The sequence below is a fragment of the Xenorhabdus budapestensis genome (assembly GCF_002632465.1).
Lineage (GTDB): Bacteria > Pseudomonadota > Gammaproteobacteria > Enterobacterales > Enterobacteriaceae > Xenorhabdus > Xenorhabdus budapestensis.
The window spans coordinates 45,488-127,144 of record NZ_NIBS01000011.1 but is presented as its reverse complement, the minus strand read 5'-3'; the positions used below and the strand labels follow the sequence as shown (position 1 = coordinate 127,144).

The 81,657-nt window shown below is 44.0% G+C and carries 74 protein-coding genes, 1 tRNA gene, 1 other RNA gene and 3 pseudogenes; 28 read left to right on the top strand and 51 right to left on the bottom strand.

What is annotated here, in order from left to right; translation table 11 throughout:
- Nucleotides 1-84: 84 nt before the first annotated feature.
- From Xbud_RS11710 to Xbud_RS20525, 3 genes are all read left to right on the top strand, one after another.
- Nucleotides 85-378, top strand: a complete 294-nt coding sequence (locus tag Xbud_RS11710) for a polymorphic toxin type 37 domain-containing protein (RefSeq protein WP_145956627.1) — start codon at nucleotides 85-87, stop codon at nucleotides 376-378.
- 6 nt (nucleotides 379-384) lie between these two features.
- The gene (locus Xbud_RS11705) at nucleotides 385-810 is read left to right on the top strand and encodes a hypothetical protein (protein WP_099136228.1); all 426 of its coding nucleotides are present in this window, start codon (nucleotides 385-387) and stop codon (nucleotides 808-810) included.
- A gap of 193 nt (nucleotides 811-1,003) precedes the next feature.
- Entirely contained in the window at nucleotides 1,004-1,396 is a 393-nt protein-coding gene (locus tag Xbud_RS20525; protein WP_099136227.1) for an RHS repeat-associated core domain-containing protein, read from the top strand.
- 3 nt (nucleotides 1,397-1,399) lie between these two features.
- Here Xbud_RS20525 and Xbud_RS11695 read toward each other — a convergent pair whose 3' ends face one another.
- Nucleotides 1,400-2,665 (bottom strand): hypothetical protein, encoded by a 1,266-nt coding sequence (locus Xbud_RS11695; RefSeq protein WP_145956626.1) that lies wholly within the window; start codon nucleotides 2,663-2,665, stop codon nucleotides 1,400-1,402.
- Between the two features lie 251 nt (nucleotides 2,666-2,916).
- Here Xbud_RS11695 and Xbud_RS11690 point away from each other — a divergent pair, with 251 nt between their 5' ends.
- Nucleotides 2,917-3,705: an Ail/Lom family outer membrane beta-barrel protein gene (locus tag Xbud_RS11690; protein WP_099136225.1), complete on the top strand. Its 789-nt coding sequence runs from the start codon at nucleotides 2,917-2,919 to the stop codon at nucleotides 3,703-3,705.
- 105 nt (nucleotides 3,706-3,810) lie between these two features.
- Nucleotides 3,811-4,527: an Ail/Lom family outer membrane beta-barrel protein gene (locus tag Xbud_RS11685; protein ID WP_099136224.1), complete on the top strand. Its 717-nt coding sequence runs from the start codon at nucleotides 3,811-3,813 to the stop codon at nucleotides 4,525-4,527.
- 144 nt (nucleotides 4,528-4,671) lie between these two features.
- Here the strand turns inward: Xbud_RS11685 and tsaD are convergent, their stop codons facing one another.
- The gene (tsaD, locus tag Xbud_RS11680; protein ID WP_099136223.1) at nucleotides 4,672-5,703 is read right to left on the bottom strand and encodes a tRNA (adenosine(37)-N6)-threonylcarbamoyltransferase complex transferase subunit TsaD; all 1,032 of its coding nucleotides are present in this window, start codon (nucleotides 5,701-5,703) and stop codon (nucleotides 4,672-4,674) included.
- Nucleotides 5,704-6,066: 363 nt separating this feature from the next.
- On the opposite strand from tsaD, the gene rpsU reads away from it, so the two are divergent.
- The 3 genes from rpsU to rpoD all read left to right on the top strand — a co-directional run bounded on the left by rpsU (nucleotide 6,067) and on the right by rpoD (nucleotide 10,304).
- Nucleotides 6,067-6,282: a 30S ribosomal protein S21 gene (gene rpsU, locus Xbud_RS11675; RefSeq protein WP_001144069.1), complete on the top strand. Its 216-nt coding sequence runs from the start codon at nucleotides 6,067-6,069 to the stop codon at nucleotides 6,280-6,282.
- Nucleotides 6,283-6,398: 116 nt separating this feature from the next.
- A complete protein-coding gene (gene dnaG / locus Xbud_RS11670) occupies nucleotides 6,399-8,147 on the top strand; it encodes a DNA primase (RefSeq protein ID WP_099136222.1) in 1,749 nt (582 codons plus the stop codon).
- A 312-nt stretch (nucleotides 8,148-8,459) separates the two neighbouring features.
- Nucleotides 8,460-10,304: an RNA polymerase sigma factor RpoD gene (gene rpoD / locus Xbud_RS11665; protein WP_099136221.1), complete on the top strand. Its 1,845-nt coding sequence runs from the start codon at nucleotides 8,460-8,462 to the stop codon at nucleotides 10,302-10,304.
- Between the two features lie 58 nt (nucleotides 10,305-10,362).
- On the opposite strand, the gene Xbud_RS11660 is transcribed toward rpoD, so the two are convergent.
- Complete coding sequence (locus tag Xbud_RS11660; protein WP_244589926.1) at nucleotides 10,363-11,130, bottom strand: GNAT family N-acetyltransferase; 768 nt, start codon at nucleotides 11,128-11,130, stop codon at nucleotides 10,363-10,365.
- Nucleotides 11,131-11,448: 318 nt separating this feature from the next.
- On the opposite strand from Xbud_RS11660, the gene Xbud_RS11655 reads away from it, so the two are divergent.
- Nucleotides 11,449-11,524, top strand: a tRNA-Ile gene (locus Xbud_RS11655).
- A 261-nt stretch (nucleotides 11,525-11,785) separates the two neighbouring features.
- Here the strand turns inward: Xbud_RS11655 and Xbud_RS11650 are convergent.
- The 15 genes and pseudogenes from Xbud_RS11650 to Xbud_RS11580 form a co-directional block, all read right to left on the bottom strand.
- Complete coding sequence (locus Xbud_RS11650) at nucleotides 11,786-12,049, bottom strand: helix-turn-helix domain-containing protein (protein ID WP_099136219.1); 264 nt, start codon at nucleotides 12,047-12,049, stop codon at nucleotides 11,786-11,788.
- A 560-nt stretch (nucleotides 12,050-12,609) separates the two neighbouring features.
- Complete coding sequence (locus tag Xbud_RS11645; protein WP_211283521.1) at nucleotides 12,610-13,290, bottom strand: gp53-like domain-containing protein; 681 nt, start codon at nucleotides 13,288-13,290, stop codon at nucleotides 12,610-12,612.
- 258 nt (nucleotides 13,291-13,548) lie between these two features.
- Entirely contained in the window at nucleotides 13,549-15,210 is a 1,662-nt protein-coding gene (locus Xbud_RS11640) for a terminase large subunit (protein ID WP_099136217.1), read from the bottom strand.
- Complete coding sequence (locus Xbud_RS11635; RefSeq protein WP_099136216.1) at nucleotides 15,207-15,560, bottom strand: phage terminase small subunit P27 family; 354 nt, start codon at nucleotides 15,558-15,560, stop codon at nucleotides 15,207-15,209. The genes Xbud_RS11640 and Xbud_RS11635 overlap by 4 nt, the downstream gene beginning before the upstream one ends.
- A 119-nt stretch (nucleotides 15,561-15,679) precedes the next feature.
- On the bottom strand, nucleotides 15,680-16,105 hold the full coding sequence (locus tag Xbud_RS11630) for an HNH endonuclease (RefSeq protein WP_099136215.1): 426 nt from the start codon (nucleotides 16,103-16,105) through the stop codon (nucleotides 15,680-15,682).
- On the bottom strand, nucleotides 16,105-16,407 hold the full coding sequence (locus Xbud_RS11625) for a head-tail connector protein (RefSeq protein ID WP_099136214.1): 303 nt from the start codon (nucleotides 16,405-16,407) through the stop codon (nucleotides 16,105-16,107). The genes Xbud_RS11630 and Xbud_RS11625 overlap by 1 nt, the downstream gene beginning before the upstream one ends.
- Nucleotides 16,404-16,739 (bottom strand): phage head closure protein, encoded by a 336-nt coding sequence (locus tag Xbud_RS11620; RefSeq protein ID WP_099136213.1) that lies wholly within the window; start codon nucleotides 16,737-16,739, stop codon nucleotides 16,404-16,406. Before Xbud_RS11620 ends, Xbud_RS11625 begins: the two co-directional genes overlap by 4 nt.
- Nucleotides 16,736-17,935: pseudogene (locus Xbud_RS11615) on the bottom strand (phage portal protein). Before Xbud_RS11615 ends, Xbud_RS11620 begins: the two are co-directional and overlap by 4 nt.
- Nucleotides 17,936-17,937: 2 nt before the next feature.
- A pseudogene (locus Xbud_RS11610) lies at nucleotides 17,938-18,472 on the bottom strand (HK97 family phage prohead protease).
- A 43-nt stretch (nucleotides 18,473-18,515) separates the two neighbouring features.
- On the bottom strand, nucleotides 18,516-19,670 hold the full coding sequence (locus Xbud_RS11605; RefSeq protein WP_099136212.1) for a phage major capsid protein: 1,155 nt from the start codon (nucleotides 19,668-19,670) through the stop codon (nucleotides 18,516-18,518).
- 126 nt (nucleotides 19,671-19,796) lie between these two features.
- Nucleotides 19,797-20,192: a DUF6201 family protein gene (locus Xbud_RS20520; RefSeq protein ID WP_244589925.1), complete on the bottom strand. Its 396-nt coding sequence runs from the start codon at nucleotides 20,190-20,192 to the stop codon at nucleotides 19,797-19,799.
- Complete coding sequence (locus tag Xbud_RS11595) at nucleotides 20,189-21,031, bottom strand: DUF6402 family protein (protein ID WP_099136211.1); 843 nt, start codon at nucleotides 21,029-21,031, stop codon at nucleotides 20,189-20,191. Before Xbud_RS11595 ends, Xbud_RS20520 begins: the two co-directional genes overlap by 4 nt.
- A 2-nt stretch (nucleotides 21,032-21,033) precedes the next feature.
- Nucleotides 21,034-21,768 carry an Hcp family type VI secretion system effector gene (locus Xbud_RS21115; RefSeq protein WP_099136210.1) on the bottom strand — a complete coding sequence of 245 codons (735 nt, stop codon included), beginning with the start codon at nucleotides 21,766-21,768 and terminating at the stop codon, nucleotides 21,034-21,036.
- 485 nt (nucleotides 21,769-22,253) lie between these two features.
- A pseudogene (locus tag Xbud_RS11585) lies at nucleotides 22,254-24,676 on the bottom strand (primase-like DNA-binding domain-containing protein).
- Between the two features lie 4 nt (nucleotides 24,677-24,680).
- Nucleotides 24,681-25,040: a hypothetical protein gene (locus tag Xbud_RS11580; RefSeq protein ID WP_099136209.1), complete on the bottom strand. Its 360-nt coding sequence runs from the start codon at nucleotides 25,038-25,040 to the stop codon at nucleotides 24,681-24,683.
- A 233-nt stretch (nucleotides 25,041-25,273) separates the two neighbouring features.
- Between Xbud_RS11580 and Xbud_RS21345 the strand changes: the two genes are divergently transcribed.
- Complete coding sequence (locus tag Xbud_RS21345) at nucleotides 25,274-25,465, top strand: toxin-antitoxin system HicB family antitoxin (protein ID WP_422645745.1); 192 nt, start codon at nucleotides 25,274-25,276, stop codon at nucleotides 25,463-25,465.
- Between the two features lie 101 nt (nucleotides 25,466-25,566).
- Here Xbud_RS21345 and Xbud_RS11570 read toward each other — a convergent pair whose 3' ends face one another.
- From Xbud_RS11570 to Xbud_RS11560, 3 genes are all read right to left on the bottom strand, one after another.
- Nucleotides 25,567-25,776: a helix-turn-helix domain-containing protein gene (locus Xbud_RS11570; protein ID WP_244589924.1), complete on the bottom strand. Its 210-nt coding sequence runs from the start codon at nucleotides 25,774-25,776 to the stop codon at nucleotides 25,567-25,569.
- A 169-nt stretch (nucleotides 25,777-25,945) separates the two neighbouring features.
- On the bottom strand, nucleotides 25,946-26,635 hold the full coding sequence (locus tag Xbud_RS11565; RefSeq protein ID WP_099136207.1) for a hypothetical protein: 690 nt from the start codon (nucleotides 26,633-26,635) through the stop codon (nucleotides 25,946-25,948).
- Nucleotides 26,636-26,686: 51 nt separating this feature from the next.
- Nucleotides 26,687-28,087, bottom strand: a complete 1,401-nt coding sequence (locus Xbud_RS11560) for an integrase family protein (RefSeq protein ID WP_099136206.1) — start codon at nucleotides 28,085-28,087, stop codon at nucleotides 26,687-26,689.
- 396 nt (nucleotides 28,088-28,483) lie between these two features.
- Here Xbud_RS11560 and Xbud_RS11555 point away from each other — a divergent pair, with 396 nt between their 5' ends.
- Nucleotides 28,484-28,705, top strand: a complete 222-nt coding sequence (locus Xbud_RS11555) for a hypothetical protein (RefSeq protein ID WP_169923061.1) — start codon at nucleotides 28,484-28,486, stop codon at nucleotides 28,703-28,705.
- Between the two features lie 354 nt (nucleotides 28,706-29,059).
- On the opposite strand, the gene Xbud_RS11550 is transcribed toward Xbud_RS11555, so the two are convergent.
- The 17 genes from Xbud_RS11550 to atzF all read right to left on the bottom strand — a co-directional run bounded on the left by Xbud_RS11550 (nucleotide 29,060) and on the right by atzF (nucleotide 47,994).
- Nucleotides 29,060-30,697 carry a hypothetical protein gene (locus tag Xbud_RS11550; RefSeq protein WP_099136204.1) on the bottom strand — a complete coding sequence of 546 codons (1,638 nt, stop codon included), beginning with the start codon at nucleotides 30,695-30,697 and terminating at the stop codon, nucleotides 29,060-29,062.
- Nucleotides 30,697-31,233: a baseplate complex protein gene (locus Xbud_RS11545; protein WP_099136203.1), complete on the bottom strand. Its 537-nt coding sequence runs from the start codon at nucleotides 31,231-31,233 to the stop codon at nucleotides 30,697-30,699. Before Xbud_RS11545 ends, Xbud_RS11550 begins: the two co-directional genes overlap by 1 nt.
- Complete coding sequence (locus Xbud_RS11540) at nucleotides 31,205-31,930, bottom strand: hypothetical protein (protein ID WP_099136202.1); 726 nt, start codon at nucleotides 31,928-31,930, stop codon at nucleotides 31,205-31,207. The genes Xbud_RS11545 and Xbud_RS11540 overlap by 29 nt, the downstream gene beginning before the upstream one ends.
- A complete protein-coding gene (locus Xbud_RS11535; RefSeq protein ID WP_099136201.1) occupies nucleotides 31,930-32,547 on the bottom strand; it encodes a tail fiber assembly protein in 618 nt (205 codons plus the stop codon). The genes Xbud_RS11540 and Xbud_RS11535 overlap by 1 nt, the downstream gene beginning before the upstream one ends.
- On the bottom strand, nucleotides 32,547-34,574 hold the full coding sequence (locus Xbud_RS11530) for a phage tail-collar fiber domain-containing protein (RefSeq protein ID WP_099136200.1): 2,028 nt from the start codon (nucleotides 34,572-34,574) through the stop codon (nucleotides 32,547-32,549). The genes Xbud_RS11535 and Xbud_RS11530 overlap by 1 nt, the downstream gene beginning before the upstream one ends.
- A 9-nt stretch (nucleotides 34,575-34,583) precedes the next feature.
- Nucleotides 34,584-35,240, bottom strand: a complete 657-nt coding sequence (locus tag Xbud_RS11525) for a phage tail protein (protein ID WP_099136199.1) — start codon at nucleotides 35,238-35,240, stop codon at nucleotides 34,584-34,586.
- Nucleotides 35,233-36,417: a baseplate J/gp47 family protein gene (locus Xbud_RS11520; protein ID WP_099136198.1), complete on the bottom strand. Its 1,185-nt coding sequence runs from the start codon at nucleotides 36,415-36,417 to the stop codon at nucleotides 35,233-35,235. The genes Xbud_RS11525 and Xbud_RS11520 overlap by 8 nt, the downstream gene beginning before the upstream one ends.
- Nucleotides 36,407-36,742, bottom strand: coding sequence for a DUF2590 family protein (locus Xbud_RS11515; protein WP_099136197.1), 336 nt, complete (start codon nucleotides 36,740-36,742; stop codon nucleotides 36,407-36,409). The genes Xbud_RS11520 and Xbud_RS11515 overlap by 11 nt, the downstream gene beginning before the upstream one ends.
- The gene (locus Xbud_RS11510) at nucleotides 36,735-38,981 is read right to left on the bottom strand and encodes a phage tail tape measure protein (RefSeq protein ID WP_099136196.1); all 2,247 of its coding nucleotides are present in this window, start codon (nucleotides 38,979-38,981) and stop codon (nucleotides 36,735-36,737) included. Before Xbud_RS11510 ends, Xbud_RS11515 begins: the two co-directional genes overlap by 8 nt.
- Nucleotides 38,978-39,118, bottom strand: a complete 141-nt coding sequence (locus Xbud_RS19820; RefSeq protein ID WP_169923060.1) for a DUF6890 family protein — start codon at nucleotides 39,116-39,118, stop codon at nucleotides 38,978-38,980. Before Xbud_RS19820 ends, Xbud_RS11510 begins: the two co-directional genes overlap by 4 nt.
- 50 nt (nucleotides 39,119-39,168) lie before the next feature.
- Nucleotides 39,169-39,438: a putative phage tail assembly chaperone gene (locus Xbud_RS11505; protein ID WP_099136195.1), complete on the bottom strand. Its 270-nt coding sequence runs from the start codon at nucleotides 39,436-39,438 to the stop codon at nucleotides 39,169-39,171.
- A gap of 137 nt (nucleotides 39,439-39,575) precedes the next feature.
- Nucleotides 39,576-40,031 carry a DUF2597 family protein gene (locus Xbud_RS11500; RefSeq protein ID WP_038266791.1) on the bottom strand — a complete coding sequence of 152 codons (456 nt, stop codon included), beginning with the start codon at nucleotides 40,029-40,031 and terminating at the stop codon, nucleotides 39,576-39,578.
- Nucleotides 40,032-41,147, bottom strand: a complete 1,116-nt coding sequence (locus Xbud_RS11495) for a DUF2586 domain-containing protein (protein ID WP_209028677.1) — start codon at nucleotides 41,145-41,147, stop codon at nucleotides 40,032-40,034.
- A 79-nt stretch (nucleotides 41,148-41,226) separates the two neighbouring features.
- On the bottom strand, nucleotides 41,227-41,838 hold the full coding sequence (locus Xbud_RS11490) for a phage tail protein (protein WP_244589923.1): 612 nt from the start codon (nucleotides 41,836-41,838) through the stop codon (nucleotides 41,227-41,229).
- A gap of 312 nt (nucleotides 41,839-42,150) precedes the next feature.
- Nucleotides 42,151-42,420, bottom strand: coding sequence for an Ogr/Delta-like zinc finger protein (locus Xbud_RS11485; protein ID WP_099136193.1), 270 nt, complete (start codon nucleotides 42,418-42,420; stop codon nucleotides 42,151-42,153).
- A 107-nt stretch (nucleotides 42,421-42,527) separates the two neighbouring features.
- A complete protein-coding gene (uca, locus tag Xbud_RS11480; protein WP_099136192.1) occupies nucleotides 42,528-46,184 on the bottom strand; it encodes an urea carboxylase in 3,657 nt (1,218 codons plus the stop codon).
- A complete protein-coding gene (gene atzF / locus Xbud_RS11475) occupies nucleotides 46,177-47,994 on the bottom strand; it encodes an allophanate hydrolase (RefSeq protein ID WP_099136235.1) in 1,818 nt (605 codons plus the stop codon). Before atzF ends, uca begins: the two co-directional genes overlap by 8 nt.
- A 513-nt stretch (nucleotides 47,995-48,507) precedes the next feature.
- On the opposite strand from atzF, the gene Xbud_RS11470 reads away from it, so the two are divergent.
- The 3 genes from Xbud_RS11470 to Xbud_RS11460 all read left to right on the top strand — a co-directional run bounded on the left by Xbud_RS11470 (nucleotide 48,508) and on the right by Xbud_RS11460 (nucleotide 51,580).
- Nucleotides 48,508-49,692 carry an MFS transporter gene (locus Xbud_RS11470; protein ID WP_099136191.1) on the top strand — a complete coding sequence of 395 codons (1,185 nt, stop codon included), beginning with the start codon at nucleotides 48,508-48,510 and terminating at the stop codon, nucleotides 49,690-49,692.
- 19 nt (nucleotides 49,693-49,711) lie between these two features.
- A complete protein-coding gene (locus Xbud_RS11465; RefSeq protein WP_099136190.1) occupies nucleotides 49,712-50,146 on the top strand; it encodes an acetyltransferase in 435 nt (144 codons plus the stop codon).
- A gap of 489 nt (nucleotides 50,147-50,635) precedes the next feature.
- Complete coding sequence (locus Xbud_RS11460) at nucleotides 50,636-51,580, top strand: VirK/YbjX family protein (RefSeq protein ID WP_099136189.1); 945 nt, start codon at nucleotides 50,636-50,638, stop codon at nucleotides 51,578-51,580.
- Nucleotides 51,581-51,612: 32 nt separating this feature from the next.
- Here the strand turns inward: Xbud_RS11460 and Xbud_RS11455 are convergent, their stop codons facing one another.
- Nucleotides 51,613-52,209 (bottom strand): GNAT family N-acetyltransferase, encoded by a 597-nt coding sequence (locus Xbud_RS11455; protein ID WP_099136234.1) that lies wholly within the window; start codon nucleotides 52,207-52,209, stop codon nucleotides 51,613-51,615.
- Nucleotides 52,210-52,585: 376 nt separating this feature from the next.
- On the opposite strand from Xbud_RS11455, the gene Xbud_RS11450 reads away from it, so the two are divergent.
- Nucleotides 52,586-54,607: an oxidoreductase gene (locus Xbud_RS11450; RefSeq protein ID WP_099136188.1), complete on the top strand. Its 2,022-nt coding sequence runs from the start codon at nucleotides 52,586-52,588 to the stop codon at nucleotides 54,605-54,607.
- Between the two features lie 77 nt (nucleotides 54,608-54,684).
- Here Xbud_RS11450 and sstT read toward each other — a convergent pair whose 3' ends face one another.
- Nucleotides 54,685-55,929: a serine/threonine transporter SstT gene (sstT, locus tag Xbud_RS11445; RefSeq protein WP_099136187.1), complete on the bottom strand. Its 1,245-nt coding sequence runs from the start codon at nucleotides 55,927-55,929 to the stop codon at nucleotides 54,685-54,687.
- Between the two features lie 682 nt (nucleotides 55,930-56,611).
- On the opposite strand from sstT, the gene Xbud_RS11440 reads away from it, so the two are divergent.
- The 5 genes from Xbud_RS11440 (at nucleotide 56,612) to Xbud_RS11420 (ending at nucleotide 59,071) form a co-directional block, all read left to right on the top strand.
- Nucleotides 56,612-57,280 carry a DedA family protein gene (locus tag Xbud_RS11440; RefSeq protein WP_099136186.1) on the top strand — a complete coding sequence of 223 codons (669 nt, stop codon included), beginning with the start codon at nucleotides 56,612-56,614 and terminating at the stop codon, nucleotides 57,278-57,280.
- A gap of 220 nt (nucleotides 57,281-57,500) precedes the next feature.
- Nucleotides 57,501-57,806, top strand: coding sequence for an ElaB/YgaM/YqjD family protein (locus Xbud_RS11435; RefSeq protein WP_099136185.1), 306 nt, complete (start codon nucleotides 57,501-57,503; stop codon nucleotides 57,804-57,806).
- Between the two features lies 1 nt (nucleotide 57,807).
- Nucleotides 57,808-58,206: a phage holin family protein gene (locus tag Xbud_RS11430; RefSeq protein WP_099136184.1), complete on the top strand. Its 399-nt coding sequence runs from the start codon at nucleotides 57,808-57,810 to the stop codon at nucleotides 58,204-58,206.
- Nucleotides 58,199-58,492, top strand: coding sequence for a YqjK-like family protein (locus tag Xbud_RS11425; protein WP_099136183.1), 294 nt, complete (start codon nucleotides 58,199-58,201; stop codon nucleotides 58,490-58,492). The genes Xbud_RS11430 and Xbud_RS11425 overlap by 8 nt, the downstream gene beginning before the upstream one ends.
- A 183-nt stretch (nucleotides 58,493-58,675) precedes the next feature.
- Nucleotides 58,676-59,071 carry a DoxX family protein gene (locus Xbud_RS11420; protein WP_099136182.1) on the top strand — a complete coding sequence of 132 codons (396 nt, stop codon included), beginning with the start codon at nucleotides 58,676-58,678 and terminating at the stop codon, nucleotides 59,069-59,071.
- A gap of 50 nt (nucleotides 59,072-59,121) precedes the next feature.
- Here the strand turns inward: Xbud_RS11420 and Xbud_RS11415 are convergent, their stop codons facing one another.
- The gene (locus tag Xbud_RS11415; protein WP_099136181.1) at nucleotides 59,122-60,015 is read right to left on the bottom strand and encodes a LysR family transcriptional regulator; all 894 of its coding nucleotides are present in this window, start codon (nucleotides 60,013-60,015) and stop codon (nucleotides 59,122-59,124) included.
- Between the two features lie 151 nt (nucleotides 60,016-60,166).
- Here Xbud_RS11415 and Xbud_RS11410 point away from each other — a divergent pair, with 151 nt between their 5' ends.
- Nucleotides 60,167-60,880: a pirin family protein gene (locus tag Xbud_RS11410; protein WP_099136180.1), complete on the top strand. Its 714-nt coding sequence runs from the start codon at nucleotides 60,167-60,169 to the stop codon at nucleotides 60,878-60,880.
- 67 nt (nucleotides 60,881-60,947) lie between these two features.
- On the opposite strand, the gene rnpB is transcribed toward Xbud_RS11410, so the two are convergent.
- Nucleotides 60,948-61,344: RNase P RNA component class A (gene rnpB / locus Xbud_RS11405), an RNA gene on the bottom strand.
- A gap of 60 nt (nucleotides 61,345-61,404) precedes the next feature.
- Nucleotides 61,405-62,277: a 16S rRNA (cytidine(1402)-2'-O)-methyltransferase gene (gene rsmI, locus Xbud_RS11400; protein WP_099136179.1), complete on the bottom strand. Its 873-nt coding sequence runs from the start codon at nucleotides 62,275-62,277 to the stop codon at nucleotides 61,405-61,407.
- Nucleotides 62,278-62,340: 63 nt separating this feature from the next.
- Between rsmI and Xbud_RS11395 the strand changes: the two genes are divergently transcribed.
- From Xbud_RS11395 to dolP, 4 genes are read left to right on the top strand one after another with little or no spacing between them, the layout of a single operon-like run.
- On the top strand, nucleotides 62,341-64,239 hold the full coding sequence (locus Xbud_RS11395; protein ID WP_099136233.1) for a penicillin-binding protein activator: 1,899 nt from the start codon (nucleotides 62,341-62,343) through the stop codon (nucleotides 64,237-64,239).
- A gap of 32 nt (nucleotides 64,240-64,271) precedes the next feature.
- A complete protein-coding gene (locus Xbud_RS11390) occupies nucleotides 64,272-64,661 on the top strand; it encodes a YraN family protein (protein WP_099136178.1) in 390 nt (129 codons plus the stop codon).
- Nucleotides 64,662-64,691: 30 nt separating this feature from the next.
- Nucleotides 64,692-65,282, top strand: a complete 591-nt coding sequence (diaA, locus tag Xbud_RS11385) for a DnaA initiator-associating protein DiaA (RefSeq protein WP_099136177.1) — start codon at nucleotides 64,692-64,694, stop codon at nucleotides 65,280-65,282.
- Between the two features lie 11 nt (nucleotides 65,283-65,293).
- Entirely contained in the window at nucleotides 65,294-65,869 is a 576-nt protein-coding gene (gene dolP, locus Xbud_RS11380; protein ID WP_099136176.1) for a division/outer membrane stress-associated lipid-binding lipoprotein, read from the top strand.
- A gap of 160 nt (nucleotides 65,870-66,029) precedes the next feature.
- Here dolP and mtgA read toward each other — a convergent pair whose 3' ends face one another.
- The 3 genes from mtgA to arcB form a co-directional block, all read right to left on the bottom strand.
- Nucleotides 66,030-66,749, bottom strand: a complete 720-nt coding sequence (gene mtgA, locus Xbud_RS11375) for a monofunctional biosynthetic peptidoglycan transglycosylase (protein ID WP_099136175.1) — start codon at nucleotides 66,747-66,749, stop codon at nucleotides 66,030-66,032.
- Nucleotides 66,750-66,754: 5 nt separating this feature from the next.
- Nucleotides 66,755-67,408 carry an isoprenoid biosynthesis glyoxalase ElbB gene (elbB, locus tag Xbud_RS11370; protein ID WP_099136174.1) on the bottom strand — a complete coding sequence of 218 codons (654 nt, stop codon included), beginning with the start codon at nucleotides 67,406-67,408 and terminating at the stop codon, nucleotides 66,755-66,757.
- Nucleotides 67,409-67,644: 236 nt separating this feature from the next.
- Nucleotides 67,645-69,951, bottom strand: a complete 2,307-nt coding sequence (gene arcB / locus Xbud_RS11365) for an aerobic respiration two-component sensor histidine kinase ArcB (RefSeq protein WP_422645746.1) — start codon at nucleotides 69,949-69,951, stop codon at nucleotides 67,645-67,647.
- Between the two features lie 727 nt (nucleotides 69,952-70,678).
- On the opposite strand from arcB, the gene gltB reads away from it, so the two are divergent.
- From gltB to Xbud_RS11350, 3 genes are all read left to right on the top strand, one after another.
- On the top strand, nucleotides 70,679-75,136 hold the full coding sequence (gltB, locus tag Xbud_RS11360; RefSeq protein ID WP_099136172.1) for a glutamate synthase large subunit: 4,458 nt from the start codon (nucleotides 70,679-70,681) through the stop codon (nucleotides 75,134-75,136).
- A gap of 9 nt (nucleotides 75,137-75,145) precedes the next feature.
- A complete protein-coding gene (locus tag Xbud_RS11355) occupies nucleotides 75,146-76,564 on the top strand; it encodes an FAD-dependent oxidoreductase (RefSeq protein WP_099136171.1) in 1,419 nt (472 codons plus the stop codon).
- Between the two features lie 544 nt (nucleotides 76,565-77,108).
- Complete coding sequence (locus Xbud_RS11350) at nucleotides 77,109-77,618, top strand: hypothetical protein (protein ID WP_169923059.1); 510 nt, start codon at nucleotides 77,109-77,111, stop codon at nucleotides 77,616-77,618.
- A 91-nt stretch (nucleotides 77,619-77,709) separates the two neighbouring features.
- Here the strand turns inward: Xbud_RS11350 and sspB are convergent, their stop codons facing one another.
- The 5 genes from sspB to zapE form a co-directional block, all read right to left on the bottom strand.
- The gene (sspB, locus tag Xbud_RS11345) at nucleotides 77,710-78,192 is read right to left on the bottom strand and encodes a ClpXP protease specificity-enhancing factor (RefSeq protein ID WP_099136170.1); all 483 of its coding nucleotides are present in this window, start codon (nucleotides 78,190-78,192) and stop codon (nucleotides 77,710-77,712) included.
- Between the two features lie 3 nt (nucleotides 78,193-78,195).
- Nucleotides 78,196-78,837, bottom strand: a complete 642-nt coding sequence (sspA, locus tag Xbud_RS11340; protein ID WP_099136169.1) for a stringent starvation protein SspA — start codon at nucleotides 78,835-78,837, stop codon at nucleotides 78,196-78,198.
- A gap of 356 nt (nucleotides 78,838-79,193) precedes the next feature.
- On the bottom strand, nucleotides 79,194-79,586 hold the full coding sequence (rpsI, locus tag Xbud_RS11335) for a 30S ribosomal protein S9 (RefSeq protein ID WP_099136168.1): 393 nt from the start codon (nucleotides 79,584-79,586) through the stop codon (nucleotides 79,194-79,196).
- A 15-nt stretch (nucleotides 79,587-79,601) separates the two neighbouring features.
- The gene (gene rplM, locus Xbud_RS11330) at nucleotides 79,602-80,030 is read right to left on the bottom strand and encodes a 50S ribosomal protein L13 (RefSeq protein ID WP_099136167.1); all 429 of its coding nucleotides are present in this window, start codon (nucleotides 80,028-80,030) and stop codon (nucleotides 79,602-79,604) included.
- A gap of 271 nt (nucleotides 80,031-80,301) precedes the next feature.
- Nucleotides 80,302-81,444 carry a cell division protein ZapE gene (zapE, locus tag Xbud_RS11325; RefSeq protein ID WP_099136166.1) on the bottom strand — a complete coding sequence of 381 codons (1,143 nt, stop codon included), beginning with the start codon at nucleotides 81,442-81,444 and terminating at the stop codon, nucleotides 80,302-80,304.
- Nucleotides 81,445-81,657 lie beyond the last annotated feature (213 nt).

Genomic DNA, 81,657 nt, shown 5'->3' with positions numbered 1-81,657 from the left:
TCGTCCTCACTGGTATAACAATGGGTTAACGCCCAATGAGTCAGAACGATTATTTTGGAAAAACGCTAAGCCAGTGACCAATTTTTGTTGACCACAACACTTGGAAAAGGCGGGAAGGCGGCTGTAAAAGGGTTAGGGAACCCCTTCAAGGACAAGACTGCTAAAGAAATTGATGCTATGTTTAGAAAAAAAGGGTTTAAACCTCGTGGCGAAGATCCAGCGGGAGGTACAGGAGGGTATGTAAATCCCAAAACTAAACGTTCATATCATATCGATCCCAAAGAATGGGGAAACTATAGAGAACCCAATCATGTTGACGTAAATAGGCCTAAGGGTAGTACTCTCCCTAAAAAGAAATATCCATATAAGGAGGATTAATAGAATATGAATACTTACATATCTTCAGAAGATATTTTTATTACCCTGTCAAGATTTAGAATGTTTTTAAATCATTCCTGGCCTGCTATAGATGAAATACTCTATGACCATGATTGGGATGATGATCAGGAATTTATCGATGAATGGATGGATGCAAACTGGTCTTTATTGGTAGGACGTCGGCTCTTTGGCAAAGATAGTGAAATTCAACCCTATGCCTTAGGAACAATATACATGTTGAAAAATAGCTACAACAGAATCATTGTTACAATTGATAACAAAAAATATATTTTCTCTGAGTTCTCCTCGTCAGAGGATGGACTAACCACTGCACCACCTTTTGATATGATGAGAATTGTATCATTGGAAGGAAATATCAGTGCAGTCCCGTTTAAAAGAGAACATTTAACTTTAGAATATAGTAATCAATAGAGTTTATTATTTAATTAGTTTATATTTTTTGATAAGATTAATAAATCTTAAAAAATTATTGGCTCGCTTATCGGCGAGCCTTTTTTATATGGATTATACTTTTATACGATTAATTCCAATGGGAATATATTCTAAATGATTATGTTATCGCTTATGAAAAAGAACCGTATGGTATGTCGTAGTCCGGCCTAAACTGACACGCTATTATTCTCCCGCTCTGGGGCGCTTTTTGCAGACTGACTCCGCTGGAACAGAGGGGGGCCTGAACCTCTATGCCTATACCGGCAACGACCCCGTTAACCTTGTTGACCCGACAGGACAATGGGGGGAGACTGCAAGTACAGTTCTGGATTACATACCTATTGTTGGTGGAGCTAAAGGGATCTACGAGTTTACTGGTCAATCTGGTAAAAAATATGTCGGCCAGTCATCAAATATTCCAGGACGTCTTGAGCAGCATTCACGTTCCGGTAAGCTACCGACTGGCAATTCAGTCATAACAACGCCTGTTCCTGGTGGAAAACAGCAAAGGGAGATTGCGGAACAGAAAAGACTCAACAACCACCGACTAAAGTCGGTGGGTTAGTGATTAACGGACTGAAAGTCCGGATACGCATCGTTCAGCTGTTGTGCCCGCCCGGATTTGGCCGCTTTCGTTATTAATCGCCTGAGCGGTCAGTTGCAGGTTGTGCTGACCGGCAATTTTCCCTTCAGTATTAGTTAGCTGCCCGGTGGTCAGGGTGATATCCCCGTTCGACGCCGTTATCTGCCCCTGTCGGTTATCCATCTCGTCAGCCACCACGGTCATGCCGGCTGAGGCGACTAACTGGCCTTGCTGGTTATTCAGCCGGTTTTTTACCGTCACCTGAAGCTGGCCGTCTTCGGCCGCAATGATTTGGCCCGACTGATGATTCAGTTCGCCGTTATCCAGCCGCTGTTTTTGCGGGTTCTCTTGATGATTATTCTGCTGTTCTTCCGTCAGGGTGTGGTTATTCAGCGTCTCCGCATTGACCTTCACCGTACCATTGGCGGAAATTATTCCGCTGCCGTTATCCAGTTCATGCTGAACAGCCAGCGTCATTGCACCGGCACCCCGTTGGGTCATCTTCCCTAAACGGTGATCCAGTGACTGAATATGGGCCGTGATATGTTGTGCCGACGTCTCGCTTTTCACCAGATGGTAATCCCCCCCATCCAGTTTCAGTTCACCGTCAGAAATCAGGCGACCGGCTTTGCCCTGAAAGTGGGCCGTGTCAAGGGCCATCACGCCGGTTCCGGCATGGATCAGTCTGCCGTTATCATTCGTAATGCGCTGCGCCTTCAACGTCAAATCCTGCCCGCGGGATTCAATGATCCCGGCCGTATTGTCAATCCCGGCCGGGTGCTCCAGGATGAGAGACGGCGGCCCGGTCTGGGTAATTTTACCCTGATGGTTATTCAGTTTCTGGCTGCGGAGGGTCAGCGTTTCAGCCCGTAACCGGCCACGCGTGTTATCAATCCGTTCCGGCGCCGATAACGTAAGATGTTGACGGGCGCTGACGTGGGCATCCTGTAAATGTAACTGCGTGTCAGACGTCAGTGTCAGATCGCCGGCCTCCGTTTGACTGCCCGCCAGTGAAAGATCTTTTGCGTTCACCGATAACCGGTCATGGGCCAGATTCTGCCCGTGAAGCCGGGCTTCCTCTGTGGTTTTTAGGGTCAGGTTACCGTGTTGGGTCAGCCTGAGCGCGTTATCCATACCGGCTGCCAGAGTACTGCCCTGATGGCTATACAATGATGTGCTTTGGCTTTCAAGGTGGCGCCCGGCCAGTATGCGCCCCTGGTTGTCGAGGTGTCCGCGGGTCGTGATTGTCATGTCCTGCCCGGCGGTGATGTCTCCCTCATTTATCAGGTTGCCCTGATCATCCGTACAAATAAGAAAAACATCAAAAGAATGCACTACGAATTGTTATTCAACCTAATTTATTAAAAATAATAATCAATATTTAAAAAATAACAAAAAATACAAATACATTAATATTAGTAACTTAATTGGCAATTTTTACTTACATATTCTATAAATTATCTATACTTGGTTCAGCTAATAAACATTAAAGGTATATAATCATGGTAACAAGAAAAGCGCTTCTAATGACGTTGGCTACGTCCTGCCTTATATATGGTTCATTAGCCAATGCAAATTCACATACTATAGGAATAGGATATGCGAAAAGTAAGATAGCCAAAGTAACAAAACTTCAGGGAGCTAATGTTTACTATCGCTATGAATGGGATTCTCCAATCAGTATTGTTGGAACATTCACCTATATGAGAGGAGATGATTCATTACCAAGTTTCCTGGATTACAACTCACGAGCCATACAGTCGACTGACGGGGGGCCCCCTAAAAGATACTTATTTGCGAAATACTCTGGGCCAGTAACTGAAAAACCTGATGCAAAATATTTTTCTCTGATGCTGGGACCGGCCTATCGTATAAACGATTATGTGAGTATATATGGTTTACTGGGGATTTCACATACCTCATTCAATGCAAAGCGATGGACAGATAGTTATTTACTAAATCGCCCTTATATAGTCAGCGCTGAAAATAAACAACCAAGCTATCCAGGAATATCTGCCAACGATGTTGATCAGGTGGGGAAACATGTGTCTATTCGGGTTCCTCAAAAGACAAATAATATTGCCTATGGTGCCGGTATTGAAGTTAATCCCGTTAAAAATATCAGCCTTTATTTCAATTATGAAGGCTCCATAACAAAATACCAGAAAATGACAACTGACCCCTTTGCATATGAAATCCTTGCTAACGGCAGAAATGGGCCATATGACACAAAATCAGCCAAAACTAAGTTAATACACGGATTTAACATTGGTATAGGATATAAGTTCTAATTAGAAAAACATAAATCGCTATGTGAATAAAATAAACAACAGTTTTTTCATATTTTATAAATCACCTATAATTAGATCAGTTAACAATATGAAAGGTCTCTCATCATGGTAACGAAAAAAGCGCTTCTAACAACTTTAGCTTTATTCAGCTTTATCTATGGTTCATTAGCTAATGCTGATACACATACCATAGCTGCAGGGTATGCAAGAGGCAAGATAACCAAACCTGCTGACAAAATTAATCTTAATGGATTTAACATTCATTATCGCTATGAATGGGACTCCCCAGTCAGCATAATTGGTCAATTCACTTATATGCAGGGTCATGGTAACAGGAGTTTTCCGTTTTATAATTCGTTTGGGAATTCTATTCCTGGTAGATCTGCATATTTTGAGGCAAAAAATTCATATAGAGCAAAATATTTTTCCCTAATGGCAGGCCCAGCTTACCGCATAAATGATTATCTGAGCATTTATGGTCTACTTGGTATTTCTCATGTAACATATCATATAAGCGCTCCCTTCGGAGTGAGTGATAATATTAATAATATAAATCCTACTACTGGATTCGAGGGAACGTGGCTAGGTCTTGATCCGATAGGGATGAATGAATATATTGATAACACGCATAATACTAAATTTTCTCTGCGCACTAATAATATTGCCTATGGTGCTGGTATTGAAATTAATCCCGTTAAAAATATCACTCTTTACCTCGCTTATGAAGGTACACTGTCAAAATTTACTGACACAATTCCATATGGTGAGGGGACAAACAACTATATTAATGGATTTAATGTTGGTATAGGATATAGATTTTAAGTAAAAAAATAGCGATGTTTTAAATTTATTAATTTGAACAGAAGGAAGGTACTACTCAAATATTTAATACCATTGAATATTGAGTAGTACCTTCCTTCTTCCATTTGATGAACATTCTGCTTCACTTTTTCATGTAATTTACTTTTACAACGGAGGAAGCTCAGACAATGGCCAGCGAGCTTTAACAGTTACGCCTAAAGCGCCTTTGGTAACGCTTTTCAAGCGGATCACCCCTGTTAATGCAATCATTGCTCCATTATCAGTGCAAAATTCAGGGCGGGCATAAAACACTTCACCACACAATTTTTCCATCGTATTTTGCATACTAATGCGTAATACCCGGTTTGCACTAACCCCTCCCGCCATAACTAATCGTTTAAAACCAGTCTGCTCTAGTGCTCGTTTGCATTTTATTGTCAGCGTATCAACAACAGCATTTTCAAATGCATAAGCAATGTCTGCTTTAGTCTGTTCATCTTGTTCAGCATCACCACCACCAATGTGCTTATGAATAGTATTGGCTGCGAAAGTTTTCAAACCTGAGAAACTAAAATCCAGTCCCGGACGATCCGTCATTGGGCGGGGGAAAACAAAACGACCTGCCTTACCTTTCTGTGCCATGCGGGAAAGAGCCGGGCCTCCCGGATAATCCAGTCCCAATAATTTTGCCGTCTTATCGAAAGCTTCACCTGCGGCATCATCAATGGATTCACCCAATAATTTATATTCACCAATACCAGTCACACTGATGAGCTGAGTATGCCCGCCAGAAACCAGTAATGCGACAAAAGGAAATTCAGGTCTGTTTTCTTCCAACATAGGTGCCAATAAATGGCCTTCCATATGATGAACAGGAATGGCGGGTACATCCCACGCGAAAGCCAATGAACGGCCAATAGTTGCTCCAACCATCAATGCCCCTACTAATCCCGGGCCTGCGGTATAAGCAACAGCGTCAATATCTTTACTGGTTAAGCCCGCCTCCTTCAAGGCCGCCTGAATCAGCGGAACCGTTTTACGAATGTGATCACGGGATGCAAGCTCAGGCACAACCCCTCCATAATCAGCATGTAGTTTTACCTGACTGTACAATTGATTGGCTAGCAGACCGGATTTGTCATCATAAATTGCGATTCCGGTTTCATCGCAGGACGTTTCTATACCTAAAACTCGCATTGTACTTGTCACTCGCCACTATAATTAAAGCAAACGCCAGTGTATCACTATCTACTTACAACCACACTATTCACATCAACTCAATTACAATCGTCTCCATTTACAAGCTGACTCTTTCTTCTGTTTAGTCTATAATCAGCCCCCTACTTGAATATCCTGTGTGGTTAATGTTAATAACGCCAGCATTAGATTGTTCGTTTTACGTCCCAAAAAACAAACTATAATCTGCGGCGTTATGTGTTTCAATTTTCCTCGGCACTTTACAAGGCCGTGTTCATTGAAGTAAAATTCCGCACCATTTTTAAAGACGGCTGGCACTATCGCGCCAGCGAAAAACCCGATTTCTATTGAGGTGAGAGGCACATGCCAGTAATTAAAGTACGTGAAAACGAGCCATTTGACGTAGCTCTGCGTCGCTTCAAGCGTTCTTGCGAAAAAGCAGGCGTATTAGCAGAAGTTCGTCGTCGTGAATTCTATGAAAAACCAACGACTGAACGTAAACGTGCTAAAGCATCTGCAGTTAAGCGCCACGCTAAAAAGCTGGCTCGTGAAAACGCACGCCGCACTCGTTTGTACTAAATCTTTGCGGTCTATCCGCATAGTGGGTTATATTGACAAACTACTGCAGTTAAAGGCCGTGCTTTCCCAGAGAAAGCGCGGCTTATTCTCGTTCATCAACAGGCGTAAAAGGGCTTATGGCTGGACGAATTCCACGCACATTTATCAATGACTTATTAGCCAGAACCGATATCATTGATCTTATCGATGTCAGAGTGCCTCTTAAAAAGAAAGGTAAAAACCATCAGGCGTGTTGTCCTTTTCATAACGAAAAAACCCCTTCATTTACTGTTAATGGCGATAAACAGTTTTATCATTGCTTCGGTTGTGGGGCTCATGGTAATGCCATTGATTTTTTAATGAATTATGACAGGTTAGACTTTGTCGAATCCATTGAAGAGCTGGCTGCTATGCACGGGCTGGAAGTCCCTTATGAGGCAAGTTCTGGCGGCGGCCATATTGAGCGCCACCAACGACAAAATCTTTATCAGTTGATGGATAAACTAAACAGTTTCTATCAACATTCACTGACAATACCAAACGGACAGGCAGCCTGGCAATATCTGGCCAGGCGCGGGCTCAGTGAAGAAGTCATTCAGCGTTTTTCAATCGGCTTCGCTCCGGCGGGGTGGGATAATACCCTGAAACGGTTTGCCCATAACGCAGAAGAGCGCAAGCAATTAAACGACGCCGGAATGCTGGTCACGAATGACAACGGTCGCACTTATGACCGTTTCCGTGAACGTATTATGTTCCCTATCCGTGATCGCCGGGGCCGTGTCATTGCATTTGGTGGCAGAGTGCTGGGAGATGCACTTCCCAAATACCTCAATTCACCGGAAACAGAGATTTTCCATAAAGGCCGTCAATTATATGGCCTTTATGAAGCACAGCAAAACCACAATTCCCTTTCAAGGTTATTGGTGGTTGAAGGTTATATGGATGTTGTCGCGTTGGCTCAGTTTGGCATCGATTATGCTGTAGCTTCGCTGGGAACGTCCACAACAGCCGAGCACGTTCAGTTACTTTTTCGGACAACCGATAACGTCATCTGTTGTTACGATGGAGACCGTGCAGGTCGTGATGCTGCATGGAGGACACTGGAAACAGCACTACCCTATCTGAATGACGGCCGGCAATTACGTTTTATGTTCTTGCCAGATGGTGAAGATCCGGATTCACTGATCCGTAAAGAAAAGCGTGAATCTTTCGAACAGAGAATGGAAAAGGCACAAACTTTATCTGGGTTTCTGTTCGATTCACTGCTACCACAGGTTGATTTGAGTACTCCGGAAGGCGCAACCAAGCTTAATTCACTTGCTATGCCATTGATTAGTCAGGTTCCGGGAGAAGCATTGCGGCTCTATCTGCTTAAAGAACTTGGGAAACTACTGGGCATACCTGATACGACACAATTGGAACGATCTCTGGCAAAACTTGTCAAAAAAGATACCAATACATATCAGGCACTAAAACTGAAACCAACAACAATGCGCATACTTATCGCATTGCTGGTACAAAATCCGCATTTAGCGACATTAGTTCCTTCATTACAGGGAATGTTTTCTGCTCAAATAGCGGGATTACCGTTATTTATAGAGCTTGTCGACACATGCCTTGCCCAACCAGGCTTAACAACCGGGCAGCTTTTGGAGCAATACCGCGACAATAAGTACGCAAAACAGCTTGAAAAACTCGCCGCATGGAACGATATACAGATAGAAGAAATTGCTGAAAAAACGTTTAGTGATGCGTTGAATCATCTTTTCGCATCAGCTCTGGATGAACGTTTCAATTTTTTGATTGCTAAAGAGAGAACAGAAGGATTGACCCCGGAAGAGCGTGAAGAAGTCCGGTTAATCACAGAATCCGGAGCCAAAAAATAGATGTTGTTTCAATTAGGGCTGTGTTACCTGACAGATTTGATCCAATCTATATGTGTAACATGGTTTAATAAAACTGATTTTCTGAAACTGAGTTGCTGAAAACAGTCAGATAAAACAGACTCTGAATCAAAATTTCGGATCATAGATACAGAATTTACGGCTTAAATGCCGAATGAGGTAGGGAGATAACCCTACAGTTGCCGCTATTGAGGGCAGTGGCAATATAACGAAAATGCCCCTAAATGTTATTGTTGGCATAATTTGTTTCGCCGACCGACACCAACCAATACTCTGAAGTGTGGATACCGTCTTATGGAGCAAAACCCGCAGTCACAGCTAAAGCTACTTGTCACACGAGGTAAGGAGCAAGGCTATCTGACCTATGCTGAGGTCAATGACCATCTGCCGGAAGATATCGTCGATTCTGATCAGATAGAAGATATCATCCAAATGATCAATGACATGGGCATCCAGGTAATGGAAGAGGCACCTGATGCCGATGATCTCATGTTGGCAGAAAACACAAACGACACCGATGAAGATGCTGTAGAAGCAGCAGCGCAAGTGTTATCCAGTGTCGAGTCAGAAATCGGTCGTACTACCGATCCGGTTCGCATGTACATGCGTGAAATGGGTACAGTTGAGCTACTGACTCGCGAAGGTGAGATTGACATTGCAAAACGCATTGAAGATGGCATTAACCAAGTACAGTGCTCCGTTGCCGAATACCCTGAAGCTATTACCTACCTGCTGGAGCAGTATGACCTTGTTGAAGCAGGTGAAAGCCGCTTGTCTGATTTAATCACAGGATTTGTTGATCCTAATGCAGAAGAAGATCTTGCACCGACAGCTACTCACGTTGGTTCTGAACTGCCTCAGGAAGAGCTTGATGATTCTGACGATAATGACGATCAGGATGATGATACTGACAGTGAAGACGATAACAGCATTGATCCAGAATTGGCTCGCCAGAAATTTCTGGAGCTACGTGAACAACATGAAACTACCCGTCAGACAATCAAAAAATACGGTCGCAGCCATCCAAATACTGCAGCGGAAATTTTAAAACTGTCCGAAGTATTCAAACAATTCCGCCTTATACCAAAACAGTTTGATTACTTGGTTAACAACATGCGTTCCATGATGGATCGCGTACGTCTTCAAGAACGCCAAATCATGAAGATGTGTGTTGAACAGAGCAAAATGCCGAAGAAAAACTTCATCACTCTGTTTTCTGGCAATGAAACGAATGATACATGGTTTACTGCTGCAAAAGCGATGAACAAACCATGGTCTGATAAACTGCTGGAAGTTGAAGAAGAGGTAATGCGTAGCCTGCAAAAGCTTCGCCAGATTGAAGAAGAAACCGGCTTAACTATTGATCAAGTCAAAGATATCAACCGTCGCATGTCAATCGGTGAAGCAAAAGCCCGCCGTGCGAAGAAGGAAATGGTTGAAGCAAACTTACGTCTGGTTATTTCGATTGCCAAGAAATACACCAACCGCGGTCTGCAATTCCTTGACCTGATCCAGGAAGGTAATATCGGCCTGATGAAAGCGGTTGATAAATTTGAATACCGCCGTGGTTATAAGTTCTCAACTTATGCTACATGGTGGATCCGTCAGGCTATTACCCGCTCTATTGCGGATCAGGCGCGTACCATCCGTATTCCTGTACATATGATTGAGACGATCAACAAACTCAATCGTATTTCCCGTCAGATGCTACAGGAAATGGGACGTGAACCGTCACCGGAAGAGCTGGCAGAACGTATGCTGATGCCGGAAGATAAGATCCGCAAGGTACTGAAAATTGCCAAAGAACCAATTTCCATGGAAACACCAGTTGGAGATGATGAAGATTCACATCTCGGTGATTTCATTGAAGATATCACATTGGAGCTGCCGCTGGATTCTGCCACTTCAGAAAGCCTGCGTTCTGCTACCCATGATGTGCTGGCAGGCTTAACTGCACGTGAAGCGAAAGTCCTGCGTATGCGTTTTGGTATCGACATGAACACTGACCATACACTGGAAGAAGTTGGTAAACAATTTGACGTAACCCGTGAGCGTATTCGTCAGATCGAAGCTAAGGCTCTGCGCAAACTGCGTCATCCAAGCCGTTCAGAAGTACTGCGCAGCTTCCTTGATGACTAATCAAGGGATCTCTTGCTGAAAAACCTGAAAAGCGTCTGCTCCGGCAGACGCTTTTTTATTATTCATGCATAGCTTTCTCTTCACGAATAAATCCCTGACATTCAAATAATGGTTTAAAACCGATGCGACGATATAAGCCATTTCCATCACGCGAAGCCTCCAGATAACATGTAGTCGCACCATAAAGCTTAGCTTCTTTCAACACATAGTTAATCAAAGCAGAAGCACACCCTCTTCTCTTCTTTTCCCTCACTGTACTGATATCATCAAGACGAATATATTTGTCCAGCCTTGATAAAGTTAAGGCACAGATTGGCTGACCATCTATATACAGAACATAATGTTGCAGATACTTTCCAGCATTCAAGGCCACCTGATGACATTGTTGATACTGTCCGGAAATAAAATGACCTATTTCAAATGCACTTTCTACCGGAATAGCCCAATCAGTCAAACAGTGGTCAACACGCCGGATTTCATATCCTTCAACACCCTCATCCGCAATCTGCCAATTCATCAAATCGAGCTGCATGACGGTAGTTATGCTATCAGGATCAAACACAAACCCAGCCTGCTGGATAACCGCTAAAACCTGATTACCAGGCACCGCGGTAACAATCAAAAACGGTACATTCGCTTTCTCATCAAGTAACTGAATCCCTGTTTTTAGCTCTTCTGCGGTTTGTTCATATTCATCTACCACCAGCAAAAAATTTAATGCATCAGTTTCAACACCTGTGACATAAGCTCGAACTCCAGCACCGATATGTTGATACATTCGGCTGATAGATGAGAAAAAATAATCTTCCAGTTTACGATGGGCCAAAACGGCCTCTGATAAGTTGTATATGCTCATATTTGAATTACAAAAATATTTTTACAGGAAAATATAAGAACGGTTTCAAATCAAAAAAACACGAAACATAACCAACAATATCTTTGTGTTCAAATAATAATCAAAACACAATAAATAACCAGAGAAATTTATCAAAAAGGCAATCAGTATCTCTAAAAAATATTTTATAGTGGCTATAAATAGTTTAAATACGTTAAAAAGCACTGATTTTTGTCTATAAAACGCGCATATGAATTTTGAGGACTAGACCTGGTGCCACACTGTACCGTATAATTCCTCCACTTCAACGGCCCCTTAGCTCAGTGGTTAGAGCAGGCGACTCATAATCGCTTGGTCGCTGGTTCAAGTCCAGCAGGGGCCACCAGAATTATCAAGGGGTTGCATCAAAAGTGCGACCCCTTAGTTTTTTCTAGGATACCCATAGGATACCTTCTGGCAGTAGCGCGAGGTATAACCAATTAATACAGCTACGGTAATGAGCCGTTGTCGTATTCCTCTCTGTGACATTTATCACATCTCCTGAATATACGATGTTTGCCTTTCTGCTTCCCTAATCGCCACTTGAAATGCAAAACGCCATGATTTCTAAAATGGCTAAGATTGAATCTCAAGAACTGATGAGTAATTATTCCAGTGGTTTACTGCGAGCATGACGCTCAATTAATCGGCCATACGAATCAAAATAGCGACTCGGCCAGATTTCTGAGGGATGTATTTCGAGATAGTTAGCAATTATCCATTCGCCTTTCGGCCACGGACGGCTAAGAGTATTTGCTAGTGTAGATGAACTGAGTCCTGCTTCACGAGAAACAGCCGCTAGGGTTGTTCCACGCTTACGTAATGCAGCAATAATATCGGCTTGATGCCAGTCTTTTTTTATATCAATCATTCCTGCTACCCCTTCCATTAATTGAACATTGATGGTGGCAATTCAGACAGGGTTAGCACTACTGGGAGCTACCTTCCAGCGAGGCCGAAGCCTCCCCTGCCTGAATCGCCATTGAATGGGCGATAGCAGACACACTGGTAGAAACCTCCTACCAGTGGATAGCTCTTTGCAAGGGTGCTAATCCTTGACCATTGGATTTTGCCAATGGCTGGGCTACTTTAACTGATTGGTTTATCGGACTCAATAAGCGAATCAGTATAAACGCTTAACTTTTTGCGTTATATCTTATTAAGCGCGTTAAGGTGCTACTACTGTTCTTCACTCAAGATAAATATCTGCTCTGTATTCAGGCCCATTGGAAGCTTTTTAGGCCTGTTACTATTCGGTTGGAGATGAAGAGCCTATGATATTCCGAAGGATATTGGTTAGACATCCATGTCTAGATTGGTATGTGATCGGTAGTAGTGATATTTGAAGATATACACTGTTATAAAAAAACACCAATACGAATCAGTATGATATTTATTCAATTATGGTAAGAAAAATTCATCTCTATAAGACTAATATCCGATAGCTATATATTGCACTCGGGAACCTGACCAATTTCCCAGCGAGTCGTGAACAATAATTAAAAACTCTTCTTTAGATCTAATTTCAGCAGATATACCTTGCCCCCAATCACCACCTCTAACATAATTACCAGTTACAACAAAGCATTTGTTTTTAAATGGAATTGAGAATTTACGCACGTCTATTGTACTTGTTGAACCGATTACAACCCCCCACTGAATCATTAATCCACTAGGAAGCATTTGATACCCAGATTCATTAAGTTTCGCATCAAAACTGTTCATATCCGGTACTTGGTTTGGTCCATTCCCTACGGCTCTATAAACTAATTCAGATAAACCAAGATTCTTTACAAACTCCGCTTTATCCGGGATATCTGCCCTGTTCTGCTTCTTCTCTAAATAGAGATTTGAGTTATTATTGAGGGCGTTTTGGTTGGCTATATTAGCTAGATCATATGCTTTTTTAACAGCTTTAGATGTTGCGACGGTTATTTCACTGTCACTATCTGCTTCATTACTTAGTGTAACAAATCCCGGTTCTACCTGAGTTGCGTAAGGATGATTGCGGCTCTGGGCGTGTTCTATGATCGCGTCCTTCACATATTCGCGAGTTGGTACAACTACAACGTTATCTTCTAGGATTTTTGATTCAGGCTTTTTATCTTGCATATTTATTCCCTCATCTAATCAACAATACACATTGCTAAATAACATGAAGGCGGTGGGAGACTTCTCCGCCGGTGAACATCAATAAAATTGGTTCATCAATATTGGAGAGTACGGCTTGACTAACATTTGATAGTTAGAATGTTTTGTCGGCAGGATGACATAATATAATAGAGAATAAATTAATAAAATTTATTTAATGGCTAATAAGATTTAGTGAAATAAAGGTGAAATATCTCACCTTCTGATCATTTGATTTTATTAAACCCCATCAAAGATATCCAGTCTCTGCTGCTGTTCTTCACTTAAGTTAAACGCAAACTTTTCATGTTCTACTTGCCATGTGCCAAAACTCATCAAAAACGCAATCGCCGGATCTATCTTGTTCGCTGATTTCTTTTTATTCGGTTTGATATTAGCGTTCGCATCCGTTTCCATCACGACATTAGACATCGCCCACGCCAGCACCGGATCGCCGTTGTGACGAATGATTTTGCGGTTAACAAACACCTCAGCAGATTTCGCCACGGGGCTAAAGCGCACATAGGTTTGCGGGAATGGCTCAACATCCAGCCCTACACCCTGTAATTGTGTTCTAAGATGCGTGGCGTTCCATGTATCAAAACCCACCAGCTTGATATCAAAGTGCTGGCTATCATTGAGAATATCATCACGGATACGATCATAATCAATGCAATCGCCTGTCGTGGTGCGTATCCAGCCTGCCTGTACCCATTGGCGATAAACAGCCCGGTTCTTATTGGCAGGATTCTGTAGCTGGGCTTCGGGCAGGTAATGGCGAGTGAGTAATAACAGTTCGTTATCCACAGGGAAGGTGTAACAGACGCTGGTGATATCGCCTGTTGAGGATAAATCTAATCCGGCATAACATTCTAATCCTTTGAGATCGTTTTCATCATAATCTGTCTGGCAGGCTTTCCAAGCGCCTTCACCCATCCACGGCGTTTCGCCCTGACACCAGATATTAAAGCGCTTGGTTAACATTTCTGTCCATTGTGAGGGAATGCCCCGTGCTTTCTGAATTGTGTCATGTAATGAGGTGCTATCTACTGAGATATCCAGATTTGGGTTCGCTTTTATCCAGAGCGTCTCATCATCAATCTCGTTCTCGTCGTCCAGTTCGTAGATCAGGGCAAACAGCGATTCGTTTTGTTCTTCGCCATCCAATATCTGGCAACAATAATCATAGTGCTGTTTACAGGCTGAGATCACGTTACTGCCCGCTGTGGTAATGGCAAACAGAATACCTTCGGGACGTGCCCCCATCCCCAGTTCAAGGGCAGAATAAACGGCGTTATCCGGGTGCAAATGATATTCATCGATAATCGCCAGACTGGGGTTAGTGCCCTCAATCGTGGCGGCTTTGGCTGCCAGTGGTTTTAGCAGACTGTTGCTCTTCGGGTAGGTTATTTTGTGTTGCTGGATAACAACCCGTTTTTTCAGGGGCTTTGATAACAGGCACATCTGGCGGGCATCATCGAATACAATACGTGCCTGATCCCGACTCACGGCGGCGGTGTAAATATCCTGCTGGCCTGACTCCATCACCAGAAACCAGTTTGCCAGTATCGCGGCAACGGTAGACTTTGCATTTTTGCGCGGCACCTGAATATAAGCACTGCGGTATTTTCGGCGTTCGGTCGCTTTGACCTTGAAGCCGAGAAGGTTAGCAAAGGCGAACTGCTGCCACGGCTCCAGCATAATTGGTTTACCCCGCAAATGGCCTTTGACATGTGGACAGTAACGGGAAAAGGCAATGAAACGCTCTACAACTGCCGAATCAAACACATAAAGCGGGTTATTCAGGTCGTTAAAGTAACGTTTCACCGCCTGTTTTACCCGTTTACAGGCCGGAATTGTGCCGTTTTCGATATCAAAAGCGTACTGTTCCCATGCGTTCATAGTCGGTCTAGCTCGTCCTCTTCCTCTATTTCTACCGGATTTTTCCGCCGTGATACAGGGTCAAAACCCAGCAACGCCGACATTTTTATCATGATTTTTTCAGCGTCGGCTTTGGCGCTCAGTGACGGATTACGGCTTTCACTGCCCTGACTATTCACAATGCTAAAGCCCCGGATATCAAGATCTGCCACTGCCTTTCGGTAAATGGCATAGTTGACGCAATACAGCTCTAAGTTATTCCAGTCGGCGGCGTTCAAATCTTCCCGCTCGTTTAAGATTTTGCTTTTGGCCTTCCATTGACTGGCGGCAATCTCATTTAAATAAGTAGGCGGTTTGGGTGCTCTTGCCATAATGTTCGCTGTTCCTTGTGATTTTATTTTCAAAAAAATTGCCGGGCGTAAAAATTTGAGGAGGGGGCGGTTCCGCTATGAGGGGCGTTTGTCATTTTTGATACCCCCACTCCGTTATTTCATTTGGTTATTATTCTTGTGATAAATAATCGTGCTGCTTCTGCCTCCTGCTCCCGATAAGCACCTTGTTTGCGCCTCGCTTTGGTGAGTGGGTCTGTCTGTACCGTCTTACGGTTATGGCAGGCATGGCATAGTGCTTGATGATTGGATGCAGGCCAAAACAGCACATCCGCTTCACCCTGTATTGGGATGATGTGATCCACAATGATTGCAGGTGTGTAGCAGCCTTGCTGTAAGCAATAGACACATAACGGATTAGCTTTCAGGTATTGCAGCCGATAGCGTCCCCATCGGTTACTGTAGCCACGTTCGGTACGTGTACCGCGCTGCCTGTTTGGTTCCCGTCGATGTTCCTCACAGCGACCGGACTTTACCCGTTGCTTACAACCGGGATAGCCACAACGTCTTAACGGTTGCCACGGCATCAGTAGATCCCCACATCACGATAGACAGACCACAACGATTTGATAGTAAAAGGCACTTCTTTGAGTTCAACATCAGTCGCCATCTCCCGATTCTCATACAACAAACCGATATACAGCAGGCAACCAACTTTAATCGCCGGGGTAAAAGCCAGATCATCTCCAAATCGCTTACCGATATGTTGCTGGCAGACTTCAAGCGCGGCAGCGGCATAGCCCATGAGCAAGGCATCATTAAGGGTATCGCTTTCATACAATCGGCAATGTTGTTTGATTTCGCTCAAGGAAATTTTAATCTGGCTCATCGGAATATACCTCCCTTGCAAAGCAGCTCTAGGCGGGTGTGTTTCGCATCGGGGATGACCGCCATAATGTCGAATGCCGTCCCTCTGGTGTTTGCTCCGTGATAGGTAATGTTGTTCGCTGTGGTCACATCAGCACGATAACGCAGCCAGATACGCACGGTGGCTTCTGAGAACACTGCGCCGGATGCCACCAGCTCCCGCCCGCTAATGGCCTTGACTTCTGCCCAGACGGTGGCAACATCCACCCAGTTATTGATGATACCGCCAAACGAATCACGCGTACTTTCATTTTTACGAATAGTTATCCGATGCCGCAATCTGCCTGCCCTCATGCCTTGCCCTCCGGTTGTTGCTTGATTTCCACCGTTTGTTTCCATGCCTGACTGAATTCATCACCACCGGCACGGGGTGATAATCCCTCGCGTTCACGGGCTTCGTTCGGGCACATCACACCGGATTTAATCGCCGTCTCATAGCTCTGGAAACGTTCTTTCGGATTGGCTCGCAATAGATCGGCGGTATCGAACTCAACTTGGTAGCGAATGCCTTTTGTTGGTGAGTTCATCAGTAAGGAGGATTTGATTTGCTGTTCGAAATTAGCAAGCCACGGGCGCATGGTGATTGTCAGAAAGGCGCGTGATGCTTCGCTAAAATTGCTGTAGGTACTGTTCGAATATTCTTGCAGGAAGATCGGACTGATATTGAACATTCGGGCAATATCGTCAATGGTGAAACGGCGGGAGGCCAGCCACTCCGCATCCTGATTGCTCATCCCCAATTGCTGGTATTCCATGCCACCTTCAAGAATGGGCGTTTTGCCTGCATTGCGAGCGCCTTTATAACGTTCGAGGGCTTCCAGCGCCTTATTCCCTTTGATGCCATCCAGCCAGTCAGCGGCTTTAATCACGCCCGCCGCCATCATGCCCTCTTTCATAATACTTGCGCTGTGACGTTGTTGTGCCAGTCCCAAACCCAGTGTTTCACGGCAAATAGTGACAGGCGAACGCCCTAAAAAGCCGTCTTCCGTGGCATAGCGCAAATGCAAAATTTCTTCCTGTAGGTAAGTTCTGCCCTTGCCGCTATAAGGCTCGGTGGTGGTGTAAGCAAATCGATGATCCGATAACCGTTGAGGTACAACAGCTGACGACGGGTAAGGATGCAAAGATTGTGGCTGTCCATCTTTTCCCCAGACAATCACAGCATAGGCATTACCATTCAGTAAGCAATGACGCATCAGGGTTCGCTTAAACTGAAACGGGGTCTGGCAATCGCAAATAATCTACCGGATGCTCGCTCAACCATTCGCGGGATTCTTTGCCGTGCTGGTGCTGAACCCGATACAAATAACAGGGCATAGTGGCGACCGCTTCACTAATCACCGTAATGGCATTCATCACCGCAGGCAAACCCTCGGCGGTCGAGGGTGAAACATGCTCGCCGGATTTGGTATTAGATATGCCTGCCAGAGAAAAAATTCATCCATCGTCATGCTGCGCCGTTCTGGGGTACTTCGCTTAAAAGACCACATCATCACACCTCGGATAATTGCAGCCAGTAGTGACACAAATCAGCATCATAGGGCTTAACCGCATTGAGTGAACGTCTGGCAATTTCTACGCCACTGTCAGGATAAGCAGGTAAACTGGTGATCGTGATTTCCCGCAGTTCGGCTTCTAAGACGGTTCTGATATAAGGCGTTTGACCTGTATCCCACTGATCTTTGATTGCCCTGAATCCAAAGCTCATCCCAGCGATATCGCCACGTTCAACCAGTGTCAGTACATCGCGCCCTAGCTGCGTATCTGGCGGGGTTAATTCGAAACGTAATCCGGTGGCATCTTCGCTCAATTGCAACGTACCGGACGTAGTACGGCCTAGCAGGTTCATAAAGTGCCCTGATATCTGCGCCTGTGGTTAAGCTGGCGCTAAAGGCATTCGGAGCAAACTGCTCTACAAACTCATCCCATAACACTTGTGATCGGCTGTTCCACTTAATCACATAGCCTGTCAGTTTCTTATCACTAGCAGATAGCGAGGCAGTGCGGATTTCAAAATCATTCTTCATTCGATAGACTCCATGACGTTAAGAGGCATCGCGCCCCTTATCGTTAACCCGCTTTCGTACCTTTGATTTCCAGCACCTTAATAGCGTTGGAATCCACCAGCCCACCACCTAAATATTTATCGGTGTGAACCTTATAAAATCCCGGCTCGGTGATATTGTCGGGACGAGTACGAATACCCGTTTGATGGTCAAGGATGAAGTAACCGCGTTTGAAGTCGCCCAGACTAATGATGTTATCGGGCATAAATTCGAGATAATGGACAAGCAAACCCAGCAACATATCAGGATCACCCGCTTGCAGACGTTCGCGCCAGATATAATCGCCATTACCGTTTTTCAGTTTTTGCACATTGGAGGCAGTTGTCGAATTCATCACCCACACCGCGTTCTTACGGTATTTATTTTTGAGCAAGAATTTCAGGTCAATCAAGCTATCGGCTTCAAAGCTGGTAACTTCCAGCTTTTGCAGCGTACCGAACGCACGTATCTTGTCGGCTTGGGTGTCACGAGGGTAAGACAGAAATCCTTTCGCTTTCTTGCTGCCGTCACCACTCACCAGATCTGTTTCTTCGGTGTCTACAAAGGTGTCTGCAATTTCAGACGTCAGCCAGCCTAAGATATCTACATCGCTGAAATCGATAATTTCCTGTGTGGTTTTGGGGTAGGCATAGATAGGAAACAGTTTGATGCTGACTTCTTCCATCTTTGGTGTAGCCGTCTCACCGCGTGCCTTGCCTTCTTCCGTGTGGGCTACGGCTGCGCCACCGACCGAAACAAGCTGTTTATGCTCGTTGCTGCGTGTGGTCTTAATCGTACAGATTCGGCGCATGACGGACTCATCAGCCAGTTGCTGCATGATCTGTTTGTTCAGTTCAGGGATAACGGTATAACCGCCGTCTGTGGGGACTCCTGTAGACAGGGAACGGGCTTCACCAGTCAGAATATAGTGGCGCAGCTCGTCATTGCTGAGTGTTTTACTGGTTGGCTGATTCTTTGCCTGATTGCGTTCTTCATCAGATAAAACCTCATAACGGGCAATTTCGGTATTCAAAGAATCAGACTGATTGCGCAGCTCGTCGAACTGTTTGGCTTCATCGGCTGTCAGGGAACGTTTTTCGTCTTCGGCTTTGGTGAGCAGCGAGCGCATTTGGTTGGTTAAATCGGTTTTTTGCTGACGTAATTCGAGTAGTTTTTTCATTGTGTTTTTTTGGAGTAGTTATTTTCTTTAAAAGACTATTTAACACTGTGAAAAATAATAAAAAAGCCTCTAAAATTTAGAGGCTAAACAAGGGAAAACATGAATACAGAATATTTACAAAAATTTTCACTCTAACTTATTTATATGGATGCTCTCATATCCATAATCTGTTGGATATATAAAAGCATCGGTATTAGGGGTTGGAAAACCAAATGAAGCAAAAAATGCCTCATATGATATTGATGTAAATGGAGAACTCTTCCATATACTTTTATTTTTACTATCATATAAAACAATGAAATATTTATCCCCCATAACGAACTTAAACATTGCATATGGCGATATTGGTAATTTTCTATATACCACTGCGGTATATTGACCATTTTCATCCTTTACTTCAAATTCCTTATTCCAATTACCAGAAAAGAAAGTTGATGGAAATAACATCCATATTATAAAAATAGTAATTAGCAAAAAAACCAATAATGGTTTTTTAAAAAAAAATTTACATTGAGTTTTCATAGGTGAATGATTCTATTTTGTGGTAATGGATCCATCCATAAGATATCAGAAAAAACCATAAAATCGCCGCCTTCATTATGCTTTTTCTGCCATTTTCTAAAACTATCATTAATTACAGGAACATATCCATTGTATTTAATCCATAGGACCATCCAGCTTCCACTGGCATAAAGAGCCGCATAATCAACGGAGCTAACTTTATCTAATATACCGTTTTTACTCCAAATTCCCAAAGGTTCATTAGAGCCGACGAAATCATAGGTGTCTTTTAAATACATACCAATCTGTTCGGTGACAAAAACATCTTTATTATTTAATTTATCCACGTGGCCTTTAACAGCTACCTTCATATTAGAATTGCCCATAGCACCATACCAATCGTCAATCGTATCAAATTTAGAACCAAATCTTCTAGAATTAACCACTGAAAGAGTATCTATTTCTCGTATATCCTTTTCATATCCTAATGTTTTCTTTCCACCTTCTTTTTCTAATTGAATTTTTAATTGGTCTATACCTGCATTACTTGCCCAACCATTAATTAATACATCCATCACATCTTTAGGTTGTTTATATTTCAGTGCCCATTGCATTTTTATGATGGAATCATTAATCCTTTCATTTGGTATGTCTATTGCTTTACCTGTAACATATTTGGTTTTTACTTCTTCCGTAAATGTATAGGCAGGTTTTGTATTAAACCAATGGCGCATTAATTTTGGTGCCATCTCCCAGCCCATTTTTTCCATTGCATCCGGGATTTGGTTTAAATAAAAAACATCGGTTTCAATTTCTGTTGTTTTTCCGCCTTTAACGGTTTTGGTCTTAAAAATCGACATTATCAAATCCCTATTTTTGTCTGAAATAAATATTTAACTTCAATATTTTCTTCTTTTTTGGCATCAAACTGTTTTGTCATTCCAGATGTTTGACATATTCCCTCAATCAGTCCCTTGTCCGTTTCCACACCATACGCAATATCTTGGCAAGCATCCCCTTGATGTTTCAGTATGAACTTATGGCTAAATAGAGCCACAACAGCTTCTTCAATCAATGGCTTCACATTCGAGAACCCAGACAACAGCGGCCTGCCTTCTTCACGCCCGGCTAATTGTGTTATGCTGTAGCCCGAAGTCCCCGCTGCAATGTGGTTACACGAGATAGACTTGTAATCGAACATCACCACTTCATGGGGGATTACGTCGTTGTCATTGATGGAATGGGGATAATTGTAGGCCAGATTGACAATCGTAGCGCCTGTCAGTTTAATTTCGTAAAAGAGTTCCAGTTGTCCCATCGGGCTTGTCCGGTAGTGCATAAAGTGCGCTTCCAGTAATTCGTTTCCGTCGATTGCCATTGCTAAGAGAGGTGAGGATTTATCAATGGGCTTGGTAAAGCTGACTGGGTGATGATGCGCGTTCTGGTCGCGGCTTACTGAATGGCTGACACTCAGTACCTGTATTTCGTCTTCCCGGCCTGTCTGATAACGATTTCCGATGGATTCAGGCGTTGAACATCCCGCTGAAATTAATCCCTGCTTCTTGCCTTTTAGTGATAAGTAGATAACGTGTGACATCTTGTCTCCTGTGATCTGACTTTCGATAAAATCGAATGAATGAAACAGGATACAGCAGGAATATTTATCTATTCTAGCATGAAGAAAAATTCAGCAGTAAATTTGTGATTAATCTCTGTTCTTAAATAAAATCAGAATATTACATCGTTTAAATTTCTGGTAATACCAAATCAGGCTGATACCTTATTTTACTGTCTCCTATCATCCAGCTTTTATTTACCTGCCAGAGATACCCCTATAAATCTTTTTCACCCTCTCAGTTATGCACCCTCTGCACATCTTTCTCAAAGCCTTGCTACATCTGGGTTTGCAGTAATTAATATGATATTCATTCATTGAACCCTCTGTTCACCCTTTTTTTACCCTAATGAAGAGAATGTATATTTGATGTATAGCTAAGAAATAACTATACATCTATTATTTTCTTTTAAATACAGATAGATATTTAAAATTATGTATGGAATGCAGACTTAAATTCAAAAAGTTTATAGCGGGGATTTAAAGCTCCGGCATTCAGGCAATGACTGCAACCACTCTTCGGCTTCTTCCGATAACTCAACGTTATAAGAGTAACCTTTCTTGGTTCGCATTTTCTAATACTCCTTTTTGTATTCCAGCATAATTTTAGGCAGAGATTCGCCGAACTTGGTCAGTGTCAGCGGGCGTTCAAAGCCGTGCGCTTCCATAAAAGAGAGATAAGCATGATATAAATACACTCTCGGTGCGCGTGGGCTGATGTTCTTAGTGCCCATCTTCATCCCAGTGGACTCATTGACGGTTACCAGATAACCGCAGAAACGATACAATGGATCGGAATTGCTTTTCACCATTAACGCTTCGTTAGAATCGCGCTGTGCCTGTAGCAACTTTTTAGCTTTGTTCTGGTCGGCAAATTCGTTTAATAAATGGCGGATAATGACCGGCAGTTCCCGGCTGATTTTCTCCGGCAAGTGTGGATCTTTCTCTGACTCTTTAACCGGAATATTAAACGGGAATATTACCCGCCGCCGGGCAATACCTCCGTTGCGTTCTGTAAAACTCATCGATTCATTATTGGTGGCTAATACAACGGCCTTAATTACCGTAGAAAATTGCTTCTCATATTTCCCGTCAACTTCGATTAAATCACCGCCAGTAATCGCCTTAATGCCAGCCCCTTTACCGACATATTTAACCTGATCGGGCAGCGTAATCAGGCTTTTCCCGACAAACTGATAACGCCCTCTGGCTTCGTCCAGCGCCTTCATATTGCCACTGGCGGTATTGTGCTCACCTGCTAATAATGTCGCAATATAAGTAAACACACTTTTACCGCTGCCGCCTTCACCTGTGACTTCAATAAATAACTGCCAGTCATAACGGTTTGCCAGGATCATAAACAGGGCGGATTTAATGCGATTCATCTTGTTTTCATTGCTTCCCGCCGCATGGGATAACCAGCGATAAAAATCTGGGGCATGGTCTGGTAAATTTTCACCGACAGCAGGCGGGGTGAATGCAATACCGTTATGATTCATTAACCAGTGTTCCGGCTGGTGTGGGGTAAACTTTTGAGCCGATAAATCATAAACACCATTATGAAATCCGATTAAATCCTGCCGTTACTCTCCGATAACTGGCACTTGTAATTTCATGGCATAGATAGCGTTATTAATCCCGTTTGGGCTGTAAGGGGTTTCGTGCTTGTCAAAAATTGCCACCATTGCGCGGCGCAGCTCATTATCCGACACGGTTTCCCATGTTGTACCGTTATAGTGGTAAACCATTTCGCTATCAGGATTAACCGCCACTTTGCCGTACCGCTCAACCAATAGTGCCCCGCGCTGACTGGCTGCCATTTGTGCCAGATTGTTATTGGCCTTTTTGAGCTTCGTTTCGTGGATAATCACCGCTTCTGCTTCCATGAGTTTTTTCTCTCCAACCTGATATAACCCGTTGCTGAATGCCTGCGTTGCTGACTCAATGCCGTGATGCTGGCGATAATCGTCCCAGTCAGATTTCAATGCCGTAGGTAGTAGCGCGACCCAGCCGTTAATCGCTATAGCGGCCTTTTCTGCCGCTATCTTACCAACGTTCTTTTTTAACCTGCCGTTTTTGTCCCGTTCTTCTGGTTCGTGCCAATCGTTATCAGCAGCAAGGATGATTTTTGCGTCTGGCCATTGCGCCCTGACTTGCTCGGAAACAGTCAGTAAATTGCTTTCATCAATCGCCGCCAGCACGACGCCTTTATGTAACTGCCTAACCGTTAAAGCGGTGGCATAACCTTCGGTGATGATGAAAGTGTCTGGCGTTCCGGTAATCTCGGATACAGGGATAAAACTCCCTTTTTCTGCGTGCCTGTAACAAGGCGTTTTTCACCGTTTGGCTTGATGGTCTGTGCGCCCGTGGTTGTGCCGTCCAGCACCTGAGTCACCAACAATAAAGAACCATCTTTCAATAACCGCTGATTGGGGCATTGCAGCCCCTTTTTAGCCAGATACTGAGATTCACCTGTAATAAATGTTGCAACCAGTGCCGCTATACGTTCAGTAATCGGCTTCACTGTTCGGGGCTGCTCTTTAGCTGGCTTGGGTTCAGGCAAGGGAAGTGCTAACACATCAGCTACCAACTTAGCGGCGGAAAAGATGGCTATCCCCTTAGTTCTTGCCACTAAATCCAGCCCGTCACCGTGATTGGGATCATCACACTGGCGACAATGCCAATCGCCATGATGGTTATCATCGATAAAATGAAAGCGGTCAGTACCGCCGCATATCGGACAAGCACCATGCTTACCCTTTGCCGGAACATCAACACCACAGGCTGGCAACAGGCTTTGCCAGTGATTGATGGCTGATTTTTTTACGTTACAGATAAAGTCTATCGGGTGAATCTTGTCGTTATTTTTATATGAAAATGTTTTGCTCATGGGTTCACTCCCTGTAAACAACAGCAAATAGTGAGCGATAGACTTCCTGATTAATATCACAGGCCAATGCAATCAGATTATTTAAATCGACAGAGCATTCGGTGCTGGCTTTTTCAAGGATGACATAAAACAAAGAGGTTGCCAGACCTGCCCGAAACATGGCTTGTTCCAGTGACACAGGCTGCTTATGTTCCTGCTCTCTGATAATTTCAACAGTAACGGATTCACCATCTGGTATAGAAGCACGACGAATATTATTAGCGGCGTTTTCTGCACCACGTAACGTTTTATATCGGTATCGAACCGTTTCTTTTTTTGTTTCGCCAGTCTGTTGATTTGTGGTGGTAACAATGAGTTTAAACATGGCTTACCTCCTAAATGGAGGTAAAGCATATAGGAATGCTTTTAGGCAAACAGACTTTGCCCTTTCTGGTTAGAAAGGTATATTGATACATAGCTACCTCGATAGTGTTGATATCGTTGGTGGTTAGCCCTCGCTCAGTGTTGGTAGCACTGTTCGGGGGCGTTGATTTTATAGGTTTTACCATGTTAAGGTGACCACCTATTAAAGATAAAGCTAATTCAATAGGTGGTCACTTGTCAACAATAAAACGAGACAAAAGCCCTAAAGGTGATGGACAATCCCCACAATTTAGAATGCGTATAACTCCAGAACTGAAAGAACAGTTTGAAGATGCAGCCCTAAAATCAGGAATGAGCCTAGCTAACTGGCTTAAAACTTTGGGACGTAACGAACTAGAACGATTAGGAATTAAACCCAAAGGCTGATCTGAATAAATTTTATTAATTCGGTTCATAGATCTTTTGTCCTAAAAATTAATTATTTCGAAGGTGACTTTTGCAATGTCACCTTTTATTTTTTCTTTTTATTAGGCTGTCTGAACACGGCGAGTTGAAACCAAATAACCATCAAGATCTGATTTTAAATAAATAACTTTACGACCTATCTTATGGTATGGAATTTTTTCTTTTCCTGTATACGCCCAGTTAGCCAGCGTTTGTGCAGTGACACCAAGATAAACTGCGGCTTCTGCTCTGGTGAATTTTTCTAAGGTTGTTGCGGAAGGATGTATTCTCATTTTTAGCACCATATATTATTAATTATCAGTAGTGATAGATTATTTATAAGTAACAATTTAGGACAGAGATTCATCTTGTATAACACTGTATACAGGAGAAGAGCAGGTTCTTTTACAGGAAAACCATTAACTAAAAAAGTATAAAATGGTAAAAAAATAACCATTGATACTAATTATTTTTTTTTACATCTCTAATATACGATTTGAATCCATCAGCCAACCCATTATGTAACAATGAAAAATAACAGTGACATTCACCATTTTTTATGGTCTTTAACTTACATTCACACTTGTTAAAAGCTTTAAATTTTTTTCCATTTACCGTGATCAATGTTTCATAATCATATGGTAAAAATACTGCTATCCTAAACTCATCTTCATGTTCGTATTTAATTGATTTAGCGAAAACTGCATCCTGTGAAGATAATGTTCCTAGACCAGCATTGTCTGTGTAGTAATACACATTTTTTGCAATTACCTCCCCTTTAAACTGTGTTTCAAATATGTACTTTAAGAACTCTATAAGGCAATTAACATTAAATTCAATACATACGTCTGCTTCAAATTTTTCAAATAATTCAGAATCATTCTTTTTATTACTAAAACAAATACATAGACATGGTCTCACAAAAATATCAAATTTTATTTGACCAACAAAATCCTTTGAATCCAGATCTATATTATTAATAGAAAACTGGTATGATTCAGGAGGAAACTCAAAATGCTTTACCTCCTCATCATCTTGCATATTTTCATTTTCAAGTCGTACATAATGTCGAATATCACAAAGCCTAATTCCCCCATCACCTTCAATTAATCCTTTCAAGTATTTCCATTTTCCATATAAGTATTTGTACATCAAATCCTCCACTAATCCACCACATTTTTTCCATAATTAATTTTTAGCACTTTATTCTGATAATTGAAAAAGAATTCTTCGTTTATCCTCATCACTCATTCCAGACAGAATAGAAATAATTTTTTGATCTAATACCTTTTTATTCTCTACTATGCCAGCATGTTCCAGTATCGCCAGCTCTATTCTTTTAGCTGGCTCCTGCAATTCATCAGCACCAAAATGTAAATACCCTTGAGTAACATCAGCACTACGTAATGTTCTGTGATTCATTAAGCGCTTCAAAATATAGTTACCCACTCCCACTAATTCGGCTACTGTACCGAATGTACGGCGGGCATCGTGCCATTTGAATGGTATTGGTTGGAGCATATCTAAATTTGGTTCAGGGACAGTAGCTGCGCTGATACGATCAATGATATGACGACATTCTTTGATAACACCTCTCAGACCGGGAAAAACAAAATCCTGTTCTCCCTGTTTCATTATCAAACGCCGACGAAACAAGTTCCTTAAGGTATCAGTAATAGGAAGTTCAAGCGGATCGCCATTTTTGGTTGTTTCTATCCAGAAATAACGCCCTCCCATATTCACACGATCCCACGTAAGGTTGAATATCTCCGATTTACGTAATCCGGTAAACATAGCCATTTCCACCGCATCACATGCAGCGACTGCAACATCATCTCTTCCATTTTCGGCTTTATCCCGAACAGTGGTCACAGCACTTAACCAGAGTGCAAGTTCATGTGTTCGGATACGATCAGTTTTTCTTACCGTGCCATGCCATTTACGCTTTGTACTCAAAACGGCAGTAGGTGGATCAGGGAGTAAAACCCTTTCTTCTTCATCTCGATAATGGTCATGGGCAAAACGATAAACAGCCCTTAACGACCTAGCCCATAAATCGGCCTGTGCGTTACTACCACTCCCAACACCCGCACGTAACGTTGCTTTATCAGCACCAAACCAAACACTACCCTCAGTGATTGCTTTATGCCTGAGTTCGACACGTTCCCTGCTTATTGATGCTAGTGGTTGTTGCAGCCAATCACCGGAAAAGTTCTTTAATATGGAACGATATTGATTGGCAGTAGTGAGTTTTAATCTATGCCCTCTGTTAGAAATATAGGTGTCTAACGCTTCAGATAATGTCACTACTGCTTTTTCATTGATACGCTTAACAACATTGGGGTTCTGGCCTGTAGTGGCTACTTCACCAAGAACTTCAAGCGCCTTTGCCCTAGCATTATCAATAGATAAATCAGGAAATCGCCCTAATGTGGCACGGATAAACTTTCCTTTTCTCTTTCTGGAAATACAGAAACTTTTAACTCCAGTCGTACCGATACGAATACGTAACCCGTTTACCACTGTATCACTATACTCAACTTGCCCACGTTCTGCGGGTGGCAGGCTTTCTAGTTTAGCTTTCGTGAATTTGAAAGTTTCCACATCTGTCCCTCTATATTAAAAAAGTAAGAATCAACTTTTCTATTGTTACCAAACGATTAGGGTATCTTGTGAATCGCTTGCAGACGCTAGGATACTTATAGGATACCGTAGGCAAGTATTTTAGGTTATTTATGTGGATTTATACAGTAGTTATAAAATTTGTAATTAATTGAAAATTAATAACAAGTATAAATAAATAAAACCACTTACTCAGTCTCATAATCGCTTGGTCGCTGGTTCAAGTCCAGCAGGGGCTACCAAATTTTATCTGTTAAATCAGCACATTAAGCCACTTTTTAGCAAGTGGCTTTTTTGTTTTTATAGACCAGTGGTGACAAAATGGCGACAGGGATTTCTTAATATTTCATTATCTCTTACTCTGAAGGTAATATGAGTTTGCCAGTAGTCGAAACCAGATGGGAGATCGAAATAGAAAATAATGCTTTCAACATTACTACAGTAAAAGAAGTTGCTGAGTATACAGTCAGAGGCCCTGAGCAATATGAAATGAATAACCTATTAAATAGTGGAGAATGGGTTTTGCTATCTGTAGCACCTGGTGTTGATGAAGACGGTTATCCGATGCACAAATATTCTTTAGGAAGAATTTCCGAATAAAACTTTCTCTAAAATTAATCAACCAGTGCAATGAATTACTGTACTGGTTTTTTCACTCCCCTACAGTCCAATTACCTGATTTCACATAAGAAAATTAACTAATATTTAATAATTGCCCCTTACCCCGCGATCCACTTTTGATCCAAAACATGCAAGCGGGTGCGGTGTAGTGCGTTTTACGTCAGGTTTACTTTTATTTCATGGGGATTGTACAGCGTGAACACGCCACAGTAACGCAGATCCAAATGAACCATAGCGGCGAGTAGTGAATTGAGGAGTGAACGGTGCTGTGTGCGTCTGGTGACGTTTGATGAGGGGATAAAAATAAACCCCGCCGAAGCGAGGTCGATTTGTCTAACCAATCACAGGCGAATACTTCTGTTTCAGTCCATCGGATTTATGGGCTGTGTTTCTGATGGCGCTGGCGTTCTGTGGTGTCCCTGTGTTGTGATGGGTATGAGCGGCGGTCAGTTCCGCCAGTTCCTTGACCACATCCAGTGTCTCTAACATCAGAGTCATGACGTTAAGTTGCTGGCTGCCTACCCAGACCACAGGTGCGACGATTTCCTGTTTTACGCCTGCGATGCTTTGTTTAAGCAGGCCGATTTTCTCTATCAGCTTTTGCCCGACTTCGACATTAGCATCTTTCCCCACACAGGCAAGGTAATTCGAGGAGGCCGCCAGACTGTAATCCCCGTCAGCCACTTGCTGAACTGCGCCTGCCAGTAGGGTTGATGTACCTAACACCACCGTCTTATCCGTAGCCTGTATCGTGGTGTCACGGGCTACCACGGTGCGGGCTTCCGTGTCAGCCTTAATTTCGCGATGCATGGAGGATTCATTAATGGTCTGGTCAGTCTGGCGTATCCAACTGCCTTCCTGTGTCACCCGCTGTGAGACTTCCGCCCGCTGCTGCTGCAACTGTTCACCGGGCTTGATATCAGGCAATGTATTGCCCTGACTCAAGGTCTGGCGGATAAAAGGTTTGTCCGGGCGCCCGCCTTCAAACGCAATTTCAACCACCGTGCCAATGGGCGGGTATTGGAACATCCCCGATTCATTGCCCGCCATTGGCAAGGACAGAGGAACGGCACGATAAACCGGGGCGGCGGCATCTTTGCCATTATCATCCAACAATTGCACATCGACCGCATAGCGCGGGCGGAACGGGTCGGCCATATCGCCGCTGGTTGTGTTTTCGGTATGTGCCTCAATGCGGGCGAATTTGGGCAGATGCGTGCCCGCCGATAATTCCGGGTACGCTGCATCAATCTGACGCTGGGCGGGGGTTCTGTTTTCCTGCTGGCCGTTGGGCAACCATGTGATAGTCATGTTTTCATTGTTCAGATTGACCTTACTCAGCCGCTGCTGATTGACCACAAACCCCGGTCGCAATGATTGGATCATCGGAATGGTCATAGCATTACCCGACGACTGATTATGGCTGAATTCATTGGGGATCTCGACGGGCTTTCCGACAAACATTGAATGCTTCCAACTTCCCAGATAAACCGAACCATCTGGTAATTGGTGCCAGATATAATCTTCAATGGTAAAGACCAGTCCTAGATTCGCCAGCAATTGGTAACCCGTGCCATTGTGGGTGTAGTGTGGAATAGGTTTATCTGTATAAGTCGCATCCGGTAGGGTGAACGTTAGCCCGCTATGCTCCTGCAACCAGTCCGCAATCTGTCGCAAAGTCGGATGCTGAAAAGAGCATGACCACAGACGGTCAAACACGCCAATCAACTCACGCACAAACAGACGCTGGTAGCCATTCTGGGCAGGTTGTGCGCGCTCTACATAGCCCGTAAACCAGCGTAACACCAAATCCGGGTAACCCACATCCAGACGGACAAGTTTTCCAGTATAATCGGTGGTTGTTTCAGCCGTGATAAAGCCCCGGCCACAAGATGACAGCTCCAGCATGATATTGAAATCAACCAAATGAATTTCATCACCGGAGAGATAAAGTCGGCTAATCGGTGTCATTATTTGGCTGGTCCTATCCAATCATTAATCGGCTTTAATACATGGCGTTCAAACCAGCTTAATTCTTCCGACTCTTCTTTGACTACACTTCCTCCATGTCTTGTTTGTTTTTTCGCTTGAATATTGCTGGCTGCACGAGAATCACGTTTTTCCGCCACAGACAAGTGCTCCCTGAGTGTGAAAGAAACCTGCCATGCCTGCTTGCCGTCCACCTTGCTGGCATCAATCGTGCCCGTAAAGGTGCCAATACGAAAGTTAATAGCCTGTGCGGTCAGGTTGGCGACCCGGTAGCGTTTCAGGTTGCCACTGTCTTTGGCTTCCGCCAGCGCAAACAGGCGCGCCAGGGTTTTCTGTTCGGTAAAGGGAATAATGCCCGTGATACGTAGTTCTTTCGGCTTAATCCCCTGTTCAGCGACTGCGGTACTGGAAGACTGCCCGCTCTGGTCTTGATCCTGAAACATCACTGACGGCGTGACAGTCAGGCTTTTTAACGGAATGGCCTCACCATCAAGGGCGAGGATGATAATTTGGCTCATGTAGCATCCTTTCTAATGGGCGAATATCGTCCCCGGCAAACAGAACCGCCAGCGTGTAAACCGCGTCCGGTTCGGGGATATTCTTACGTAACTTTTCCGCCACATGTGCGCCGTTCCCTTTCCCGGAGAACGCCCAGACCGTGGCTGACTTTCCCGCCAATCCGCTCATGGCATCGGTGACGTGCTGCAACGCGGATTGTCGGGCGGCAGTAAAGGCGGTTAACTGAGATGTTAACCCGGCGATACTGCTACCCGCACTGGCCTGCGCGTTGGCGTTGGCGATCAATTGCGCATTGACCGCCAGACGGCTGGTTGCGGTGGATAAGGGCTGGGGCAGCGGTAAACCGCCACCCAGTTTGCCCGGCAATTGCATTTTGGTCGTGGCCAGACTTTCCGCCGTCTTTGCCATCCGTTTGACCTGAGCAAATGCAGGCAGCGGTAGCACTGATGAAAACTGCGTGAGATGCTGCATAAACTCATCATACGTTTTGGCACACACCATCAGTATCAGGCTGTTGATATCGCCTGCACCCGTGAGTTTAGTCGCCAGCGTCTCAATGGCATTGGTTGGGCTTAAGTAACTGCCGCTGTCAGTCTGCTGCCCGATACCGTAAATAAACGGATGAACGGGCACAATAGCAGCCGATAGCCCCGATAAATTCGGGGACAGTTGCAGAGTTTTACGCTGCCAGTGCATTACTGGGATTGCTCCGGCCAGTGAATATCAGGCGCCTTTGATGTGTTTACACGGTTTAATAAAACACGGTATTTTTTCCACGCTTGCAGGGCGGCAATTTCTTCGTCGGATGCCAGCTCAACATCAACCGCATCCTGTAAATAAGTGAGGGTATTATTTGCCTCTTTTAGTCTTTGTGCTTTTTCATACTCGGCGTGTGCAATCAGCGCGACTTTTTGTGCGTCAGTGTCCGTGACCCAGTTTTTGCCGTCCCATACATCAAAATCCGTTTTGGGTTCAGAAAGTGTCAGCGAGGGTGGCAAATCACCAAGGAAATCAATCTCTACGGGCTGGCGATTGTCGGTATTGTAGGCTTGTTTACCGCGATGGTCAGCAACATATACCCACGACTTTTCATCTTCACTGCGGATCACCGCAATCGCTGATTCTGTCGGTAAGTCAGGCTTATCCCGGTAAGCACCGCCAACAACTGAGCCGCCGAACGGCACATTATCCCATGATGCATGAATATATTCGCGTGTCATGGGGTCGCAGATATAGACCTCAGCCCAGCCCGCAATGATGGCCAGTCCCTTATCGTTGAATTGGGCTTTTTGAATCGTTGTTGTGTATTTCATTATTTTATCCTCGTAATTAAAATTTTAGCCACGTTCTTCATACGAAATTCGTGTGCCGTGGGGACTTGCCGGGCGGCATTGAAGTGGATGGTGCCGAGGACATCGGAGGGGCCGGATGACATCGTTTGACCCGCCCCTTCTTTACTGAAAACCCCGGTCGTGAGTGCCCCACTGTCAGCCCGCGCGGTAAACGCACCTGTTAAGTTTCTCATGGCATCATCCTGATAGGTTCCCACGGTTCTCCCCATATCAATCTTCCTCCCATTGTCAGCGATACGGATGGCGTATCCGCGGTCATCGGGTAATTTCAGGTCTGGAAATATCCTGGCTAATTCCGGGTAGTCACTGGCTGAAAATTCACGCCCTTCGTTAGGCCAGAAATCCGCAGGGATGGGCGCGGATGAGTTCCACAAAACAGTGCCGCCGACAGGAACACCCACTAATTCAGTAGAAGAGGAATCAATGCGTAAGTAACCACTTCTATCCACTTTCGTGTTGCCGGTGCCATACAGGTCATTCTTTTTTCTTTCGTTGTTATTCAGTAACACGGAGGTCACTTTGACATTAGCCGAATTAAAATCAACCGAGAGAATGGCGGAGGTGTCCCCCGTTCTCATCAACAGGCTCGGTGAATACCGATGAGCTAAGGTCGTGGTGGTATCATTTCTGAAAATTTGCGAGAGACTGGATTCTCTCAGTAACACGGATTCCAGTGCCTTCTGGTTGTGATTGTACAGCACCCCTTTCCCGGCGAATCCATTGTCCCCGAGTTGCATGAGTTGACCACTCCCACCCGGTAACAAATGGGTTGTGGATTCTTCGCCTTTTCTTCTGGCATTGATGCGTACAATGCCGTCATTGGTGACATCCAGTTGCAGGGATTGATTATTTTTATTATTGACGACCTGTATCACATCACCATAAGAAGTGATATTGCCTCTGATATCGATACTGCCTGAAATTTCACCACCCGTGTGATTAAACTTTCCCGCAAGCCCCGTTTTAAGGTCTTCTTTTGTGGCATAGTCACCCTTCGTCTGTTTGGCATTCAATCCGCTTTGCACTTCCTGCCATGTCGCATAATCGCCTTTGGGTTGCTTTGCATTCAGGCCGCGTAATAATGCCGCTTTCGTGGCATAGTCCTGTTGAACCTGATTTAAGACTTTTTGTAGATCAGCAATATCACGGGCATTTAATGTTCCCTGACGGCGTAAGTCAGTCACATTGCCGTTTCCGTCAATCAGGGCAATAGCAAACACATAATGCGGATATCCGGCTGCATCCACGTAGTTTTTCTGGTCATTTGCAGCCGTAATTTTAACAGTGGTTTTCCACTGGCTCACCAGATTGCCCTGATAACTAAAATCGGCATACACACGGATATTACGCAGACTGTTTAATGTCTGGTCAAATTCCAGTACTCCACGCAGCCCACCGACATAGGCCAGCCCTTTTTTCACCAGATACTGCTCGCCCTGACGCACCACCGCAAAGCCATCCCCAAAAAAGGCGGCTTCACCATAACTGTCGGTATTAATCAGGCGCTGCATTTCGTCAATGCCTGTTAAACGGGCGGTAAAATCAATCTGCCATGTTTCTGCTGTGGTGGTAATCGCTGTTTCTGTTGCTGCACCGTCAAACTCCAGCAGGAAAGAGCGGGTAAGGACATTGCCCTGCAAGCCGTTAGCGGTTTTGATTTTTTTCTGGGTGGGCGCATGGGTGATCATACCAATGACACCGGAGGTCTTACTGATAAGGCCAATCCAGTTAAAATCAAAATTACCCACTTCGGTGCCCAGTGTGACGCTGTAAGCCACCGCGTTCTCACTGGCGAGTCCGGTTTTATTGACCGCCTGACGGTGAACAATCTGGTTTTGAGCAGGCAATTTTTCACTGCGACTGAATTCTTTCGACGGATCAAGGTTCGGCACATTGGCAAAGACAAATTCATCCAGCACCACAGGCTGACCTGCGGCCACTTGCTGGGCTTTCCATTTTTCAAAGTCTGTCGTTATCACTGAAGACATACTATTTCCTTATAATGTCGCACCGTAGGTGACGTTCGGTGCAGTACTTTCCTTGAGGCTGGCACTGTCACAGACGGCAACGCCTGCGATATGCCCCACTTTTAATAATAATGGTTGGGTCGGTATGGCGGCGGCATACGCGCAATAATCTGCTCCCACGCTACCTACCCGCATCAATAACTGGTTTTTCGCGATCACTTCAAAACGGTAACGACGGCAGGTGCGCCCGTACTGGCGGATGATATTCATCAGCAAATCAGGGTTGGCCGCTATCTGGCTGTCACTGAGGCGCAGGATAATCACATCCCAGTCAATGTCCGGCTGGCGTTCCAGTAATTCCACATAGCCCACGCCGAGGCGTTCAAAGATGGCAATAAATCCCGCGATGCTGCCGGCATCTTTGGCGTTGATAAACGCGTACTTCACGCGCTTTCGGAACAAGGGTAGCGGGTCGCCGTTAAAACGCTGGATATCCCGCTGATAGGCCAGTACGGATAACAGCGATTCGGTACAGGTTTCCGCATCCAGTTGGGCCAACGGCCATGTCAGCCAGTCATAAACCTGTGACCAGAATGTCCGCGCTGCATTGAGCAGTTTGGCAGGCTCACCTTTATCCATCCATGAGGGCAAGGTCAGTCGTTGAAGACGTTCCCTGAACTCAGACATTTTTCACCTCCACAGAGAGTGTTTTCAGTCTCGGCACACTTAAGTCACTGAGAATATCCCCCAGTGAAAAAGTCAGAGATTCAATCTCGCTGAATTCACGGTGGATTTCCCGCCCTAAGTTGGAAAAGGAAAAGCGCGAGTACGGCCACGTTTTCTTCACGGCATACTGGCTGTTTTCCCGGAATGCGCAGCGGATCAGGTTTTCCACATCCCGTTTCAGGGTCACTATCTGCTCCTGACTGTAGTTCGCCAGACTGACCACAAACAATGTGACCGCTAAGTCATGCTGAGTTTCCGGCATCGGCAGGCATTGCATATCATCGCCATGCCCGTGATGGCCCTGATTGGTGATGTAATCGTTGACCGCCTCAATAAACGGCTGGCTAATCACCCCCGAATCCAGCAACAGATACGCATTGGCGGTTCCCGCGCCACGGGGCGCGTCATGCAGAAAGAAAATCCGGTCAATACTTAAACCTGCAACAGTGGCAATCATGCCGCGGTAAACCGCATCAGTATGATAGTTACCGACCAGGTTATATTGGTTGCGGCAACGATCACGCAAATCATCGTCCGACTCCGCATCCGCACCGGGCGCCAATAACCAGCCTTCTTCATTCTGTACCCGCACAATCCCGGACACCGCCACGGGCAGAATTCGAAAATATCCGGGTGCAAGGTTAAATGCGCCGCCTGCGGCCTCTGCGGTGACGGGCAACAAAGCACTGGGCACACCGTCAGCTATCACCGTACTTTCCGTGGTGCTGACCCGGTAGATTTCGCCATTAATGCGCTCAGTCTGGATAACCGTTCCGGCAGGCACCGTCACCGCCGAAGCGCCCGCCGCTTTATAAAAACGGATCACCCCCTGTGCAGCAGAAGCAGGTTTGCGTTTCAGGTTCACGCCCCAGGCAAACATATCCAGCCATGCACCCGATGCCGTCGCTAAATACATATTCTTCAGCGTGACGTTGATTAATGCGTCTTTCAGCCACAGTACCGGGCGCGTGACAATGGTGTTAATCAGCCGCCAGAACGGGGACATGCGCGAGGTGTTGGTGATTAATCCCGCCTCATCCACGACCTGAGCGAATGCCTTGCTAATATCGGCTTCCGTCGTCGGCATCCCGCTGTCACGCAGTACCTTTTCATAATCCATCGTTGGTTTAGTGTCCATTTCCCACACTCACATTAATACGACCAAAATCGTAAGTTTCTGCCGTGATCCATAACTTGGTCGGTGATTCTTCATTGATGCTGACAGTGCCCGGAATAATCCGCTCATCATTTTCGATTAGAATCACTATCTGAGTCTGAATATCCGCACGTAATGTCGGACTGCGTTCAGCAATTAAATTTGTTGCCAGACCACTTTCAATAATCGCGTGAACACAATCCTGTCCAATAGAAAACCGATTATTACAGAAATGCGGTTCATTCCCTGAATTGAGCGTAAAATCACGCTCACTAATTAACAAATCAATATATCTAGGCTCATCCATAGGCCACTTGTTCCCATTCCGTAAATTGATCTGGTGTCATGCCATTGGAAACATTGAATGTCACACTTTCAATACGGCGGCTGTTATCATTAATAGTCTGTGAATTATTCGCCACTTCACTCATCAGGCCATTTCTATTAATACCCAGTTTTTTTCCACCTGTTAATACTCCTTCACTTTCCAACGGATTAACTGATTGCACAGTCTGAGGCATAATTTGCTGAGATATAGTTTGGGATTGTCCCTGCAACATATTATTGGACTGAGTTATCAACTTTTGAGTATTTTTTCCCACTCCCATATTGGAAGCCGTTGTTTTTTCCATTGGATCATTAACCATTTCCCCAATTACTTTGGCTCCAATAGATCCAATTTCGAAACCCGGAATAAAGCTTAATATATCGCCAAGGCCAGAGAACATATTACCCAGAGAAAAATCTTCAAAAAAATTAGATATTTTTTCTCCTGCGAACTCAAATAGAGAAACCAGAACGATAATAAGCTGAATAATCAAATTTATTGGAGTCATAATAACTTCAATAGCTCCAGCCACAGAATGGCCAAAAGAACGTCCCGCATCAGTGGCACCTTGTAATTCTTCACTGGTGTATTGTATTGGAGCTAACAAATCAGCAAACCAGCCAAACAGAACCTTAACACACTGCCAAACAATACTGATGACAGAACCAATTGCACCAAATAAGGATGCAATCGGAAAAAGTGCACCACTAGCTTCACCAAAGCCCTGAATAAAACCTTGAATAAAAGCCTTAATGGGTTGCCAGAACTTAATAACTACAATAACCAATCCAGCAATAACAGCAATAATTGCCAATACAGGCCAAGTTACGGCAGTAAGGCCAGCCGCTGCCATCCAGGCTGCTACATTGGTGAAAATCAGGGTGGAGCGAAGCCAAGTTAATGCCGTACTCAATACTGTACTGACTGTTGCCAACACACGGAACTTTCCTGTTAGCAAAGATAATATAAATGCTCCCGTATTCCATACGGCAATCAATCCCATCCAAACAAACTTACTGATTCCCATCACTATATTGGCGACAGCACCCACGACGGCAAAGTTCATAATCGCCAACGTGATATATCCAACCCAACGAGCAATATTGGGAAACAATTTCATCCAGCGCACTAATACTTGGCTGGTATCCGCGAGCCAATTAACCAAAGGTTTTATAACCGGCAGCAATGCTGAACCAATTAGAATATGAAGATTCTCCCAGATTGCCTGTAACCGCTCCCACGGATCAGCCATCTGTGCCGCCATTTCACGGGTACGTTCCATTCCATCATTCGCACCCAGCGCAGCCATGTTCTTGTTTAACGCATCAACATCGTTGAAAAGCGCTTTGACCACCACAGCAGAGTCACCAAATGCTGCTTCAATCTCAGCCTGAGCTTTCAGATTACCTTCAATGCTTGTGCCATATTTGGCCTGTAGTTTTTGCAGCATTTCCGGCATGGAAAGCATCTGGCCGGAAGCATTAACAAAGCTCAGTCCTAGACTTTTCGCGCCACCCGTTGCAACCGATAAAAACGCCTCATAAGCGTGGCTGGCATCGCCTCCCAACGTGCTCTGTAACTGCCCCAATACAGCCAACTGTTCATCTATCCCCACACCAAAATCTGTTCCTGCTTTACGGGTATTTTCCAGTAGCAGTGTCATTTCAGGCATACTGGTGCCGAATGTCTGTGCCATAAAAACAGCCTTGCCTGACAGCTCTTCAGCAAATTGAAGATGTCCTACGGACTCGGCATGATCGGAGAACAGGTCAAACATTTTCCCCATATAATTCGCCGCATCTGTTGAGCTGGTTTTCAGAGCAACGGCGGTGGTATTGGCAATTTTGGTCATCTGGGGCAATTCCGTTTGCTCCAGCCCTTGTACTGCTTTGTTAATTTCCGTCGCTGATTTCACAAACTCAATGGCTGACTTGCCATATTGTGAGCTAAAGGTTACAGAATCTTTGGCAATTTTTGCCATAACACTGCTATCAATTCCCTGTAATGAGGCTGATTGCAGGGCATCATCCATTTGAATGGCTGGCTCAAGGAAGCTATGCGTTGACCAGAATGAGTCAGCTATTGTTTTCCCACCCGCCGAAATTTTGCCAAATGCCTTTTGTGATTCCTCAGCAACGCCAGAGACTGCATTTTTTATACGATCAAGTGGTTCTGTAACCCTATTGACTAGATTTAATATAAAATCGAGCTGACTCATGGCTCACCTTTTAATGCCAATGCAATTCCATTTGCAGTTGCAATGCGTGTATATTCCCAATATCGATTATCTAACCAAATTGCACGGGCTAAATTTTCCGTATCATCATTTTCATTTGGTAGATAATGACGACGCAAAGTTAAGGCCTGTTCGAATAAGCTATTGTCGATAGCCTTAACCCGTGCATTTAGTTTTTTATTTCAATTTCCAGTTTTGGTGCATATTCGGAATTGATTTTTTCAACCAACTGCATTGCCGCACCCGGAATTTGTAACAGTTCATCAAGAGCAGGTTTAGAAGCAGACTGAACAATACGACGCAAATAAGTAACAATCGGCACAATTTTATTGTCCATTGTCATATCATTAATCATGTTATTATAAGCGACAATATTTGGCTCAAATTTAATTTCATTTCCGCCAACTATTAAAGCAATAATTTTATTTTCTTTGGTCATGATTTAATTCCTTTCTTTTATTTCATCAATTAATAATTTATCGATTATTTTAGTAAACATCGTCCCTGATGCAATGAGCCCCCTAATTACACGAATGTAATAAAGGTTTTCTCATGTTCTTCCATGAATATCTGTGTTTACCCGATCAGATTACGGGTTAATTCTGCTTCGAGATAGGGAATACCATTAATACGCACAAAATCAGGTGAAGTGACAACAAATTTAATTTTATGTGTCATCACGCTGCCGCCTTTAGGGTCAACATCCAGAATATCACTCACGATCAGTTTGCAACCGTAAGCTTCAACTTTCATTTCCTCATTACCTGCTTTGGCGTACCACATCAGATCAACAGGCTGAATACCCCGCCACGAACCCGCAGCACGTGCTTTGGCTGTGACGATATCCAAATACTTAGTGCTGAGTTCAATTTCCCCTTCTGCTGTTACATCACCGGAGATATAACCATCCGGTACGCCCTGTGTTTGGGCGGCGGCTGTATTGTCAGTAACGGACAGACTGACCTTTTCCGCATGAACCAGATCTCCATCCATATTAAAATCGACCGACTGACCGGAAATACGCTGGCTCATTTAATTTCCTCCCAAATCCAGCAACAAACTCGCCGTGATCCCTTTCGGGCATTCGTAAGTGCGAATAGTGATATAAATTTCTACCGTGTTTTTATTGCGCCATGTGATAACAATGTCACCATCCTGAGGTGATTTCACTTCACCCGGAAATGTCACACCGTTAATTTCCGTACTACGGGACATTTCACGCAAAGTACGGGCGAAATACGCCTGATGCGTGGCGATGCTGCCCGGTGTACTATTCAGGCTGCGATTAGCAATTTTAGCGATAGCCTGCAAACGAATACGGCGTGCGACCTTATCCACAACACGCAAATTTTCGATACTCTGGTAATCTCCGCCTTCCACATCCAATGTGCGGCCATCTGACCAATACATGCCATCGTAATCGGGATACCACATTGGCACACTGAAACGTAATTTTTCCAATGCTTGTAATGTTGCTAAATCAATCGGCTTCCCTGCACCATCAAGCGGAAAATCTGTTGTTCCCAGATCCATCAATGGCCCTGTCTGGACTCGTGCCGGGCTGTCTGCCACCGTGACGGCACGATTACACAAACGGCCCGCTAATACCCCCGCTTCATTGCCCCACAGAGACGGCACTAATTGGATCGATGAAACTGCTTCTCCTTTTTGCAGATCAGCCAGACGAGCAACATAATCTGACCAGGTTTCTTTCGGCTGTGTTCCTTCAACAGCCAAAATAGCCCACTGCCAACGCCCAAATTTAGCAATGGTATTTGCCCGCAAAGTCTGCGCAGCCTTGATAATGGCTTTAGTCGCACCGACCGTCAGCACATATCCTTCTACACTGGCAACACGCTGTGCTGCTGTCACCACCTCAACAAAGGCCAGTTCATCTGCCGATTCCGGCAAAACATGGACATACCCAGACCAGTTTTGTCCTGCGTTTGCCATCGCAGCCAGTACATTACGTTTCAGAGCGGTATCTGTTGTTCCCAATACAGAATCAAAATCCGTCTGAGTATTTACAGAGATTGTTTTGCCTGTGTTGGTTTTTCCCGTTCCAACAAAGAGCAATACGCGCTCTATTTCCTTGGTTTCGCCTTGCAGTTGGTTAACTTGGTTAACCTGCACATGTGGCCACATAATTTATTCCTTTATTTATGTTTTATTTGTTCAAGGTTGCAGATGTGTTTTGCAATTCCTTAAATCTGCCCATTAATCATCGTCAGATTTGTCCAACAGGTGTTCCTGATTCGTCCACAATATGAATAACATCATTTTCAGCAAACCAGATTTCAGGGTTTGCCAGCAGCCAACGCTTACCATCAAAGGGGACAATACCGTTTTTATCCTCACGCATAATCACAGGCTCTGACAGTGATAACGACACCACGACAACAGCAGTTTCTTCATTCACTTTGACAGTCATAGTTGGGCATTCCTGTCCCTGATTGCGATCCCTCAATTCATCATTTTGCTCTGTCAGCCAGGCGTTGATTAACAGTGAGATATATCGGGGATCATATTCCCTGTGTGGAAAACTCGCCCACTTAATCACTGCTTTATACTTTTGGATAAACATCTGGTATTGTCCCAACCCTAAATCCCGTTGAGCCTGAATAAAGCGGATTTCTCCCGTTTCACTGGTAAATTCCGTTTTACACGTGAATTCTGGTAGGTTTTCCCGTAAAAATGTTGTTAATTGCTGTAATTTATTCATTTCATGCATACCGCTTTCAGTTTCAATCCTTTCATTCTTTACGGGTAAAAAACTACGGGTAAAAAGCCGCTTTAGCTCATAAGCGGGTAGCAATCCTTCGCCGATGCGTTCCCACACATAACCCCTTCCGTTTGAATCAAATGTATTATTGCGGATCTATTAAAATGCTGCGAAGGGTTTAGTTCTGATAAATTCGGATATGAATCAATAGCCGATTCAAATCGAAATTATCTGCAAATTAAGGTGCTTCTTTATTAATGACCTAATTCTCCATCGCGTAATTGTCCGACAAAGCAGCTACTGATGATTAAACAGCCAAATAAAATAGCAATGAGATGTAAGTATGAAGAAATTGAGGCTATTTGACTGAAGTGATAGGGGTGACTGAATTCACCCCATAGATATGGTTTGATAAAACATGACGTTATATCAAGCAGCAGAGCTGACTTTCAACAAATCTAATGCTGCTTGGCGTTGTTGTGGATTAAGGTTGTTGATCACGGTCTGCAACAACTTATCGCCAGTTTTAGCGCTGGGGCTTAAGGTATGCGAAAAAGTCAGATTCATGACGAATCGATAACCACATTCAATGTCAGAACACAGACAGTAAAGATCGGCAATTTCAGGGTGCTTTCGATTGGTTTTACTGATAGCAGCCTTGGCACCACATTCAGGGCAAATAATCTTTAATACGCGCATCTTATTTATTTCCAAACAATTTATTTTCAGAGATTTTAACTTGTTGCGTATTTTACCCCAAACGGGTGTGGTCTTATTTAATAGAAGTATGTGATATCACTGATACATTAGATGCTCTCCAATTCCAGCCACAACAACGCATCACCGGGACTGACTGAACGCCCCGGCTGGCAACTGATACGCTTTACCCGCCCAGATTGTGGTGCATAAATAACTAGCTCCATCTTCATAGCTTCTACAATGATCAGCGGCTGCCTTTCTGTCACTTCATCACCGGGTTTGACTAATATCTTCCAGATATTTCCATTCATATCCGCATTGACTTGTATTCCACCTTCATTGATATCAGCCCTTTGAGGTTGTTCCTCAATATTCAGAACAGAACTTTCCTCCTCCTGTTGCCAATGTTTTATCTCTGTTTCGAAAGCCACTGCCTGTCGTTGTTTGAAACAGGCAATATCTTCCGCATTTTCTTGCAAAAATCGCAGGTGTTCGGCAAAGTCAAACTGAGTTTCTTCAATACGGATAGCGGTACGTCCTTCTCGAAAATCTTCGCGCAACTGCTCTAGCTCTTGCTCACTGACAGGATAGAAACGTATTTGATCGAAAAAACGCAGCAACCACGGTTTATCTTTAGCAAACTGTTCGTTTTTCAAAAACTTGTTCCAAATAGGCAAAGTTCGTCCCACCAGCTGATAACCGCCTGGGGAATCCATGCCATATACACACATGTACATACCACCAATACCCACGGTTCCTTCTGCGGTAAAGGTTCGTGCCGGATTGTATTTCGAACTTAACAAGCGATGTCTGGGATCGATCGGAACCGCGCACGGTGCCCCTAGGTATACATCTCCCAGACCAAGGATCAGGTAACTGGCATCGAATATAATATGGCGTACGGTTTCTCTATCCGGCAGTCCATTAATACGCTGAATAAAATCAATGTTATTAGGTAACCAAGGCGCACGGGTACGCACAGTATCCTGATAACGACCTACAGCACCAAGCGTTGCGCTGTCTTCAAATGCCATCGGTAAGTGTATAATGCGTGATGGTACTTTCATCGTACTGACATCACCAAGTTGCTTCTCCAAAGACAGCAATAAAGCCACAAGTCTCTGCTGATCAATTTGCCGATTGTCATAACGAATTTGCAGGGAGCGTACACCCGGAGCAATCTCTTTGATCCCCGCCTCTGCTAAATCATGTAGTTTATCCATCAGTAGGTGGATTCGCAGACGTAATGCCAGATCCAGAACATTCTCGCCATATTCAATCAAAATATAGCTGTCACCCGCCTGACGATAAACAACGGCTGGCGTAGAATCAGTGGCAGAAATTGCCGCCAGTACAGCGCCAGACCTTTCCTCTTCAGATACTGATAGCGGTGTGTCTGATACTACTGTTTGATTGGATAACGGGACTGATTTCAGAGTAGTAATGGCACGATTTTGCTTTTCTTCCAGAGTGATAGCTTCCTCAATAGTAATGGAATAGAACCGAATGCGATCCCCCGGTTTTACCTGTCCGACTTTCCACAGTTCAGCTTTGGCTATAGTAACCGGACAAACAAAGCCGCCAAGGCTAGGCCCGTCACGGGTAAGGATCACAGGAAAGTCCCCGGTAAAATTGATAGAACCTATGGCGTACTCACAATCATGAATATTCGAAGGATGTAAACCCGCTTCACCTCCATCAGGACGAGCCCAGACAGGCTTCGGGCCAATCAAGCGCACACCTAAACGATTCGAGTTGTAATGTACCTGCCATTCACTGGATAAAAATTCATCCATGCAGTCCTGTGCAAAAAAATCAGGCGCACCATGCGGCCCATGAAGTACCCCGATATGCCATGTTTCGCCATAGACGGGGATCAACGCGGGGTCAAGTGCTTGTGGGGCGCTTACAGGTGCTGGTGTTGTACAGGCAGGTAATGACGGTTGTGAGATCGGAAGCATATCGGCAATTTTTAAGGTACGCCCAGCATGCCCGCCAAATTGCCCAAGCACAAAGGTGGAGCGGCTTCCAAGGTAGCAAGGCACATTAAAACCATTTCTGACAGCAAGGTAGGTCCGGCAGCCAGATTGTGTTCGACCAAGCGCCAGAACTTGCCCGGTTTTGACATACAGTGGCTGCCAATAAGGCACTGCTTTCCCGTCTAACAGAGCCGGACAGTCTGCTCCGGTCAGTGCAACTAACGCGTCGCAATGAAACCGTAACGTTGGCCCCTCTAACGTAAGCTCCAACCCGGCGGCAGATGCATGATTACCGACAATACGATTAGCCAGTCGGAAAGCAAAGTCATCCATCGGGCCGGATGGTGGTACACCTATATCCCAATACCCCAATCGACCGGGATAATCCTGAATACTGCTCCAGGTTCCTGGTTGCAAAACCTCAATAACATTTGCGTGTGGCACAAAATTATCGAGCATTCGAGTCCAGACCTGCCCTTTTTGGAATGGTTCACTGGCTGTAATCTGACGCAGGTATTCCAGATTGGTGGTAATACCGTGCAATTGGCAACAATCTAATGCCTCTCGCAGTTTGTTCAGTGTCTTATCACGGTTTTCTCCATGAACGATCATTTTGGCAATCATCGGATCATAAAATGCAGAAACTTCACTGCCCGTACTCACACCGCTATCAATGCGTATACCCTCAATATCTACATCATCAGGAAATTTAACTTCCGTCAGTACGCCTGGACTGGGCTGAAAATTCTTCAACGGATTTTCTGCATACAGGCGAACTTCAATCGCAGTACCGACTGGTGCGCGGTTTAGATACTGCCAATTGATTGGCAGATCAGCAGCAACCCGTAACATACATTCCACTAAATCGAGTCCGGTTACACACTCAGTCACAGGATGTTCAACTTGCAGGCGGGTATTGACTTCAAGGAAATAGAACTCATCCTGTTCAACATCGTAAATGTACTCTACCGTACCTGCACTGCGATAATTAACTAACTTGCCCAGTTGTACTGCGGAAGCCAGTAACTTAGTGCGGGTTTGTTCTGACAGGTTAGGAGCTGGTGCTTCCTCCACCACCTTTTGATTGCGACGCTGCAAAGAACAATCACGCTCGCCCAGTGCCACTACGTTGCCTTTGCCGTCACCAAATATCTGTACTTCAATATGACGAGCCTGCCTGATACATCGTTCCAGAAATACGCCAGCATCACTGAAAAACTGTTCCCCAAGATGACGTACACTCTCCCATGCCTGACGCAGTTCATTGGCATCGTCACAGTGGCTAAGGCCAATACCTCCACCACCGGCTGTACTTTTTAACATGACGGGATATCCGATAACCTCAGCCGCACTGAGTGCTTCATCCAGTGAGTTAAGCAGCCCCGTTCCCAGTGTCATCGGTACACCCGCTTCTGCGGCCAATTCACGAGCCCGATGTTTCAGACCAAATTCGGCAATTTGCTGCGATGTCGGGCCAACAAAGACGATACCTGCTTTTTCACACGCTTCTGCAAACAACACACTTTCAGACAGAAATCCATACCCCGGCCAGATGGCTTCTGCACTACTTTGTTGCGCAGCATCAATAATTTTATTGATGCACAAGTAACTCTCACAGGCTTTTTCCCCATTTAGCGGCAATGCAATATCTGCTGCTTTGACATGTTGCGAGTTTTTATCTGCATCTGAATACACCACCACACTAACAATACCAAGGCGTTTCAGAGTGCGGATCGCACGGCAGGCAATTTCACCACGGTTAGCAATCAATACGGTCTTAAACATCTGTCGCCTCCTGACTGATGATCCAATTACGCCAGCCGCCAAATTCAGTGATATCAGTTGCACCATTCAGTGCTGTCGGTTCACAGATAAAACCTTTTACCCATCTGCCATCTGCTAATTCCAGTGAACCGATACCAAGTGGAGGAGGAACTTCAGCAACAAATGCACCAAAATAGGCCAGTGGGATATCCCAAAGCTCAATACTTATCGCAGCACCTTCAGCACTACGCACTAATCCGGGTTTAGCAGGTTGGGTGTTGGCGAGCGCATAAAGCTGATAACAACTGGCTGTCTGAGTGGTTTCAACAAATACGGCCTTACGACTAATTAATTGGTAATTCAATGGCATGCTCCGAAGATGGGCACCAACCACCGCTACACGAATATGCTGCTCCGACTGCGATAATTCTGCTCCATCTCCAACAAATGTTTTTCCTGTTTTTTCAATAGGCAATGCCCCTAGAGGCAATGTAAGGTGCTGTTGCCAACGGAGCCCGAATGATGCAAGTGCACGATCATGCCACGCAGGCGCGAGTAAGGTAATACCTGCTGGCAGCCCATCAGCCCGGAAAGGTGCAGGTAAAGCAAGTGCGGAGAGATCTGCCAGATTGGTAAAATTGGTATAAGTGCCAAATTCTGAGTTATAGCGAATCGGTTCCTGTTTAATTTCTTCAATGGTTCTGATTGTAGGCGTGGTCGGAACGACAAGAGCATCAAACTTAGTCAGCGTCAGTTGGATCTCCCGTGCCAATTTTGCCCGCAGATACTCCGCCTTAAATGCTTCAATAGCACTATAATTCCCACCACTGGCTATAATTTGGTGTACCACAGGGTCCATTTTTTCCGGGAAATTTAGCATTTCACCAACTACAGCCGTGCGTTCAGCAATCCATGCTCCCTGATAGAGTTGTTCAGCCAGTTGTTTGAATGCTGAGAAGTCAATGGAGTGCAGTGTGACGCCGATGGCTTGCAGCTCGTTCAAGGCATCCAGCCATGCGGCTTCGGCAATGGAGTCATTACAAAATGTAGGATTTTCAGGGATGGCAAAGAGGGGATTATCCGGTAATGTTGCAGGGGCAGAAGCCGGGTTAATGCGGGAATAAGCATCATTTTTGTCAAATCCACCTGCAAGACTGGCAATATTGAAAGCATCTTCCACGGTCAAAGCAAAAACAGATAAGGTATCGTTGAGCCGACAAGCAGGTACAACGCCTTTTCCAGAAAGCCAGCCCTTGGTCGGTTTTAAGCCAACAATATTATTGAAACTCGCAGGCACCCGCCCAGAGCCTGCGGTATCTGTTCCAAGTGCAAATGGCACCAATCCTCTGGCGACTACAGATGCAGAGCCAGAGCTGGAACCTCCGCTGACATAACTTGCATTGAAACTGTTTTTTACTGCACCAAAAGGCGAACGGGTTCCGACTAATCCGGTAGCAAATTGATCCAGATTTGTTTTTCCCACGACGATTGCTCCTGCCGCTTTTAATCTGGCAACCGCAGTAGCGTCATCGTCAGCGATATATTTAAAGGCCGGACAAGCAGCAGTGGTCGGCCAATCAGCAACATCAATGTTGTCCTTAACAGCAAACGGAATGCCAAACAAGGGAAATGCGTCAGGATTGCGCTGATAAGCAGGTAGAAGTTGGTCAATCTGAATTTGTAATTGCGCTGGAGTCGCAAGATAGATCCAGGCATTATCATCAGGCAAAAAAGAATCCAGATGCTGTTGCAATAATGCAGAAATGAATGCTGCATTTTGTCGTATCCAGTCTTGCCAATCTCTTAAGGTATAACCTGTTATTGTTGCCATACTGTGAAACTCCAATTGGTATGATTGGAGTTTCACAGCAATACGCATGCCAAATAATATATGTGCTAACATTCAAACGATTAGCTTGAACAAGTGTGTTAGCAAGCAACAATTTGCACAATAATGGTTCATACGTTGAACGATAATGGTGCTTATTTTTAGTTCAGGCTATTAACGATAAAAAATTAGAACATGGCTACTTCAGTTTGCGTTTTTTTGAGCTTTTCTAAGTGTATTCTAAATTAATTCTGTCGATATCATCCAAGACATAGAACCATTTATCATCCCCTTTATTCATAAATCTTTTCATTCATCAGTATTAGTTTTTCTCATTGTATCTATCTGATAGAAAGGGCTATAGTCCGCACAACTCAAAACTCTTGAGCAAATTATCTACTGCTTAAATCACCAAGATATATTCCAGTCCTTGGCATATATCTTTACTGCCATTCGGCAAGATCTTGATGAGAAGCAGCGCATATCTGGCTGATTTTTTATGTGGAGACGACAGTAGTGAAACTGCTGCGCAAAAATAACAGTGCATTTGTACCTGTCGCGGGCTTGACTGTATTTGCGATTGCTTCTGGTTACTTGATGAGCTTAATCCCATTATCAATGGCAGGTTTCAGCATTGATACGGGCTATGCTAGCTGGTTAGCCAGTGCTTATTACGTAGGTTTATTAATAGGCTCAATAATGATTGAACCTGTTATTGCCAAAATAGGACACCGTTTTTCATTTGTAAGTTTTTTATTGCTTTTAGCTGCAACGGTTATGGTATTACCTTTTTTTCCCAATAAAGAGATCTGGCTGCTTGTTCGTTGTATAGCGGGAATTGCCGTTGCCGGTATTTTTGTGGTGGTTGAATCTTGGTTATTGATTGGCGATAGCCCCAAAGAGCGCGCCAGGCGTCTGGGTCTTTATATGACATCACTCTATGGTGGTACAACACTCGGTCAGCTGGGCATCGGTTTTATTGGTACGCAGGGAATAATACCTTTTGCAGCTATTCTGGCTCTGCTATTGATTGCCACTCTGCCCCCGTTATTTGTACGTCATGGACAGCCACCGATACTTAATCACCAACGCTTATCGCTGAAAAAAATCACCCGGTTCAGTAAGCCTGCAATTGTCGGCTGTATGACATCTGGGATTGTGATGGGAACTATCTACGGTCTGATGCCGCTATCATTAAGCCAAAGTAAATTTAATACTGAACAGGTTGGGATATTAATGGCAGCAATTATTCTGGGTGGAATGATAATTCAGCCGATCATCAGCAAACTGTCTATCATAATGAGTAAAACACTATTATTAGCAATGGCTTCACTACTCGGCGTATTCGCTATAGGTATGACTTATCTTTCTGAAAGTTACCTTATCATGATCGTGGCACTAGCACTTTTAGGGATGTCTTCTTTTGCCCTCTACCCACTTGCCATCACACTTGCTTGTGACAAACTTGATTCATCCTATATTGTCGCAGCAACCCAAGTTATGCTGTTAAGTTATAGCATCGGCTCTGCGATCGGCCCATTAGGAGCAGGAAGTTTTATGTTCCAACACAATGCAATTCAACACAGTGGAACTATGCAAAACAATGGATTAATGAACTTCTTCTTCCTTGTTTTACTGACCACTGCGGTTTATATGCTGCTGGCAGGTCTTTGCCGCAAAAACCGTGTATTAGCAAGTTAAATTAATGTAGAAGTATTTAATGCAGATACAAAAAGCCACCGAAGACGATTTCGCGACACTTATCCAGATTTGGGAAGCCTCTGTACGGGCGACTCATAATTTTCTGCCTCAGGGTATGATCGACGAATTACGTCCATCAATCCAAAACAATTACTTACCCAATCTGGTCGTATATAAGGCGGTGAATGAACAACACGTCACTGTAGGTTTTATCGGTGTTGATCAAAATCGAGTTGAAATGCTATTTGTGTCACCGCAAACACGCGGCAAAGGGATTGGCAAAATGTTGTTAACGTTTGCAATCAGCGAATTACAGATTGATGAACTGGATGTGAACGAACAAAATCAACAAGGTATCGGCTTCTACCAGCATATGGGGTTTAAAACTGTTTCCCGCTCAGAGATTGATGGGCAAGGAAATCCATTCCCGTTGCTACATATGAAACTTGCTTAACACCTGTACCCTGTTCTTTAAGTTGTGTCTTTTCTGACACTATTTCCCCCAATTACATAATTCCCCAATTACATAGTTTCTATGTTTCTGGGGATTTCTCCCCTTGTCATTGCTCTGCATCTTGAAATCCCAAGAGTATATATTCTCATAAAAAAGTTTCTTCCAAATAAACTATTACTTGAAATGATATTTAATAGGTATTTCACAGGTAATCGTTTATCAAAATAGATTTGATTATGAATATAACACTATATATCACCAGCAAATAAGGAAAAAATAAAAATATAATGTTGTAGCTAACGAATTAACTTATTCAATATTCATTAAACAAAAAACAAAACAAGGCAATACTGACAAAATAGAAAGATTAAAATTCACATAAAAACCAAAATAGTAAAGTTAAATTAATCTGTTTTTAATACATTTTGATATATCCAATAGAAAAATGGTAAAATAAGGCGCTGTCTATTATTTTGGATTTTACAATCAATGAAATGTCTACAACAATCTAAAACTACAACATATTCAGGCGTGAAGCTGTTTACTGATCTTATCGGAAAGCGTGTCTCTCCCGGAGTATATTGGGACTCATCCAGTTATCGCGCAAAGTTCGCTTTACGTAGCATTTTTACACCTATCTCCACACTTAAACTACTGGACAGAATTGCTAATACTCCAATTTATCTGGACATTTTAAAGAAACAGCCTAGCTTACCTTGTAAATTACATCGCCCATATCTGAGTATTAATTTCAAGCGTAATCAGATTGTCGGTGCACTCAGTGAGCATTATAGAATTTTATTTCAACAGTTAGCACCCACTGTTATTAATAAAATATTTAATACTAATGCTTATTTACTGGCAACTATCCAGGGGAAAAATGAATCATTTAATGTATATATAGATTCTTTAGACAACCTGAATAAAGAAGGTGAACTTGCTCTATATATGACTACAGAAAAAAATGTCACTTTGGCAAAATGTGCATTCACTTTATTAACTGTTAATGGTAAACAAACATTGTTTATCGGTGTCTTACAAGGCCCAGCCAAAAGGGATAATTCTCTGGATGTTATCCGTAATGCAACTAAAGAGTGTTACGGCCTGTTTCCTAAGCGTTTATTAATCGAATCTATTTGTCGTTTTGCTGAACATGCGAATTGCGAACAAATCTTAGCTGTCAGCAATGAAACACATATCTATCGTAGTATCCGCTACTGGCATAAGAAAAAGCACCTGATGGTAGCGGATTATAATGCTTTTTGGGAGTCTCTGAATGGCATCAGGAAAGAAAATAATGATTTCCATCTGCCATCTAATATCGAAAGAAAATCACTGGATGAAATCCCCAGTAAGAAACGCGCGGAATACCGTCGCCGTTATCAACTACTGGATGATTTAGATAGCCATATCAAAGCTTCTCTCACTAATTAGCCATCATTAGGAAGTCGTTCCTGATGTGATGCTTAGCGGGGCTTCGCCATTAGCCAGATAAGATGGTTTTTTATGGCAGGCCACTCGCTACGAAGAATGCTATATACGCAAGTGTCCCGCATTGAACCATCCCTTGTTCGTAAATGGCAACGCAGAATACCATCCAATTTTGCGCCCAAACGCTCAATTGCCCTGCGACTCTGATGATTCAGGAAGTGGGTTCTGAATTCCACAGCAACACAATCCATTGTTTCAAACGCATACTCCAGTAACAGGAATTTTGCTTCCGTATTAACAGGCGTACGCTGGACTGATTTTGCATACCATGTCGAGCCAATCTCCAGCCTGGGAAGATTGGCATCGATATTCATATAGGTCGTCATTCCAATTGCCACATTCCTTTGGTTATCAATAACGGTAAAAGGCAACATCTTTCCCTGCGCATGGAGAGCTAAACGACGCTCAATTTCTGCTTGTACTCCATCCGGAGCTGGTACATTGGTATACCACAATTGATGTAATTGCCCATCTTCAATGGCACGCGCGAATTCATCATATCGTTCCTGCGTTAAAGGTATTAAAGTGACATACTTTCCGGTCAGAGTGATCCATTCGGTTATGTTTTGCATCATGTTACTGTCCTTATTTATTTCTTATCTGCGACTACCTTTGTATTACTGATCTCTATAGAAAAACTACTTTCCATTCAATGCAGAATAACTAAGAAAATTATCATTATCTTAAATAACCATTAAATTACAACGAAATATTTTTTGTTGATATAACCTTCGTTTTTCAAGTTACTACTTTGTTGATTGTATCTTGAAATCTGTTGGGTATAGCTGATTTCATGATACCTGTCACAATCAATTAACAAAGTGATTCCAATCGGGCTGGAACCCTCTAAATTTGATACCAATCTCATCCGACCACTTAGCTAACAGCTAAGTCATATTGAAAACAATAATACTGTGTGAGTCGCCAAATTATTCGATGGAGAATGTAATGAGCAATTACCCTCATCTGTTTACCCCGCTGGATTTAGGCTTTACTACCTTAAAAAACCGTGTCTTGATGGGCTCCATGCACACAGGACTTGAAGAACATCCTAATGGAGCCAGACGATTGGCCCAATTCTATGCAGAGCGGGCTGCTGCTGGTGTGGCATTGATTGTCACAGGCGGTATCTCCCCCAATCCGCAGGGCGTTGTTGCAGCAGGAGCAAGCATTCTAAATAGTGAAGATGCTTTGCCCCATCATAGGATCATTACAGATTCAGTGCATCAGGCTGGCGGTAAGATTGCCCTGCAAATCTTGCATACCGGGCGTTATAGCTACCAGAAAAACCTCGTTGCTCCTTCAGTCCTTCAGGCACCAATTAACCCCTTTATGCCTAAAGAAATGTCCGAAGAGGATATCCAACAGACTATCAGGGACTTTGCTCGTTGCGCTCAGCTCGCACAACAGGCCGGTTATGATGGCGTTGAAATCATGGGTTCAGAAGGTTATCTCATCAATCAGTTTCTGGTTGCCCGTACTAATCATCGTCAGGACAAATGGGGAGGCAGTTTTGAAAATCGTATGCGTTTTGCCGTGGAAATTGTCAAAGCAGTACACGCTATTGTCGGAAAACAGTTCATTATTATCTATCGCCTTTCCATGCTGGATTTAGTGGAAGATGGCTCCAGTTGGCAAGAAATCGAACAATTAGCGCTGGAGATTGAACAAGCCGGTGCTTCCATCATCAATACTGGTATCGGCTGGCATGAAGCCCGTATTCCAACAATCGCCACAATGGTGCCCAGAGCCGGATTTAGTTGGGTAACCAAAAAGCTGATGGGGAAAGTCAGTATTCCCTTGATCACAACGAATCGCATCAATGATCCCCATGTTGCGGAGCAAATCCTAAGTGAGGGCTGCGCAGATATGATTTCTATGGCTCGCCCTTTCCTGGCAGATGCTGAGTTTATTTTAAAAGCCGAACAGAACCGCGCAGATGAAATCAACACTTGTATTGGCTGCAATCAGGCGTGTCTGGACAGAATATTTGTCGGGAAACTGACTTCATGTCTGGTGAATCCACGCGCCTGCCATGAAACAGAATTTATTGTCGAGCCTGTAAAACAACCAAAAACTATCGCAGTGATTGGTGCCGGACCGGCTGGCTTATCCTTCGCGGTCACTGCCGCCAGTCGTGGGCACCATGTCACGTTATTTGAACGAGAAAATAAAATTGGCGGGCAGTTTAATATTGCTAAACAAATTCCCGGCAAAGAAGAATTCCATGAAACACTGCGCTACTTTGAGCGTCAATTGGCACTGAATGGTGTTGATGTAAGACTGAATCATACCGCAACGACAGACCAGCTTGCTTCGTTTGAAGAAGTGGTCATTGCCACCGGCATCACGCCACGGACACCGAATATTGATGGTATTGATCATGAAAAAGTGCTGACTTATCTGGATGTATTAAAGCATAAACGCGATGTTGGCCCATGTGTCGCCATTATCGGTGCTGGCGGTATTGGCTTTGATACGGCGGAATATCTGAGCCAAAGCGGACAAAGCAGCAGCCTGAGCAGCCACGCATTCAGTCAAGAATGGGGAATCGATCAGACTCTTTCCCATCGTGGTGGATTACAGCCAGAAGGTGCACACATGGAACTCTCACCACGAAAAATCTATCTGTTACAGCGCAAGGACTCCAAAGTTGGGGAAGGTTTGGGTAAAACTACTGGTTGGGTTCACCGGGCTAGCTTGCTGATGCGGGGGGTCACTATGTTGAACAGTGTGCAATACCTGAAAATTGATGATCAAGGGCTGCATATCCTGCGCAATGGTGAGCAACAATGCCTTGAGGTGGATAATGTAATTATCTGTGCAGGTCAAGAACCATTGAAAGAACTTTATCAACCTCTGCAAGCAATGGGTAAAAACGTACATTTGATTGGCGGAGCCGATGTCGCCGCCGAATTGGATGCCCGCAGGGCAATTGATCAGGGAACCCGACTGGCAATTAAGATTTAGTAAAAAATAAAAAGCTAATAGAGGAACGGTGATAACAAACGGGCGGTTCATTATCACCGTTTTATTTCTGCGACTCATTAGCGCCGTGCTAACTGTTCCGATGCTTGTCTTGCATCTTCTGCCTGACACACCGCAGCCGTAAAGAGTACATCTGTTGAGGAATTCAGTCCCGTTTCAGCCGAATCCTGCAATACACCAATAATCAAACCTACTGCCACAACCTGCATAGCAATCTCATTGGAGATACCGAACATGCTACATGCCAACGGGATCAACAATAGTGATCCACCCGCCACACCTGATGCGCCACATGCTGCAATTGCTGAGACTACACTTAACAGTATTGCCATTGGGATATCAACAGCTATGCCCAGGGTATTTACCGCTGCCAGCGTCAATACGGTAATGGTTACAGCAGCACCACCCATATTGATCGTTGCCCCCAAAGGAATTGAGACAGAATAAGTATCCTCATCCAGATTCATACGACGGCACATTGCCATGTTAACCGGAATATTGGCTGCTGAGCTACGGGTAAAGAACGCAGTTACTCCACTTTCACGTAAGCAAGCAAAGACTAAAGGATAAGGGTTACGGCGTATTTTCCAATAGACAATCAATGGGTTAATAACCAGTGCAACAACAATCATACAACCCAGTAGTACAACCAACAATTGTGCATAGCCAAGCAACGCTTCAAATCCTGTTGTGGCAATAGTAGAGGCAACCAGACCGAAAATACCAAGGGGAGCCAGACGAATAACAACACGAACAACCTGAGTCACGGCTTCGGCCAGATCCTGCGCCATTGATTTAGTTGATTCCTTTGCATGGCGTAACGCGATACCCAGACCAATCGACCATGCCAGGATACCAACATAATTACCTTTCAATATCGCGTCAATCGGGTTAGCAACGACGTTGAGCAACACTCCTCTTAGCACTTCAACAATATTTTCTGGTGGTGACATCTGAGCATCATTAGTCGCCAGGATTAGTGTCGATGGAAATAGTATGCTGCCGATAACAGCTACCACTGCTGAGAAGAAAGTTCCGGCAATATAGAGAATCAAAATCGGTCGGATATTGGTTTTCTGGCCTTTTTTATGGTTCGCAATAGAAGACATAACCAGAACCCACACCAGGACTGGTGCGACAGCTTTTAAAGCACCAATAAAGAGTGTTCCCAATAGACTGACTGATTGCGCGGCAGAAGGCATTGCCCATGCCAATAATACCCCTGCAACTAATCCGATAATAATTTGTGTGACGAGGCTTCCTTGTACAATATATTGCACAAAGCCTTTTTGTTGTTTTTCCATAATCTATCCATTTGATATTTAGGCTTAATAAGCCTGTTGTTTTTGTGTTTGCTTTTCCAGTATAGAAAAGTACAGAGAACTAAAAAGAATAATTAATAAAAATATACAATCAGCTCAACAATTGATAACAAAATAGTCACATTTGTGTGATCAAAACGACAGATTCACTGTTTGATCAGACATTGACGAAATAAAAAGAAAAACAAAAAACTAAAGTTTTTATTTTAATTCAAATAGTTAAATGAATAATTAGTTTTTGAGACAATAACTGTGATATGTATTATCTCCAATATTATTGATGGATTAATATCGCGATCAGCCAATAAACGATGGATTTTGTATCTGGAAAAATAGGAAATTCAGGCAGATGGGAGAGTAAATAAGTAAATAGTGCGGTTTTGTGAAAACCTGATAAAACAATTAATCAATTGATATATCTGGATGATTTTATTTCCACCCCCGTATGAATGTTCAATTGATCACCAAAATTTTCTGTTTCACTACTGACGATTTTGTTAGAGTGTCGCTGTCACTTATTAATGCCTTTTGAAAGGAGTTTAAAGGCACTTTATTGATAATCTTAATATAATGATTTGTATTTACTTGCTATCCAATAGAAATACACCATAAATACACCATAAAAGTAAGATGTAATCCTTAACCCGCGTTTTAGGAACATTTGATGGAAATTGTAACAAACCTCATTTATGCACTTTGGCACCAAGATTATGAAACACTCGCTAACCCGTCTTTGGTATGGGCGATCTACCTCCTGCTCTTCATAATCCTGTTTCTGGAAAATGGCGTGTTACCCGCAGCATTTTTGCCAGGTGACAGCTTGCTCATACTGGTTGGCGTCCTGATAGCCCAAGATGCAATGTCGTTTCCCACCACGTTAGTCATCCTTACTGCTGGTGCAAGCCTCGGCTGTTGGGTAGGTTACCTTCAGGGAAGGTGGCTTGGTAATACCAAATTAGTCCGGGGCTGGCTGTCACATCTTCCTTCACATTATCATCAACGCGCACATAACCTGTTCCACCGTCATGGGCTATCAGCCCTGCTAATTGGTCGTTTTCTTGCGTTTGTCAGGACATTGCTGCCTACATTGGCAGGTCTTGCAGGATTGAACAACGCACGTTTTCAGGTATTCAACTGGCTAAGTGGTTTCTTATGGGTAACTATCCTAACAACGCTGGGCTATGCTCTCGGTAAAAGCCCTTTATTCCGCCAGTACGAACAATATTTTATGAATTTTCTGGTGTTATTACCCGTAGCTCTGTTACTTATTGGCTTAATTGGCAGCCTGACGTTTATCTGGCGTAAGAAACGCACAAATAACTCTATTCAATAATTCCAAATTCAATAATTCTAACCTTCACATTTCCCTGTAGCATTGCAGCAAGTAACTTGTTACAGGGACTTTGTTACAGGGGTTTTCTCCAGCTATTCTTGATAATCATTTAGGATTAATCTGCCATATTAGATGACAATTTTTCACCATTCAGACTTTAAACTCCGCATAAAAACGTCTATGGTAGAAATTCATCCACCGTATATATGAGGAGAGTTCTATGCCACAGATGAAAAACTCTGAAGAATTACGTGCTGAATTGCAATCCCTTGCGGATACATTGGAAGAAGTTCTAAACAGCTCCGAGGATAAGTCCAAAGCTGAGTTAGAAAAATTACGTAGCAAAGCAGAAAAAATGGTGAAAGATGCCCGCACAGCCCTTAGTGATGCCAGTGATAAACTGGCAGATCAGACAAAAGAAATAGCAGGCTGTGCAGACAGTTATGTCCGTGACAACCCCTGGACTAGCGTAGGTATCGGTGCCGCCGTGGGTATCGTATTGGGCGTGTTACTGGCAAAACGCTGAAATGACCCAATCATCCCATTCACAAGGCTCAAGGAAAGGGATAGTTAATACCTTACAGCGGGTGGTAACTCTGGTTGTCGGTATGGTTGAGACTCGTATTCAGCTTGCAGCCGTTGAGTTGGAAGAGGGTGCAGCCACACTGGTACAATTCTTGTTGCTGGTAGGGTTCACGCTGCTATTTGCAACCCTTGGCATAATATGTCTGTTGATACTGGTCTTTCTGACTGTCGATCCGGCCTACCAGGCTACAGTCATAGCCATTGCCGCAGGAACTCTGCTGCTTCTCGCCGTGCTTGGCACAATTTGGACTATTAGGAAATCCCGCCAGCTGACTTTTCTTAATGCAACTCGTGAGCAACTCAGGATAGATCGCAAAATGTTGGAGAATGACCATGAATAAATCACAGCGTCAGCAGCGAGAACGGCGAAAGCAGGCATTATTACAAAAAATTCAGCAGCAACGACAATCTCTCTCAGCTTATGGCCAGCACTGGCTTACCATCACCCGCTCTTACGATCATAGCTGGCAGATAATACTGTCTTTCAAACCTTATTTTGCTATTGGTAGCGGTATATTACTGCTCTATGGTATTCGTCATCCCAGAAAACTTTATCGCTGGTCACGCCGCCTGGTTGGTTTTTGGACGTACATTAACACTCTACGCAATATATTGAATGGACGTTAATTATTTCTATTGTTCTTATTCTTCTTCAAATCCCTTTACGTACATTAGGTTATTTCTTCAAAAAAATTGCACTAAACTGTTAATATTCCTTACTATCAACCCGTAATACCTCTCCTTAGAATACTCTCCATCAAGAAAATATTAGCTAATTGTGCTCCTTAGAACACATATCTGGAGATGTTCATGAAAAAATTTGAAGATAGCGGCTTATTAGTGGCGCGTATTTTAATGTCAGTTCTGTTTATTATTGCAGGTTATGGAAAATTAGGGAGTGCTTACGCAGGGACGCAGGAATTCATGGAGGCAATGAAGGTTCCTGGAATTCTACTGCCACTCACTATCTTACTTGAACTCGGGGGCGGAATTGCGGTGTTGTTAGGACTGCTGACCCGCACTACAGCAGCGTTTACTTTTATTTTCTGTATTCTGACTGCAATTCTGTTCCACTATGATTTTTCAGATGGCATGAACCAGACTATGTTCCTGAAGAATTTCGCTATCGGTGCTGGTTATCTCATGCTGGCAATGATGGGGCCAGGCAAATTCAGTATTGACCGTGTACTGAATAAGAACTGGTAATTGCCTGCTATTACAAAAAGCCCCTTGCAGGCAAGGGGCTTTCTGGTTATTTATTTCACAAATAATTTGGGGATTTCCCGCAGACACCAGGCTTTAGCTTCCCCCATCCTGTCACGCCTCCATGCCATAATAATGTTGGTTTCATGGATATATTCCGAACCAATAACCCGCAGACGCCCTTCTGCAATATCGTTCTCCACCATCGGATATGGCATCGTTGCAACTCCCAGCCCCGCCAACAAAGCCCGTCTTTTATCTTCCAGTGAACTGACCGTTAGGCGTGGTTGCTTATCCAAAAGTTGAATTGTCAGTACCGGGCGCTCCCTTGCTGTATCAGCCACTGCTATCCCACGGTACTTAACCCGTGTGGCATCAGATAAAGGTTCCGGTTCAAGGTGAATAGGATGATCCACACTGGCAACATAGACGTTTTTGATGGAATAAAGTGTTCGTGAATTGGTTTCCGCAGATGCCCTGAAATGAATATCTGGTGCAATCACAATATCTGCATGACCAGATTCCAGCCGTTCCCAGGCACCAGCCAACACCTCAGTTATTAATGAAAGCTGAGTATTCGCTTTATTTGCCAGCCTGTCCACAAGAGGAAATAATGACTCAACGGGAAACAACGCTTCACAGACAACAATCAGATGAGTTTCCCAACCACGGGCAAGCGCTTGTGCATCTGCCGTAAGTTTGTCCGCCACTTCAAGCAATAGCCTGCCCCGATCAAGCAACATTCTGCCGACATTAGTAAACTTTGTACGATGCCCGGAGCGGTCAAACAACACCACATCCAGCTCTTCTTCCAGTTTCTGCATGGTATAACTTAATGCAGAAGGCACCCGCCCCAATTCATCCGCTGCTGCGGCAAAACTTCCTCTCCGGTCTATCGCATCCATCACCCGCAAAGATTCCAGTGTAAGCGCTCGTTCTTTCCCCATGTTCTTTACCCATATAGCTCTCAATCAATAAATTTGAATATAGAGAACAGATTAACTGGCTAACATTTCAACGTCCAGATAATTAAGATCAAATGCAATAGGTATATAACAAATAAATATATGGCAGACGTATAGCAAAGAGATAGTCGTCATGATAATAACCAGAACAGCAAATCAATGCGGGAAAGCCGATTATGGTTGGTTGAAAGCCCGTTATACTTTTTCATTCGGCCACTATTTTGACCCAAATTTTTTGAACTATGGAGCACTTCGGGTACTTAATCAGGAGATCCTTGCCCCAAAAGCAGAATTCAAGCCAAAGGCTTATCCTCATGTCGATATTCTGAATCTTATCCTGCAAGGAGAAGCCGAGTACCGTGACAGTGCCGGAAACTATATTCAGGCCCGTCAAGGAGAGTGCCTGTTATTCTCTACCCGTCAGGATCTGCGCTACAGTGAGCACAATATCAGTGATAAAGTACCGCTGAACCGCCTGCAACTCTGGCTTAATGCCAATCCACATCAGGCACCACAATCCGTGCAGCGTAGAGTGTTATCTAAGCATCCTCTAACTCTGTTAGCCTCACCCACAGCCGAAAAAAACAGTATGTGCCTGCGCCAATCAGTCTGGATAAGTTCTCTTATGCTGCGAACTAATGACACCCGGACAATGTCTTTGCAAGGGAGACATGCTTATCTGCAATCTATCAGTGGTAATGTTGAGATTCATGCTCAGAGCCAGACCAATAACCAGTCTAATGTGAATATCAAATGTGGGGATGGGATATTTATTCAAGACGAGCCACGACTGCGTCTGCGGGCAATCTCTTCATTTCAGGGCTTGCTAATCGATTTGGGAAGTTAATATTTCTGCCTGAATTATCTGCTGAAATGAATAAGCCCTATAAAGCAGATGCTCTATAGGGCTGAATCTGTGGAGTCGGCCGATAAGCCGGGTTCTGTCGTGGACAATCATTCATCTAGGCCAGAACTTACGCGCTGGCTCAAGCAACCTACCCGGGTTCGGTACGGGCCGTACCATATGAACCCCTATTTGGTCTTGCTCCGGGTGGAGTTTACCATGCCACGGACTGTTACCAGCCGCACGGTGCGCTCTTACCGCACCCTTTCACCCTTACCTGATCTCAGTTTCTTACAAAACTGAGCCATCGGCGGTTTGCTCTCTGTTGCACTGGTCGTAGGCTTTCACCTCCCAGACGTTATCTGGCACCCTGCCCTGTGGAGCCCGGACTTTCCTCCCCTTTACAACTTTCTTCCGAAAGAGACTCCCGAAAGAAACAGTAAAGCAGCGACTGTCTAGCCAACTCCGGCGCGGATTATAAGGGGTTTATCACCTGATGTATAGGGGTTTTCATGTTCCCGCTATTCTCATGTGCTTTCCTCGGTTTGTTCAAGAGCATAACGGTATAAGGCATTTTTCTTCACGCCATGAATGTCTGCCGCCAGTGCCGCAGCCTTTTTCAGCGGTAACTCTTTTTGTAGTAATGCCAATGTCCGCAACGCTTCTGGAGGGAGACTATTATCTGCTGGTTTGCGATATCCTTCAACAATCAGCACCATTTCTCCCCGCCGGCGGGTTTCATCTTCTCTGATCCATGCCAGCAACTCTCCAGCAGGCATTCCCTGAATAGATTCCCACGTTTTTGTCAACTCTCGCGCCAATACCACATAACGATCTGCGCCCCATACTGCGACAATATCTTCTAAACTGTCCAACAAGCGATGTGTGGACTCATAGAAGATCAATGTCCGTGGTTCCTGCGCCAAATCGCGTAATACATCCCGGCGTCCTTTACTTTTTGCCGGCAAAAAACCTTCGTAACAAAAACGATCAGAAGGCAGCCCTGCAGCAGACAATGCCGTAATTGCTGCACAAGGCCCCGGCAATGGGACAACATTAATACCAGCTTCACGGCAGCGACGGACAACGTGATACCCCGGATCGTTGATCAACGGTGTTCCGGCATCAGAGACAAGAGCAATACTCAGACCTTGCTGCAATTTCTCAATTAATTGATCTGCTTTCTGCTGTTCATTATGATCATGAAGTGCGAACATGCGCGCATTAATGGCAAAATGCTGAAGCAATAAGCCAGTGTGTCGCGTATCTTCGGCTGCAATCAGATCGACATGTTTAAGAACTTCAAGTGCACGCTGAGTGATATCCCCCAGATTTCCAATAGGGGTTGGCACAACATACAGCGTAGATGTCGTAACCACTGCTCGATTAGGTTGATTCATTATTTCATCCGAATGACCGATTTAAAATTGAGCATCTTTGAAAAAAACATCACTGGATACAGTATGCTTCCCTCAATTTTTGTGCGTTTCAAAACTGGTTTAGTCTGCTCAGCACTGCTGACGACTATGATTATTGCAGGGTGTACCACGCCTAAACCACAAGGGCAACCACCTTCTGAGCCACAAGACAAGATCAGCGCAGAGATTAACCGCTATCAAGCTATTATTGATGCTGCTGATAACCAGCCTTCTCTGGATGTCATCCGTGCTTATATTGCGCTGGAGCCACATGCAGCAAATGAAGCCGCACGCCAGAAAAACATTGATGATACATGGCAGGTACTGACGCATCTGACTTCACAACAACTGAGCGAACTGGTAATTAATGCCAATGAATATACGCTTCAGGGATGGTTAGATCTGCTAAATGCTTACCAGACCAATAAACAGGATCAGGATAAACTACGTTCTGCCATTCGTGACTGGCAAATTCGCTACCCGGATAACCCCGCTACTCGGAGTTTACCTGCTGCCCTGCACCAAATGCTATTTACCCCCACAAATCGTCAGGCCAGCATAGGGCTATTTCTGCCTCTGAGTGGCCAGGCAAAAGCATTTGGTGAGGCGATCCGCCAAGGCTTCCTTGATGCACAAAAAGGCTTGCCACAACCCGAAATGCCTGTGAATGCAACTGATTCTGCCAATGTTAATTCCGTTAATACCAGTGCTTCCGATATCGGAGACACCAATAATACAACAACGGGTGATACTATCAGAGATATAGCAGGAACAGATATGGCAAATGCTGATACCGAAAATCCTGAAAATAATTCCGGCAATACCAGTACAGCAGCACAATTTACGATCAGTCTGGTTCCTGTCAATGATCATCCTGTGAAAATCTATGATACCAGCAGCCAGCCTCTGGCTAATCTGTTGGCACAAGCTGAACAGGATGGCGTTACACTGGTAGTCGGCCCATTGCTGAAACCTCAGGTTGAGCAATTGGCCCAGATCAATACACCATTAAATATTCTGGCTCTTAATAAACCAGATACATCACAACTCAATCCCAATATCTGCTATTTCTCCCTGTCACCGGAAGATGAGGCTAAAAGTGCTGCTCTGCATATCTGGTATCAACAGAAACATAATCCATTGGTGTTAGTACCGCGTACTGCATTGGGTGATCGAGTGGCAAAAGCCTTTGCAGCCGAATGGCAGAAATTAGGCGGCTCCAACGCTTTACAGCAATCCTTCGGAACAATAACAGAGATGAGACAATCCATGAACCGTGGCGTTGGGATTCATTTATCTGGCACACCAATTTCTGTCAGTACTGCTTCCGTCAATACTTCCACTCCTGATATTGACGAGCCACAAGCTGATAAGAACTTATCCATTGCTATTACCAGCACTTCCCGTGAGCAAATTGATGCGGTTTACATTGTTGCGACAACGGATGAATTAGCACTGATCAAGCCAATGATTGATATGGCAATCAGCTCTCGTGAAAAACCCGCTCTTTATGCCAATTCACGTAGCAATAAAGCAGATGCGGGGCCAGATTTTCGTCTGGAAATGGATGGTATGCAATTCAGCGATGTTCCGTTATTGACGGGAACGAATATTCCCTTAATGAAACAGGCCGCAAATAAATTTGGTAATGATTATTCTCTTATGCGCCTTTACGCGATGGGAATTGATGCCTGGTCATTAGCCAATCATTTTGCTCAGTTACAACAAGGTATCGGGTTCAATATGAATGGAGCATCCGGAGAGCTTTCCATCACAGAGGGTTGTACAATATCCCGTCAGCTACCATGGATGCAATTTAATAATGGACGCGTTATGGTAGAGAGCCACATGACAGAAAATAACTCCGCTGACAGTACTTCTGCCATTGACAATATTTCTGTTCAGAATACAAACAAAAATATTGCCATACCGTCGGTACAATAAATTACTTTTTTCTTTTGATCGGTAATTTCAGGATGAAAAAAAAACCAAATAATCGCTATGCGCAGGGATGCCATTATGAACAGCAAGTTAAACAGTTTTTGCAGCAACAAGGTCTTGTCTTTGTCGCAGAGAATGTGAAAATTCGTGGCGGGGAGATTGATCTGATCATGCGTGATAAACAAACATGGGTCTTTGTCGAAGTTCGTTTCCGCCAAAATGCACAATATGGTGATGCCGTTGCTACAATTACCCGAAGCAAGCGCAGAAAGATATTGCGCACTGCTTCGTTCTGGCTTTACCAGCGTGATGAATGTTTTGAGACTGCGGCCTGCCGCTTTGATGTTTGTGCAATTACCGGTCAAAAATTTGAATGGCTGAAAGATGCTTTCAATTTAAATGAAAACCTATCTGATAGGTTCTGAATTTACTCGATCAATAAAATAGGTCATAACGTGCTGGATAGAATTAAAGTCTGCTTTACCGAAAGTATTCAAACACAAATCGCAGCAGCAGAGGCATTACCCGACGCGATATCCCGCGCCGCAATGATGATGGTTCAGTCACTGCTGAATGGTAACAAGATCCTGTGCTGTGGCAATGGAGGCTCAGCCGCAACAGCACAACGTTTTGCCTCCAGTATGATAAACCGATTTGAGACAGAGAGACCAAGTCTGCCAGCGTTGTCGCTGAATGCTGATAATGTGGTGATCACTGCCATTGCCGGCAGTAAACAGCCAGAAGAGATCTACGCTAAACAAGTCAGAGCACTGGGGCAGACCGGAGATGTTCTGCTGGCTATCTCTACACATGGAAACAACCGGGCGATTATCAAAGCAGTCGAAGCCGCTGTCACCCGTGATATGACTATTGTTGCATTGACGGGTTTTGATGGCGGTGAACTGGCAGGATTGTTGGGGCCACAAGATGTGGAAATCCGTATCCCTTCCCATCACAGTGTCAGAATTCAGGAAGTGCACATGCTGACAATTAACTGTCTGTGCGACTTAATCGACAATACGTTATTCCCTCATCAGGATGACTAAGGAGCCAAAAAATGCGGTTATTTTCTCTATTATTGGTATTTTGTAGTGCAATGTTATTGCAGGGATGTATTGGTGCTGCCATCATCGGCTCTGCTGCTATTGCAACCAAAGCAGGCACCGATCCCCGTACAGTCGGGCAACAAGTTGATGATACCACTTTAGAAGCTCGTATCAGTAATGACATCAGCAAAGACCCACAAATTAAGTCCCGGGCTCGTATCGTTACGACAGTTTATGAGGGCAAAGTGCTATTAACCGGCCAGAGCCCAGACATGCAGCTGGCAGATCGGGCCAAACAGATAGCATCAAAAGTCGAAGGGGTTAGTGTAGTTTACAACGAAATCAGGCAAGGTAATCCTGTTGCACTCAGTACTGCATCTTTAGATACCTGGCTGACGACAAAAGTACGTTCGAAAATTCTGACCAGTGATGCGGTGAAGTCATCAAATATTAAAATTGTGACTGAGAATGGCGAAGTTTTTTTGTTCGGCATTGTTACCAAGCAGGAAGGGGCTGATGCCGCGAAGATTGCCAGTGAAACTGACGGGGTTAAACGTGTAACCACCGCGTTCACTTATCTTGATTAGATTTCAATATTGAAAGTAGCGATTAACACGATACAAATCACGGTATCAGCAGTAAAACGTCACAATTAGTTTTTTTAACAAACTCTGCCAAACAAAGCAGCACCAAAAAGTGCTGCTTTGTTTGGGTTTTTCTACTGTTTCCTGAGCACTGCATTTCAAATTATTTACTCAATTTATTTGTTCTTAAATAACTCTGTCCCCCTAATAACTGCATTTGCCGTAAGACCCATCGCTGACGCTGCAACACATAAGTAGAAGGCACATCAACCCTATAGCGAAGAGGATTAGGTAACACTGCTGCCAAAAGAGCGGCCTCGGAGGCTGTCAATCGACTGGCCGGTTTGCCGAAATAATGTTGAGTAGCTTCTTCCACACCAAAAATACCATCACCAAATTCAGCAATATTGAGATAGACTGTTAAAATGCGTTTCTTCGACCACAGTAGCTCCAGCACAACCGTCATTCCCGTCTCCAGCCCTTTCCTCACCCAACTACGCCCTTCCCACAGAAAGAGGTTTTTAGCTGTTTGCTGAGTTATGGTGGAAGCACCACGTATTCGCTTCCGATACTTTTTGTTATGTTCCACTGCCATTGCTATCGCTGGAAAATCAAACCCCCAGTGTTCCGGAAACCGTTGATCCTCGGCAGCAATCACGGCTAATGCCATATAAGGTGAAATTTGATCTTGATCTACCCAGGTAGAGCGAGAAACATAAGATAAATTAATTGACATTAACGCACTGATTTGTTTCTCCAACATCACCATAGAAAACGGCACCGGCAGAAATGAAAATGTGATTACAGCAACAAACCACAAAAGAGTGATCATGCCCACAATTTTTTTCAACCAGTGCCATAATTTTGAAAAAGGATTTCTCATCCTAATTACTCAATCATTTCCAATATTTTTCTGACCAATTTGTCTATCCCAATTTCAGCCTCAGATAAAGATTGAGCAAGCATATAAGCTGGCGTTGTTACAATTTTATTTTCAAAATCAATAACAATGCCATCAACCGGACACGCTATATGAACCCCTCCCATTTTTTCTATCTGTGCTACCGTTTCGGGATCATTACCCACAGTGACTTTTATCGGTTTACCTAATATTTTGGGAACCATAACAGGGGCAATGCACATAAAACCCATTGGCTTGCCTTTTTGGTGCATATTTTGCACAACACTTAAAAACTCTTTATTTATTTCACAATCAGATCCTTTAAATGCGAAATTACATAAATTTTTAGCTGCGCCAAAACCACCGGGAACAATCAGTGCATCCAAAGTATTAACATCAACCTCAGATAATGGTTGAATATTACCTCTTGTTATACGGGCTGATTCTTCCATTATGTGACGTATTTCTTGTTTCTCCTCTCCATTAAGGTGATTAATTACATGATGTTGTGACTCATCAGGCGAAAAAAAAGACACTTTAGCGCCCAAACGGCTCAAAGAGAGCATAGTTAAAACTGATTCGTGGATTTCACTACCGTCATAGACCCCACATCCACTTAATATAACTGCAACAGATTTCATATTTCTCTCCATTTGTAGTAGATTAATGCTTAACCCCTTAGAGGGTTAAACACCAATCTTCATCACAGATTTTAATGAATCTTGTAACAAAAAATCTTATCTTTGCTATGTTGGTACTTGTATTCTGTGTGGAAGAATTCTTTAATTGCTCGCGCCTAAAATAAATCTTAGATAAGCGGGCAAACAAGTTTCCCTGGTGTTGGCGCAGTATTCGCGCACCCCAACTTCGGTTGGGGTTATTTTTTTGTAGCGTTTGCCAACCAGTTTCTCAATGTTTCCGTATCACTTTTCCATTCCTGACTCAGCTCATCTACCCACTCCTGCACATTATCCCACCACGCTGGTAAATCTGGTGATTGGATCTGCTGTGCTAATTGTTGTAAATGACGTAATCCAACAGAACTGGCAGCACCCTTGATTTTATGAGCCTCTTCCGTAATTCCTTTTTGATCCCTTGCTGTCATATTCGATTCCAGTAAGGCAAGGTAGTTTGGCATCATATTTTCAAAGATGGTCAAATTATCAGCTATCATCTTCGAACCGACCAAGTCGATATACTGATTGAGCATCTCTATATCAAGTAGTTCATCAAGGAATTCTTCACCCTTTTTCAAGGTAATTGTCTCCGGTAACAGCGGTTCAGATTCAGCCTGCTTACCCCAGAATTTTTCCATTACGGTAGTCAATTCCTTAACAGAAAGAGGCTTATTGAGAACTTCATCCATGCCTGCCTCAAGATATTCTTTTTTGCCTTTCAAAACATTGGCAGTCAGAGCGATAAGTGGAGGGAGAGTGTGATTCTGGTAACGTTTATGCAATTTACGAGCAATATCCAATCCAGTCATATCCGGTAATTGGATATCAAGCAGCACCAAGTCATACTCATCAGGATCAAACATATTCAGAGCATCACGACCATTCATAGCGACATCTACACTATTACCGAGTTTCTCCAGAACAGAACGGGCAACAATGACATTCAGCTCAATATCCTCAACCAACAGGATATTCAGTGCAGGTAATGGCAGTGAATCTTCTTCTTCCCCTCCTACAGCGTTTTCATCAATCGCAGGGGCAATCACAGACAAGGTAAAACATGATCCCTCCCCTACTGTACTCTTAACCGTAATATCACCTCCCATAGCTTGTGCAAGCCGTTTGGATACAGCGAGACCGATCCCTGTTCCTGTTGCCGGACATCCACCAGCACTGTCTCTCACCTGATAATACATAGCGAAGATTTTTTCTAATTCATCAGAAGGGATACCAATACCGGAATCAGTGACTTCAAACAGCAGACGATCTTCTTTTTCACACCAGATACGCACTCTGATTTCACCTTTTTGGCTAAACTTCACGGCATTACCAATTAAATTCCACAGAATTTGACGCAGGCGAGTACCATCAGCTAATACTTTGGCGGGTAATGGCAATTCTGGCTCTAAAACAAACCGAATTCCTTTCGGTTGTGCCAGCAATCCAGACAAATTTTCTAAGTCAGCCATAAAACCAGTAAAATCAATCGGCTGAGTGTCAAGTTGGATCTTACGGCGCTCAATTTTATCTAACTCAATAATATCATTGAAGATATTACCCAGAGTGATTGCGCTGACGTGGATTGTTTTCAGATAGTTACATTGTTCTGATGTCAGAGTAGTATCCATCAGGATACGGCTTAAGCCGACAATGCCATTTAAAGGCGTACGAAGCTCATGGCTAATCGTAGAGATAAAGGTAGTCTTATCCCTGCTGGCATTCTCCAACGCGTCCTGATAGCGTTTACGCTCCGTTATATCGCGTCCGAATCCCATCAGACCATGACGTTTACCGATACGGTCATAAAAAGGAACTTTTCTCAGCTCAAAACAGGCCTTACGCCCATCAGGATAAACCAGCCATTGTTCATAAGTCAGCGAGACGTTATGACGAAAGACTTTTTCATCCGTTTCCATCACTTTACTGGCGATCTCTTTATCGTAAACTTCTATCGGAGTCAGACCAATCAGTTGTTTTTCGCTTTTGCCTGTCAGCAGTTCCATCGCACGGTTACAGCCAGAAAATTCATTATCTTCATTGCGGTAATAAACCAGATCAGGTGAAGCATCAAGGAATGAACGCAACAAAACCGATTGCTGTTCAAGTTCAATCTGTGTTTTTTCACGGTGCTCCATTTCTAATTTCAATTTGTCCAGCAACACCAGATGAGCTTGTTCTGCTTTTTCCCTTTCACTGATTTCTTGATTTAATTGAGTAATATTGTCTTTTAACTGCTGATTCAATATTGCATCACGCTGACGCATTTCCTCCAGCTTTGCCACCAAACTGGATAAACGTTGACGGGACTCTTCAAGTTGCTCCACGACAATAGAGAGAAAATAAACCGCCCACGGTGTAATTAATAAACCAAAAAAGATGGAACGGATTAAATCGATACGTTGTACTTCCCCATGCAAGACGAATGTCACTGCCATTTGCATCGCCATTGCCAGGATCACCAGAACAGATGCCAGTAGTAACGAAAAGCGTACTAATCCCAGTTTCATCATTAAATCAACGTAATATTGGGCAAGCCCCCTGATCAGATTCATAACAACTCCAAGTAAAATCACCAGATTGAATCATAACTTAAATAAAGCCCAACTTCGTTAAGGGATATTGTCCTTAATCCCTTAAAAGAATAAAAAATCAAAAAAATAGAATAATAAATCAATCCTGATTTTAGTTACTTATAAAAGAACAAAAATCAATCAATCATTTACTCTTAACGAACACAAAATATACGATTACATGCCAATAAAATTCATAAACAAAGACTAATATTCTAAAAAAAGTCATTTTATAAGCATATTTAAAACACATATTATGGATAAATTAGTGATATAACTCACATCATTTCCAAGTCATGATCTGAGTCACATAATAAGGCAATAACAATATTTTTATTTTAATTCATACGGATATGTGTTTTTCAATTACATAAAACACGATCTAACATTATTTGACCTGTTTTATTTTTCTCGCTAAGTTGGAAATTCACTGAAAATTATCTGTTGGTTCTTTCTCCAACTCATATTTATGCAGTGACCTTATACAGAAACAAAATATCATTTCGCTCTGCTGTTTTTATTAACGGTTATGACTGATAAATAGTTATTACCAATAAAACCAAATGGTATTTGACTGAGGACGCAATTCAGACGTCTGTAGCAATAATAATCTATATCATCTAGTGAGTGATGTAAGAGTCGGACAAAACTTGGGAGCTTTACCATGTTGTATGACAAATTACAGGAAAAAGATAACTGTGGCTTTGGATTAATCGCACATATTGAAGGGGAGCCAAGCCACAAGGTTGTGCGCACAGCAATACATGCACTTGCCAGAATGCAACATCGGGGAGCAATTCTGGCAGATGGAAAAACTGGTGACGGCTGTGGCTTACTAATGCAAAAACCTGATCGGTTTTTCCAGATGATTGCCAATGAACAATCATGGAGACTGGCAAAGAACTACGCTGTCGGTATGCTGTTTTTAAGCCAGGATAGCCAGATAGCCCAATCATGCCGCGATATTATCGAACAAGAATTAGAAAATGAAACGCTGTCCATTGCCGGATGGCGAGAAGTCCCTATCAATCGCGATATTTTAGGTAACATCGCACTGTCAAGCCTCCCCCGCATTGAACAAATTTTTGTTAATGCGCCTGCCGGATGGCGATCACAGGATTTGGAACGTCGGCTATTCATTGCCCGTCGCCGTATAGAGAAACGCATTACCGATGATGATTTTTATATTTGCAGCCTCTCCAATCTAGTCACGATTTACAAAGGGCTGTGTATGGCAGCGGATCTACCTCGATTCTACTCGGATTTGGCAGATCTACGTATGGAATCAGCGATCTGCCTGTTCCATCAGCGGTTTTCAACTAATACCATCCCTCGCTGGCCATTAGCACAGCCGTTTCGTTATCTGGCTCATAATGGTGAAATCAATACGATCACTGGAAACCGCGAGTGGGCCAAAGCGAGAGCCTATAAATTCCGTACGCCTTTGATCCCTGACTTACAAACCGCGGCTCCTTTTGTCAACGAAACGGGTTCAGACTCCAGTTCACTGGATAATATGCTGGAACTGTTTCTCAATGGCGGTATGGATTTGATCCGTGCAATGCGCTTACTGGTTCCCCCCGCCTGGCAGAATAACCCGGATATGGATGACGATCTGCGTGCTTTCTTCGATTTCAATTCCATGCATATGGAGCCGTGGGATGGGCCGGCTGGTATCGTTATTTCTGACGGGCGCTATGCAGCCTGTAATCTCGACCGCAACGGCTTACGTCCGGCACGTTATGTCATTACGAAGGATAAATTAATCACCTGTGCTTCAGAAGTGGGGATCTGGGAGTACCAACCCGATGAAGTCGTAGAAAAAGGGCGTATCGGCCCCGGTGAATTAATGGTAATCGATACCCGGAAAGGCCGAATTCTTCATTCTGCCGAAACCGATAACGATTTGAAAAGCCGCCATCCTTATAAAGAGTGGCTGGAAAAGAATGTCAATCACCTGATTCCATTTGAAAAATTACCAGAAGAACAAGTCGGCACACGGGATTTTGGCGATCGCATGCTGGTAACCTATCACAAACAGTTTGCCTACAGTAATGAAGAGCTGGATCAAATTATCCGCGTACTCGGCGAGAATGGTCAGGAGGCAACAGGTTCAATGGGGGATGATACACCATTTGCCGTACTTTCCAGCCGCCCACGCATAATCTACGACTATTTCCGCCAGCAATTTGCTCAAGTTACCAATCCTCCCATCGATCCGCTGCGTGAAGCACATGTTATGTCACTGTCCACCCGCATAGGCCGGGAGATGAATGTCTTTTGTGAAGCGGAAGGACAGGCCCACCGCCTGAGTTTCGAATCCCCGGTACTGCTCTATCCCGATTTTGTGCAACTGACAACACAGCAAGGCTCCTACTATCGTGCAGAAACATTGGATTTAACGTTTAACCCACAAGAAACTAATCTCAAAACCGCAGTTTCAACCCTGTGCGAACAAGCAGAAAAACGTGTCCGTAATGGTGCAGTATTATTGGTCTTGTCCGATCGTAATATTTCTCCGGAAAGATTACCGATCCCTGCCCCAATGGCAGTTGGTGCTATCCAGCACTGTTTGGTGGAAAAAAGTTTGCGTTGTGATGCCAACCTGATAGTCGAAACCGCCAGTGCCCGCGATCCACACCATTTCGCGGTATTGCTCGGCTTTGGTGCTACCGCTGTTTACCCTTATTTGGCGTATGAATCATTGGGCAAAATGATCGATGATGGCACAATCAATACCCCATATGCCCGTGTAATGCTGAATTATCGTAATGGCATTAATAAAGGGTTATATAAAATTATGTCCAAAATGGGCATCTCCACGATTTCGTCCTATCGCTGTTCTAAGTTGTTTGAGGCCGTCGGTTTACATTCTGAAATAACAGATCTCTGCTTCAATGGGGTTGTCAGCCGGATTGAAGGGGCTGATTTCAACGATTTCGAACAAGATTTGCGTAACCTTTCCAGACGGGCGTGGCTACACCGCCATACGATCGATCAGGGTGGATTATTGAAATATGTCCACAATGGGGAGTATCACGCTTATAACCCTGAAGTCGTGAGTACCTTACAAGCAGCAGTACATAGCGGCAAGTACAATGATTACCAGAAGTACTCACAATTGGTCAACGGCCGTCCTATCACAACACTACGCGACCTGCTGGCAATATCTCCAAAAGGAGAGCCGATTTCCATTGAAGAAGTCGAACCCGCCGAAGCGCTGTTCAAACGTTTTGACACCGCAGCGATGTCAATTGGTGCGCTAAGCCCCGAAGCACATGAAGCACTGGCTGAAGCAATGAATACACTGGGTGGTTTCTCCAATTCCGGCGAAGGTGGAGAAGATCCCGCTCGCTATGGTACGAAAAAAGTTTCCCGAATTAAGCAAGTTGCCTCCGGGCGTTTTGGCGTCACTCCCGCTTATTTAATCAGTGCCGATGTCATTCAAATCAAAGTTGCCCAGGGAGCAAAACCCGGTGAAGGCGGACAATTACCGGGAGATAAGGTGACACCTTATATCGCCAGACTGCGTTATTCGATTCCCGGAGTGACTCTGATTTCGCCACCACCGCATCACGATATTTATTCTATCGAAGATTTGGCCCAGTTAATTTTTGATCTGAAACAGGTCAATCCTAACGCCCTGATTTCTGTGAAATTGGTTTCAGAACCGGGTGTAGGAACCATCGCTACCGGAGTAGCAAAAGCCTATGCCGATTTAATTACCATCGCCGGCTATGACGGAGGAACAGGAGCAAGTCCTCTGTCCTCTGTGAAATATGCCGGTTGCCCGTGGGAACTCGGCTTGGTAGAAACCCAGCAAGCGCTGGTCGCTAATGGCCTGCGCCATAAAATCCGTCTTCAGGTTGACGGTGGGTTAAAAACAGGTGTAGACATTATCAAAGCCGCTATTTTAGGTGCGGAAAGTTTTGGTTTTGGTACGGGGCCAATGGTTGCACTTGGCTGTAAGTACCTGAGAATTTGTCATCTCAATAACTGTGCAACCGGAGTAGCAACACAAGACGAGAAATTGCGTCAGTTTCATTATCACGGACTGCCTGAACGAGTAATTAATTATTTCCGCTTTATCGCACAGGAAACACGAGAAATTCTGGCTCAACTGGGTGTACGCAAATTAACAGATTTGATTGGCCGCACAGATTTGCTTAAAATACTGGAAGGTATCTCGGCCAAACAAAGCAAACTCAATCTTAAACCTTTACTGGAAACAGCACAGCCCCACGAAGGCAAAGCCCAGCATTGCACTGAAGATAACCCTTCCTTTGATCAGGGTGTGCTCAATAAAGCTATTATCAATCAGGCCCTGCCTTTTGTAAAAAATGCGCAGAGTAAAAAATTCTACTTTGATATCCAGAATACTGACCGCTCTGTCGGCGCATCACTGTCTGGCGCAATTGCCGCAATACATGGTGATCAGGGGCTGGCGGGTAACCCAATAAAATTACATTTTACAGGAACAGCCGGACAAAGTTTTGGGGTCTGGAATGCAGGCGGAGTTGAATTGACATTAACCGGTGATGCCAATGATTACGTCGGTAAGGGCATGGCAGGCGGACAGATTGTTATTTTGCCTCCGGTTGGCTCTGCATTCAAAAGTCACGAAGCAACGATTATTGGCAATACCTGCCTTTATGGTGCAACTGGCGGAAAACTGTTTGCCGCCGGATGTGCAGGTGAACGCTTTGCAGTAAGAAATTCAGGTGCCATCACCGTGGTTGAGGGTATCGGAGATAATGGCTGTGAATATATGACTGGTGGAATAGTCTGTGTTCTGGGTAACACAGGAGTCAACTTTGGTGCAGGTATGACAGGGGGATTCGCGTATGTTCTTGATGAATATGATGATTTCCGCAAACGGGTTAACTCTGAATTAGTCGAAGTTCTCTTAATTGATACCCTCTCTATTCATAAAGAGCATCTGCGCGGATTAATCACCGAACACGTTCGCCTGACCGGCTCCCAGCACGGTGAAAGTATTCTGGAAAACTGGTCACTATGGGTCAATAAATTCGCACTGGTTAAACCTAAGTCCAGTGATGTCAGTGCACTACTGGGGCACCGCAGCCGCTCCTCCGCAGAATTACGGGTTCAGGCGCAGTAGGAGTTAAAAATGAGTCAAAATGTTTATCAATTTATCGACCTACAGCGTGTCGATCCCCCAAAAAAAGCACTGAAAATCCGCAAAATAGAATTTGTGGAAATTTATGAGCCTTTTTCTGAAATTCAGGCACAAGCGCAGGCAGATCGCTGCCTCGCATGCGGAAATCCGTATTGTGAGTGGAAGTGCCCGGTGCACAACTATATCCCGAACTGGCTAAAATTAGCCAATGAAGGCCGCATTATTGAAGCAGCAGAGCTATCCCATCAAACAAATAGCCTGCCGGAAGTTTGTGGACGGGTTTGTCCGCAGGATCGTCTGTGTGAAGGTGCCTGTACACTGAATGACGACTTTGGTGCCGTCACTATCGGTAATATTGAGCGTTATATTAACGATACTGCTATTGCGATGGGTTGGAAACCCGATATGTCACACGTGAATACGACAGACAAACGAGTCGCTGTCATTGGAGCAGGCCCTGCTGGATTGGCCTGTGCCGATGTTCTGACACGCAATGGAGTACAGGTTATCGTTTACGATCGACATCCTGAAATCGGCGGATTACTCACATTTGGTATTCCTGCATTCAAACTGGAAAAAGAAGTCATGATCCGGCGCAGAGAAATTTTTACCGAAATGGGTATCGAATTCTGTCTGAATACAGAGATAGGGAAAGATGTCACACTTGCTGAACTCACAAAGCAATTTGATGCCGTCTTTTTGGGTGTTGGAACTTATCAGTCCATACATGGTGGCCTGGAAAATGAAAATGCCGACGGGGTATATGATGCTCTGCCTTTTTTAATTGCCAATACCCGTCATTTAATGGGCTATGAAGAATTACCGGAACAGCCCTATATTGATATGAAAGGTAAACGAGTTCTGGTTCTGGGTGGTGGTGACACGGCAATGGACTGCGTACGTACTTCTATTCGTCAGGGTGCAACCAATGTGGTCTGTGCCTATCGGCGAGATGAAGACAACATGCCGGGTTCTCGCCGTGAAGTGAAAAATGCCCGGGAAGAAGGTGCTGAATTCCAATTCAACCTCCAACCAGTCAACATTGAAGTCAATGATAGAGGTCATGTTCGAGGTGTCAGAGTAGCTAAAACACAATTAAGTGAAATGGATGAAAAAGGCCGTCGCCAGGCTGAAATCATTCCAGATTCAGAGTTTATCATTGAAGCCGATGCTGTGATTATGGCGTTTGGTTTCAAACCACACACTATGCAATGGCTGGATAAGTATCAGGTCAATCTTGATCAACAAGGGCGCATTATCGCTCCCGAATCCAGTGATTTCCCTTTCCAAACCAGTAACCCTAAAATCTTTGCTGGTGGAGATGCTGTCAGAGGTTCTGATTTAGTAGTCACCGCCATTGCTGAAGGCAGAAGAGCCGCCGCCGGTATTCTTGATTACCTTGAGGTTTAATTTTATCCTGAGTTTTTCTCCGGTCTTTTGATCGGAGAAAATCTTACAAAATAGACTCTCACTTCTCTTTTATTGTCATTCTAAAACTATCTCTTGTTGGACTTAGTGATTATTTGCATTTGATTGATGAATTCTATCAATATATACTAAATTGATCGTTATTACCGATCAATTTATTGATCTTTTTTGATTCATCTGGTACATTTTTTGTGTGCACAGAAAATTGGGATCTTAAACCACCATCTCCTATGGAGGTAGTGGTAGTTTTCCTTTTACTACCATGATTATTGTATTTTTTTGAGTTATGCGACTATTCTTATATCCCAAAAGTAAATATTTGAATTTAATATCTTGGCTAATCTTAAAAATAGGTTTGATTGCTTTTTAAAGAAAGATTCCAGGATATAAAGAAGATATGAGGGATTAATGAAATAAGATGATGATTTATACGTAAATTACAGATTTGAAGCCCGCTCTTTCAAGTAAACTAATTAAATAATAAACAATTTAAAATTAATTACATAATAGTAACCCCGAGAACTAAATGCGTTTACTAACTAAAATATCTTTACTCTCTTTCATATTCTTGATTAGCTCCCCTTCGGTCGCTGGTTTATCCACCCCTACAGAAATCAGACAGCAAGTAAAAGAGAGGGGAGTGAATTCCATCGTTGCTGAAATAGGTGAACAAGGTAAAAGGAATGAAATCGCCCATTATATTACGACCGGAAATCCTGAATGGGTAAAAATAGCTTTTGAATTAACTCCCAACATACATCAAGATTTTTCCAAACAGATTTTTAATTCCTTATCTTTTGCCCTGATTAATAATCCTGTTGAAGTTCTAACGCTGGCAAACAAACGCAAACCTTCCTTATCAAGTGATATCTGTAATATTCCACCAATATTAATAGGTTTGGAAAATAAAGAGCAATTTGTTCGAAATGTAGCTAAAAGTTTAAACGCAGCCAAAAAATCAGCAAGCAGAAAGGATAAAGAAAATATAGAGATATGTCAGTGGGAGCTGAACCAATCTTACACTGAATATTTGTAATACAATACCAATAACCAATAAACCGATAAAATAAAGGAGATAAATATCTCCTTTATTTTATCGGTTTATTGGTACTGCATGGTTTATGTGCCTATTTTACCACACGTAATGTCGGGCGGCCTTTTGGTGGTTGAGGTGGTTCATCATCCGGAGAATTATCATCACGCGGTGTTTTCGTGTCACGAATCAGCACCAGATTATCAGCTACCGGAGAATCGGAATCTTCCTGCCCAGACCCCGCTTCATAGGCTACTTCTGGCTCAAACATCATTCCGGCCCCATTTTCACGGGCATAAACCGCGATCACAGCAGACATAGGAACAGAAACCTGACGTGCTACCCCACCAAAACGAGCATTGAAGCGAACTTCGTCATTGGCTAATTCCAAATTACCAACCGCCCGTGGGGAAATATTCAGGATGATCTGCCCGTTCTGCGCATATTCTATCGGAACGCTTACTCCATATTGAGTAACATCCACAACGATATGCGGAGTCAAGTCATTATCCAGCAGCCACTCATAGTGTGCCCGCAGTAAATAAGGGCGGCGGGGAGATATTTGAGTCATACCCATACATTAACTCCGTGACTGTAAACGTATTTCACGCTCCGCTTCTGTCAATGAAGCCAGAAACGCATCACGTTCAAATACACGTTGCATATAGACTTGAAGATCTTTGGCTCCCGGGTCAGACAACTCAACACCCAGTACAGGTAACCGCCACAACAGAGGAGAGAGATAACAATCTACCAGACTGAATTCATCGCTCATGAAGAAAGACATCTCTCTGAAAATAGGTGCTATTGCCAGCAACTCTTCAGCAAGCTGTTTCCGTGCAGCATTGGCTTCCTGTATATTCCCTTCCTGAATTTTATACATCAGGGAATACCAATCCTTTTCAATTCTGTGCATCATCAAACGGCTGGAGCCACGTGCAACAGGGTATACAGGCATGAGCGGCGGATGCGGGAAACGCTCATCCAAATATTCCATTATGATGCGAGAATCATAAAGAGTCAGCTCACGATCAACGAGGGTAGGAACCGTCTGATACGGGTTCAGATCAATAAGATCCTGCGGCAAATTGCCTGCTTCAACGTGTTCTATTTCAACGCTGACCCCTTTTTCCGCCAGTACAATGCGCACTTGATGGCTAAAAATGTCGGTCGGGCCGGAAAAGAGAGTCATTACCGAACGTTTGTTGGCAGCGACAGCCATGAAAACCTCCAAGTTTATCTAAAAAAGGAACGAACAGCCCTTCAATGAACAATGGCTATTCTCGCTCATATTCTCATCCGGCTTCGCGCTTATTATCTGAGGATTATAGACAAGTCAGGCAAACGCATGGATAAGGCAAAAAATTGTCACTAGTCTACCAGATTTTGAACATTTTGTGGGGAAGTAGAATAAGAATTAATGATGATATATCGGAGTTCAGAGATTTATCTCTGCAATATGCTTTTTTTCTGGAAAAAAAAGAGTATTCACAAAGGTAAGAAAACCCGAAGAAAAAAACCCCGCCATTTTTATGGCGGGGTTCAACATTAATCCAATGCCACCATTGTGGCAAAAAATTAACGCTTGGAGAACTGTGGACGACGACGTGCTTTACGCAGACCCACTTTCTTACGTTCAACCTCACGAGCATCGCGAGTAACGAAGCCAGCTTTGCGAAGATCAGAACGCAGAGTCTCGTCATAAGCCATCAGTGCACGGGTGATACCGTGACGGATTGCGCCTGCCTGACCAGAGATACCACCACCTTTAACAGTGATGTACAGATCCAGTTTGTCCAACATGTCAGCCAGCTCAAGTGGCTGACGAACAACCATGCGCGCAGTTTCACGACCGAAGTAAACTTCGAGGCTGCGTTGGTTGATTACGATGTTACCGCTACCTGGCTTAATGAAGACACGAGCGGAAGAGCTTTTGCGGCGACCAGTGCCGTAGTATTGATTTTCAGCCATTGCCTATAATCCCGATTAAATGTCCAGAACTTGTGGTTGCTGTGCCGCGTGGTTGTGCTCACTGCCCGCGTAAACTTTCAGTTTACGGTACATTGCACGACCCAGTGGCCCTTTTGGCAGCATGCCTTTAACCGCGATTTCAATGACACGCTCAGGACGGCGGGCAATCATCTCTTCAAAGGTCGCTTGCTTGATACCACCGATGTGGCCAGTGTGGTGATAATAGATTTTGTCAGCACGTTTGTTGCCAGTTACAGCAACTTTCTCTGCGTTAACAATAATGATGTAATCACCAGTATCAACGTGCGGAGTGTATTCCGCTTTGTGCTTGCCGCGCAGGCGACGAGCTATTTCAGTTGCAAGACGGCCCAGAGTTTTGCCGTCTGCGTCAACAACATACCAGTCGTGTTTTACGGTTTCTGGTTTAGCTGTAAAAGTTTTCATTAAAGCTTACCCAATTATAAGTTACATGTTGGTGAACGCTCGAGGTTCAGAAACTTTTTTGAGGTTCACACGACTCATGTCCAGCAAACCTACCCCTTCGAATAGCCTATGCCGGCACTAATGCAAGTTTTTCGGGAAATAAAAAATCCTGCTGTAACGTGGGGTCGCGAGATTATAGAGAAGTCGCTATAAAAAATCGACCCCAAATTCAATAATTATCCCACCAGATAACAGTAATCCGGGCGAAATCTCTCTATAATTTCACCGAATATCAAGGCAGGTGCGGGCGCTGCAAATATTCCTCACTCTGCATTTCCTGTAAACGGGACAGGCAACGCTGGAACTCAAAACGGAGTAATTCTCCCTGATAAATCTCTTCCATTGGCGCTTCAGCATTGATGATCAATTTCACGTGACGTTCATAGAATTCATCGACCAATGCAATGAAACGCCGCGCAGCACTCTCATTCAACACCGTCATCACCGGTACGTCGTGCAGCAAAACAGAGTGGTAGATTTTAGACAAAGCAATATAGTCCAACTGACTCCGGGGATCCTCACACAACGTCTTGAAATTGATTGCCAACACACCATCAACACTGTTAATCGCAGGCATCTTACGATGGTTAATCTCCAGCATCGGAGCTGGCTCACCTTCCCGACCGGCCAGACGCAGGAAAACCTGATGCATCTCCTGGTGAGTACTTTCCGACAGTGGCGTCAAATAAAGATGTGCCTGAGTGAGCGTCCGCAATCGATAATCAATTCCGGCATCCACATTCATCACGTCACAATATTTTTTGATTTGTTCAATCGCTGGCAGGAAACGCGCGCGTTGTAACCCGTTCCGATACAGTTCATCTGGTGGGATATTTGATGTTGCCACCAGTGCAATTCCCCGCCTGAACAGAGCTTCTAACAATGTGCCGAGGATCATGGCATCCGTAATGTCAGAAACAAAAAATTCATCAAAGCAGAGTACATCCGTTTGTGTTTTGAAACCATCCGCCACAACTTCCAGAGGGTTTTCGTGCCCCTGTAGTTCAGTTAATTCTTCATGTACTCGCAGCATAAAACGGTGGAAATGAAGGCGTAATTTCCGTTCAGTAGGTAAGCTCTGGAAAAACATATCCATCAACCATGTTTTCCCTCGTCCCACGCCTCCCCACATATAAAGCCCCTGAACCGGACGAATCTGTTCTGTTGATGAACGCTTCAATAATTTACTCAATAGACCCTTCAATCCGTTTGCTTTCACGCCACCTGAATGTAAGGTATTACTGGCAGAAAACTGCACAAGATCATGATAGATCATATCCAGGCGGACAACTGTATTGTGTTGCACTTCATCAGGTTGATACTGACCATCAGACAGCGCAGTTTGGTAAAGAGACGAAGGTGTAATCGGTGACATTAACGTGGCAATCCTTAAAAATTTTTTATTCCCGGTCTACATACCTTGGGTATAACTCACAACCTATCATGACAAATTCGTATAAAATTAACATCTCAGGTGATATATAAATTAACGCGATGCTCGACTTTAACATCCTATAACGTTGGCTTGTTGAAGCCAGTCGCGTTGACTTTTACCTTGTTTAAAATTGGCAAAAATACCCAACGTGTG

Coding starts and splice junctions, on each gene's coding strand:
- Xbud_RS11705 (WP_099136228.1), top strand. CDS start 385: ATGAATACTTACATATCTTCAGAAGATATTTTTATTACCCTGTCAAGA.
- Xbud_RS11695 (WP_145956626.1), bottom strand. CDS start 2,665: ATGACAATCACGACCCGCGGACACCTCGACAACCAGGGGCGCATACTG.
- Xbud_RS11690 (WP_099136225.1), top strand. CDS start 2,917: ATGGTAACAAGAAAAGCGCTTCTAATGACGTTGGCTACGTCCTGCCTT.
- Xbud_RS11685 (WP_099136224.1), top strand. CDS start 3,811: ATGGTAACGAAAAAAGCGCTTCTAACAACTTTAGCTTTATTCAGCTTT.
- tsaD (WP_099136223.1), bottom strand. CDS start 5,703: ATGCGAGTTTTAGGTATAGAAACGTCCTGCGATGAAACCGGAATCGCA.
- rpsU (WP_001144069.1), top strand. CDS start 6,067: ATGCCAGTAATTAAAGTACGTGAAAACGAGCCATTTGACGTAGCTCTG.
- dnaG (WP_099136222.1), top strand. CDS start 6,399: ATGGCTGGACGAATTCCACGCACATTTATCAATGACTTATTAGCCAGA.
- rpoD (WP_099136221.1), top strand. CDS start 8,460: ATGGAGCAAAACCCGCAGTCACAGCTAAAGCTACTTGTCACACGAGGT.
- Xbud_RS11650 (WP_099136219.1), bottom strand. CDS start 12,049: ATGATTGATATAAAAAAAGACTGGCATCAAGCCGATATTATTGCTGCA.
- Xbud_RS11645 (WP_211283521.1), bottom strand. CDS start 13,290: ATGCAAGATAAAAAGCCTGAATCAAAAATCCTAGAAGATAACGTTGTA.
- Xbud_RS11640 (WP_099136217.1), bottom strand. CDS start 15,210: ATGAACGCATGGGAACAGTACGCTTTTGATATCGAAAACGGCACAATT.
- Xbud_RS11635 (WP_099136216.1), bottom strand. CDS start 15,560: ATGGCAAGAGCACCCAAACCGCCTACTTATTTAAATGAGATTGCCGCC.
- Xbud_RS11630 (WP_099136215.1), bottom strand. CDS start 16,105: ATGCCGTGGCAACCGTTAAGACGTTGTGGCTATCCCGGTTGTAAGCAA.
- Xbud_RS11625 (WP_099136214.1), bottom strand. CDS start 16,407: ATGAGCCAGATTAAAATTTCCTTGAGCGAAATCAAACAACATTGCCGA.
- Xbud_RS11620 (WP_099136213.1), bottom strand. CDS start 16,739: ATGAGGGCAGGCAGATTGCGGCATCGGATAACTATTCGTAAAAATGAA.
- Xbud_RS11605 (WP_099136212.1), bottom strand. CDS start 19,670: ATGAAAAAACTACTCGAATTACGTCAGCAAAAAACCGATTTAACCAAC.
- Xbud_RS20520 (WP_244589925.1), bottom strand. CDS start 20,192: ATGAAAACTCAATGTAAATTTTTTTTTAAAAAACCATTATTGGTTTTT.
- Xbud_RS11595 (WP_099136211.1), bottom strand. CDS start 21,031: ATGTCGATTTTTAAGACCAAAACCGTTAAAGGCGGAAAAACAACAGAA.
- Xbud_RS21115 (WP_099136210.1), bottom strand. CDS start 21,768: ATGTCACACGTTATCTACTTATCACTAAAAGGCAAGAAGCAGGGATTA.
- Xbud_RS11580 (WP_099136209.1), bottom strand. CDS start 25,040: ATGTTTAAACTCATTGTTACCACCACAAATCAACAGACTGGCGAAACA.
- Xbud_RS11570 (WP_244589924.1), bottom strand. CDS start 25,776: ATGAGAATACATCCTTCCGCAACAACCTTAGAAAAATTCACCAGAGCA.
- Xbud_RS11565 (WP_099136207.1), bottom strand. CDS start 26,635: ATGTACAAATACTTATATGGAAAATGGAAATACTTGAAAGGATTAATT.
- Xbud_RS11550 (WP_099136204.1), bottom strand. CDS start 30,697: ATGACACCGATTAGCCGACTTTATCTCTCCGGTGATGAAATTCATTTG.
- Xbud_RS11545 (WP_099136203.1), bottom strand. CDS start 31,233: ATGAGCCAAATTATCATCCTCGCCCTTGATGGTGAGGCCATTCCGTTA.
- Xbud_RS11540 (WP_099136202.1), bottom strand. CDS start 31,930: ATGCACTGGCAGCGTAAAACTCTGCAACTGTCCCCGAATTTATCGGGG.
- Xbud_RS11535 (WP_099136201.1), bottom strand. CDS start 32,547: ATGAAATACACAACAACGATTCAAAAAGCCCAATTCAACGATAAGGGA.
- Xbud_RS11530 (WP_099136200.1), bottom strand. CDS start 34,574: ATGTCTTCAGTGATAACGACAGACTTTGAAAAATGGAAAGCCCAGCAA.
- Xbud_RS11525 (WP_099136199.1), bottom strand. CDS start 35,240: ATGTCTGAGTTCAGGGAACGTCTTCAACGACTGACCTTGCCCTCATGG.
- Xbud_RS11520 (WP_099136198.1), bottom strand. CDS start 36,417: ATGGACACTAAACCAACGATGGATTATGAAAAGGTACTGCGTGACAGC.
- Xbud_RS11515 (WP_099136197.1), bottom strand. CDS start 36,742: ATGGATGAGCCTAGATATATTGATTTGTTAATTAGTGAGCGTGATTTT.
- Xbud_RS11510 (WP_099136196.1), bottom strand. CDS start 38,981: ATGAGTCAGCTCGATTTTATATTAAATCTAGTCAATAGGGTTACAGAA.
- Xbud_RS11505 (WP_099136195.1), bottom strand. CDS start 39,438: ATGACCAAAGAAAATAAAATTATTGCTTTAATAGTTGGCGGAAATGAA.
- Xbud_RS11500 (WP_038266791.1), bottom strand. CDS start 40,031: ATGAGCCAGCGTATTTCCGGTCAGTCGGTCGATTTTAATATGGATGGA.
- Xbud_RS11485 (WP_099136193.1), bottom strand. CDS start 42,420: ATGCGCGTATTAAAGATTATTTGCCCTGAATGTGGTGCCAAGGCTGCT.
- uca (WP_099136192.1), bottom strand. CDS start 46,184: ATGTTTAAGACCGTATTGATTGCTAACCGTGGTGAAATTGCCTGCCGT.
- atzF (WP_099136235.1), bottom strand. CDS start 47,994: ATGGCAACAATAACAGGTTATACCTTAAGAGATTGGCAAGACTGGATA.
- Xbud_RS11465 (WP_099136190.1), top strand. CDS start 49,712: ATGCAGATACAAAAAGCCACCGAAGACGATTTCGCGACACTTATCCAG.
- Xbud_RS11460 (WP_099136189.1), top strand. CDS start 50,636: ATGAAATGTCTACAACAATCTAAAACTACAACATATTCAGGCGTGAAG.
- Xbud_RS11455 (WP_099136234.1), bottom strand. CDS start 52,209: ATGCAAAACATAACCGAATGGATCACTCTGACCGGAAAGTATGTCACT.
- Xbud_RS11450 (WP_099136188.1), top strand. CDS start 52,586: ATGAGCAATTACCCTCATCTGTTTACCCCGCTGGATTTAGGCTTTACT.
- sstT (WP_099136187.1), bottom strand. CDS start 55,929: ATGGAAAAACAACAAAAAGGCTTTGTGCAATATATTGTACAAGGAAGC.
- Xbud_RS11440 (WP_099136186.1), top strand. CDS start 56,612: ATGGAAATTGTAACAAACCTCATTTATGCACTTTGGCACCAAGATTAT.
- Xbud_RS11435 (WP_099136185.1), top strand. CDS start 57,501: ATGCCACAGATGAAAAACTCTGAAGAATTACGTGCTGAATTGCAATCC.
- Xbud_RS11430 (WP_099136184.1), top strand. CDS start 57,808: ATGACCCAATCATCCCATTCACAAGGCTCAAGGAAAGGGATAGTTAAT.
- Xbud_RS11425 (WP_099136183.1), top strand. CDS start 58,199: ATGAATAAATCACAGCGTCAGCAGCGAGAACGGCGAAAGCAGGCATTA.
- Xbud_RS11420 (WP_099136182.1), top strand. CDS start 58,676: ATGAAAAAATTTGAAGATAGCGGCTTATTAGTGGCGCGTATTTTAATG.
- Xbud_RS11415 (WP_099136181.1), bottom strand. CDS start 60,015: ATGGGGAAAGAACGAGCGCTTACACTGGAATCTTTGCGGGTGATGGAT.
- Xbud_RS11410 (WP_099136180.1), top strand. CDS start 60,167: ATGATAATAACCAGAACAGCAAATCAATGCGGGAAAGCCGATTATGGT.
- rsmI (WP_099136179.1), bottom strand. CDS start 62,277: ATGAATCAACCTAATCGAGCAGTGGTTACGACATCTACGCTGTATGTT.
- Xbud_RS11395 (WP_099136233.1), top strand. CDS start 62,341: ATGCTTCCCTCAATTTTTGTGCGTTTCAAAACTGGTTTAGTCTGCTCA.
- Xbud_RS11390 (WP_099136178.1), top strand. CDS start 64,272: ATGAAAAAAAAACCAAATAATCGCTATGCGCAGGGATGCCATTATGAA.
- dolP (WP_099136176.1), top strand. CDS start 65,294: ATGCGGTTATTTTCTCTATTATTGGTATTTTGTAGTGCAATGTTATTG.
- mtgA (WP_099136175.1), bottom strand. CDS start 66,749: ATGAGAAATCCTTTTTCAAAATTATGGCACTGGTTGAAAAAAATTGTG.
- elbB (WP_099136174.1), bottom strand. CDS start 67,408: ATGAAATCTGTTGCAGTTATATTAAGTGGATGTGGGGTCTATGACGGT.
- arcB (WP_422645746.1), bottom strand. CDS start 69,951: ATGAAACTGGGATTAGTACGCTTTTCGTTACTACTGGCATCTGTTCTG.
- gltB (WP_099136172.1), top strand. CDS start 70,679: ATGTTGTATGACAAATTACAGGAAAAAGATAACTGTGGCTTTGGATTA.
- Xbud_RS11355 (WP_099136171.1), top strand. CDS start 75,146: ATGAGTCAAAATGTTTATCAATTTATCGACCTACAGCGTGTCGATCCC.
- Xbud_RS11350 (WP_169923059.1), top strand. CDS start 77,109: ATGCGTTTACTAACTAAAATATCTTTACTCTCTTTCATATTCTTGATT.
- sspB (WP_099136170.1), bottom strand. CDS start 78,192: ATGGGTATGACTCAAATATCTCCCCGCCGCCCTTATTTACTGCGGGCA.
- sspA (WP_099136169.1), bottom strand. CDS start 78,837: ATGGCTGTCGCTGCCAACAAACGTTCGGTAATGACTCTCTTTTCCGGC.
- rpsI (WP_099136168.1), bottom strand. CDS start 79,586: ATGGCTGAAAATCAATACTACGGCACTGGTCGCCGCAAAAGCTCTTCC.
- rplM (WP_099136167.1), bottom strand. CDS start 80,030: ATGAAAACTTTTACAGCTAAACCAGAAACCGTAAAACACGACTGGTAT.
- zapE (WP_099136166.1), bottom strand. CDS start 81,444: ATGTCACCGATTACACCTTCGTCTCTTTACCAAACTGCGCTGTCTGAT.